We start from the raw sequence: 115,343 nt of genomic DNA, 5'->3' as shown, positions 1-115,343 counted from the left end.
TCTGCTTCTGTCCTCCGGAAAGCTTCATGCCGCGTTCGCCGACGCTCGTGTTATATCCGTCTGACATCTCTCTGATAAAATCATCTGCTCCCGCAAGCTTTGCAGCCTTCTCTATTTCCTCCATCCTCGCACCCGGCTTGCCGTAAGCGATATTACCCGCGATAGTATCCGAGAACAAATATACATCCTGCTGCACCATTCCTATCTGGGATCGTAGCGATTTGCATGTCACATTCCTAATATCATGGCCGTCGACTTCAATACTACCGTCTGTAACATCGTAGAACCTGGGAATCAAGTTGCAGAATGTGGTCTTACCTGCCCCTGACGGTCCGACAAGGGCGACGTTCTCACCCGGCTTGATATTGAGATTAATCCCGTTAAGGATATCCTCACTGTCGTTATATCTAAACGTAACATCTTTAAATTCTATCTCACCCGTAAGCCTTGGCAGTTCCTCTGCGTCCGGGGCATCATCGATTTCAACCGGCTCGTCCATCACCTCTATGAATCTCTCAATTCCGGTCATTCCGCGTTGGAATTGCTCGGTAAACTCTACGATTCTCCTCACAGCCTCCAGCAGCACTCCTACATACATGAGGAAAGCTATGAAATCACCGGTGGTGATTCTGCCGTTCTTTAGCTCAAACGAGCCCACTAGGATTACCGCAATATACATCAAGCCGTCGAAGGTGCGAGTCACTCCTCTAAATCCTGCCATCGCTTTATAACCGACGGCCTTTACATCAAGGAACCGTGAGTTATCCGCCTCGAAGCGTTCCTGCTCGTAGTCTTCATTTGCAAAGGATTTGGACACCTTGATACCAAGCAGACTATCCTCGACATGGGAGTTTATCTCGCCGAGCCCGACCCTCTGCAGCTTAAATGCACGGCGCATCTTCTTGCGAAAAGCGTAGGTTGCAGCAATCATAATCGGAATGATTGCAAACATCAAAATTGTAAGTGTAGTATCGATTCTGATAAGTAATACAAATCCAAGCACAATCTTGAGAGCGGCAATCCAGTACTCCTCCGGGCAGTGATGTGCAAACTCAGTGATATCAAAAAGGTCGCTGGTGATTCTCGATATGAGCTGTCCCGTCTTATTCTCGCTGTAATACGAATACGACAGACTCTGGCACTTCTCGTACAGATCGCGGCGCATGTCTGTTTCGATTTTGGCACCCATCACATGTCCGGTGTTCTGCATGTAGTAGTTCGCGACAACATCAACGCCTCTAAGTACTACATAAATCATAGCAATCCTGATGATCAGGCCGGACGTAAATGATGCGAAATCGCTTGCAACAACGTTACTTATGTATCTGATTAACAGCGGCAGCACTATATCGCTCACCGTCGTAAACGAAGCACAAACAAGATCGAAAATTAAAATTGCCAGATACGGCTTAAAATACGGTACAAATCTGCCAATCAGGTATCGTGACGACATGATTTTGTTATCTCCAGATTCTGTCATAATTAATCCCTTTCTGTAAATGTCTGTAGAATAAGAACGCAATTAGTGCACCTTCTAAAACAGATGTCAATGTCAGCGCCCACCACGCTCCGGTTATAGAATTAGCGACATGTATAAATACCAATGCGAGCGGTATCCTAAGCACTTTTGCTCCAATGCTGATGTATGCCGGCAGCTTCGTTTCACCTATTCCGTTGAATGCACCGCATGAAATTGCCGACAGGCATATGAAAATCTGTGAGATAGCCTGAATCCTCAGGTACACTCCTCCAAGCTGAACAACATTTTCTTCATGCAAGAAAATCCGAAATATCGGAACTGCAAACAGCAAAAAAGCAGCTGATATGATAGCTCCATACAATGTCATCATGCGAATGGCCGACCTATATCCGGCTTTAATACGATTGCCTTTTTTTGCTCCGAAATTTCTTGCGGTAAAGCTCGTCATAGCAAGTGAAAATCCGTCGGCCACCATCCATGTTACGGATTCTATCATTCCGCCAACACGCTGAATTGCAAGTACGGAATCACCATACCTGACAACTATTCTGGAGATAACGATGCTTACAAGAGCAAAGAAGACAGTCTGAAGCGCAGGAGGAAGACCCAGCTTAAAAATCCTCATAAATTCCCGAACCTCTATTCTCCCCAGCAGCTCAAGCTCCACAAACAGATGATTATCTCTAATCATAGCGATAATATAAAGTATCAGAACTATCAGCTGCGATAATACAGTTGCTATGGCCGCACCATAGACTCCTAGGCGAGGAAATCCGATGGCTCCAAACATTAAAATCGGATCCAGCAGCATATTGATCACAACGCCTGTGCTGTTGAAATACAAAGGAGTTCTACTATCACCCATCGATGTAAATTGACCGTTTATAACCGTGTTAAGCCCGTAAATCGGCATACCTATGCCTACTATAAGTGTATATACATGTGCCATAGCTATAGTTGATCGGTTATTCAGATGGAAAAATCCGATAAAATTTCCTCTGAATACACATATTATCGATGAATACAGAACCATGAAAATTACAGCTTGCCTTATTGCCACAGAGGCGATTTTACGTGCTCCATGAAGGTTTGCCGCGCCCAATTCTTTTCCGGTCAGTATCTGTCCGCCGAATTGCGGTATCATAGCTACACCCTGACCAATCCAAATGATCTGACCTGCTGTTGCAACTGCTGCGACTGCGTTGCTTCCCAGCAGGCCCACCCAAGCAGTGTCAACCAGCGTATACGCCATCTGAATGAGCATTGATCCCATGATTGGCAACGCCAGCGCCATCAGAGCTCCGGTGATATTCCCATTTTCCAAATCAACAACTCTGCTATTAACCTTTGTCATTCTATTTACTTGCTTCCCCTTTATGGATGATGTTGATTATATCACATGAACAATTCTTAGGTGTTTTCTCAATTACACACAATAAATTGTTGAACTTTCCCGGCAACAGATAGTATCACAATTATCATATACTAATTATCCGGGAGGTTTACCTTGAACCTATACAAAAGCTTATCTCCTCGCAAACAGTATCTGCTACACTACCTGGGATGGACGCTCGCGGGTAACGTAATATTCGCAATCGGCGTAAATGTGATAATTACACCGATGAATCTGTATAACGGTGGATTTACGGGAATGGCACAGCTGTTGAGGCTATTTTTTGTAAACGTGCTTCACGTTCCTGTTCTCCCCGGATTGGATGTAGTCGGCATACTTTACTTCCTGTTGAACCTACCTCTTCTGATCGTATCGTACAAGGTTGTCGGCAAAGAATTCTGCATCACATCCGTGGTATCGATCACGCTGTGCTCGGTTGCCCTCGGAATAATGCCGATTCCAGAAGAGCCAATTTTCAACGACTACCTCACTGCATGCCTCATCGGCGGAGTAGTAGCGGGAATCGGCGCGGGTATGGTGCTTAGAGCCGGTAGTTCGCAGGGCGGACAGGATATAATCGGAGTAATAGTGTCGGTGCTCAATCCCAACCACAGCGTCGGTAAGATCAGTATCATGATCAACATCGGAGTCTATATTATCTGTCTGTTCCTCTTCAACGTTGAAATAGTCGCTTATTCACTTATATATACGACAGTTCTGGCAATTGCGCTCGACCGTGTTCATATACAGAACATCAATATGGAGGCTATGATATTCACCAAAAAGCCCGGTGTTGAAGAGGCAATCATGAAAGAGCTGAAGCGAGGTGTTACCAATTGGACCGGAACTGGCGCTTATACTAAAGAGACCTCAAACGTCATAATTACGATTATCTCAAAATACGAAGTAAACAAGCTGTTAGATATTGTCAAATCAGTTGATTCAGACGCTTTCGTAATAGTCACTGAGGGCGCACACATATACGGAAACTTCGAAAAGAGATTGACTAAATAGCAAAATCGGAGCGTGAGACCATACTCCGACTGTAAGTCCGCCGGACATGTGCAGCGGAGGCCGGTCAGGGTATAATTTACGTTTTCATCTGACTTGGATTCGATAATCGCCACCGCCGGGTAAATTTTGACCATAGCGACGGCTTTCTTGACATCGTGCATGTCTGCCCATAAGTCTCACGCTCTCATTTTCACTTTACCAAATACTCCTTCCCAAAGACATCCACAACTATGTATGCGACATTGCCCCTGGATATGAACCTTATGTCGTCATAGTCATCTGTAACGCTGATTTCTGCGGAAAATTCACCTGTATAATCCGGGTCTATCATGATGTAGTCAATTAATGATTCCGGATTTGACCTGCATGCCGCTTCCAACAGATCGCGATCCTTGTGCTGCACGTATCCAATCTCAAGCTCCGGTCTGAATGCCATCAACTTAGCATGGCAAAGCTTCTTGCCATTCTCCAGTTCATCCTCTCTGACTATTTTGATTATTGCATCTGTACGGTATGTATGTTCTTCCCCATTTCCGTAGAACAGGTAGTTTGACTCGCACGCATCAAGCCTCTTTTTGGCCGTTCCGAGCGCCAGATTCTCAATATCACAGCCTATCCACATCCTGCCCATCGAGTTAGCAGCCTCGAGAAAGGATCCGGATCCGCAGAAAAAATCGCCAACCAGGTCACCCCTCTTTGTGCAGGAACTGATAATCCGTATCATCAGCTCAAGCGGCTTCTGTGTAGCGTAACCATTCCTCTCGCCGGAAGTCCTGCCCACCATATCTATACTCCATACGTCCTTCATATTTACAAGGGTATACCATCCATATTCGTCCTGATACTCCTCAACTCCCCTGAACCTATATGGCTTGAAATCACGGTTGTATGACTTTTCCTTGGGAACATTCAGATAATATTTGCTCGACTTGCTGTACATCAGAATTGTGTCGTGCTTACGGGAGAAATGTGTCCTGGCACTGCCTCCGGACTTATACTTCCAGATAATCTCATTGCGCATGTTCTCATACCCGAATATCTCATCCATCACCAGCTTGACATAGTGCGCCGAATGCCAGTCCAGATGCACCCAAATAAGTCCATCATCAGCTAGCAGCCTTTTCATCATCACTAGCCGCGAGGTCATATTCTCGACGTATTGTTCTATGCTACGATCGAATGTGTCATCGTACGCCAGATGTTTAACCTTACGGTTCTTGCCGTCGCTGCCCTTGATCGTAACAGTCGCATCGTATTTCGACCTGGTGAAGAATGGCGGATCTATGTAAATACATTTGAACTTGCCCTCATACCCGTTCATCAGCAACCAGCTCATGAACTCGAGATTGTTACCGAGAGCAAGTATGTTATTGCGCATTGCTGTCTCTGATTCGTCAGGTTCATCACCAAAGCTGACAGATCCGAACGAATCATATATGTGTCGTTCCATAACCTTAAACGGCTGAGCTACAGGCTCATCACCGTGCTCAATACCGCGAATTATACTTTCTGCTATGCCCAGGACTTTGTTCATGCTTCACCTTTCCAATCGTATATGATTTAATCAGATATTTAATGATTATAGATGATTGATATTGGAATGTCTATTTGTAAATAAAGTACCCCGGCACTATGCGATGCGCCGCGATATTCGCTGCGCATTTGCAAGCACCAAGGGTAAAACCAGTCTTAGCGTACAGCACTACCCTGTACAATCAGCTAAAATTGCCTAGAACTCTGCATACGTAAATGTCGGGCTGCTGAGCATACTTCCAAACAATGAAAATATATACAGCAAAGCCATAAACAAGAACATATATAACGTGTATTTCAGCGATATTCCAGTCAAAATCTTATTTATTAATGAATTCTGCGATTTTCTCATTTATCCTTACCCAACCTTCATTCCACGGATGAACTGCATCTGACACTATATACTTATTGTAGCTGTATCCCGTTAGATTCGTGAAGTCAGCACCGTACTTACCCGCGATTTTCTCTACCTTCTGACCCACAACTGCACGTTTTTCTGCACCGAGTCCGGTATAATCGTACCATCTGCCGTTTACTGGTAGCAGTATCAGTTTAACCTGAATATTATTAGCCTTTGCCACCTGCAGAAACGCTTCTAAATCCTTGTATTCAGGCGACCTCTCATAGCTTTCTCCGGCGTGAGCATCCTTCATCTTAGGATAAACCTGTCGGAACTTGTTTCTCCATACGCGATCGCTCATATAGAACGGGTTATCTGCCTTGCCGATACTATCCTGATGTGCATTTTCAAGCAAACGCTGCCAATTAAAGCCTGCGGAGCCGTACCTGACAAAATTTGCGGGAGGCTTCTTATCCCTCATGGCAAAACGCATAGATGCACCAATAGTGATTTTGTCCTTATCAAACGCATGACGTCTCTCAAAGCCATATAGCAAACCCGGCTTGAAGTCCAGGTTGGCCCTGTTGATCATGCGTGCTTTAACCTGTAGACTCTTATTCTTGGATAACAGCATCTCGCTTCTCTCTGCTACGTACCTCTTGGTTTCGAGTGGAATATTTTTATTTTCCATAAAAGCGAAGTACTCAGTCTCTGAGAATCTGAGAGCATAATCGCTCTTCTTGACGCCATTTTTCTTGAACCAGGTTGGCGATATGAGCAGCACGACCTTCTTGCTCTTAAGATGAGGCTGAAGCGAACCAAGTGCAACTGTGTGGAACAGAGTCTGATTGAATGGACCGCCCACAGTTACGAGATTTATATCTGTATTCCGGAATAGATTTCGGGGATGATACTGCGACTTGCGGCCATGCCTAAACTCCGAAGAGCCGAGCACCAGCACCGAATTCTTATTGAGATTTTGCGATAACGCGTTGTATGACAGATCCTTATACGTGTTATACCAAGTACCGAAACGCCCTGTCTTGTCCCTGAGATCATTATTAGCGCATACAAAATGTACCACGAATGTGAACATCGCCAACAGCAACAGCGCCGCTATAAACGAGTTGATCTTCTTCATCTTATCTTCGTTCCTGACCTATTCTCCTAGAATTCTTGCTGAAACTGTCTCAATAATCTTATTAGGTGTATCCATTTGCTCTCTTGTGAACTCGGACGGCGATAACACCACCCCATACTCATCCTGGATGTCTAGCAACAGACTAACATAGTCAAGTGAATCGATCAGATCCTCTTCGAGCAGATTGATATCCGGGTTCTCCTTTACAATCTCATCTCCGCAAATGTTTTCGATAATATCCAATAGCTTCTCTCTCATTGTAATTTCCTCCTGTTTAGCTTTCTTTAAAATTATTCAATAATATTGTTAGTTCATTTTCCGACACCCGTTCTTATCGCACACATCGAAGCGTTCTCTTCTCCCTATTTCTTGAATAGCAGAATTCCCAGCCTTCCTGAGAATATGAAGAATCCAAGCATTACCAGATTGAAGGTAATGAACCAGGAGAGAGCTATGAACCATTTATCCTTCTTGTGTGCCTTATAGAACTTCGATTTCTTTTGAAATATCTCACACAGCGAAAGCAGTACGCCGTGATACAGTCCGTATACGATATAGTTAGACTCAAGTCCGTGCCATACACCCATAACAAACATATTTATCATAAATGCCACCGAAGCGATCGCCATCTTGTTTTTGATTTTTCTGCTTCTGACAAGGCTCATCGTCACTCTCGAAAACAGAAAATCTCTGAACCAAAACGACAGTGTCATGTGCCAACGATTCCAAAACTCTTTGATATCCTTGCTGATAAACGGCGCATTGAAGTTCTCCGGCGTTTTGATTCCAAAGATGTAGCTGACTCCTATTGCCATCGAGCTGTACCCCGCAAAATCGAAGAACAGGTAGAATCCGTATGTGTAGAAGTATATTGCAATCGAGTACCATGTTCCGCCTGTGCCGAAATAGTTCATAACGGTGTAGAATCCGGCTGCGATTACTATCTTGTACATCATGCCCTTGAGGATCCTGTATATGCCTTCTCCCAGCAACTCCAGATACTCCGCCCTGGGTAGAACCTTATCTATATCTTCGTCAAATCTCCTGCTCCTGTCGATTGGTCCCGAAGTAACAGTCGGAAAGAACAGCATAAGGTAGAAGAAATTGGAAGTCTTAAACTCCTTGATTACTCCATCATATATCTCTATTACCATCTGGACTGCCTTGAATGTCATATATGACAATCCGAGGAATGCAAATATATGATATTTATTTCCAATCAGTCCCAGCAGCTTATATATTGTCAGCGGTGCTATGCTCAGCAGCAGGAAGATCCTGTACTGCCACGTCACTCGACCCTTGCGGGTTCGAATAGTCAGATATGTGTGAACCACTGCATATTCGATAATCGTGAACGCTGCCAGGTTGCACAGTGCTGTCAGATTGCTGCCCATGGCTAGCCAGATGAACACGAGTGTTACAAACAGACCATACCATTTGAGCGACTTCTCCCTGCAGCCTAGATATATAGCAGGAATTGATAGGACTGCGAGCCAGATGAAGAAACTATTGTCTGTAAAAAGCTGCATTTACACCAATTCCTCCAATTTACTTCTATCGGCCTTGCCGTTGTTGGTCAATGGCATCTTGTCGATAAATTTGACACGCTTAGGAACCATGTAGCTTGGAAGCAGATCTCTGAGCGCTTCTCTTACATACTTTCTGCCACTATAGTCGTCTGAAATCTCATTTCCTTCTCTCACGACAAACGCTATCAGATTAATAACCTTCCCCTCATGCTTCTTCGGTATAACAGCAACAGCAGCTACTCCGTCTATATTTGCCAGGTTAGACTCGATGTCTCCCAATTCGATTCTGTATCCGTGAAGCTTAATCTGATTATCAATTCTTCCGTCGCAGAACAGCATCCCGTTCTCATCATAATGGCCTGTATCTCCGGTTCTGTACGCTCTAATCATTGCTTTGGGATTATCACTCAAGGTACCGGCCTCAGCCATAAAGAAAACCTGATCAGTCCTTTCCTTATCCTTGTAGTAGCCTGAGCTTACCGAATCTCCGACGATAATCATTTCACTGCTCTCCGGATCAATCCTTATATCAGTACCGGGCTTAGGAAGTCCGATCGGCAGAGCACCGGCCTCTGCGATGACCTCATCGGTGATATCCACCTCTGTTACGCAAACCGTTGACTCTGTAGGGCCGTACGTGTTGATAACCTTGGCATCCGGGAATCTGCATCTAAGCTGCTTAGCTGTATCCTTGGTAAGCACCTCGCCGCAGAACAGAAATGCCTTGATGCTTCCGAAATTCTCGTAACTAAACTCAGCTTCTCCGAGGCACATATCCGCAAATGACGGCGTTGACACCCAATACTCAACTTCAGCTGCTGAGATGTACTTCATCATCTCCGGCATTTCCTGCTGAAGCCCCTTGTCAAGCGCAACGATTGTAGAACCGGTCGCCAGTCCTGTATAGAGATCCATAACAGATAGATCAAACGAGAACGGCGCCTGATTGAGAAATCTCGTTGCCTCCGGAATACCACCGGATAGCGTTACCGACCAATTCAGATAATTATTCAGCGCATCGGCCGGAATTTTAACACCCTTAGGCTTGCCCGTGCTTCCGGAAGTGAAGATGACGTAATATGTGTCATCACCGGAAACAGGTTCCAGGCCGTCATATGCAGCGTGCCCGGCAAATATATCGTCCAGCTGTTCTCTGCCGACTATCTCAAATTTAGAATTTATCTCAAGAAGCTCCTCATGCTGCGGGACAATTACTATCTCGTTGTCCACTGCATCTGCGATATCGCTAACTCTCTCCGAAGGATTGCCAATATCGACCGGACAGTATGCATGTCCGGATCTGACGCATGCAAGAAAAGAGACAAGCATATCCGGACTCTTATGACCGTACACCATGATCGGCTCTCTGTTACGAAGTCTATTCTCGATGTAATTAGCCAAAGATGAAGATTTCTCCCATAGTTCCCCATATGTCATCTGTCCTGCCCTGGAGCTAAATACCAGTCTGTCAGGCGATTCCATTGCCGTACTCTTAATCTTCGCCAGGATGTCCATAACATACCTCCAATTAATCAATGTTCGAATAAATATTAAACAAACACCCTTAAATGCAAGAGAAGAAATTATTAAATAAAAATTAAGATTGCATTTTTCTTGTATTTTACTAAGCTCAAGCTGTTTGACAACCTGATGCTTCTCCACAGCGCATATTAAAGTCATTAAAATTTCAAAATACAGTCCTCATTTCGTATGAGGTTGAGCTTCAACAAAAAAGGGGAGATTTTCATCTCCTCCTCGAATTGCGGGACTTGCGGTATTTAACAGTGCTAAAGCCCTATTTTTTAACTATCTTGGCATACAGCAGCTTAGACTCAAGGTCTATCTCCTTGACATGCTCGTTGATTGTCTCCCCCGTCAGCTTCTTATACTCTGTTTCCGAGCTGACTCCTTTCTCCTTGAGCAAGCCCTTCTTTGCCTTCTCAAGCTCAGCCTTGCTAACCGAGATCCCCTTCTTATCTGCAATAGCATGAAGAACCAGCTTATCTCTGACATTCTCTTTTGCCATCTCTGTTATCTGATTGTTGAACGCGGTTTCATTCATCCCTGCTTCCTTGAGGTACTCTTTAAAAGTCATGTCGTATTCTTTGATACGTTTCTCATACTGGCTCTTGATGTGGGCAATCTCCCTTGTCAACTGAGTCTTGGGATACCTGTTGACCTTTGCATTCTTGACGAGCGCCTGCCATTGCCGAGCCGACATGGATTTGTCCTTAGGCATCTTAAACTCAACATATTTGCGCGAATTGATAAGGTCATATCCGTTGTATCTGGTTACAGTGAAAGTGAATAGGGCGATATCGACTACTATAAAAACAAACAGCCCGATGAGCAGCTTCTGGCGCCTAGTGTAACTCTTGTGCGGATGCTTGCTCTTAGATAACGACATCTTCACTTACCTCCTTATTGATTTTCTTGAATTTATCCCTATTGCATAGCGCCTTGCCGCCAAGTCTATAGTCAGTCTCAACCGAACCATCTATAATCTCATACTTTTGAGAGTTATCCGGCAACGCCATACCGTATAGCTGTCCGCCGACAACAGCAGAAACTCTAATCTGTTTATACTGGCCATCGAGTGCATACTCCGCCTTACCTCCAGTCCTGACAGCTTTCCATTCCTCCGAATCATCATTCCTGTATTCGATTCTATAATCGTCTACATCACCACCAGCTGCTGTGAATTTAACATACGTCTTGCCGTTCTTGATGCCGGTAACCGCTTGCGAAGGCTCGAGATCTGCAGAGTGAAGCAGCTCTTCATCTCCAATCTGATATGGAAGCACCTCGGTGTAACCTACATAAGTACCCTTTCCCTTGACCAGTGCATACGCCGTACCCTTGCCGTTGTTGTTCATATAGGAAACCGTGTAGTCCTTATTCAAGGTCAAAGCCTTGCCATTATCTGATACATTCACGTTCGTCGTTGCAGGCGCACCGGTGTAGCGAACCATGGTGTTGGCAGGTTCGGCATCAAGTCCCGGGTTTCCGGCTTTGCGAGCAGACTTATCCACATACATCGCATCACAGTCAACATTTCCCTTGATCCCCTGCATACGTCCGGTACTTGTAAACTGCCATACGTTGTACTCCGGGTATGCCGACAGTTCGTTTGAGTAGTGCGCAACCCATACTTCGTACGAGTTATCCGCGAGGCTCTTAGTGTCTACCCCGGAAAAGCTCCCTGCCAGCGAAGTCGACAGATAGATAGAGGCAGGATAACCCTGCGAACGACAATATGAAAGGAAGGCTTCAGCTACTGATGTCATCCTCTGTCTTGCATACGCACTGCCCCTGGCACGCCATGAATTATATGCTTTATCAAATCTCCCGTTTGAGAATTCAAGATCCATCACCAGCGGTAATTCGACATCATATTTTTTCGCCTGTGCAACCAATTTCTTGGCCTCAGCCACAGCCTCTTCCTCTGTAGTCGCCTGAGAATACCAATACAATCCCCGTGCAACTCCTGCGCTCCCGGAGCCCTGCATATTTATATCGAATTTTCTGTCCTCCTTGAGATCAAAGCTCGAAGACGTGGTTGCACCTGCTCTGATAAAAGCATAGTCTACACCATCAGCCTTGATGCCATTCCAGTTTATATCACCCTGCCATTCGGACACATCAATTCCGAGGAATTTGTAGTAATCCTCTCTGCCGGACGGGGTCTTGGGCAGTGAAGTACCTGCAAGCACGGTGCTTGATGCAAAAAACAGCACAACAAACACAGCAATCGCAATTGCCGCAATACGGTCAGCTGTATTGAACAAATATAATTTATAAATTAAATTGGTTGAGCTTGAATTTGCGTTCATATCAGCCTTTCTTGATTCCTTCATTATCTGAAATCAGTCAGAAAGAAAACAGGGTGACGAATCACCCCCTTTTCTTGACTTGAATCATTATAACATAATATTTATCCTCAATATGTGAAGAGTGCATGCAAATGATTACATATATAAAGCGGAAGTTATCGAATAAGCAGCTGATTACACTACAGGGGGGAGTTCTAACAGTATCCACCTCTTTTAAGTCTCTTGACAAAGTCGTGCATAATCCCCGCTGTCAATCCCCAGATAGTTTTATCCCTATATGTATAGAAGCACACGCTTCGGTGCCCGATGTCCCAGTGGTAGTCTTCCCCATCCGGAATCTTATCGTATGGGAAGTCTGCAGTAGGAAAACTCCTCATCTCTATGTCATAGTAATCCGGCTCATGCTCAAGAAAAAACGACAGCGGCACAGTAAAGACCTCGGCGACCTCGTCAGCTGAAAACGCAAGTCTCTCGCCCCCGTCGGCATCACCAACACCAATGCCATCAGCACCGCCAAAGCCTTCTAAACTCCTAAGCAGTCCAACCACCGGTCTCAGAATACCGCCGGAGTACACATTGATGACGTCGAGCTCCTTGACAACCTCAATGCTCGACATCTCGATGAGGAGCTCCTCGCTCGTCTCCCTTATAGCAGCAGCCGTGGTCGACTCGCCATCCAAGGTGCTGCCGCCCGGAAAACAAATCTCTCCAGGCTGACGTCTCAGGCTTGCGGCGCGCACCTCAAACAATACCGATAGGCCACGCGGAGTCTCGATTATAGGAATCAGGACGCCAAAGCTCTTAGAGGTCGACTCCGCACCCTGACCATTTTCTAATGCAGTTTTTATTCTGTCTATATCTTTAATCATAACTCGATATTACCACAAGACAGGAGAACGGACTAGCCTCACCTGTCCGTTCCCCTGTCTTTAATTCGATATCACCATCCGGCTTTTGCCGGACTATATAGCTTTGCGGCTTTAATCTAACCGGGTACGACGCCATATATAAGCCTTAGTTCTCCTCGATAAACTTTAGCAGCTCCTGTGCCCCCTTGACGATGCTGTCTCTGTCCTCAGGATCTCTACCGAGATGAGTGTAAATCTCACCGATAAACACACCGTTCTGCTTCAGACGATCGTACACCTTATCAATGATAGGATCGCATATATCCTGCTGCTGCATAGGTCCGAACGGGTTAGCGAAGTAAGTAGTCGATAAGCCGATCTCCTGAGTTGTCCCCTTCGCCATTCTCTTTCCCTCTACAAATACCTTCTTGGCATCCTCAAGGTTTTCAAACCTGTGCAGTCCGAGCTCCTCATCGTAGTTGTTTGCGTAAGCAAACAGGTCAACATGGTGGTTGTCAGTTACAACTGCATACGGTGCAGCAGGAGTTATTACTCTTGCGTTGGATAGATCGGGGTTAAAGAATATAGCCCTGTTCATATCGCGGTATGGAGTTCCCGGATCAAGATCGTCCAGTCTTACGAACGCACCGATTTCAGTTCCCTTTGCATATACCTCGTCGTCTTCAAGATGAAAGGTTCCCATATCATCAAATACGACTTCGATATTCTTAATCTTCTCATTGCCGAGCGATTTGAGCGCCTCGATAGTCTCGGATTTTCCGGCTCCGGAATCTCCCATCAGACATATGCCCTTCTTCTTGCCGTTCTTAAGCGTGATATTTACAAACGCTCCGTGAATCGGTAGCCAGCCCTTCTGCATCATAGCGACGTTGTGAAGCGTCAACACCGTCTTCTTCATATATCCAAAGTACGAAATCTTTTCACTGTACGTTACCGATCCGACCCAGATGTCCTCTTCATCATCGTGGTAGAATGTGCAGGCATTTTTGCCGTCATCATTACCAAAGAGCAGCACGCAGTCCGGCTTCCTGGATGCTTCCCTCTTGGATGCCAGCTCAAACAGGTTAGCCAGCGACACACCGTTGGACATGAAATCTCTGTGGAAGTACACGAATACCGTCAGGTCTCCTACTTTAGCCGGGAAGCAGAAAAACTCGTCGCTGTCGCCTTTAAAGGTATCCAGAGGATTCTCATATACCTGTTCGAATGCCCACTCACGCTTGTTCGACTTGGGATGAAGAATCATTGGAGTACGCAGCATTACGGAGTCGATGAACTTAACCTTGCGCAGCGCATCGTAACGAGCTCCAAGCTTGAATGACTCATTTCTATACAGCGCAAGTGCAGCGTTCGTACCTGCCGGCTGCTGCCGATATATTTTATTTGCACGACCCATCAGAGTCTCCTCGATGCGTCTAAAGGTTGCCATAATCAACTGGTTGTGTGCCGAATCAGCCTTTACAAAGGTCGTCGAGTTGGACTCTCTTCTCTTATCTGTTGTGACAGAATATCTCTCATGAGCCTTCCAGAAATCATAGATACCTTCTACGAACTGCAACGCAGTCGCTCTATCCTTTATATAAGGCGAATCAATCTCCTCCGCATTGAACACGAGAGTCTGACGTGCAAATGTAGATAGCGCATCAAGAGCCCTTGCCGGTGAATTGCCCTGAATCGCCCAATCATACAGCTTCGTATCGTATTCGGCGAGATAGATTATATAATTCTCCAGGAATACCTTGAATGCCTTAGACTTAACAACATCGAGCCTGGATTCCGGGTATACCAGATCAAAGTTCAGAATGACTTCATTATCGTTTAGATAAATTTTATCTTTCATTACTACACCCTTTTCTTAATAATTATCTACAATGCAATGACTTAACTATCTCTAACTGTAGCATTTTTTGTATATTCTTTCAATACATATGCCATGTTCTTATTAAAACACCACAAATTACAATGAGTAATCTTATCTGCCGCTACTTATCCACTCTCGCTGTCGGAATTTCCCTGATATCGGCGGCAGTGAAGTTCTAAACAGTATTGCAGAAAATTCGCTTTACCTCTCTCCTCCCGGTCGTATACGATATCATGTAAATACCGTTTATCATGCCGTATGTAAATATCGGTTATTATACCATATGTATTGGAAAATTAACTAATTAAGGATATAATTAAGTGCTATAAATCCCCATTTTGCAGGGAATCCGGAGGAAAGATGAATACTAACGAAATAACTTCAAGATTAGAATATAAGCTGCTGCAGGGAAAACTCGATCAGGACGTAACCGGGCTGTGCTTTGACAGCAGGCACGTTAAGCAAGGCGATATATTTGTATGCATTCGCGGCGCTGTGTTTGATTCGCACGACGCTCTTGAACAGATTGACGCAGGACACCCTTCCCTTATCATCGTCGATAAGGCCTATGAACTAAGTCTGTCAAATATATCTTCTCCTGTCGTTGCAGTTTCCGACACTAGACACGCCAAGGCTGTCGTTGCCGCTGCGTTTTACGGCTATCCGGCCGAAAAGCTCAGACTAGTCGGAGTTACCGGCTCAAAGGGCAAAACTACTGTTGCAACAATGATTACGGCTGCACTCAGGGAGGCTGGCTGCAAGGCCGGCTCAATCGGTTCTAACGGAGTAAATCTCGGCGATGAGATCCTCGAGGTTGCCAATACTACCCCCGATTCCGATCAGCTGCAGAGGTTTCTAGCTCTGATGGTATCTAAAGGCATCGAGTACGCAGTCATCGAATGTTCATCTCAGGGTCTCATGCAGCACCGGACAGATATGATCACCTTTGATGTAGGGGTGTTCCTCAACGTGCAGCATGGCGATCATGTGGGAACTGACGAGCACCCTACCTTTGAAAATTATGCATATTGCAAGAGCTTGCTGCTGAGACAGTGCAGACAGGGAGTCGTGAACCTGGACGATAAAAACATTGATTTTGTAGTCAAGGAAGCGACATGCGAGCTGATAACTGTCGGGCACGATGATACACACGCTGCGACAGCCAAGCTCGGAAGCACTCCGGATTATGTAATCGGCAAACAGAGAACAAGAGAGCGCAACGGGCTGATAGGTGAAGAATTCAACCTTTCAGGCAAGCTTGATGATGAAGTATACGTAAATATGCCCGGCGAGTTTGCGGCTCTCAACGCAGCGGCTACAATAGCAGCTGTTGACGCACTGGGCTTGCCGGCTTCAGCTGCAAAGGAGGCTCTATCGCACATCCATATTAACGGCAGAGTTGACATGATATACCGCACGGAGGAGCTAAGCGTGTGCATCGATTCCGCACATACCAGAGAGAGCACAAGAGCTGTTCTCAAAGCTCTCAGGGCATATAAGCCTAAACGCCTTGTGTGCGTATTTGGAGCAGGCGGGAACAGGGATATTCAGAGAAGAATCGGGATGGGCGAATCAGCAGGTAAATATGCCGACTTCTCGATTATAACGACGGAGCACAACAGGTTTGAACCATTTGAGACCATACTCGAAGGTGTAAAATCCGGTCTTGAGCCAACCGGCGGCAGGTACATGGTTATTGAATATAGACCTGAGGCTATCCACTATGCCATCACACATTCCGAATCCGGAGACATGATTGCAATCATCGGACTAGGAGATGACAAGTATCAGCACATAAACGGCGTAAATGTACCACAGGATGACGACAAATGCGCTAGAGAGGCTATCAGGGAGTGGGAAAATACCCACCGCAAGTAAACATGCTTATACTATATAATTCAACCCCGGATCAAATAAATCAAGAGGTACCGTCATGATCAAATTCGACAACGACTACAGCAAAAGCGCCCACCCCGTAATTTTAGATGTGCTAACCCAGGATGCAAAAAACTCACACACCGGCTATGGATTAGACACATGGTGCAAGCGAGCTACAGCTGAAATAAGGAGGGCGACGGGAAGCCCTACAGCCGATGTTCACTATCTCGTGGGAGGAACACAAACTAATATGACGATTATTGACATAGCGCTCAGAAGCTTTGAAGGAGTGATTGCCGCCGATACGGGTCACATCAACGTTCATGAGGCCGGTGCTATTGAGTACACCGGGCATAAGGTAATCGCTCTCCCTTCCAAGGATGGCAAAATAACTGCCGCTCAGGTCAGAGAGGAAGGTCGGCTAAACGAAAATAATCCAACTCCCGGTCACGTAGTCGAGCCCAAGATGGTGTATATTTCGCAGCCTAACGAGCTGGGTATGCTGTATAGCAGATCGGAGCTTGAAGAGATATATAGTGTATGCCAAGACTGCGGTTTCTATCTCTTTGTCGATGGCGCCAGACTTAGCTATGCTTTGGCATCTCCGGCAAACGATGTTAATCTCGAGTGCCTGGCACACAACTGCGATGTTTTCTATATTGGCGGTACAAAGTGCGGTGCATTGATGGGAGAAGCGATTGCCATTGTGAACGATGAGCTCAAGCCCCATTTCTTCAGCTATCAGAAACAGCACGGCGCGCTGCTCGCCAAGGGTTGGCTGCTGGGACTGCAGTTCTACACTCTGATTAAAGATGATTTATATACTGAGATTGCATCACCCGCAGTCAAGATGGCACTTCAGGTCAAAGAAGCAATGCTTGCACGCGGTGTGGAGGTTGCCGTGGACAGCCCAACCAACCAACAGTTCTTCATTCTGTCGGACGAGCAGATTGCGGCACTAAACGGTAAATACCTGCTGTCGGAAATTGAGAACGTGGATGAAAATCACAAGTGCATGCGCCTATGTACTGCCTGGTACACATCGCAGGAAGACGTCGATGCTTTAATCAGAGATATTAACAATCTATATTGATTCAGCTGCCTAAAGCGCAATATATTTTTTCGCAGCAACGGGAATAATAAAAAAAAACAACCTAGTCGGCTTAAGCAGCTGATTAGGTTGTTTTTATAGCTGTTCACAAATTAATTAAGAACCTCTACTCCATCGAAGTTAACTCCGATCATCTCCTCGAGTTCAGCGCTGATACTGATAACAAAGTCGATGCCATAATCCTTAGAGATGTCCTTAATCTTTGATATGAAGCTTGGAAGTATCTCAAGTGAGAAGTCTGCGTGTCTCATGATGCCATCCAAGAATATTGTTTGTATATCGTTGTCCGAGCTAATAATTCCGAATAGAAATCCGATGTACTCATCTTCGTTAGTGATATGAACGAAATCCTCCATGCAGATAACTCGAATCTTGTAGTCTAAATCATAGATAAGTCTTGAATTCTTGTTTATGAATACGGTGCTCCCCTTGGTTTCCTCGACGCAGCAATTTGCCAACTCGATCATTTTCTTGGTCTTACCCTTACCTTTGTGTCCTACCAATAATTTAACCATGGAATTGTCCTCCTTAATGCTCTTTTTTTGATTATACAATACCCGAATTTGTATATCAACAAATCCGGGGGTATGCTAATTAAATTAATTATTGAAGACTATCAGTTATTTCTCTTCTGCTGCCTTCTCAGCCTCAAGTCTCGTGACTACTTCATCGATTCTGTGAACAACCTCTCTAAAGTCGTCCTCTACAAAACCTCTTGTGGTCATCGGAGCTGTTCCGACTCTAACGCCGCTTGTCTGCATTGGAGAACGCTTCTCGTTAGGAACGCAATTCTTATTTAGGGTGATACCAACCTCGTCACAAGCATTCTGCAGGTCCTTACCCGAGAAATTCTTGTCGGACAGGTCTATCAGGAACACGTGATTGTCTGTTCCTCCGGTAACGATATTGTATCCCAGCTTGAGGAACTCATCAGCAAAAGCTGCGCAGTTCTTAACTACCTGTGCCGCGTACTCCTTGAACTCCGGTCTGAGAGCTTCCTCAGCGCATACTGCCTTTCCGGCGATGATGTGCTCGAGCGGACCGCCCTGTGAGAATGGGAATACAGCGCTGTCAATCTTCTTGGCGAGCTCTTCTCTGCAGAAGATCATACCGCCTCTTGGTCCTCTTAGAGTCTTGTGAGTTGTAGTTGTGATGATATCAGCATATCCAAACGGGGAAGGATGTGCCTCACCTGCCACTAATCCGGCGATGTGAGCCATGTCCACCATGAACAGTGCTCCAACACTCTTAGCTATCTCGGCAAACTTCTCGAAATCGATTATTCTGGAGTAAGCGCTTGCTCCTGTGAGGATGAGCTTAGGATGAAGCTCGTTCGCCTTATGCTCCAGGTCTGCCATGTCTATATATCCGTTGTCATCTACGTTGTAGAAGTGTACGTCAAAGAACTTTCCGCTGAAGTTCACGGATGAACCGTGGGTGAGGTGTCCACCGTTGTCCAGGTTGAGTGATAGAATTGTGTCTCCCTGCTCCAGCACTGCATTGTAGGCAGCGAAATTAGCCTGTGAACCACTGTGTGGCTGAACATTTACGTGATAATCAGTGTGGAATACTTCTCTCCACTTATCACAGCAGTACTCCTCCAGCTCGTCTACGTACCTTGTACCACCGTAGTATCTGCCCTTGTTCCCCGAGTGCCTGGCAACCGGCTTTGCAGGGTATCCCTCTGCATACTTCCAGGATAAGCAGCTTCCGCATGCAGCGAGAACAGCCTCTGAACAGTAGTTCTCGGATGCGATCAGCTCCACATTGTTCTTCTGTCTGTTGTACTCCTTCTCAACCAGAGCAGCAACAGTTGGGGAAGTCTTAGCAATTTCAGCGATATTATCCAGGTTATATCTGCTGTCATCGTAGCCGTTTCTGTCAAACATTAATTTACCCGTCCTTTCGATTGAAAAAAATTCGTATATCTCCTATAAGATATATTGATCCTAAAAAGAGTATAACGTCATATCCGGACGCCATCGCTCTCTCAAAGGCTGTCTCATCATCGCCGATAGCTGTAACAGCGATGCCCTCATCTTCGAGCTCCGACTTGAGCATCTCAGCAGGAAGCGCCCTCGGACTGACCGGTTCCGTAGCAATAACTTCACCACATCCAGCTGCTCTAAGTCCCGCCTTCAATATCTCAGACATTTTCTGATGCTCCTTATCTGCAAAGCAACCGAAGATTGTCAGTATCCTCTTGTCCTTAAATATCGTCCCTCTTAATTCCACCAGCGCATCCACAGCAGCCTGTAAGCCTTGCGTGTTGTGCGCCCCATCTATTACCACATACGGATCGCTATTGAGTATCTCAAAGCGCCCCATATTCCTTGCAGCCATGAGTCCTTGCCTCATCTGCTGCTCATCTATCTCAACGCAGCCTCTGGCCCTCATGCTCTCTACAGCCAGTATAGCAGTGATCGCATTTCTGACCTGATGCTCGCCTGTTAGGCCTATCCTGACGTCATCCATTCTGATATTGCATCCAGAGCTGTTATCGCTTCCTTCAAATGCAAAATTGAACCCCATCGGCTCCGCGTAATTCGTAATCCTATACTCAGCCAGCGAAGCATCTATAAACTCAGCATGCTTCTCTTCTGCGGTACGAATTATTACTTCCTTAGCCTCTGATTCAGTTGATTCAGATACGATCGGAACACCGTTCTTGATAATGCCGGCCTTAGCAACCGCAATCTCTGCCAGCGTATCCCCGAGCATTCCCACGTGGTCGAAGCCTATCTCTGTTATCACGGTAACCAACGGTTCAGAAATGACATTTGTCATATCTATCCTACCGCCGATACCCGACTCGAGTATCACTATATCAGGAGCTTGCTCTTTAAAATACAGCAACGCTGTAGCTGTAAGTATCTCAAACTCAGCCAGGTAGCCGTAGCCTTCGCCGTAGAGCTGTTCAGCATATGACATGACGCAGTCTGCAATACGGCAGAAGTCGTCGTCGCTGATATAGTGTCTATCTATCTCGAACCTCTCGTTGTATTCCATCACGTGCGGTGAAGTAAATACCCCTACGGAATATCCCGCTGCTCGCAGCATAGAGGCCGTAAACTGGCACACTGAACCCTTGCCATTGGTTCCGGCCACATGTACAACACTCATGTGCTCCTCCGGGTGCCCAAGTAACACCAGCAGTCGCCTCATTCGCTTGAGTCCGATCGGACCTTTCTTGGCTGTCATATCCCGGATACGCTGTATGACAGCCTCACTAGCTTTATTTGACACTTGTTGCCCCCATGGACTCAAGTCTGTTATTCACAGTTTCAAGCATCTCGCGATACTTTTCGCCCTTCTGCTTTTCCTCTTCAACAACTGCAGCTGGTGCCTTTGCTACGAAGCCTGCATTTGCAAGCTTCTTATCTACACGTGCAACTTCGCCCTCCAGTCTCTTCTTTTCCTTCTGAAGTCTCTCACGCTCAGCCTCAAAGTCGACCAGTTCTGCCAGATGGATTAGAATCTCTCCACCGCTGAATACTGCCGATACCGCATCGTCAGGTGCAGCTGCATCAGTTTCGGCTATCTCTATATCTACAACGTTGGCAATCTTCTGTATGTGCGCTGCCACTGCCTCAATAGTATCATTTAAAGTATCGGTCTTGATAATCAAATTGAGTTTGCGGCTTGGTGCAGCATCAACCTCGGTTCTGGCATTTCTGATAGCCTTGATTATCTCCTTGGCAGTCTCGATTTTAGCTACAGAATCAGCATATACCTTGGCTGTGTCGTATTCAGGCCAAGCAGCCTTTATCAGCAGATTGTCATTGTTGTCTGTCGCCTTATCTGCCGGCAGATATCCCCATATCTCCTCTGTTATGAATGGCATGAATGGGTGAAGCAGCTTGAGCAGGTCCTTGAGTACGCTCTGCAGTATAAATCTTGCTGTAGCCTTATCCTGCTCGTCGTCTCCCCACAGCCTGGCCTTGACCAGCTCTATATACCAATCGCAATACTCATCCCAGATGAGCTCGTATACCTTCTGCCCCGCGAGTCCCAGCTCGAACTTTTCGAGCGAGTTGGTGATATCCTGTGCAGCTTCATTAACACGAGAAATAATCCATTTATCCTCATCTCTCAGGGCTGACGTCTCTGCGCTTGCCATTGGCAACAGATTGCCGTTATCGTCCTGCAGATTCATGATTGTAAATCTCGATGCGTTCCACAGCTTGTTAGCGAAGTTGCGCGAGGATTCGAGCCTGTCCCAGATGAACCTGGTATCATTTCCAGGAGTAATACCTGTGATAAGCATGAATCTGAGAGCATCTGCTCCAACCTTGTCGATAACCTCGAGCGGATCAATTCCGTTGCCGAGCGACTTACTCATCTTGCGTCCCTGCTCATCTCTAACCAAGCCGTGCAGGAACACATACTCGAATGGAGGTTCTTCCATGATCTCGCATGCTGAGAACACCATCCTGATGACCCAGAAGAAAAGTATGTCATATCCGGTTACGAGAACCGAAGTCGGATAAAAATACTCCAGCTCCGGCGTCTTGTCAGGCCAGCCAAGTGTCGAGAAAGGCCACAGGCCGGAGCTGAACCACGTATCTAGCACATCCTCATCCTGATGAAAATGAGCGCCGCCGCATTTAGGGCACACGCTTGGAATCTCACGTCCGACAACTACCTCATCGCAGTCATCACAGTAGTAAGCAGGTATTCTGTGTCCCCACCACAGCTGTCTCGAGATACACCAGTCGTGAATATCATTTAGCCAGTTGAGGTAATTCTTCTCAAATCTTTCAGGCACGTGCTTGAGCCTGCCCGACTTAGCCGCCTCGACTGCGGGCTTTGCCAGCTCCTCCATCCTTACGAACCACTGATCGGACAGCTTAGGCTCGATAGCATTATGACATCTGTAGCACTTACCTACAGGAATAGTCAGCTCCTCTACCTTAACCAGGAAGCCCGCCTCCTCGAGGTCGCGGACCCACTCCCTACGACACTCATATCTATCCATGCCCTCATATTTGCCAGCGAGCTCATTCATAGTAGCATCATCATTCATACACGACATAATCTCAAGACCGTGTCTCTGACCTACCAGGAAGTCGTTGGCGTCGTGCGCCGGGGTGATTTTAACAGCACCTGTTCCCTTCTCGGGATCAGGGTATTCATCGGTTATAATCGGAATCTCTCTTCCGACAATAGGCAGTATTACGGTCTTGCCTACCAATTCCGCATATCTCTCATCGTCAGGATTTACAGCGATTGCGACATCTCCGAACATAGTCTCCGGCCTGGAAGTTGCAACTGTAATGCCTTCACCGCCATCCTTCGCCGGATAATGGAAGTACCAATACTTGCCCTGTACATCTTCGTGATCTACCTCTGCATCAGACAGAGTAGTCATGCAGTCGGGGCACCAGTTGACAAGTCTGTTACCCTTATAGATCATACCCTTTTCATACAGCCTGATAAAGAACTCGGTTACTGCCTTATTGCAGCCCTCGTCCATCGTAAAACGCTCTCTGCGCCAATCGCAGGAATCTCCAAGCTTACGACATTGCCTGGTAATGTGTCCGCCATACTCCTCTTTCCATTTCCAAGCGCGTTCAAGGAAGGCCTCTCTTCCTATATCCTTCTTATCCTTACCTGTCTCCTCGTGAATAGCGTTGTTAACCTTAACCTCTGTTGCGATACTGGCATGGTCACTGCCCGGTAGCCATAATGCGCTGTATCCCTGCATTCTTCTCCACCTAGTCAGGATATCCTGAAGAGTCTGGTCTAATGCGTGTCCCATGTGAAGCTGCCCTGTGATGTTTGGCGGCGGCATAACGATGCAGAAAGGCTTCTTATCACTGTCCACCTCTGCATTGAAAGCACCCTTGTCCTCCCACATCTCATAAATACGATCCTCAAAATTCTTCGGATCGTAAGTTTTAGCAAGATTTTTACCCATTCTTAGCTCCTATATAATAAATAATTATGATTTGCCATAAGCGCCCGCATTATGAGCGATATGAGCATGATGCCGCGAGTTTCTCAAGCATAAACATAAAGCTCTGCACATCCTGTAATTACTACCGAACCTGCAGCAACAATCATGTTATTCCGTGAAGAACACCTCATGCCTGATATTCTCCATCCTATTGTCGACATCTGCAAGAATTTCAGCGCACACCTTGAGCTTAGTCTGCACATTCTCACTCAACTCGCCTTCGTTCTTATATTTGAGTTCGTGCTCCAAGCTTGCCCACGTATCCATGGCAATGCTTCGGAACTGTATCTCAACAGGAATTGAAACTTTTTCATTTACAAGGAATACCGGTACAGATATTACTACATGCAGACTCCTGTAACCGCTTTCCTTAGGATTGGAGCTGTAGTCCTTGATTCTAATCAGCTTGATATCTTCTTGCTTGAGAAGCAGATTGGACAGCACGTATATGTCATCCCTGTAGTTGCACACAACTCGCACGCCTGCAATGTCATATATCCGGCTCCTGATTTCTTCGAGATTGTTAAGCGGATCCTCTATGCCGTATCTTACGGCCTTGTCGAACATGCTGTTGACAGATTTGAGTCTGTACTGGATATGGTGGATAGGTCCGTGATCATCGTGCTGCTTAAAATCATCGTCGAGAATCTCGAGCTTAGTCGATATCTCCTTTATGGCTGCCTCATACTCAAGCCTTATATCCGCAATCTCCTTGAAAAAGGCTTCCTCATCGCGTACCAGTTCAAGCTTATTCTCACTCAGTCTCTCAGGGCTGATTATCTCGTTGGTAATATTCATATTCCCTCATAAGCGTTTCGATCAAATGCACGAAGCGCGAATCTCTCTAGAACGTCAATATTGCTTCAAGACGTATTTGTAAAATCACTTTCCGAGCTCTGCAGCTTTTACGATATTGCGAAGCAGTAGTGCTGTAGTAACTGTACCTACGCCTCCCGGAACAGGGGAGTAGTTCAGCGAGCTTGGCATACCGGGCTTATCAAGTGCCCCGGAATCGAAGTCGCCGGCAAGCTTCCCATCCTTACCTGTACCCGTTCCAACATCGATGATAACCTGATTATCGTGGAACAGCTCCGGACTGTAGGATTCAATCTGCCCTGTCGCCAGCACTACAACATCAGCTCTCTCACACGCCTCTTTCAAATTCTCATCAGTTGTCCTCGTGTGGCATACGGTTACCGTTGCGTTTGCGTTCATCATCATGAGCATAAGCGGTTTTCCAACTCTCATGCTGCGACCGATAATTGTAACCTGCTTACCTTTTAGTTCAACTCCATAAAACTTTAGTATCTCCATACACGATTCAGCCGTGCACGCATAGAAAGCATCGGGATCATTTGCAAAAAGCTTTGCATACGACGCATCAGTGATCGCATCTATGTCCTTCGCCGGACTTAACAGCGAGCGCATTCTCTCGCTATCGATAGTCTTGGGGAATGGCATCAGCATTATGATTCCGCACGTTGCGTCATCCCCGTTGAGCCTGGCCAGCTCCTTCTCTGCAGCTTCTTGAGCGACTTCCTCTTCCAGCACCACAGATTCACATTCGATGCCGTATTTAGCCGCCCTCTTGATTATTGCTCCCTCGTAATATTTCTCTCCGTCGTCCTCGCCAATTCTAAAAGTGGCAATCTTAGGCACATTGCCGGACTTCTTCAATGAATCTACCCTTGATATGATATCCCGGTCGATGGCGTCCCTTACGGGCGCGCCTTTTAGTAGTGTGTGCATATCTAATGTATCCTCCATTTTTGACGCATAAAGCGCTTATCATTATATCATAACGACAAAAGAATTAGTACATTCTTTAAGCTTACCGACAAAATACTATCACTTACTCTTTATAAATGATTTCATACGGATCCCCTGTCTTATTTGTACCGATGTGATATCTGATGTACCGAAGAATTCTCTCAAACAATCAATATTAACCCCGGTTAAACATATAGAATTCGCTTAAAGTTTAGACCTGTATAAAAATAAAGTCAATTCTCTTCCATAATGTAACCGAAGCATACAGTAAAACCGGGCAGCCATCCGATACTGCCCGGTTTCAAATTTAAAGATTCCATTAGTTGTGAGGAAAATCGATATGTCGTTTAAGTATTCTCTTTTAAATGGAATCCTTTTCCTGAGAACAAATTATCTTTTGTTCAAATTTAAACATTATGTCTGTACTCGTATGGAAGCACCTTGAGTCCATTGAACTGTGGACAATCTCTCACCCACTCGAGAGACTCTTTGAGGATAGCTGTCTGCATCTCCTTATTGTTAGGCTCCCCGGCATTTGAACCGATTGGAACATGAGGAGCAGTGATTCTAGGAGCCCCCTGTTGACGAGCTATAGGTGGGAGCGCCGCAATAACGCAACAGCTCATTCCTTCAGCCTCGCAAGCTCTTGTTACAATTGTAGCAGATCTGTGGCATGTCCCGCAGCCGCCGGTGCACAGTACAACATCCACACCCTGAGCCTTGAGCTTCCTTGCAATCTCAGGACCTGTCTCATCTCTGAACTTCTCAACGTTTCCGCCGCCGCCCATGAACGTATACGTCTCTTCCGGAAGTGATCCGATAAATCCTTCAGCAACGAGCTCATGAAGTCTGTCTATAGGAAACATCGCATTAACATCCTTGTTGATGTCGGAGTTGTCAAACCCTCCATGTGTTACCATCAGTTCGCTGCTTGGCGTATCGAACGAAATAGTTCTGTAAGAAAAGTCTCCGGATGTGTTGAACGGAGTCTGGTTCTTATTATGGATTCCTCCTGCTGTGATAAATGCAACCTTGCAATCACTCAGAGGCTTCTTGAGTTCTGTAAAAACAGGATCCGGAGTTAGCGGTACGAAAATCTCCGAGGTCATTCCTTCTACTGTTGTAAGCTTCATAAATATTTCCTCCTAAATGTTTTAAATAAACATTGTCGGCAAATCATTTTTGCCTGTAACATCCATGCAACTGAAATAGAATTCCGCATCATCACCGATCATCGGTTTCTTGGAAGTAATAATCCACCTCACCGGCACGGTTATTTCTCCTATATCATCCATCACCTCGATAGTAGTGGCTGTATCATTGATATCTATCACCTTACCACCTAAAATTGATGGAAACATTTCTTCTGCAGAATTCATTTCATCGCTTGAGTAGTCATATGGGTCGTCCACTATCTGTATATAGCTAAAATAGAATTCCAGCTTAAAGCCCGGCTCCGGAGATTCATCTCCCCGGATAAGCCAACGCGGCACTTTGATTACACCGAGTCTGCCATTCAGATATATTTTGACCATTTTACCGTCGTCATAGATTTCTTTGACAACGCCCCCCATCTTGACCGGGTTAATCAGATATTCAACCATAGTTAGTGCAGTGTTCCGCTTTCTACAAGCACTGTCTCTGGTAATCCGAGGAGTTTATTGTTATCGTTGATAACATCATTGTTCCACTTCTTAGGAGCAGCATTTACAGCGACACCCATCATCTGATTCTTAAGCATCTGGATAGCACGTGCAGCAACTTCCTTGGTCACGCATGAGCAGCCGGCGATATCGTTTTCGAATCCACCCTTATCCATATTTTCTTCAACCATTGCAGTCGCATACTTATTACCAACTACAAGCTGACCCTGATAAGCGCAGAATGAAGCTCCAACTACAGGAATCTCTCTCTCTCCTGCCTGACCGATATGCTGTATAAAGTCGATATGGTTATTGCCAAATCCCTCAGTTGTGATGATGCATCCATCAATATCAAGAGACTCCAACATTGAACCAAGTCTCTCGGATACCCACAGCTTCTCATCGTTTACCTGAGGAGATCCGACAAAGATTACACCGATCAGATCAAGCTCGTCATCTGCTGCAAGTCCTTCTACCAATGGCTCACGCATATAATGCCTGGTCATTTCCTTTGTAGCCGGTCCTATGCAGGTCAGTGCGTGTATTGATCCGTCTCTTACCTGGTTAGGTGTCAGCATGATTGGCACATTGCCGCAGTCCACGTTCATCCGTCCGCCAGGAATTCCGCAAGGCTCGGTTGGGCAGATTACGTTATCGTGCATAGCACCCTGTCCCATAATTTCTTTTACAAGAATGACTCTTGGATTTCCCCTCCTTCTTACGTCCTCGCAGATTTCTTCACGAACCACTTCACCTTCATAAGCTTTGAGCTCATCTCTTACAGCCTGAATAATCACATCCTGGCACTTATGAGCAGCAAGAGGACCGGAACGTGACATTCCCTTAAGTCTCTCAATTACGGCATGGCATCTTATGATTATGTCACCGTCGTCAGCGCAGCCGGGATGTCCAAAGTACATTTTTTCATCCAACATACCTTCAGATGATCCGAATTCATGTACCTGTGTCCCGTCCTCGTCAACACCTGTCAGCATGAATACAATCCCATCGGCAATCTTTGTAACACCATCCCCGAGCTTACCCTCAACCTTTGCAGCAATTGGGCAAACATCCATAATAGTTTCGGTGTACTGATGTCTCTCACTTGGGTGAATAACATCCAACTGCAGGCTTTTGCAGAGCGGATCTGCCTTTAGAGCTTCTTTAACAATATTTTTGTTAATTGTGATTATGCCGTCTTTAATTGATGTCTCATTACCGATTTTAGCATCGGTAATCTTAATATGCTTCTTAGTCAACGTACGAATAACTTTCTTGTGTCCATCAAGTACTTCTGTAGCAGGAGCACCCTCAAAAGCAGTACCGACAGTGCCGGCAACTACAGGGACATCAAGCTTAAGGCCTGATAGATTTTCTGCCTTATCAATTTCGATATGAATCATTCCATTACCTCCGGAAGTTGTAGTGTACACGGGTGCTGTAGCAACATTACTCTCTGAAGCTGTTCCTTCAGCAGTCGTTTCTTTCTTACCTGTAGGTGCACTCTCCACCTCGTTTACTCTGTCGAGGACATCTCTTGTGATAGGCACAAGAGCCTCACAGTCCTTCATCAGAGTACAACCGAGAACCTGTTCGATTGTCAGCCCATCACCGGAGAGTTCAAGCAGACCGGAATCGATCATGTCGTCAAACAGTCCCGGATCCTCGAGATCCTTTTCACTGATAACTAGGCCCTTCTCCCTTCGGCAACAAAAAATTGCAGGGTCTTTAAGATGAGCCTGAACGGTTTCCTTTGTTATCGACATTAGCTGCCTCCTTAAAAAAATTAAAATAAAAGTTTAAGGTTTAATACGTTCCAGAAAGCCAAGTATGCATTTGCCTCTCGAACTCTTTACGCAGCTGTGGCCATCAGCTCCGCATATCGATTGCATAACGTGGAACTTTCTGTTAATATTCTATCGGGAGTTAAGATATTTGAATAGTGATAAATATATACATTGAGATATAAATTTTTTTCATATCTTTGACGTTTCAACAGATTTGCGGATAATGTATCAAAAAGCTATTGAAATTATTAATGGGAGACATTATGGATATAAAAAAATGCAAGGTTTTTGTCATCACAGCTGAGACCAAACAAATATCTCGCACTGCAAAATTGACCGGATATACTCAGTCTGCTGTGAGTCATATGCTCAAATCATTGGAAAAAGAAGCCGGTATCCAGTTGTTTAAACGCGACCGTTACGGCGTTCACCTGACCTCATTGGGATCGGATTTTCTGTTCTATGTAAAAAGATTTCTTGCAGAAAACGAACGACTTGAGCAATTCATCTATGACCTTCACGGCCTTGAGGTAGGCAGTATCCGACTTGGAACCTATACAAGCGTCTCCACTGCCGTTCTCCCGGAGATTATCAAGAGCTTTCGAGAGGCACACCCCAATGTTGATATTACAGTTAAAGAGGGCGGTTCTGATGAAATGGAGAAATGGATCTCGGAATATGAGGTCGATCTCGCATTCTGCAGCAGACGTTCTACATTTACCTTTGAATTTATACATCTTGTTAATGATCCGATAGTAGCCGTTTTGCCTCCGGACTACCATATACATGACAGCACCACAAGTTTTCCGGTAAATGAATTTAACGGAAAGCCCTTTATTCTATCAGAAGAAGGTGTAGATTATGACATCAACAGACTTCTCGAGAAGACAAAGACACAACCTAATGTTGTCCTGTCTGCAAGAGATGATGCGACAATATTGTCTATGGTGGAACAGGGCATCGGACTCGCTGTATTACCTGAGCTTTCTTGCAAAGGAAGACCGGGTAAATATATCACTATGCCTCTCGAACCGCAATGTTCAAGAGATCTTGGTGTCGGAATTAAGAATTTAAATAATGCAACCCCGATAACGAGATCTTTCATCTATGCTGTACAGTCATATTTTGAAAATACAGAAGAATGATTGCGATAAACTGCAAATATCAGATTTATATGACTCAGCTATTCTGAAAGGAGTGTGAAATAATATGGGACTCGGACCAAGTATCAAGATGACCACTCTTCATCATTATAATTGTCCTATCACACGAAGACTCATTAATGACACAGAAGTTGATTTTGTCGGGATTATTGAAAATGGAGTTTCTGAAAACTTTGACGCCAAAGTGGCGACTGCCGTTTCCACCGGCGAATTGGGTTCTGAACTGAGACTCGACGGCGCAATAGTTGCTATCGACGGTTGGGGGAACCATCACATTGATTTTATCAACGTCATTGAACAGCTCGGAATACATGATATCCCTTCGGTAGGACTCAGTTACATTGGCCTTCAAGGAAGACTCGTTGCAACAAATCCTTACGTAGAGACAATCATTGACTTCAATAAGGAAGTATCCGGATATGAATCATGTGTTGTTGGGCAAAACAACCTCACGGATATGGATGCATATAAGGCAATTCAGATACTCAAGAGTAAGGTGCGCAAATCATTTGCGTTTAAAAAGCGTCAGTCTGAGCTTAGTGGAACAGATAAAATCATAGGTTCATTACGGAGAAATTATATAAGCATATCAACGGCTCAATTTGGAGACAACACATCGATTACCGGGGAGAAGCTTACAATTCGTACAGAGATCGTTGCCCCTTTGGTTGCCGCAGAACCACGTATACGTGATTGCCATATCAGTTTCTTGCTGCCGCATGACAGTAAACACATTCATATCAATTCCAACCTCGACTTCATGCCTATTGCCTGCAAAGAGGAAGGTGTCATCGGTATGGGTGTTACTCGACAGCTTGAAGGCGTTTCGGTCATGCTAAACGGAGTTGAATACGGAAGCGGCTTTCAGCCCGCAAATATAGGCTCATCCGAAGGAATACTGGACGAACGTGTCTGCTTTGATCAGGCGGGAACCTCAAGGTCAACCGATATAATTCTGCATTTTGATTTTCTATTTGAAGAAGGTGAAGGTCGTACGTCTGAAGGGATACAGGCAGCACATGAAATGGCCGACCGTGTCTTAAATGAAATCAGGCAATCAATGAAATCTGCATCAATCTCTCATTCCGAAGATTTCATAATGACATCCAGACCATCCAAAATGCGCCTCGGTCTTGTAAAGATATGTTCAGGCCTCGGTAATATGTATGACACAGCGGTGTTCCCTGCTCAGCCGGCAGGAATACTCGGTGCATATACGACTAGGGAAAAAGATAATAAGCCTGTCTTCATGACACCATGCGAGGTGTTAGACGGAGAGATACATTCGCTTATATAAGACGAGATTATGACGATATGCTGTATATAATCAATTGGAGAGGGGTAAATTACCTCTCCAATTTCATTTATAACAATCAAATGAATCACCTAGTCTGTAGTCTCCCCTGTAGTCCTGAACGAATTTTCTGACATTAAAAGATTTGAATATGTTAGTGATAAATCCTTAAATCTGTTTTGACAATTCTATTTGTCCAAGGCTGCCTTTGCTAAAGCATCTGCCAGGTCATTGTATCTATCACCGGAATGTCCCTTAACCTTGATAAATCTGACGCTCATCGACTGTCTTGCCTTACGGATATACGCATTGTAAGCTCTGGTCATCTCGAGATTAGCCTTCCACTCGTCATCGGCCCACTTCCCGACACCCATATAATCGTGGTATATCGTCACGCTGTCAATTCCGTGTTTACGGCAGTACTCGATTGCAAGCTCTGCGCCTTTGATCTCGCCTGCAACGTTTCTAAGCTTGCCGCCTGCTTCATCAGTGTAGAGCTTGCTAAGCTCTACCTTCTCATCTCCGGTCAGAATTACAGCTCCGGACGCATAATATCCGGTTGCTACATCATAGCTGCCATCGACATAGGCGATTACGCCATCATTAACGGAATCACGTGAAGGGGAGTTCCCAGTCGCCGATGAGTTTGAACGAGCAGTTCCCATAGCAGTCAATATTTCGCTGCCGACAAAGGCTTCTGCCTCCGACAGCCGTGCAAAGCCCTTATACTCTGCGCCGGAATATCCGTCCACCTGAGCCTTACATTCATCCCACGTGCTGTATATACCGGGAACTCTTCCTGTCCTTACTGCGTAAAACTGCTTCTTGCCCACCTTGCTTCCCTCGCTCGCTTCAAATTTTCTAAGAAAAGACTTCCTATGAATCGGGGACAGTCCGACACTGCGCAAGCCTTCGTAATGAGCAGCTGTTCCATATCCCTTGTTGCTGGCAAAAGCATAGCCGGGATATTTCTCGTCCATCTCCCTCATATATGAATCCCTCGCTACCTTGGCAACGATCGAAGCAGCTGCAATAGAATAGCAGGTCGCATCTCCCCTTATGATAGCCTTCTCCGGTATGCCCTCTTCCTTTAGGTCGACAGCATCAACCAGCAGCATATCAATTTTCTCGTCTTCTGCCAGCTTCGACTTGACCTCGATGATAGCCCTGTGCATCGCCAGCTTAGTGGCGTTTAGGATGTTGAGATCGTCGATTTCTCGTGCAGTTGCAGTCCCTATACCATAAGACTTTGCAGACTCACGAATCAGCCTGTCGAGCTTCTCGCGCTGCTTTTCTGAGACCTTTTTGGAATCATCTATCCCGGGTACATTGAACTCTTCAGGCAGCACCACGCAGGCTGCATACACAGGGCCTGCGAGGGGACCCCTTCCCACCTCATCGATTCCCGCAATATTTTTTATACCCGATGCATGGAGTTCATCTTCTATCTGCTTGAGCTCCTTCATTCTCTGCAGCTTCCGTTCTTCTCGTTCTTGCTTAGTCATATAAACTCACCAGCTATCCGTATCTATCTGTGTTCAGGCCTCTCGAGAGAGATTTTGCCAATCAGTCCCGCTCGAAATTCATCGAGTACAGCCCGTCCGGTTCTCTCGTAGTCAATGCGTCCACCGGAAAGCATGAATCCGCGCTTCTTGGCTATTGCCTCCATATCGGCCAAAACGGGATTTATCGGCTCCCCATATTCGTCATATTTCTCTTCATCGTCATCCATCAAGCCATCCAACTTATATCTCGCGATTAGCTCGTCAGGATAATTCGCTCTCAACACCTTGAGAAGCTCAAAGGCAAGATCCTGCACGTTGAGAATCTCATCCTTTATGCTTCCGCAGAATGCCAGATTGAGTCCAACTCCGGGCTCTTCAAACTTAGGCCAGAGAATTCCCGGCGTGTCGAGCAGCTGCATTCCGTTGGCAAGCGTTACCCACTGTTTGCCTTTTGTAACACCCGGTCTATCGCCGGTCTTTGCACTCTTCCTACCTATCAGGCGATTGATAAAAGATGATTTACCGACATTCGGAACCCCGACAATCATCATGCGCAGCGGTCTCTTGAGAGCACGTTCCCTGTCTCTCTCCTGTTGATATTTATCCAGTATCGTATAAAATGCTTTTATATTATCACCGTTTCTGGAATCCACTGGCAGTGCGATGATACCGTTTCGACCCAAAAACGCTTTCCACTCCATCGTTACGCTTTCATCGGCCAAGTCGAACTTACCGAGGATCACGACACGCTTTTTACCCGCTACGAGCTCCTCAATAATGGGATTGCGGCTCGATAAAGGGATTCTGCTATCCACGATTTCAACCACAAGGTCCACTGTTTTGAGGTTCTCCTGTATGAGCTCGCGAGTCTTCTTCATGTGACCCGGATACCAGTTGATGTTTCTAATCATGTTATCACCTAAGATGTTTTCATTTAAGAAAAATGCACACCGCAGCATCTGCCGAGGTATGCATCGTTATCCCTGCTTGTAAAGCCCAAGCTACTTTGCTTTCTTGATTTTTGCAGCCTTACCTGTTCTCTCACGCATGTAATTAAGCTTAGCTCTTCTAACACGACCCTTCTTAACTACCTCGATCTTGTCAACCTTAGGTGAGTGCATCGGGAAAGTCTTCTCAACACCGATTCCCTGCGCAAGTCTTCTTACAGTAAATGTCTGCGAAATACCGCCGTTCTGCTTCTTGAGTACGTATCCCTCGAATACCTGAATTCTCTCTCTCTGGCCCTCGACAATCTTAACGTGTACTCTTACAGTATCACCGATGTTAAATTCAGGAACATCGTTCTTCTTATATTCCTGTGTAACCTGATCTAAAATGTTCATCGTTATTCCTCCTCCCTCTCAAAGACGTTCGTAGCGTGTCTCTTCTTCAAGCGCAGCTCGTTACTTGCATCGCCAGAGGACCGTCCGTAATAACTTTTGTATGATACCACAGCCCTGCTTGTATTGCAAGGGTTAAAAGCCTTATACTCAAAAATGCAGGTGCCCGTACAGTTACAGATACAATCGTAATAATTTATAAAAATTTTAATACTTGCAAATGAAAGGTCATGCGTAACAAATATATTGCTGCTATGGTCATGACGTTTCAATGACCACAGCAGCTTTCTCCAACACTTCACAGCCTATAACTCTAAGTTATTGCTTATGATTAACTGAAGCTTTTAAACTTGATTGAATCAATAATGCATGTAACTTCATCATCTATGAACTTTTTAACATCTGTTTTTTTGTCCTTAGGGAGCACCTTAACCTGAAGCTTCTTATCACCATCGCCATGATGTATGTCAATGATATATAAATAGCCCAATAGCTTATCTTTTTCTTTCCCAACATACCCTCTCTCTTCAAACCTCACCGCCTTACGTCCACCAATTTTAACAAGCTTATAATCTTTTTTGCCCTTCTCTAATACTTTCAAATAGTCATCAAAGTTAGGATTATCTTTATCAAGGTCAGGGTATTCGTCCTTAAAATAAATGCTTGTATTGTGCACATATGGCTCAATACTAAAATATAATTCTGCCTTATCGCCTTTTAGCGAAAAATCATAATGATAATCATACATCCCAAACGACTTCTTTTTATTATCATTAAACTTATAACCATGATCCTTTGGGACTTCCAGAGTCACCTTATAATTCTCATCATATGTGTGGGACATACTCTCCGTCTTTACCCCGCAGCCGGTGAGTATGATGGATATAGATAAAGCACACATTGCTATTGTGGCAAACAGTTTTTTATTTACTTTCATATTGGCACCTCCTGCAATCCAGCCTAAATATCAAGGAGAGCGATCATTGCCAAGCACGCCTTTCGGCAGCATCAGCAGTCTCTGTATATTTTGAGCCATAATCTAGTGCAGTGGAAACTGCATCTTGAGTTTTCATCTTAAGATTCTCCTGAGCTTGACCTACTGCAGCAGAATCTTTTTGCAAGAACGACTTTGCTAATCCACCTAAAGCCTTAACCGTTTCTGCCTGTGCCTTCATGTCAGCTCTTTCCTGTCCTGTTCCCGTGAAAGCTTCCTTAATGCTGCCACCAAATGTTTCGCTAGGTCTTCCGAACAACTCATTTAGATGATCTTTTGCACGACCGGCAGCCAGAGCATTATCAGTGTCTTTTTCGAAAGAAATACGTATAAGAGCAACATAAGGATGAACCTTGCCGCTTGGAGGAAGTGGGTCCTTAAATCCATCAGCAGTGTATTTACTCTTTAGAAAAATATCGAGCCCCGCCTCCGAATACTTTTTACCGCTATCAGAATTATTTTTTACCTGATAATAGGCAAATTCTTTAATCTGATCATACCTGAATAATTCTTTTTGATTTTTCTTGCTGTATTTCGGTGTAATTGCTTCGAACATACCTATGGAATCGATGAATATAATACCGTTATATGCATTGATGATCCTATTCACACCACCCTTACCGAGTGGCTCAACTTCAGATTTATAAAGCTTATCCTGTTTCTGCATATACTCCATATGCTCAGTCAGGAAGTCCTTTGTTTACCTGGAAACATCAATATATGCACTGCAATTTTTCTCACATTCACTACAGATATGATTTCCATCATTCAGCTTTTTGCCTTTGATAAAGCCAACTTCTTTTCCGCAAAAAGTGCAAGCATTCTTTGAAAAAAAGCTCATAACAAACTTCTTTCATAAGTTCTTTGTAATTTAGTGACACGCTCGTTAAGTTATATTCCACCATGATACTAAGCGTTGTTTATACCTAAGTTACAAGGATCTCGCACAGTTATCATTCTGTTATTAATCTCTCCATGGTCAAACTATGGTCAGAGAGGATCAGATTATTTAAAATCTGTAAAATCATCAACGTCGTCAATCATACCTTTTATTTTAGACACGCTCCCCACCACCGACGAAAGGCTATCAGCTTTTACACCAGGCAACAGGTCTTTGACATTACTGCCTTTTACCGAATTGTTGTTAACGCCTTTTATGTATTCATCCTTAAGTCCTCGCCTATGCTCAGTAAATTCATCTACCATCGAAATATTACTCATCTCCTTGACTGTTTCCTTCTCATAAGTGTGACGTGCACCTGCATTCCTATACCTTGAGTACATTGCAGCAAAGAAGATTGCACCCGGTAAGAGAAGCGCCCAGCGATAATCAGAATCCCATTTCACCAAGTCACTTCCGAGTAATATCGCCAAAACGCCTCCGAATAACTCAATTATTATCGACACTATCCACAGTTTAGTCATATTGATAGGAACACTTCCCATCGTCTCCTTCGTTCTGGCATTAACCGCAACATAGTGGAGTAAGTTCTTTTTACCCTTGACCTGCATATAGCTGTACAACCATACAGGTAGATATGCGGCATTCCATGACTCACCTTTTACCTCGAAATTATCAATGTCCCAGGCAACACCTCTGTCATATTTTTCCAGGGTGTCATTCGCAGCAAATCTGGCAATATCGTTAGATTGAGTTTTTACGAGTTGTCTAATATGATCGACATTGACATCACGCTTCTGCGACGTGTACCCACGGAGATAATTAGCATTATATTCAACGCACTTATCAGTATCAAAAGGCATAATCGAGTTTATGATATTAGTTGTCTTTTCATTTGAAGAAACATTCAGCTTATCGGCACTGGCCTCAACCGTAAGATCGTCTATTGTGATATCAAAATCACGCTCAACGTGATATGCATCAGCATCATAGCGGTCCTCTTCTCTATCACCGTTCTTTACAGTGTACTTTCTAACAAGCTTTTCTCCCGTACCCGAGAGATATGAGTGAGCGTTGACATCTATAATCATATAAGGGAAATATACTCCACAGATATTTTCGGAAGTAAACTCTTTGGTAAACTGCGGATGAGCAAAAAACTTTCGCTTTCCCACAAACTCATCAATTTTCGCCTGTGCATCGACTTTAGTCACATTGAAAGGAAGTACAACATCCGGAACTGCGCCATTAGGAATGGCAGAGTTAATCGATAGCATATTTCTGCACCAGTGACACCTGGCCTGCCCTGCAGAAGCTGTGTCTATAACGACCTCGGCACCGCAGCTTTCACACTTAAGGGTTAACACATCCTCTGCATCAGCTATAATATCTGATGCCCCCTTCGATGTATGAAGTCCTTCCAATTCAGCTATATTATCAGACTGCTCAACAACCTCAGGTTCAAATACATGCCTACAGAAGTTGCATCTAAGTTTTCCTGTAGTCGGGTTAAGCTCTATGTCAGTAGCTCCGCATTTAGGACACTTAATCTGACCGTCTTTTCGTTCTTCGCCTACCTGTTCCTCAGTAGTGTTATCTTGAGAAACAACTCCCTCATTTACTGTCTCTACAAAATCTTTATCATCTATCATCTTACTTGTCTCCCTGGTTCTCGTGACTGTATCGAAAAAACAACTTATTTAAGTAAATTTAAGTAAAATCCTCGATTCTTCACAGAGGAATCAATTCCGCTTGTGGCACAGGAGAAACACTACGGTTCCTCGGTTTAAGCAGCAGTATTAGTGTATCTCTTGCTATTAGTAATATGAATTATGAATATATTAACCTCCTGTTAACCGCTTTAACCACTTCATACGACACTATATATATCATAAGAATGCTATACCACAAGCGGAAATATTGTATCAATTATAGTTAAACGATATATGTTTACTTCTCTTCTTTAAACGCCTTCGTCGCAACGGCTACTATGCCGCCCACAACTATAACAAGCGCGCCTATTAAGCCCACATAAAATCCCGGTCCATAGCTAAATTCCACTTTATATCCTTTAAACTCATCCTTAAATGTGGATGTAAGTAAAGCCCAAAGACCACATTGAAGAAGTCCGAATATTATTACAGGAATTCTTTTCTTAAGTAGCACAAACAAGGTTGCCAGAATAGGAGCTATCAGAAAGAGAAAAACTGTTCCCGTTCGTCCTTGGCTCTTATATGCATTGTAGATAGAGTCACTTACATTTTCACCTAAGAAAGATGCTTTATATAGTGTCAGGAATAAGGAAATAATCGTTAACACTAAACCGACGATTACAATCAGTTGCACTCTTTTATTCTTATCCATTTCTTGTTCCTCCTACATCATTAAAATAACTTCTTTTTCATAATTCATATACTTTATAACCCGAGAAGCTGCATCTTAATTCTATCGAATTCTTCCTGTGTGATTACACCTGCATCAAGAAGCTTCTTCATCTCGATCAGCTTTGCAGTAGGATCCACAGGTTGCTGTGGCTGTTGTCCATACATTTGATCATTCGGATGTTGTCCATGCATCTGATCATTCGGCTGCTGTGGCTGTTGTCCGAAGCCCGGCTGATATGTGCCCGGATTATTAGGCTGCTGCATTCCACCCATTACGTTTCCCGCAGCACCCATTCCCATGCCCATAAACGCCATGTTGGCACCACCGCCGGTTTCTCCTGCTGCCTGCATTCCTCTGGCAACAGACTGTTGCATAAATGAATTCCCACGGGTACCCGAGAGCGCATCTGCACGCTTTACATCCTTCATCATAAGCTTTGTATCTTCATCGTATTCGATGGACATAATAGCAGTTTTTACGATTTCCAGACCTCTATCCTGACGCCACTGATATCCATCATCTACAGCCTTCGAAAGAGCCTGGGCAAAGCCAATCTGATCGCCCTGAATCCTGCTCATTCTGTTTCCTTTAGAAGGATCGTTTGTATAATTCGAAAATGCGGCAGAAAGACTTCCTACTACCTCATTAAACAATTGTTCTCCTGCAGGATTATCCATATCAGCAAAGTCAAATTCAGGCGCACCCGGTGAGACAAATACCACAGGAACAAAATTCTTTATGAACAAAATCGGATCCGCTATCTTAAGTGTATATGTCCCCCTTGTAACAGCTCCAACCTGTGTTCCGAAATATGCGTCATCCCAATAGATTTCGGATTGCGTTCCAAATCTATTATTGGGAATCTCTTTCATATTTACATAGAATATCAGCTGTTGTGTTCCCGGAACACCACCAAACTTAAATCTCTCCCACGACTGCTTTACGAGCGCATCCACGGGACTATCCCCGGCAAATATAGACTTAGCATTAGGATTGTCATTCGTATATTCATAGCCACCGGCCTCAGTTATAATTCCTGTGATTGCGCCATCTTGAATAGTTACCAGCGCCGTACCCTCGGGAACTACTATCTTGCTGCCGTTAGTTATAATGTTTTCATTACCCTTGTAGTTAGCACCTCTGCCGTTGTTTGTTCCCATCGGAACACCGGGAAACACCCCTGCCGTTGCCGATACATTTGACTTAGGACCATAGAAGTCCTTCCACTGATCTGCCAGAGATCCTCCTATAGAGCCCTTGACTGCTTGAATAAAACCCATGGTGTACCTCCTTTTCCTTTTAAATATGCCTATCATCACGTTATGGCAAGCAAGAAACTATCTTAAGTCTATTAGAGCGTAGCTACCTCGACCTTCAGCTTCTTCATTCATACCTCTATCTTCTGCTGTATGTAACTACTCGACATATCTATTTATCTAGAGTTTAACAAAAGGAAATTCACTTGTCCACCGTAAAAATACGGGGATTTTGCAGTATACTGAAAATCCCTAATAATAAGGTCGGCGTATCTGCCTGTATCATTGAGTAGCCTGTTTAATAGAATAAGAGCAGTCATTCGTTATACGAATAGCTGCTCTTGAATATTGTTTTATTACATGTCTATTACTATATATTACTGCACCTCAATCATTCGGTGCTTTTGTTTCTTTAATCGGAAACAAATTCCCCTTTGCTGCCTGTATCGCTAATGCAGTACGGTTGAAAGGCCTGTCTTAAAAAAAAACCGCTTCTGCGGGCTTTTATTACGCTCTTGGGTGTGTTCGACTATATACATCTTTGATTCTAATATTGGTTACCGATAGATAAGCAATTCCTACAGACATATCGTCAAAGCCCATCAGTTCCTGAAGAGTCTTAAGATCCCCTCCATTCTGCAAGATATGTACAGCGAAGCTGTTTCTAAGAATCTGAGGAGTCATGCGGTCTTCAATACCTATCATAGCACCATACTCCTTGAGCATCTTCCAGATACCCTGCCTTGTCAGCGGCTGCCCTCTAAAATTAATAAACACGAAGCTATCGTCTGTCACCTCCGTACGTGACAAACCCGAATACGCAGTATCCTTGTACTTGCGCAGAGCCCTCTGAGCATATGAGCCAAGTGGAACAATTCTGCTTTCACCTTCCCCATCACGCAGTGTGACGAAATTCATCTTAAGGTTGATATCCTCAAATTTGAGGCGAACTACTTCCGTAACTCTGGCACCGGTCCCGTACATGAACTCAAAAAGAGCTGTGTCTCTGACACCTTTAACTGTCTGATCCGGAAGCGCAAGCAGCTTCTCCACCTCATCTATTGACAGAAACTCAATCTGCCTCTTGTCATTCTTTGCTGATTTAATCTTGGCAAACGGGTTCTCGGCAAGCGCGCCTGCCTCAATTTCGAAATCGTAGAATGTTCTTAATGAAGAAAGCTTGCGGTTGATAGTGGCCTTGGACTTGCTATCATTATTTAAATCCAGTATGTATGCGATTGAATCGCTTTCTTTGCACTCTGCCAGTTCTCTTCCACTGTGATTTTTTAGAAACTTCTCGAATGAAATAACATCCCTTCTGTAAGCCACCAACGTATTATCGGCTTTTCCCTTTGTATCCCTGAGATACGTAATGAACTCGTTTATCATAACCTAATCCTCACTATCAAATATATGCTCATAATTTAAATAATGCCCGCATTTCTGGCAAACAGCACTCCTGCAATTGTTTTGCCATCTTCAATCTTTCCGGCCATTATTTGTCCGACAACATCTTCGGGAGTCATCTTAACAATATCAATATCTTCCGTCTCATCTAAATCGGGGTCACCCCGGTTGAGATTATGACAAGCATATATCTCCAAAATTTCTTCTGAATATCCCACACTCGGTGCTAATCTCAAAAGCTTTTTCATCCGTCCCGCAGAGTAGCCTGTTTCTTCCTTGAGTTCACGTACTGCCGCTTCCTCAAACGATTCTCCGGGATCGACCTTACCCGCCGGCAGTTCAATCACCTGTTTCTTAAGCGCCTGACGCCATTGTCTCACGAGAATAATCTTACCATCGTCAGTTATCGGTATAAGTACGGCGGCTCCACCGTGTACAACAATGTCTCTGTACGACACCTTTTCATTAACCGCCAACACCTTATCCCGTCTGATATTGAAAATCTTGCCCTCGTATACAATGTTCGACTCTAACGTCTTTTCTTCGTAAGCCATAAATATTCTTAATAATCCTCCCATTTACTAATATAATTTTATCATAAAGGATTAAACAACTCGCTCTTCGTACTAAAAAAATACAAAATGCATAAATTTTAAGCTTGGTATTATTCAAAAATGGAAATATACCCCCGCAATTGTTCGACAAAAGCAGGAGTATACCTAAATAATTGATTGTGTGTCGCTCTCTTTCACATGCGCTTCTGCGCCAGTAATAAGATACAAATAGATAGTATCATCTCCAAAATTCCCTTCAGCACAATTGTTCAGTATAGGCCTAGGTTAGCAGCGAAGGCCTGCATAAATCTGGTCTTCCATTTCTTCCAAGTATTGGCGTGAGCAAATTCATCAAAACCGCCGCCACGCACCTTGACGCTTTCAATAATCCCCTTTCTATAATAATCAGGGATTTCCTCAAGCGCCCTGTTGAGACAGTCTATCTTGACAATGGCATCGTCGATTCTGTCATCAGGTCCGGCATCTGAATCCGAACTTTCAACGAGGCTTTTGAGACGCTCCATATCCCGAATCATCCACACACATTGGTAATAAACTTCTCTAGGCAAGCTCGCGCTGCCTTTTATACGGTATTGGTATTCTTTCATATACAGCTCCTCCTTTACAACACCAGTGTACGATGAACCGCGAAAAAAATAAATGGGCCTGAGCAAACAGGTCCAATACAGTCGTTAAAAGTTATTTATATTTATGATTTTATAAATATGTATGCTTAGTTTTCCTCCGGCTGAAGATAGCTGATGTAAGGGAGTCCTCTGTACTTCTGATCGAAGTCCAGTCCGTATCCGATAATGAACAAATCATCAACAGTAAACCCGATATAGTCGGCTACGAAGCCGGTCGTGCGGCGAGATGGCTTGTCGAGCATCGTACACACCTTGATAGTTTTAGGATTTCTCTCCTTGAGCTTTTCAATAAGGAAGGTCAGCGTCGTTCCGGTATCTACGATATCCTCGATGATCAGGATATTCTTCCGGTACAGATTCATATCTGTATCCATCTTGATTTTGACAACTCCTGAGCTCGTTGTGCCGGAGCCATAACTGCTAGCTTTGATAAAGTCAATGCTGGTATCCAGCTTGAGTTCCTTGAGCAGATCACACATCCAAAGTATAGATCCCTTGAGTGTACCGATTACAATTAACTCCTCACCTTCAAAATCATTCGATATCCGCTCTGCGAGCTCCTTGGCACGCTCTCTAATCTGCTCTTCAGTGTACAGAACCTTTCCGAAGATTCCGCTCTCAGATGCCTTAATGTTAGCCATTTGTTTTCCTCCGCATAATTAGTGATCATACTCATCCAGCAGCTTCTCAAGCTCATCTAACAGCTCTTCATACCCTGTTCTCTTGAGAGCACTCACTGGAATTACCTTGTCCCCCCTGTCCATACCGAGCGTCCTGCGAATCTCCGCAAGGCTCTTGCTCCTCTGGTTTCCGGACACCTTGTCAGCCTTAGTAGCAACAACTATACCGTCCAGATTGTAGTACTTGAGATACTCGTACATCTGAACATCCTGAGTTGACGGTTTGTGCCGTATGTCTACCAGCTGTATGACTTTGAGCAAGCATTCTCTGTTCTCAAGATAGCCCTCTATCATCGTACCCCACTTCTCGGATTCAGACTTAGAAACCCTCGCATAACCGTACCCGGGAAGGTCAACTATTCTAAACTCATCATTTATCCTATAGAAGTTGATTGTCCTCGTCTTACCGGGGCTGCCACTGACTCTCGCAAGACTTTTGCGTCTCGTCAGCAAGTTGAGCAATGACGATTTGCCTACATTGGATCTTCCCGCAAAGGCAATCTCCGGAACACCCTCATCCGGATATTGAGCGGCCTTAACTGCGACAGCCTCTATTTTGGCTCTGCTAATCTGCATCTCTTAACCTCTTATCTGTTTGTTAGCTGCTTCAGCCTTCCCTGCCTTCTCTGAACAATCAAGAATAATCTCCTTAAATGCATCCTCTGCAGTCTCAAGGAACACAAACTCAAGCTTCTTGCGCACTGATGCCGGAATTTCCTCGGTATCGCGCTTGTTAGCTGCCGGAAGCAGTATTTTTCTGATGCCCTGTCTATACGCAGCCAGTACCTTTTCCTTGATCCCTCCGACCGGCAGTATTCTGCCTCTAAGCGTTATCTCTCCGGTCATTGCTACATCTCTTCTGACCTGTTTGCCAGACAGTGTTGAGAACAGAGCGGAGCACATCGTCACACCTGCAGACGGACCGTCCTTAGGAGTTGCACCCTCAGGTATGTGAACTTGTATATCGTTGTCCTTGAATACGTTATCAGGAATGTCGTACTTTGAAGCGACCGATCTGATATATCCAAGAGCAGCCTGCGCCGACTCCTTCATGACATCTCCCATCTGTCCTGTCAGTATGAGTTTGCCCGTGCCGGGCATCTTGATAGTCTCTATTTCAAGCGTCACGCCGCCGACAGCTGTCCAAGCCATCCCTGTCGTTACACCAACCTCAGGCTTGAGATCGTCGAGGTCTTCTCTAAATATCTTCTTACCTAAATACTTCTCTAGATTACGAGATGTAATCAGATACTTGTGCTTCTTATCCGTAACGATTTTTTTAGCCACCTTACGGCAGATTGCACCGATAGCACGCTCCAGATTACGAACACCGGCTTCTCTCGTATAGTAGTTGATTATATCTCTGATTGCCGACTCGGAGAACGACAGCTGAGTCCTGCGAATTGCATGCTCCTTGAGCTGCTTTGGCACCAAATATTCCTGAGCAATGTTCAGTTTCTCCTCCTCGATATAGCTGGAGAGTTCGATAACCTCCATCCTGTCGAGGAGCGGCCTTGGAATAGTCTGGACGCTATTTGCAGTAGTGATAAACATCGCCCTGGACAGATCAAAGGGAACCTCCAGATAGTGGTCCGTGAACGATTTATTCTGCTCCGGATCGAGCACCTCGAGCAGCGCAGACGCAGGATCACCCCTGAAATCATTTCCAATCTTATCTATCTCATCAAGCAGAAATAGCGGATTGTTGGTTCCAACCTCGATAAAGCTGTTGATCACTCTACCGGGAATTGCTCCAACGTAAGTCCGTCTATGACCTCTTATCTCCGCTTCATCACGAACTCCGCCCAGAGACATTCTGACAAATTCTCTGTTCGTCGCGTGCGCAATCGAACGAGCGATGGAAGTCTTGCCAACTCCCGGAGGCCCTACGAGACAGATAATCGGACCTTTTGCACCCTTTGTAAGGTGCATTACAGCCAGCTGCTCGATAATCCTCTCCTTGACCTTGGTTAGGCCATAGTGCTCTTTGTTGAGAATCTTCTCGGCTTTACGGATGTTGGTATTGGTCTTGGACTCGCTGTTCCAAGGCAGCTCCAGTACAGTCTCAATGTAAGTCCTGCTCACGTTTGCGTCAGGGCTCATCATGTTCATCTTGCGGAACTTGTTGATTTCCTTGCGAAGCTTCTCGTCTATTTTCTCATCGAGTTTAAGCTCATCCAGCTTTTCAAGCCAAGCCCTGCTCTCATCCTCAGCGTCATCATCTGTCTCACCGAGCTCTTCCTTGATAACATTGAGCTGCTCACGCAGATAGTACTCGCGCTGACCCTTGCTCATGTTCTTCATCACTCTGTTGTTGATGCGTTTAGTCAGCGCAAGCACCTGATTCTCTCTGCTGAGAGCTTCTACAAGCTGCTCTATCAGGTCGCTTACAGAGTCCAGCTCCAGCAATCCCTGTAGCACATCGTAAGTTGCATCCAGCTCACCGGCAATTATGTTGGCCAGAGCTGCAGGGTCATCCACACCGTCAATCAGCGCACGAGCTGCTGCTTCTCCGGCATTGCTCATCTCAACGTATTTATAATATGTCTGCTTGAGAACTCGGGTAAGAGCTGCGAGATTGATTTCGTCATTCTCATCTACGACTGCATCTGCCATTTCACAGTCGCAATACAGTGTATCATCCTCATCATATATTGCTGAAATTTTGACGCGATTCTCGCACTCCGCGAGCACCCGCACGTATTCCTCATGGCGCTTTACAACCTGCTTAACGCGGATAAGCACGCCTGTCATGTATATGTCTTCTTCCTTTGGGGCATTTATAGAAACGTCCTTCTGGGTCGCAACTACTAGATATTTATCTTCATTCATCGCTGCGTCTAACGACTTAAGTGACTTATCTCTTCCAATATCAAATCCCACTATTGTGTTTGGAAAGAATGTCTGTCCCCTTAGCGGTATGAACGGTATTCTCACTTTCATACTCTCCTCCTGTGTCCCTATACCACAAGACGGCATCAATACTAATGCCGCCCTGAGATGTCATTTGAAATTTTATGCATCCTTTTCTTTAACCTCAGAATCAGTTACCAGAACAGGCATCGTGCCCTTTTCTACAGTATCCTTGGTGACGATGCACTTACGCACATCATTCCTCGACGGCAATTCGTACATGACGTCTGTCATCATGCTCTCAAATATGCCGCGAAGTCCTCTGGCGCCGGTTTTAAGTTCTATCGCCTTGTTGGCAATCGCCGATACGGCATCTTCCTCAACCTCAAGCTCAATATCATCCATTGCCAACATAGTTGTGTATTGCTTGATAAGAGAATTGCGCGGCTCTCTCATAATCTTGCTGAGCGCTTCTTCGCTCAGCTCATCGAGCGCTACGATTACCGGAAGTCTTCCGATAAGCTCCGGAATAATTCCGAACTTGAGAAGATCCTCGGGCTCCACAAGCGATAGAATCTCTCGTTCGTCGATGTCATGCGTACTATTGTTAGCGGAATTGAATCCGATGATCTTGTTGCCAAGCCTACGCTTGATTATTGTTGCAAGTCCGGCGAATGCACCTCCGCAGATGAACAGTACATCCTTGGTGTTAAAATGTATGAACTCCTGCATCGGATGCTTTCTACCACCTTGTGGCGGAACGTTGGCGACAGTCCCCTCGATAATCTTGAGCAACGCCTGCTGCACGCCTTCTCCGCTAACATCTCTTGTGATTGATGTGTTCTCTGACTTGCGTGCTATCTTGTCAATCTCATCGATGTAGATAATTCCTTTTTGGGCTCTCTCCAAATCACCGTCTGCAGCCTGATACAGCCTGAGCAGGATGTTCTCCACATCCTCTCCTACATATCCGGCCTCTGTGAGCGATGTAGCATCCACAATCGCAAACGGAACATCCAGTATATGCGCCATAGTCTGTGCCAGCAGCGTCTTGCCGCTCCCCGTCGGTCCAAGCATAAGCACATTGCTCTTCTGCAGCTCCACTGCAGCCTTACCGCTGTCTGCCGAATTGTTCTCTAAATATTTTATTCTCTTATAGTGATTGTAAACGGCAACCGCCAGGCTTTTCTTAGCCTCATCCTGCTCGATTACATATTCTCCTAATTCTGCTGCAATCTCCTTCGGAGTTGGTAAAGAAGTCAGTGTCTCGTGCGCCTCCCCGGTAATTCCATCCTCCTTGAGGAGCTCGGAACACAGTTCAATACACTCGTTACAAATATTTACATCCTGACCTACTATAATTCGCCTTACCTGAGAGCTTGTCTTGCCGCAGAAGGAGCACACCAACTCATTGGGTTTATAGTTATTCTCCAAGTCCGCCTCCCGTTATTTGCCCGATTCTTCCTTTGTCAGTACCTTATCGACTAAACCGTACTCAACCGCCTCGGAAGCAGACATGAAGTTATCACGGTCTGTATCCCTGACTATAGTCTCATAAGGCTGTCCGGTTGCCTCTGACAAGATGGTGTTTAGCTTTTCCTTAGTCTTCTGCATCCATTCCGCCTGAATCTTGATATCAGACGCCTGTCCCTTGGCTCCTCCGAGCGGCTGATGAATCATAATCTCAGCGCTAGGAAGCGCAAAGCGCTTACCCTTTGTACCGGCTGCCAGGAGAACCGCGCCCATGCTGGCAGCCATGCCGAAGCAGATGGTAGCAATATCAGGCTTAACATAATTCATAGTATCGTAGATACCCGTGCCTGCCGTTACGGAGCCGCCCGGTGAATTGATATAGATATTTATATCCTTCTCGGGATCTTCGGCTTCGAGAAATAATAGCTGTGCAACAACCACGCTGGCGAGATGATCATCTATCTCCTGATCTATAAAGATAATTCTATCCTTGAGCAATCGGGAATAGATGTCATAGCTGCGTTCACCGCCGCCTGTCTGCTCAACTACGTAAGGTATTAAACTCACTATATTCTCCTCCTTGTGGCAGATCTATCACAGAGGACAGCTTACTTGCTCTCCTCTTCTGCCTTCTCTTCCTTCTTTTCAACCAGCTTAGCATTATCGAACATGAAGTCGATTGCCTTGCGAGTCTTAACGTCCTCAGCGAAGAACTTCATGTTGTCCTCGCCCATTACCTTCTTAACCTGCTCAACAGTCTGGCCGTACTGTTCAGCGAACTTCCTGAGCTCATCCTCAAGTTCAGCCTCTGTTGCTTCGATGCCTTCCTTAGCTACGACTGCTCTGATGAGAATTCTCATTGCAACTCTCTTATTGGCATCCACTCTGGCTCCCTCTCTTACATCCTTCATAGTCTGTCCGAGAATCTGCATGTACTGATCGAGTGACATGCCCTGATAAGTTAGCTGCTGATTCATCTCGTTTAGCATTCTGTCTATCTCATCCTCAACCATTGAAGCCGGAACATCAACCTCGTTAGTCTCACAGAGCTTATCGAGAAGCTCATTCTTCATCTGAGTCTCGTCTCCGTCCCTGGCATTCTTCTCGAGATTCTTCTTGACGTCAGCCTTGAGCTCAGCGAGTGTCTCAAACTCACTTACGTCACTTGCAAGGTCGTCATCAATCTCCGGTAGTACCTCAACCTTGATCTCATGAATCTTAGTCTCAAATAGAGCATCCTTTCCGGCAAGATCCTTAGCGTTGTAATTTTCAGGGAATGTAACCTTAACATCTACAGTTTCTCCTGCATCCTTTCCGATTAACTGTTCTTCAAATCCCGGGATGAACTGTCCGGAACCGAGCTTGAGCTCAAAGTTTTCAGCATTACCACCGTCGAAGTGCTTTCCGTCGATTGAACCATCGAAGTCGATAACTACAGTATCTCCATCCTGAGTCTTGCGACCTTCTACAGTCTCAAGCCTGGCCTGGCTCTGTTGAATCCTCTTCAGGTCTGCATCAACGTCGGCATCTGTAACCTCCGAAGCAACCTTTGTCACCTCCAGGCCCTTGTAATTCTTAACCTCTATCTCAGGGAAGAGCTGCACAGTCGCTATTACTGTAACTTCATCGCCCTTCTTAATCTCACCAATCTCAAGCTGAGGGTTAGCAACAACCTCTAAATCGAGTTCAACCACTGCTTCAGGATATGCCTTGTTGAGCAAGCCGTTAAGAGCCTCATCGTAGAATATGTCATTTCCATAGTTGCTCTCGATGATCTTTCTTGGAGCTTTACCCTTGCGGAAACCGTCGATTGAGAACTTATCCTTGTTCTTTTTGTACGCGTCTACAATCGCATCCTCGAACTCATCAGCTGTGAAGACGACAGTGAATTTTGCGATGTTGTCTTCCTTGGAAATAAGGTTAGTGTTCATTATATAGCCTCCTAAATTTTGTTTCTAAATAATTAATGTCGATATTATGTTGTGTATATGGTTCTGCGTTGCAGTTAATCGGCAAATCCCTTCTGTAGCTTGGAAATGTTCTCCGGATTAAGATTGTACTTCTCCGCAAGCTTTCTCGCTATGTACTTGAAATCATCTTCGCTGCCGTGATACCACTCCAACTCCATTTCTGAAATCGGGACCTCACCGGATTCGCCATAAATTGTTCCAATGTCAAACGACAGTGCGCTTATCGAATCGCCCGTGTCGATTTTGAGAAGCCTTCTAATAAAATCCATCTTGACTACTTCGTGCAGCTTCTTCTTGCCTGCGGCCTTGATAAGTACGTCATACGCATCGCTTGACTCGAATGCGTCGATGTCCGGTTCAAGAGCGAATCGCTCGTCGTTGATAACCAGATTGAACTCTTCTCTCGAATGAAGCCCGGCTTCAACCCTATTGTCCCACTTTATTGTCGCGGTAATTCGGTCATTTTCATATCTGACCCTGTAGGCAATCCCTGCCTTGCGAAGATCCAAATTATCTGTGTCAAAATAAATCGCCTTCATGCTGATTTCTTCCAGGGTATTACGGTCAACGTAATCATCCAGCATAGAGTCCCCCAAAATCTTGTCAACAAGAGACGAATCATCGATGCGAAATTTAAACTCTGTTTCCATATATACTCCCAATAGCCGCCACCACGGCATTCTTCATAATATCAATTGATTCTACATAAAAGTGCTGATTTTGTCAATGCGATAGGCTGTTTGGCACATAGTTTTGAGCTTTTTTACACACTTTTAACATAAAAAATACCGCTTTCGCGGTACTATTCGTCTAGTTTCTTTAATTTAATTTTTGTATCGTACCCTTCAAATAGCGTATCTGTCATCCTCAGGAAGCTTTCCGACAGATCGCTGGCGTAAAATCTGTCCGGAAATTCGTTTTCCGATGCCAGCAGCTCACCCTCTGTTAGGATTTTTACCACATCACTGATAACCTCCGCAGATGAATTATAAAGCTTTATGTCCGGATAAAGCTTCTCGATATTGCTTGCTATCAGCGGATAATGTGTACATCCGAGGATAAGACTGTTGATTTGATTTTTCTTTACGAAGTCATCCATATAGTACCTGACCGTGAGATCCATAATCTCGTTGTCAATAATCCCATCTTCAATCAACGGTACAAGCGCCGGACACGCCAGGCTATGTGTTCTGATGCCGGGATTAAGTTCATGAATCCTCTCGGCATATACTCCGCTCCCAATCGTGACCTTGGTTCCGATGATACCGACATTATCTACTCCGTCAGCTGCAACGTGCCTGGCCGTCGGCTCTATTACTCCAACTATCGGAACATCCGGATGCAGATCCCTCAGCATGTCTAGCGCCATAGCAGTAACAGTGTTGCAGGCTATCACAATCAACTTTACATTTTTGCTAACCAGATAGTCTACAATCTGCGCGGAGAACTTGCGCACAGTTTCCGGCGACTTGGATCCGTATGGTGTCCTCGCAGTATCTCCAAAATACAAGACTTTTTCATTTGGAAGAGTTTTCTTGAGAACAGGTATGCTAGTCAGTCCGCCTAATCCCGAATCAAAGAACCCTATAGCTCTGTTGTCCATATCCTTCTCCTTGAAAAAAGAACCCTTGCCTGAGCAAGGGTAGCCTGGTGCGGATGGAGGGACTCGAACCCTCATGACTGGTGGTCACACGGACCTGAACCGTGCGCGTCTGCCAATTCCGCCACATCCGCTCATTTAATCAATAATTCAAATAGACAGGTGACATTATACAATAATATCCGCACCTTGTAAACATTAAATAATCACAGTAAAACCGCGCCGAAGCACTCAGCGCGGTAAACAATATCTAATCTATAGCAGCATATACTATTCATCTACCTCAGACATTGCTGCTTCGAAAGCCTTTACTGCGTTGTTGAATTCATCCTCGTCATCGATGTCAACGATATCAAATGTTTCAGGATCTATATCCTTGTAGCCGTAGATGTACACGTCGTCTGTACCGTCGATTGGTGCAAGTGCTATATACTCCTTCGAATCGGCCTCGAATGTTCCTAAAACATCACAATCAACTGCAGTTCCGTCATCAAACTCAAGAGTGATAATATCCTCTTCCTCTTCAATCATGTTGCGTTCTTCCTGAGACATGGTTACTCTCCTTTTCTCTATCACTGTGAGGTTAATATAACATTATTATGTTCATTTATCAATGTATTTCCGCTATTTCTTGCCAAAGTATTCAAGAATGTTTTCAGCCGCCTTACTGCTGATGGAATCGCACTCCAGCAGCTCATCGTAGCTTGCGCGCTTAATCGATTCGATATTTTTAAAATGTCTGAGCAATTCTTTTCGTCTGGCAGGACCGATCCCCGGTATTTCCTCAAGCGCAGACTTTGTCATCTTCGATGTCCGTCTGCCCCGCTGGAAGGTTATTGCAAACCTATGCACCTCTTCCTGTATTCTGCCGCAATAGCTATACAGCATCGGCTCGTCCCTGAGCTCAATCTCAGTTCCATCACCGAATATAATCGCTCTAGTTCTGTGTACGTCATCCTTCGCAAGACCGACAACCGGTATCGACATACGAAATGCAGCGACAACATTTTGTACCGCATGCACCTGTCCGAGGCCTCCATCTATGAAAAATATGTCCGGATACCTGTTGAACCCCGCATCGTTATCCTTAGCTCGCTTCAGCCTCCTATATATGACCTCCTGCAGTGAAGCGTAGTCATCACCCTCTGCGTCGGCACTCTTTATCTTGAATTTCCTGTAATCATTCCTGACAGGCTTTGCTCCCTCATACACGACCATTGCTCCTACAGTATCAAGCCCATTCATGTTGGATATATCATACGCTTCGATGCGATACTCTCTATCATCTCCATCTTCTATTATGTATGGGACAGAGCCTTCAATATCTGACGCGCGCTTAATAAGCTTGGTTATCTCATTTCTCAGATTGTCCCTCTTCTCCGCGTCCCGTTCAGCTCTTTCATCAAGCCCTTTGACAACCTGCAGAGAGTCGCTGATTGCGAGATCGAGAATAGCCTTTTTCTCGCCGCGCTCAGGAACTGTAATCTTGGTACGGTGTGCCGTATCACTCTTTGCCTTGGCATTTTCGGCGTTGGTGTTATCGAGAAGTCCCTTGACAAGGTCCTCTTCATCAATATGCTCGGTCAGCAAAATTTCCTTTGGCAGCTTTGCACTTCCCGTATAGTACTGCTTGATAAACGCCTCAATCAATTCATTCCCGGAGCCCCCGAGCTCCGGATCCGCCTCATCCATATAGTGTATTTCCCTGCCGAGGAGCTTCCCCTCTCTCACCTTGTATTGCGCAACTATCTGACTATTCTGAGCAGCAAGCGGCAGCAGGACATCCACATCCCTATCACTCGCCATAGTGGCACGCTGTGTCTCGCCAAGCGCCTTAAAAGCATTTATGTAATCTCTGTACTTTGCCGCCTCTTCATATTCAAGCTTATCGGATGCCTCCAGCATTTTCCCCTTCAAGTCTTTTATCAGCTTTGCATCCTTGCCATTCAAAATCTTGAGTATGCTCTCTATCATCTCATCATACTCGGATTTGTCTGCGGCATTAATGCAGATACCTTTGCACTTACCGATATAGTAGTTTAGGCACGGACGGACATTTGCAGGGAACTCCTTGGTCTTGCACTTCTTGACGGGATAAATCTCGTCAATCAGCTTAATTATCCTGCTTACCGCTCCGCTATCCGAATACGGTCCGAAATATTTGTTGCCGTCTCTCTTCACCTCTCGGGTTCTGACTACACGCGGGAACTCTTCGCTTACCGTAACCTCAATGTACGGATACGTCTTGCCGTCCTTAAGCAGGATGTTATACTTAGGCATGTATTTCTTGATGAGATTGCACTCCAAGATGAGTGCCTCCATCTCCGTGGCGCACGTGATATAATCAAACTCCGCAATATTCTCGACCATCGCCAGCACCTTTGGAGTGTGCTGCGAATTTTTGTGAAAATATTGCGAAACCCTATTCCTTAACTTAATAGCCTTGCCAACGTAAATTACGTTACCAAGGCTATCCTTATGCATATAGACTCCCGGTGAAAGCGGAAGCTTTTTCAGTTCCTCTTCGATGTTAAACATTGCTCGATATTTCTAAAATCTCCAGTATATACATAGTCTATTTGTAATTCCAGTTACGCCTTTTTCTGTCTTCCTCAATCTCCAGACGCTGCCGGGCAATCTCGCGAATCTTCTCCTTGTGCTTTCTCGCTCTCATGTGCTTTCTACGACGTTTTATATTCCCGGCGCGAACAATCAGCAACACAATTATCAGCAGAATTACGCAGATTATGACAGTCATCATATTTGAAATGTATATATACGATGGAAGCCACCCAAGGCTGACATCTTCCTTGACGACGAGATCAACAGTACCGGTTAGCTCATCAGCCACGTATATCCTGTATTCACCGACCTTGTCTCCTGCCTTTAGCGGAGCTTCCACGTTGTCGAAAATAACCGATTCCGTCTTTACAAGAGAATCACTGCCCTCCGGCGGAATATATACGTAGCCCTTGCCCGAGGTATACGCCGCCAGTCTGGTCTTTGCACCGTGCTTAATCCTGACCTTACCGATCTTGACATCCTTTTTGATTATCACCTTTTGAGTTGCCTTTTGGAACCCATAGTCGAGAAGTTTGGTCGCATCTGTAGTCGATTTACCCGGAGCTTCATCAAACAACACGACAATCAGGTTCATATCGTTCCTAATGGCACTGGCAAGGAAAACCTCCTTAGAATCCGGTTCGCTTAGCTTCGAATAGCTTCCTCCCTTAAAGCCCTTATAGGAAGAGCTGCCGGACATGAACGGATGAGTATTTTCAATAGTTTTATCCCCGTTACCGTCTGTGACCTTTACCGAGTGACGATCTTCGCCGGACATCTGCTTAATCACACCGTACTGGTATGCAGCTTTCGCAATCTTGGCAGTATCTTCAGCTGTGGAAAACTGGTCCGTATTATACGCACCGGTTGAATTTGTATATCTGGTATTGACGAGCCCCAGCTGTTGAGCCTTGGAATTCATCTGGTCGACAAAATTCGACTCAGTTCCTGCAGAATATGTGGCCAATGCCTTGGCGGACTCCGCATCTCCCGACATGAGCATCGTGTACATCAAATCCTCTACCTTGACGCTCGAACCCACGGGATAAGTCGTGCCGGCGCTGTGCATATCTTCAGTTATCTGGACGCTGTTCTTATATTCCTTATCATCGTGCATATTATCGATGACTACCATAGCCACCATCAGCTGCACTGTGCTCCCCGGTGGAAGCTTTCTATCTCTATGAGATGAAAATACCACCTCATTTGTAGACGCCGAAAAGACGACCGCCGACTGCGCCTGTATCTCCGGAGCAGTAACATCGCTCGTCTTGGCTTTTGCCTTTTTCTTAGATGCTGCAAAGCTTGTATTAATATTGATGGTGACCATCAATGACGACACCAAAATCATCGCCAAGACGGCCACCATAATTCTCACAAGACTTTTATTAATATTTTTTGAATTAATAATCCTGTTATTTGTTCTCATTCTCAAACTTTTCCATGTAAGCAACGAGAGTCTCAACGCCTTCCTTAGGCATTGCGTTATATATGCTTGCTCTCATTCCGCCGACAGATCTGTGACCTGCAAGGTTGATCATACCCGCCTCCCTTGCGCCGGCAATGAACTTTTTGTCGAGGTCTGCATCGCCGGTTACAAACGTGATATTCATTAGCGATCTGTCCTCCTTAGCAACGGACGGCTTGAACATCTTGCTCTTGTCGAGATAATCATAGAGAATCTTTGCCTTCTCAACGTCTCTCTCGTGAGTTGCCTTGACACCGCCATTTCTAAGAAGATACTTAAACACCTCGCCTGCTACATAGATTGGATAGCAAGGTGGAGTGTTGTACATCGAACCCTTCTTAGCGTGTGTTGCATAATCGAGATAGATCGGAGTATTCGCTGGAGCGTGTCCTACGATATCCTTTCTTACTATAACGATTGTAACACCAGCCGGAGCAACATTCTTCTGAGCACCTGCATAGATGAGACCGAATTTGGTTACATCAATCTCTTCAGATAAAATGCACGAAGACATATCCGCAACAAGCATGTGATCTCCTACGTTAGGAATCTCGTTGCAGTGTGTTCCGTAAATAGTGTTGTTGTAGCATACGTATACGTAGTCTACATCGGGTCTGATATCCTCAGGTGTAATCTTAGGGATGTATGAATACAGATCATCCTCAGAGCTTGCAACAACCTTAACATCACCAAACTTAGTAGCCTCTTCATAAGCCTTCTTAGCCCAGTTGCCGGTTACAAGGTAATCAGCCTTCCCTCTTCCTGTCATCAGGTTAATCGGTACCATCGAGAACTGTAGAGTTCCACCACCCTGAAGGAACAGAACATAATAATCATCAGGAATGTTCATAAGCTCTCTCAGATTCTTCTCAGCATCGTCGATAATCTGCTGGAATTCTGCGGATCTGTGGCTCATCTCCATTACAGACTCACCGGTTCCCTCATAGTTCAACATCTCAGCAGCAGCCTTTTCCAGTACCTCAACAGGGAGAGTCGAAGGACCTGCAGAAAAGTTGAATACGCGTTCATTTGTAGCCATCTAAATACCTCCAAATTTGTTTCAAACTTACACGAGAATTGTAGCACTTTCAACATTGAATGTAAAGAATAATAATGCTATACTTGATTACGTAAATAGCGCATTTTTCAACACTTGCGGCACTGTTCACGCCGTAACTGTGCACGATAAATGAACTATTGAGATTGATTTGTTTTTCAGCATTATGACCACACCGTTCCCGAACGGGTGGCAAGAGGAGGTACTTAAGAATGGACAAATTTTATATCGGTACGCTCAACAACATCTCCGAGGCAGGGCTCGGCAGACTCACTGATAAGTATGAGTTGACAGAAGATATAGACAAGGCAAACGGGATCGTTGTTCGCAGCTACAAGATGCACGAGATGGATTTCTCCGACAACCTTATGGCTATAGGAAGAGCCGGCGCCGGCGTCAACAACATTCCTCTGGACAGATGTGCAGAGGACGGCATCGTTGTATTCAACGCACCCGGAGCGAATTCCAACGCGGTTAAGGAGCTGGTTATCTCAGCAATGATCATGGGAGCTAGAAATATGTACGAGGGAGTCGCTTGGGCAAATACCCTCGAGGGCGATGTTGCCGGACAGGTTGAAAAGGGCAAAAAACAGTTCGCCGGTACAGAGATTTCCGGCAAGACACTCGGAATTATCGGCCTCGGTGCAATCGGTGCAAAGGTTGCAAACGCAGCACACGCACTCGGTATGAACATCGTTGGTAATTCTGTAGTCGTTCATCCTATTCTCAGTGCTCCATGCGAGATGTATGATGATGTAGCTGAAATGGTTAAAGTTTGCGACTACATTTCTATCCACGTTCCTTCACTTCCGGAGACTAAGGGCATGATCAATAAGGATCTCATCGCCAACATGAAGGAAGGAGTAATCATTCTCAACTTTGCCAGACCTGATCTGGCCGTAAACGCAGATATTCTGGCTGGAATTGAATCCGGTAAGATCAGAAAGTACCTCACAGATGTTCCTAACGAGGAGCTTGTAGGTAAGGCCGGCGTAATCACCACACCACACCTCGGAGCTTCCACAGCAGAGGCTGAAGAAAACTGTGCTTCTATGGCTGTTGATGAGCTTATGGCTTACCTCGAGGAAGGAACCATCAAGAACTCTGTTAACTTCCCAGGCGTTGAGCTTGCAGGTAAGGCCGGCTTCAAAAAGGTATGCGTTCTGTACAAGGGCGAGATCGATATCGAGGCTGCTATCAAGGCTGCTTACGGAGATGTTGCGGATGTATGCGTTGGCAGGAGCCGCACTGAATACGGTGCTGCAATCGCTCTCGTTGCTGCTGATGCAGCCGGTGAGCTTGCAGGCGAGGGCATCCTAAAGGTTCGCGAGCTATAAGGTATAAGCTGCGCCTATGGTTTGATCGACATAGCTCGGTTGAATTTCTATATTTGCAAAGCAGCGAAACACCGAGATGGCGTATCATTAAACATATGACATAATCCGGCAGGATGCGAAGCATCATTGCCGGATTTCTGATTTCTCTTATTTGATTGAATATCAAGTATGTTTTTAAGCGTTACTTGATAATTGCTGCGCCGGACTAAACTCGCTATCCCCGCCAATGTATGCTAAACGAGTATATCGATAGCATCGCAAACGGTATCGATATTGATTACACTTGCGCCGGGCTCATACTCCCCATCCAAGGTCCAAGGAATAGCTTCGCTCATCTCAAACCTTACCGTCTTGGCACTGTAAAAGGCAATGTCTTTAGTGTCCAGATCGTTTGCCAGAATAGATCTGGCAATAGAATTCAGATCCAGCAGGTTCCTGGGTGACTTGATCAGCAAGATCTCCATCAAGCCATCATTCATGTCAACCTTGAAGGAGTCGAGCTTAATCATACCTCCGACTGAAGTCGAATTACATACTGCACCAAAGATCAAATTTTCCTCGATAACTCTCTCACTTGCCATGCCTTCATCGGTGATGACTTTGACATGATGTGACTTGATATTGACGATATCCTTGATCCCTTGCATTACATATGCGGTATGTCCCAGAATATTTTTGAGGTTCTGCGGCACTGAATATGCCGTACTCGTAAATGCTCCGAAGGAAGCGACATACGAGAAGAATCGTCCGTTAAACGAACCAACATCAAGCGTAATAGCCTCGCCGTTTGCAATGGAATTTGCAGCCTCAATGATGTTTTTGGACAGACCGATGCTCGCACCGAAATCGTTGGTACTTCCTGCCGGTATATAACCTATCCTGCACTTAGCCCCGGATGAAATAACACCATCGATCATCTCGTTGAATGTTCCGTCTCCTCCGGCACAGGCCATGACATCACAGTCATTCGCGTACCGGACAGCAAACTCACGCGCATCTCCGGACTTCGCAGTAATCAGCACACTTGTTATGAATCCGGCATCAGAAAAGGTCTGAAGAATATCTACCATATACTTATTGGCCTGCATAGTGCCTGCACGCGGATTTAAGATAAATACAAGCTTTTTCCTATCAATTCTTTCGCTATTTACGTTAGTTTCTTTCATGTATTCCCTCGCTATAGATGGCGGCGTGCCTTCTTCTGTTTCTCCTTACGGAGCTCTTCCTCGTAACCCTTGACGAATTTGCGGCTCATCTTAACTGCAAGAGTCTCGGTACCGTAGTCGTCATCTCCCGTAATAAAGTATTTCTTATATAGATCTTCACCTAACAAATTAGACTGTTTTTCAATATACTCGATCATCCTGTCGTGACTGAGCCTGTCGCGTTCCATGACTTCATCCCAAGCCTTGTTAAACATCATACCTATGCAGAGAATCCATGAAATAATATAGAACCACAGCATCAGAGCGACAATGGATGAGAATGCGCCATACAGGATATCGTAATTGGTAGCATATCCGATATAATACGCGTAAATGCTCGTCGCGATCAGAATTCCGAGTGAAGAGAATACGGCTCCGGGCAGTATCGCACGCAGCGGAACCCTCACGAGCGGTAAGATATAATAATTCAGCGTAATCATAGCGAAAAATGACCCGGCTACGATTGGTAGTCTAAGTCCGAGCAACACCTGCGAAAAGATGCTGCCTTTGAACAGCTTGGAGAATATCTCTTCACCGTATACAAATACGACAAGTGTAAAAGCGACGGCAAATATCGTAAGAGCTGCCGTCGGAACCGCTTTAATCCTCTCCTTGAAAAAGTTGAATTTATATGCACCGTCGGTTAACGTATAACTGGTCAATCTGGAAAGCGAGAATTCCAAGGCCGAAGCCGCCCAAAGTGCCAGGAAAATCAGCACAAAGTTGCCGAGTCTGACCGAAGAAGCCGAAAACAGTCCCATGACGAAGCTGCTCAACGTAGAATCGACATTGTGGTCCAGCCAGTTTTTGATGATATCCAGAGACAAATCAAAGACGCCCAGCAGCTGCGACAGCACGATGAGCGTCGGAACGCTGGCCATGAAAAAGAAATATGCAATCTGCGCAGCGAAGCCGGCATAATACTGGTCGTCAAACTGCCGAAAAATGTGAAAGCCGATTCTAACCAGATTGTCCTTGGTAAGACGGACCTTTTCATTCTCACCCTCTCCAATATTCTCCGTATTTAAATTTGAAGCATTATTTATCTCTTTGCTCACGAATTAATTCCTCTAGCTTGTGAAGAGACTTAGCTCTGTGGCTTATCTTGTTCTTGAGCTCAACAGAAAGCTCTCCAAAAGTCTTATCATAACCTTTAGGGATGAATAACGGATCATAGCCAAAGCCATGGTCTCCACGTATTTCCTCAGCAATAGAGCCCTCACACTCACCTCGAGCCACGAGCTTCTTGCCGTCCGGGTAGATGAGTGTGATGACGGAGACAAATTTAGCGCCTCTCTCATCTGCAGGGATTCCATCCATCAGCTGAAGTAACTTTACGTTATTATCGTGAGGAGTGCAACCTTCTCCTGCAAATCTTGCGGAATACACTCCCGGATTTCCGCCGATGCAGTCGACGGCAATTCCGCTATCATCTGCAACTACTATTCCGTCGCACTGCTTGGCGATTGTAGAGGCTTTGATATATGAGTTTTCTTCAAAAGTGGTGCCGGTCTCCTCAATATCGTCCTTGGGAAGCCCCATCTCATCGCGTGATACTACATCCATCCCGAACTTCGAGAATATCTCACGCATTTCGTCAATTTTCCCTTTGTTCTGTGTCGCCAGAATTACTTTATTCATTACTATATATCTCCTTATCCATTACCCTTTTTGTTACAGATTATTTAATAATCATGCTCGCGATATGTAATATTTCTCTTTAGTCTCAAAATGTCCGAATTAATTATACCATATCACATTTGTTATTTAATGATTTTATACAAGCTTATGGATTGTGCCGGTGTTGGTTTCATGAATTTAACCATTATAAATCACTGCACAGGCTTTACAATGAAGGATCAGTATGAAATCACAGCGCTAGCGCCCGGCAATCTCTCAATTCCGAGCTCCTCCTCCGCGACCTTGAGCATGAGTGCGCACTCGATTCTTTTTTTGTGCAGCTCACATCCGAAATCATACACCTTGTTGATATCGCCATTTGCATGATAGTTGTTCGCTGCGCAACCTCCCGAGCAGTAGAGCTTGGCGAAGCAGCCACGACATTTATCACGTGTGTAAACGTTATTGTTATTTCTGAAGCCGTCAATAACATCACCATTGATGATACCGTCGTACACATTTCCTACCTTGAAATCGTCGTCGCCTACAAACTGATGGCACGGATACAAATCTCCTGCGGGTGTTACTGCCAGATATTCAGTTCCTACACCGCATCCGCTGACGCGCTTATAGATGCACGGGCCACCGGTCAGATCAACTGTATAGTGATAGAAATTGAAGCCTTCGTCTCGCTTCTCGCGCTCAAGCATCTCGCTTGCGAGCTTCTCATACTGCTCCTTGAGCATTGGCAGGTCTTCATCGTGAAGAGCATAATCCGTGTTCGAATCGCCCACTACCGGTTCAATGCTGGTCTCCTTGAATCCGAGGTCAGCCATAGCGAGAACGTCAGCTGCAAAATCCTTGTTGTAAGCTGTATATGTACCACGCATATAATACTGTTTCTGACCCCTCGCATCTGCAAGCTTCTTGAACTTCTCAACTATTCTGTCGTAAGTGCCCTTACCATCCTTGCTAGTGCGCATGAAATCATGAGTCTGTCTACGGCCGTCCATACTGAGCACGACATTGCTGCATTCCTTATCGACAAACTCTATAACATCGTCATCAATCAGCACGCCATTTGTCGTGAGAGTAAAGTTGAAGTGCTTGTTGTGCTTCTTCTCCAGCTCTCTGCCGTAAGCAACAAGCTCCTTGCAGACATCCCAGTTGAGTAACGGCTCACCGCCAAAGAAATCCACTTCGAGATTCTTGCGAGCACCCGAATTCTCAACCAAAAAATCCAGCGCCTGTTTTCCCACCTCAAGAGACATGATTCCTGCCTTGCCGCTGTATTCTCCCTTACCTGCAAAGCAGTATTTGCAGTCCATATTGCAGCCGTGAGCGACGTGAAGGCATATAGCCTTGAGTACCGACTGTTTCGCCTTGAGCTTCCCTGCAATATCTTCAAAGGGATCCTCTGAAAAAAGCAGTTTTTCTTCCTTCAGTGTCTCGATATCCGCCAATGTCTCATCTATATCACTCGCTGAAATGTCCTCGTACTTGTTTCTAATCTCATTCGTAATCTCAGCTCTTGACTTTCCCTCATCATAGAGATCGATAATGTCATAAGCCACATCGTCTACAGAATGCACGGCTCCGCTGTTTACGTCCATTATAATGTTATATCCGTTTAGTTTATACTGATGTATCATGTATTCCTGTCACCATACCTTATATATTTTGTTCATCTGTGTTAAGCGGACTTAACACAGAGCGGCAATAAAAAAGCGCTGCCATCAGCAGCACCTTCAATTACCGGTTGTTCTTAGCCTGCTCGCAGTGTTGATTAGCAACGCTGCATGAAGTCTTGCTCGCGGACTGGCAGGATGTCTGGCACTCACCACATCCGCCGGAAAGGGTTGTCTTAGCCATGTTTCTGGTTGAAATTGTCTTGATTCTGCTCATCGTGTTATCCTCCTAATTACTCGTTATAGAATATCAAATAGTCCTATCTGTGTCAACGTGCTCTCTGATTACATATCAGCTTCGCTGTCCTCATGAGTCTCATTAAAATCAACAGTTTCGTGTGAATCTGTGACTGTATCGGTATCCGCCGTCGCAGCTTCATCTACTTTCTGCACATCGTCATTTTCCGGCTCAGTGTTATCGCTCATCACCGTTGAATTATCATTCTTCGTCGTCATATTTACACTAGCTTGTGCAGCCTTATTATCCGCATCGGAAGCCGCATCACCCTTATCGGCTGTAATCTCGTAGCTGAATACCGCCTCAGTCTTCATGTTTCGATTGAGAATTCTGATTCTGTCAGCCATCTTGCCAACACCGGTTGCGTTGACATGAATAGCAACCTTCTCCCCGGCTTCAATCTCATAGATTTCCCGCTGTCCGTTACTTGGCGGCAAATCCCACTCCTTTGTCACACCGTTGAACGACCTGTGTATGAATCTAACTCTACCTCTTTTAACTTCGATGTTGTAGATTACATCACCCTTGACACTCGGAATTAGGCACTCACTCTGCTTTAGGCTCAGCTGCCCACGAAGTGCAACTGTGCCCTTAGCTCTCTTAAATACAGCGCCCCTATAGCCTTCGACCTTCTTGCTCTCAGTCTCCTTAACAATCATCACATCACACTGAGCGTGGCGTATAATATATGATGCAGTAAGACCTATACTGCTGCCGGATCCCGGCTTGGTGGATTTGGTCATGACAATCATCTCTACACCACATTCCTTGGCCGCCTCTATAACTCTAGCTCCGGCCCTTCCTATTGCAGATCTGGTTATAACTTTATAGTTATCGATTGTTTTGGCAATAGATGTGAGCCTCTTGTCGAGCTCCTCGCGAATCTCCGCCTCTTCAGCCATTGTGAGCGCATATCCAGTATTCTCACGCACCATAACAAGCACAACCTCAAACGCCTTAGGCGAGAAGGTATTTTTTAGCTGTTCCAGCGCTATTAAACTCCTAGGTGAACCATCAACCGGCACAAGGATTCTCTTCATCAAAGCCTCCTTATTTATTGAACCGCTTACGCGGTATTAAATATACACAGCTATTATACATTTTGGAAGCAGTAAAATCAATCGAACCTATTTCATCAGGCTACTTCAGCCACTTGTTCTTGGTCATTATGAACTCCTGAATTGCCATATACAATAGCAAAAAATCGTTATCCAGGCTACAAATTAAGCTATTCTCTGTGAGATTGTTTCCTTCAAAAACAATCCTCGCATTACCCGCAATTACCGCTTTGCGAACTCCATCTATCGTAATGATATAGTTACAGCTGAGGTTAGCTTTGCGAACAGCACGAAAACCTTCCACGTGAACGCGACCATCATTTGTGTCTATATAGTATGAATCGCTGCCGCTGTCAGAATCGCGGTACAGCGTGCCGTACTCCTCGCCGGACATGTAGAACTTGAATCCGCTCTTCTCATCCTTGGCGGATCCGGTTACCTCTGCCAGCACCTCGCCGGATTCCTCTATAGCATCGTCCCCGTCCGGTATGTCATAAATCTTGACATTCAGTGGATCATTCTGAGTTCTAACGTAAGTGTATACGTTGTCATCCTCATCCTTGTACAGGCAGTCTATGCTGTTGGCGTAGTAAAATTTGAATTTGCCGAGCTCTCCACTCTTAACCTCTCCACTCTCCTTGAGAGCCTTAACGATCTCGGTCAGATCGTCCACCAGAACGGTAGTCATCAGCTTCCAGCTTGCAAAATTAGAGTATGCTTCAGGCGTGACCTTCATACTCTTGGTGTCGAGGAGCTCTTTAAAATAAGCTTCGCTCGCTTTGTCTCGCACCAAGTGCTCAAGCTCTGTACTGCTCTTAATTATGATGTTTTTCTTATCCTTATATATCGTGATGAAATCCTTGAAAGGGCTAGGTCCAAAGTTAATTGCCGCATCCTTGGTGAAAGTATTGTGACCCATCCAAGGTCGTCCTAGGCATGTATCGAGATTCTTAAGTCGTTCGTATATGTGCTCGATAGTGATTGCCTCGCTATCCTCAACGATTTTGTCATATATGTTACGATCATTGTAGTGCTTGCCGCCAGTCGTCAGCCATACAGCAACGGCGAGACCGATAAAAATACCGCCAAGAATAAATTTCCCCACAGTTAATCCCATGATGCCCATTGCCAGGCACAATATCATCAGCAGCCTGAATAGTTTGTCTCCGTTCATACTCATCCCTTTTAAAGGTGATGCAGGGGTGTTATCCGCATCTCTGCATCGCCCATCTCAATTTACGCAATAACGATGATGCCTTTTGATTAAATATTCTTAATCAGCTGTTCCTTCTTGTTCATGATATGACTATATCTCCTGAGTGCAACCATTGCATTTACAGCCTGCTCAGGTGTTGAGTAGGCAGGAATACCGCTGTCTCTCAGCTTCATGATAGCATTTCTGCACTCATTTCCACCCTGGCACTCCATGATAAAAGGCTTTCCAAGATTCTTGTACTGCCTGTAAATATTAATTACGGTCTCTGTAATTGCCTCGACGTCCGTTACAGCTGTCGGGCAGACTGAAATCATGATTCCATCCACATTCTCATCCCTGTATGCAGTCTTGAGCGCGCCGCCATACATATCAGAAGTAGCAGTTCCGCTGATATCAACAGGGTTGAGTGGCGATCCGAACGCCGGCATGTAGCTTCTGATATTATCGCGCAGCTCCGGTGAAATCTCTTTAAGCTCCTTGATCGGCATCCCCAGTCTCTCAAAATGGTCTGCAGCAAGAAGCCCGGCGCCTCCTCCATTAGTTATAATCACAACATTGTCGCCTCTCAAAGGAGGGCAGTTTCCAAGCGCAAGAGAAGTATCTAGGAATTCCTGCCAGGTGTTCTCACGTAGAACTCCGGACTCTTCAAACAACTGATCGTACTCTGCATTTGAATGGCCCCTATTTTCAGATGCGGTGTGTGCAAATGCAGCCTTAACTCCAATCTTAGAAGCTCCGACCTTGACAGCAGTTATTGGTTTCTCACACTCCAGGCAGGCTTTTTTGAAAGCTTCGGGGCTGTCCAGCGCCTCTATGTAAACGGCTATGCACTTGGTGTTAGGTTCATTATCTGCATACTTAATCATCTCACAGAAGTCGACGTCTGCCTTGTTGCCAAGTCCTACGAACATGCTGATGCCGAAATGATCCAGCTGCGAAGCTCCAAGTGCTGCGAGAAGATTGGATCCCGACTGTGAGATAAGTGCTACAGGACCCTTATTGGGAAGATATGGAATAAATCCACAGTTGAAATCGTGATATGGAGTTCCTATTCCTACAAGATTAGGGCCAATCAGCGGCAACTCGTGTTCGCGGCAGAAGTCAGTAATCTCATTCTGCAAATCCCCGTTTCCAACCTCCTTAAATCCGGATGATGACACTACCGCAATCTTGACTTTTTTCTCGACACAATCCTTAAGTGCATCAAATACACCCGTTGCCGGCAGCGATATAAACGCTAAATCTACATCTTCAGGAACATCATTGATATTTTTGTAAGCAGGGATTCCTGCAACCTCAGTTGCCTTGATGTTGATAGGATATAGCTCGCCTTCGTATCCGCACTTTCTGAGCCCTTGAATCACCTTGAAACCAACTTTAGTCTCGTTGCGGCTTGCCCCAATCACAGCGATTGAATCAGGCTTAAATGCATACTCCAATCTGTCTACGACATATTGCCTTGCTTCCTTTACTTCCATAGTCAAATAATCTCCTTAAACTAATCTATTATCCATATTTACCTTTGCTGTTTACGGTCAATATCGTCAGGTATCGATACCGTATGGCTTGATAGTTACTGCATCTATTCCAGCCTTGCCATATATGCGATAGTTCTGATCAGCTGGCTCACATAGCTCATCTCATTATCATACCAAGCCACTACTCTGACCTCATAGATATGAGTTCCGCACTTCTGAGCGAGTGTCTGAGTTGCATCAAACAGAGAACCCCAGCTCATACCGATCACGTCAGCCGAAACAATCTCATCCTCATTGTATCCAAACGACTGATCCTGTGCTGCCCTCATCGCTGCATTGATTCCATCTACACTTACGGAATCGGTCTCATCCTTAAGGGTTGCATCCAGGATGGTGATTGAGCCTGTTGCAACCGGAACTCTCTGTGCCGATCCAATTAGCTTGCCGGCGAGCTCTGGGATTACGTTACCGATTGCCTGTGCCGCTCCTGTACTAGTAGGAACGATGTTGATGGCAGCAGCTCTTGACCGCCTGTACTTCAAGCTCTTGTCAGGGGCATCGAGCAGCTTCTGATTACCGGTGTATGCATGAATGGTGGTCATGAAGCCTGTACGCAGCTCTCTATAGCCGGCAAGTGCCTTTGCCATAGGCGCCAGACAGTTAGTAGTGCAGGATGCTCCCGAAACAATCTTGTCATCCGCTGTCAGAGTCTCGTGGTTGACTCCGTAAACGACAGTCTTGAGATCATTGCCTGCCGGTGCAGAGATCAGAACCTTTTTGGCGCCTGCGTCGATGTGGGCCTGCGACTTCTCCTTGGAAGTGTATAATCCGGTGCACTCGAGCACAACGTCGATATTGAGCTCCTCCCAGGGAAGCCTGTGAGCATCCGCTTCCTTGTAAATGGTTATCCTTTTGCCGTCGACAGTAATCGACTCCTCATCGTGCTCAACAGTGTGACCTAGGTACGAGCCCTGCACGCTGTCATACTTCAGCAGATAAGCGAGCATAGAGGGCGAGGTCAAATCGTTTATCGCGACAACCTTAAAGCCATCCGTCTCCATTACGCGTCTGAATGCAAGTCTGCCGATACGACCGAATCCGTTAATAGCTAACCTAATCATCCAGCCTCCTTTTACCTTTCTTCAACAACTTTTCAAATATCTCTATTCAAACGGGAATTTAAAATTAATGCCGAGCGAGTCACGAACCTCGATAAACTCGCGCTGTACAGCTTCTCCCATCGGAACACCTTTGTCTTTGCGGAATTCTTTGATATCCCATTCCTTCTCACCTGCAGTATAGATTCTTTCCTCACCGGGAGCCTTCTGCGAAGCTCTGAGCGCTCTCAAAATGTCTCCGGCAGTCTTTTCGCAGACTTCTCTGCCTGTCATCGCCTCCGGGTCGATGACAATGAAGAAATGGCCAAGATGATATGGTCTGAGCTCGCCATTCTCATTGAAGCAAGTCAGATTCTTGAGGAAGAGTCCTCCGGATAGAGCTGCCGACAGCAGCTCAACCGCTGTCGCGTAGCTGTAGCCCTTATATCCGCCCATTTCCTCACCGATTCCCCCAAGCGGGGCGAGGGCAGCCTCTCCGGAATTTAGAGCCTTGAGAATATACGACGTATCTGTCAATGCAGATCCGTCTCTACCGATTACCATTCCTGCCGGTGTATCCTTACCTGTGCGTTCATAGAATTCCAACTTACCTCTCTGCGTAATTGAAGTCGCACAGTCGATGAGAAACGGATTTCCCTCGTCTGTCGGAATTCCGATTGTCAGCGGGTTGGTTCCCAGCATATTTTCGACGCCGAAGGTCGGTGCGATGGATGGTCTGGCATTGGTTCCGGTAATTCCGATCATTCCCACATCTGTAGCCATCGATGACCAATAGCCTGCAATTCCATAATGCGAGGAGTTTCTAACAGCAACGCACGCAGTGCCGTATTTCCCGGCCTTCTCGACAGCCATATCCATTGCCATCTTGCCGGCTACCATACCTATGCCGTCATTAGCATCCAGCACAGCAGTAGTTGGAGACTCTCTGATGATATCTACCTTGGTGACAGGGTTGAGTATCCCTTTGTTGATACGATCTACATAGATCGGCTTAAATCTATTGACCCCGTGGCTCTCGATACCTCTTCTGTCACTCTCCATGAGGACATCCGCACAGATAGCAGCATCAGCTTCGGGAACTCCAAGCTGAATAAACGCCTTGACCATAAAATCCTGTACGATATCCCAAGCGATATACGGACGTGTTTCTTTATCCATCAAGCACCTCCAAAATGAATAAATCTGTGTCTATGAATATAACTATCTATAGAAACAATTCGTGAACTGATTACCGATCAACTCCGAATTGAATTCTGCGTCCTATTCCACCCCTTGTAATCTCCACGCTCTGTAACGGTTCTGTATCCTATCTTGGCGAGTTTGACATCGAGCAGCTTACGTCCTGCCTCCGCCTCATCATCGACTCCTGCTTTGCCATCATAGATCAGGTATTTCCCCCTAATATCATCCGGCGAAAGGCTTGGCATGATTACGTTTGCCCCCGCGAGCACGCCCTTCTCCCTGCCTTTCTCATCTATAGTGCCGAGCGCTGTTGTAGCCGGTAAGAGCACCTTTGGAAACATGATGCGCAATATGCTGAGACAGTATAGTGTCATCTCCACTGTCCCATCCGGCTCGTCCCTAAAAGGCGTATCATCGTGGTGAATAAACGGCCCAATTCCTATCATATGCGGATTGAGACTGTGAAGATACTCGAAGTCACTTGCCACAGTATCATAGGTCTGTCCGGGTGATCCGACCATAAAACCGGCTCCTATCTGGTAGCCGATATCCTTGAGCGTATTTAGACATTTCATACGATGCTCCAACGACAGTGTTTCGGGATGCAATTTGCTGTAGTGATCAGCATCTGCGGTCTCATGTCTGAGTAGGAACCTATCTGCACCTGCTTCAAAGTAACGCTCGTAGCTCTCTCTTTCCTTCTCTCCTATCGAAAGCGTGATAGCGCAATCCGGGTATTTTGATTTTATTCCTCTAATAAGCTCGCACATGCGGTCATCCGTAAAATATGGATCCTCTCCCCCCTGAAGCACAAATGTGCGAAGGCCAATGCGGTAACCAATCTCACAGCAGTGTAAAATCCGATCCGGGTTCAACCTGTATCTGTCAACCTTACCGTTGCTCTTCCTAATGCCACAGTAATAACAATCATTTCTGCATGTATTTGTAAACTCGATGATGCCTCTGAGAAATATATCATGACCATAGTTTTCAATCGCAATTTCCTGCGCGGTGCTGCGGAGATACTCACGTACTTTATCGTTCCTGTTTGCGAGTAGCCTTGCATATTCATCGTGTTCAAGATACCCCTGCTTCACGAGCTTGCGGGCAATTTTCATCACTTCGCTCATCTCTCTACTCCCATCCTTAATATTCTAACACAATGCTTCGTTAAGACAACAAAAGAAAATGACTGTTTTTTTGAATGTTTGCATAAATAATTATTGACACTTTAACGCAACTAATATAAACTAAATTTAATTGTATACAACAAGATATTCTGAGAGAGTATGTTGTATACCGTGTCTGAACAATTAGGAGGAAGACTGATGGACAAATATGACAACCTGAAGCTAGATAAACAGCTATGCTTTCCGCTGTATGCGTGCTCAAAGGAGATCACTCGCAGATACAAGCCATTCCTAAGCAAGCTGGATCTTACATATACCCAGTACATCACAATGATGGTGCTCTGGGAATTCCGAGAACTCAGTGTTAAGGAGCTTGGAGACAAGCTCTTTCTGGATTCCGGAACGCTGACTCCACTGCTCAAGAAGCTTGAATCTAAGGGATATCTCACCAGAACTCGTTCTGTAAAGGATGAACGCAATCTCATCATCAAGGTTACAGACAAGGGAATGGCTCTTCGCGAAGAGGCACTGTCTGTACCGCAGGAGATTCGCGCTTGCGTAAGCCTGACGGATGACGAGGCTGCCACGCTGTTTAGGCTGCTGCGCAGATTTATGAACACAATCGAACAGTAGAAAATAACAATACCGACATCAAATGAAATTAAACGCACATCAACGAAAACAGACCGGAACCGATTGGCTCCGGTCTATTTTCGTTGTATCGCAGCTTTGTTTTACATATGCACCTTGCTTCGATTGGCAATGCCTTCATACAGCTGCCCTTAGTAAACAAGCGAGGCCGCATCCCAATTCATGGTATAGTTTAGTTCTACAGGAACAGACACAATGCTCTAGCTGTCCAGCCCTGCGTATTTAGCAGCCACAAGTCCCTTTCTATAAAGATTCTTGAGCATATCAAGATCCTTGGTCAGAGTCTTGAGCTTACCGATGCTATCAGGAGCGATAATCGTCGCCTTGCCCTGAGCCTCAAGTAAATTGACCGCATCCAGCTGTTCATTGTATAGCTCTGCTCTGTTTTCCAACAGCTCTGCCGCCTTCGGATACTGTCTCGCCAGCACCTGTGCTATTCTCTTGTCCTTGGCATTATCACGACGTCCGTTCCTAGGTCTGGTGAGAATGATTACAAATTCATCGCAGCCGTCCTCTAACGCTTTCTTATATGGAATGGGATCAGCCAACCCGCCGTCAAAATATTCAACGTCATTTATCTCGTATGGCTTGTTAACTACAGGCACACAGCTTGAAGCGTTGAGCGGCGCATAGTTATTCTTGCTTATATCATCCTTCGTGAAGTACTTCGTTTCTCCGGTCTTAGCCTCTGTAGCCACCAGTATAAACTCTGCGGGATTCTCCTTAAAAGCCTCGTAGTCTAACGGATACTCGCCATAGCTGTTTGATAGAGTTCCATAGACATAATCGAGGTCTACATACGAGCCGGTCTTGATGAAATTATCAAAGCTCATGTACTCCTTGCGCATCGCATACTCAGTATAAAACTCATAGTTTCTGAACTGCTGTCCGGCAATAAACGATGCGATATTGGCACCCCCCGCCGACACTCCGTAGCATCTGTCAAATGTCACTTCGTGCTCAAGGAAATAATCGAATACTCCGGCTCCGAAGATGTCCCTGGTGCCTCCGCCAACGTCAATTACTGCTCTCATGTCTTACTCCCTTCTGCATATGATTTATATATAATACAAATTTTAACTATATCATCGCCGCAGATTGTCCAAACTGCCGCGGCATATCCTGACAATTGTTATTTGATACAGCTGTCAGTCGCTATCTGCAGATCATCTCTTATCTTCATCTCCCGGCCATCAATGTCAATCACCGTCACATTGCAATTCCCGACGTGCTCAGTCCAGAGCTCGCTCAATGACATACCTCTAAGGTATAACAGAATCATGTGGATCGCAGTTCCGTGTGAAACTGCCAGCACATTGCCTTCACACTCTTCATCGCGCATCCTCTCCAGAAAATGCTTCATGCGGTTAAGCAGCGACTCGAGTGATTCACCCCCTTCAGGAGGCAGATATGTCTCCGGCGATAGAAAGATGTTGCCTGATGCACCCTGCAGTTCATCGTACTTGCGACCTTCGTTGATACCAAAATCAATCTCAGTCAGATTATGGTCTATGACGAAGCTTTCTCTTGAGACGCCTGTTGCAATTTCACCTGTCCTAATCGCCCTCTCGAGTGGACTGCTATATATCCTATCGAACTTTATACCATTGTCATTCAGTATCGAGGCAACCATCTCAGCCTGCGCTATACCGACATCATTGAGTTCAGTCTGCATATGCCCCTGCAATCTACGCTCACTGTTCAGCTGTGTCTGACCATGTCTAAGAACATAAAGTCTCATATCCTGCCTTTCTTAAGCTACATGATAATTATAGCCTCTATAAATACTGCAATGCAATTTTTAAGCTAGTTCTTGAGGTGAAAATAATCCTTGACCCCGTCAACAAACTGTTCCAGCTCGTGAAGAACCGGGAACGAGCTCTTGTCCTGTTCCGGCTTCTCACGCGGCTGCGATGCATCCGGGCCCTCCGCACGAAGTCTCTTGATTCTCTCCAAAATCTCAGGATACTTGTTTTTAAGAATTTCCCTGTGCCTTGCCCGTTCCTCAGCGAATGCGTGATACGCCGCCGGGAACCTGCTCTTAAACTGCTCCTCACGAACCATTCTCGTCTTGATGATCTTATCCAACTCATCTGAGTTTCTGTCGTTAATCTGCGAATCGAGCTTAGCATGATACAGCAGTATTTTTTCGCGCACGCGCTGGAACTTATCGGGGTCAATTTTGCCCAATTCCAACAGATGAGCTAACTGAAATTCCAGGAAATCGAGGAACTTTTCCTCATCAATCTCACTCCAGTTACTGCCAAGAGCGTTGCGTTCAACCTCACGAATCATCTCATCATCAACCGTCTCAAGCGTAATCAGCTTATCAGCGAGTGAATTTGCAACCTCTTCCATACGAGCTTCAGCCTGGTCACCATATGCCCACTCGAATTCAGCAATCTGCGAGCTCCCCGCCGAGCCGCTTATAGGCAGGTAACATATATCTCCCTCGCAGTCGCCGAGCTCATACGGTTTGGTGATCCCTACGGATTTTAACGCCTGATAGATATGTGGCACTATCGCGTAATCCTTAAACATCTGCTCTGCACCGAATGCACGCAGCTGATCGTTGAGGTTACCCGAATGCTCAGTCAGGAACAGCTTGACACCACGCTCCTTGTACTTGTTGTAGAGGATCATTAACCTCTCCACTGCGGTGACATCAATGCTGGTGATACCGCTGGCCTCAATTATGACAGCCTTAATATCATCGGTAACCAGGTCATCTATCTCTTCCTTGATGGTATTGGCATTTGCAAAGAACAGTGCTCCGCCAAATCTATATATCAATGCTCCTTTGATTTCCCTCGTCCCGGTAGTTCTATCTACCGGATAGAACTGATCCTTTTCCTGAATATATCCAAGCCTGCTCCTAGGAGGATTTGAAGCCCTGATGATAACTGTGACGAACGACATGATGATGCCGACCAACACTCCGTAGATGGTCCCGAAGATCAGCACGGTGAACATTACGACATAGAAAATCTTCCATTCGGTCTTATCAACCTTGTGCAGCGTAGCTGCGAGACTGAACTCTGTGCTGCTGATCAGCGCCGAGATGACGATGCCGGTGAGCACCGGAACCGGCAGCAGGTGGATGAAGCCCGTTCCAAATAGCAGAATAAGCATCATCGTAGCGGCCGCGGATATGGACATCACCTGAGACTTTACACCAAATTGATCGGCAATGTTGCTCCTCGACACACTGCCGTTTACCGGACAGCATCCGACTAGTGCCCCCGCAAGATTTCCGACTGCATACGCAATTATCTCCCTGTTGTTATCTATCCTGTCATCGTATTTGAGTGCAAAATTATTCGTAGCCAGCAATGTCTCAGAGATGATTACAATTGCAATAATCAACGTCTGCAGCATCATCGTTCTGACGTTGCCATGCAGAAGCGACAGATCCGGTATCGCAAGCGAGGGTAACCCTGAACGCACCGAAGGCAGCAGCTTTACTCCATAGCTCTCAAGGTGCATCACATAAGTAATCCCTGCCCCGATGAACATCATTACCGCACTCATCGGAACGGCCGGTATGAATTTTCTGGAGATCATTATGACTGCAATTGTTCCGGCCCCCAAAATCAGCGAAGGGATGTGGACGTTAGTCACCATAGTATTGTAAATGTGAATCATCAGTTCATACAGCTCGCCACGTCCCGAGTCTCCGCCATACAGTTTAGGTATCTGCATAAGGATAATCGTACAGCATATTCCGGTGATAAATCCACCCATAACCGGCGAGGATATAAACCTTACCAGTTTGCCGAGTCCTATCAGTCTGGCGATCAAAATCCAAGCTGCCGTCAACAGCGTGATCACCGGTACGAGCCTGATTGCATCATCCGACTGAAAGGCAACGCCCATTGAATACAGCATCCCACCGACCAGTGCGGCAGGTGCCGCATCCACGCCAAAGACGAATCTCGGTGAACTGGTGATGAGTCCATATGCGAGAATCGGCAGCAATGATCCATACAGGCCATATACCGGAGGTAAACCCGCAACAAGCGAATATCCGATAGAAATCGGAATAGACACCAATGCTATGATAATTCCAGCAGGAATATCTTTTTTAAGGAATTGCAAATTATACCCTTTTAACGACATCAAACTCCCCTGTAGTTCCAATATATTTAAATAAAATCAGACACGCTAATGAAGTCAAACTTAACGTGTATTATACATTAATTGCGTGTTAAAATCATAATATGAACAGAATTAGATTAGGAAATACAAATATACACGTATCACCCGTAGGAATGGGGACCCTCACCATGGGCTTTTCACAAAAGAACCTGCCGCTTGATGAAGGTGCTCGGCTCATCGTGTATGCGGTGCGAAGCGGCATAAATTTTCTCGATACAGCGCAGTACTATGATACGTATAGATATCTGCGCCCTGCCCTGGATGAGATAAAAACCGACAGCTCTCTTGAGATACCTGTGATATGCAGCAAGACGCTGGAGCCAGGATATGACGGAGCTTCAGCTGCGGTCGATGAGTGCCTCGAAAAGCTGGGGCTGGAGCAGATAGACATATTTCTGCTGCATGAGGTGCGGGGGATTAATGATCTCCGGACTCGCGCCGATGCATGGCAGGCTCTACGGGACAAAAAAGCCGCGGGTCTTATCAAGGCTATAGGTATCTCAACCCATCATATTGACGCCTGCATGGCAATGGCAGATATATCTTCCTGCGATGTGGTCTTTCCACTCATCAATAAATCCGGCATGGGTATCAGAAATGGCGAAGAATCAGGAACCAGGGAGCAGATGGCGAAGGCCATTAACAAATGCTCTAGGCTGGGAATTGGCGTGTTTACGATGAAGGCATTTGGTGGTGGAAACCTAATCGAGAACTACGTGGACTGTCTGGATTACGTGACCTCACTCGAGGGGGTAGACGCAGTGATGATCGGCATGGGCAGCTATGATGAGGTTGATACAGCGGTCGAGTACTTTGAGAGCAGACTGGATAGAGCCTATCACCCTGACATCAGCCGTAAACGCATGATGGTAGACCAGAGTGACTGCGAAGGATGCGGAACATGCAAAGCCAGATGTGTCAGCGAGGCGATATTCTGGAATAAAAACGGTCTGGCCGAAATCAACGTAGACAAGTGTGTGCGCTGCGGTTACTGCGCGCCGGTGTGTCCTGTCCGTGCCATTGTATTTTTATAATACTTAATAAATAAACTTCATTATCCGTCTTGTACTAGTTGTGCAAAATTGATATCATTAGTCCATGTATGGACTTGAAAGGAGAATTATATGGAATACCTAAAATATTACGATGAGATTGTATCTCGCCGCCAGTCGTGCCGCGATTTCGCTGATACAGATGTTGACACGGCTGCGCTAACAGAGATTACGGAATACAACGAACTTGTTCCAAGACTGCTTCCCGATGTCGCTACAGAGCTTCACATACTAGAGGGCAACGTAGCTGATGCTGTTGGCAAGAGTGTCGGCTACAACGGCTTCACGGTTCAGGCCCCTAGATACCTGGCTCTCTTCTCAGAGGAAGCTCCTCACTATCTGGAGAACGCAGGATTTATCGCTCAGGGTCTTACGCTCAAGCTGACTCAGCTAGGTCTCGATGCCTGCTGGCTGACAATTAACGATGCAGAGGCAGCTGCACAGGGAATCGGAGTGGAGACCGATAAGAAGCTGGCAGTATTTATTGCGTTTGGACATGGCAACAAGGCTGTTAAGGACGTTCGTCTCGATATCAAGAGCCCATCGAACGTCAAGATGGTAACTCGCGAGAACAAGGCTGCTCCTAAGATCAGCATGAACGACCTTCTCTTCTCCAAGGTGTATGGTGAGCCTGTTAACATGGAGCTTCTGTATACAGAGCTTGAGGATGCGCTGCTGTCAATCGCTGTAGCCCAGTCGTTCTTCAACCGTCAGCCATACAGAGTAATTGTCGATGATGATATTGTATCGTTAATCGGACTCAAGGACGAGTTGACAACTGCTGAGGACGCACTTCTCAACTACGGAATTGCGATGTTCAACTTCTATGCAGTTCTCGATTCTACTAGAGCAAACATAAGGATGTGGAGCTTTGAGGATGCAGGAAGAGATCTCAAGCTGCCCGGAAATGCTTGCTACGTAGCTAAGATCAGAATCTAGTTTAGAACAAGTATAATACGAATATATAAAATGGCGGAGTTGTTGCTCCGCCATTTTATATATCATGCTATTTATCCGGCTGAGGACTAAAGTCACACCTCTTACCTCGCGATTCACCTATCTATGATGCCTCCACCTCGTCAAACTGCGAGTTGTACAAATCCGCATATGCACCGTTCCGAGCCAATAGCTCGTCGTGTGTGCCCTGCTCGATGATATCTCCGTGGTTCATCACCAGTATGAGGTCAGCGTTTCTAATAGTCGAAAGTCTGTGCGCTATTACAAATGTTGTGCGTCCCTTCATGAGATTGTCCATCGCTTCCTGAATTCTCACCTCAGTACGTGTATCGACTGAAGACGTGGCCTCGTCGAGTATTAGCAGCTTGCGGTCTGCAAGAATTGCCCTGGCAATTGTGAGCAGCTGCTTCTGACCCTCTGAAATGTTGGTCGCATCTTCGTTGAGCTTCATGCTATAGCTGCCCGGCAATGTCTTGATGAAGTGATGCGCTCGCGCCGCCTTGGCAGCTGCGACAACCTCTTCATCTGTCGCATCGAGATTTCCATACCTGATATTCTCCATAATTGTGTCGGAGTACAGCCAAGTATCCTGAAGTACCATTGCGACATTATCTCTGAGACCGTGCCGGCTCATCCTGCGGATATCTTCGCCGTCGATTTTAATCGAACCTGAATTTACATCGTAGAACCTCATCAGCAGTTTAACTATTGTAGTCTTGCCGGCACCCGTAGGTCCGACAATAGCTATCTTCTGTCCGGGCTTAACGCTTGCGCTGAAGTCCTTAATGATGACCTGATCGGGGTTGTATCCAAATCTAACGTGATCGAACTCAACATATCCCTTCACATCTGTATCTTCGAGTGCATCAACGGGATCCGGAGACTCTTCTTCCTCTGCAAGGAACTCGAATACACGCTCGGCTGCAGCTCCCATTGATTGCACCTGATTCATTACCTGGGACACCTGCGACAGAGGTTGCGTCAGGTTGCGCACATACTGTATAAATGCCTGAATGTCTCCAATGCCAATCACATTTTTTACAGCCAGAAGTGCTCCGGATATAGCAACACCAACGTATCCGAGGTTTCCAACAAACATCATTACAGGCTGCATGATTCCGGATATGAACTGTGACTTCCACGCGGAGTCGTACAGCACATCGTTAGTATCGTTGAAGGTCTTCTCAACGGAAGCTTCCTTGTTGAATGCCTTGATTACCAACTGGCCTGCAAAATTTTCTTCTACCTGTCCGTTGATGATTCCAAGGTACTTCTGCTGGGTCTTAAAATGCTTTTGCGACAGCTTGATGATGATTCCGAGCAGCACACCCGAAACCGGAATTGTAATAACTGCGATTAGAGTCATCAACGGTGAAATTGTGAGCATCATAACTATTACGCCGATAATCGTTGCAACGGAGGTGAGAATCATCGTAACGCTCTGGTTCAAGCCGGTCCCCAGCGTATCTACGTCATTGGTGATCCCCGACAGCACCTCACCGTACTGGTGACTCTCAAAATACTTCATGGGCATACGGTTGATTTTCTCGGAGATGTCTCGGCGCATGTTATATACGATTTTCTGTGTGACACCGGTCATAATCCAGCCCTGAATGAAGCTGCATAGTGCACTGATCCCATACAGAGCGGCTGTTATCGCCAGAATCTTCCAAATGCTGTCAAAATCGATACCACCCGTACCTTTGATCTTGTGCATCAAGCCTTCTGCCAGCACGGTCGTAGCACGCCCCATAACCTTAGGCCCTATAACCTGAAATACAGTTCCGGCAGCTGCAAACAGAATTACAATCATGATAGCAAACTTATATCTGCCGCTGTAAAGGATGATATCCTTCATCGACTTGCCGAGATTCTTTGGCTTTTCAAAAGACATATTGCCACCCGTACCATGCCCCCTTCTTTTTATTGGAGCCGGTCCCTGATTCTGCCTGTTATCTTCCATTATTCCACCTCCAATTCGCTCTTAGATAGCTGGGATTCAGCGATTTGCCTGTATACCTCGCAGGTCTTGAGCAGCTCCTTGTGTCTGCCCTTGCCCACGATCTCTCCTTCATCAAGTACGATAATCTGCTCAGCATCCATGATTGTGCCGACTCTCTGCGCGACGATAATCTTGGTAGCATCCTTTGCGTACTTGGCAAGCACTCTTCTGAGTTTGGCGTCAGTCTTCATATCGAGAGCTGAAAAGCTGTCATCAAAAACCATAATCTTCGGGTCATTGACAATCGCTCTCGCGATGGATAGTCGCTGCTTCTGTCCTCCAGATACATTGGATCCGCCCTGTGCTATAGGGCTGTCAAATTTCTCTTCCTTCTCTTCGATAAACTCCATCGCCTGCGCAACTTCTGCCGCCTTCTCTAACTGTGCCGCTGTGGCTTTCTCATTACCAAATCTGATATTTGAATCGATAGTGCCCGAGAAAAGGATTCCCTTCTGCGGAACAAATCCAATTTGATCTCTCAGCGAATTGATTGTGATATCTCTAATATCCCTGCCATCTAGACGAATTGCTCCTGATGTGACATCAAAGAATCTGGGTATCAGATTGACAATCGTGCTCTTGCCGGAACCGGTACTGCCGATGATTGCCGTCGTCTGCCCAGGCTCCGCAGTAAAGCTGATGCCTGACACTACATCATCCTCTGCATTTGCATATCTGAACGATACGTTATCGAACTCCAGCCTACCCTTACTCTCCCTTATATCTACAGCATCCTTTCGGTTCAGCACAGAGGACTTGGAATTTATGACCTCATCGATTCTGCCGGCCGCAACGCCTGCTCTAGGAAGGATGATAGACATAACTGTGATAATCATGAAGGCCATGACTATCATCATTGAGTATGCGAGAAACGCTGTCATAGCACCCACCTGCATATCACCTGTATTGATCCTATGGGAAGCAATCCAGATGATCGCTACCCCCAGTATATTCATAATCAGAACCATGATTGGCTGCATAAATGTCATAACTCTGTTAGTAAACAGCTGAGTTCTCTTTAGATCTACATTGGCCTTATCGAAACGTGCTTCGGCAGAACGCTCCCTGCCGAAAGCTCGTATGACCGGAATTCCGGTCAGTATAGAACGCGACACGCTATTTAGAGCATCTACCAGTTCCTGCATGATACGGAATTTGGGCAGAGCAATTATCATCAGCGTAACTACAAACACTATTACTATCGCCACGCCTACGGCGATCACGTAACTCATTTGAGCTCTTGTCTGCGCCACCTTGACTATCCCCCAGACCGCAAGCACCGGCGCGTACAGCACCATTCTCAACATAATCGTTGTCACCATCTGCACCTGCTGCACATCGTTGGTAGCTCTAGTAATCAGCGATGAAGTCCGGAAGCTGTCCATCTCGGTGTTGGAAAAGCTCATTACCTTCTTGAAAATATCATGTCTTAGTGTCTTGCCGACACCTGCTCCGACTCTCGATGCGATGTACGATGCCAGCGCAGCAGCGATCATCATGACGAGCGTCATCAACATCATCTTGAAGCCGGTCGTCCAAAGGTATGATCTCTGAATCTGATTGATATTAACTCCTGCTGACTCCGCAGCATTCGTCGCATAGGCAATGCCCATCGATTTGAGCGTCCTGTTCCCTACCGCAGAGATAGTCTCATCCATCCGTTTCTTGGAATCATTAATTTTAGCTGCATCCATCTGTCCGCTCTCGATCATCGACTGGATGACTGGACGCATATCGATGTATGTGTGTGTCTTGCCGTTCTGGTCCTTGGCCTCGAAGGATTTGATGTCCATATGCAGCAGCTTGGCAATCTCTTCTACCGACATATCGTCAATACGATCTGCAATCGCCTTCGTCCGCGGATTGGTCGTAAGCTGCTCCTTAGCTGTCTGCTTGAACTGCTTGACGGTCATGTGTCCCAGCTGATATGTGAGCACTATCGGTTTGAGCAGCTTATCGTCCAAATTCCCCAGCTTCTTGTCTCCCTTAATCTTGAGACTGTAGTTGTCGCCTGATTTTTCATACGCTCCCTGCCAGCTTTCCTTCTCGCTATCAGTCATAAATATCTGCGCTTCAATGTATTCGTCCGCAGTCATCTTGCTAGGCAGAATGTGTTCCACACCCCTGTTCTGCACACCCGTATCAATCATATCCTGCATATAGCTCGGAATCGAGATATCGCCAAACGCCTGAATTATCAGTGTAATCAGAAGCACTGTAACAGCAAGCTTATATGCCTTGAGATTCTTGATAAGCTTTCTCATCTATTTATCCTTCCTACCTTCTCTACCTACTTCTACGCATGATTCATCCAGGATCTTGTCGAGCTCCTCTTTGGCAACATCCGACAGCTCCTCGAGCAACGTCATAAGCTGTGTTGCCTTATCTTTTCCGAATTTCTCAAATACAGCATCCAGGTACTTGTCGAAGACATCCCTGTATTCCTTGGCCTTGTTAAATCCATTCTCGGTAAAAAACACCAGCGTATTCCTGCGATCATTCAGATCCACCCGCCTTTCGATGATACCGCGCTCCTCGAGGGATGCCAGCATCCTAGACACACCCGACATAGGTATATGAATGCTCCTTGCCAGCTCTGATACCTTGACGCCTTTCATGTCCGAAATCTTCAGATCAGCTATCTCACTGAAGCTCCCGCACTTGCCGGAATTCTGCCTGCCTGATTCGCATATACACAATGAATTAATAAGCATATGCTCACTTGGGCTCAGCTCCGGAACTAGTTTCCAGAATTTGACCTTACGAAAGCTGTGCATCTGCAGCAGCAATTTTGATTGATATTCCTTCACTCGATCTCCTCCACACGTGTAAAATTATTATCTACCTTAATATTTAACACTGTTAACAATTTATAACGTAAATCATTATAGCTGTCACAAGGTACAAAGTCAATCAGAAAAGATCCACCATTTGCAAATAGAAAAGTTTAATTTACAATGATACTGTATTAATTTTCTCTATGGTTATATTAAGAAGTATATAAATTTTATATAATAACATCTCAAAGGAAATCAGAAAGGAGAAGCACTGTGATATTTAAAATATCCGGTTTATTTATAGGATTGCTCTTTGGATTTCTGCTCAAAAGAGGACGCTTCTGTCCGACAGGAACTATACGAGATATTTACCTTGAAAAGAAATACTATAACGCTGTGCTAATCCTCGCAGTCATCGCAACCGAAGGTGTCTTATATCATCTGCTGGTTGGAAGCGGTGTAATTACAACGCCATTTTTCGGTTGTTACTCATTAATCGCAGTGCCAATAGGAGGCTTCATCTTTGGAATCGGTGCCGTGATGACGAACGGCTGCATCACAAGCACTCTCGTAAAGGTTGGTGATGGGCGAATAATCGGAATACTGTCTCTCATCGTATTTGCAATAACTGAGTTTTTTACAAATAAATGGGTTTTCAAACCATTTACTCAGAAGCTGATGGGATTCAAAGAAGTGTACGATATCGATCTCTTCGATATGCCAATCTCCCCTCTGATTGTTTTCGTGCCGCTTGTCGTCGTGCTCTATGTCGTCATGATCAGGCACTACAGAAGCCACAAGCCCAAATACAAGCTGCCACAGAGGTACGCGGGATTGCGTCATGTTTTCTGCGAGAAGATTTGGAGCCGCGAAGTTACCGTTGTGCTCATCGGAATTGTAATGGGAACCGCGTTTTATTTCAGCAACCTCACCGACAGAAATGGCGGAATCTCTATTTCAGATCCTATTCTGTCGTGGTTCAACATGATTACGCACACGCATTCCGAGCCAATCGGATGAGTGGTTTATAACAGAACCGACGGTGTCGGTTGGGATAACCTGGTGATTATCGGAATCATCCTCGGGTCGTTTACTACTGCATTTATTAGCAAAGAGTTTTCGATAGTTAAGACAAATAAAAAAATCGTTATTCGCACCATTATCGGAAGCATGCTCATGGGTGTCGGAGCTGTCTGGGCTAAGGGTTGCCTTATAGGAAACGGTCTGGTGGCAACCTCGCAGCTGGCAACCCGGGCTTGGCTCGCTCTTCTATTCATTACGCTCGGCATATGGTTCGGAGCATGGCTCTTGTACGTACGAGGATCTCAAACCACAAGAAGCTAATAACAACTACTTGAGTTGATATAGATATTTATTTACCAAGATTTTTTAGGAGGAACAATAATGGAAAATATTAAACTGGATACTAAGGGTATGGACTGCCCTCTTCCGCTCATGGAGCTTAAGAAGGCTCTTGGAGAAGCCGAATATGGACAGATTATCGAGGTTGAATTTACTTGTCCTGATGCTGTGGTAAATCTGCCAAGCTATTGCGAAGAGCATAACCACAAAGTACTCGAGTTCGACAAACAGAACAACAAGGCTTGGAAGATTACGGTAGAAAAGTAGCTGTTGTCGCCGTGATGGTTAGCTTCATTCTACGCCTAACCTTGATTAGCTTCTTCGACGTCTTTATATTCGTCCGAAACGACTACCTTACCCTTCCAGACCTTTAATCCGTCAAACTCATACACGTGAGTATATCCCTGTTTGACCATGCGCTTAGCAACTCTCTTGCTGAGACCGCCATAATCACAGTACAGGAGTATCGGTTGGTCCTTGTCAGGAAGCTCTTTGACCTCTCCCTTATCGAAATCCTCATACCAGATGGGAATCGACTTTGGAATATGACCCATTCCCCAAGCAACTTCGCCTCTTACATCGACAATCTTTGCATTGTTTTTATCTGCATTTTCGATAAATTCAGCAGCTTCCTTACCTGAAATATGCGTATATCCGTCTTTATTCTTCTTGTCATTTCCGTCCTTCTTGGAACAGCCTGCCAGCAGTGCTATGCTTATTGCCAGAATCATTATAGTCGGTAATATCTTTCTCTTCATCTTTTCACCTATTCCAAATGAATCATGAAAGCGCTTTGATTATATCAACCAGGCTCTCTGCGAACACCAACTTACTCGAATCTTCGCTCGGCAGGAAGCCTGCCGCTACCATCTCGCTTATTAGATTTCTGAGCGGTTCATAAAATCCGTCGATATTATAAACGATGCAAGGTTTATCCACTCTGTTGAGCCTGCGTAGAGAGATAATCTCCGATATCTCCTCAAGAGTCCCCGGGCCACCCGGCAGCGCGATAAACGCATCTCCCAGGTTAATCATACGAGTTTTTCGTTCCGGCATAGATTTTACAACCTCCAGAATATAGAGGCCATCATGCCCCTTCTCCTGCTCCATTAGGAAGTCGGGAATAATGCCATAGACCTTGGCTCCTCCTTTGAGAACTGTATTTGCAACAGTCCCCATCAAACCAACGTTGCCACCGCCGTATACAAGGCTGTGCCCGTTTACTGCAATCCAGTGTCCAAGCTCAATAGCTCTATCTTTATAAACGGATTTCTCGCCAAAGCGAGATCCGCAATAAACCGTTATATTCATGTCTTTATTCTCCTTTACCGTATTGTATAATTTTAGTACCCTCGTCACCATCGGTCAATGATGTTTTTTATTTATATTTTTGTTAGTACACAATCGATTTTAAAAAAATTATAATTCCATCACTCAGATGATATACTGAATCCATACAAAATGTGTATAGTATAATATATTTTAGCTATTTCTAACAATAAACGAGGAGTATTGAAAAATATATGAATAAAAAATTACAAAATTACAAATTTGTTGCAATAACAGCAGTGATTCTTACACTCATACTATCATTTACAGGATGCAGCAAGGGCGATTCTAATCCAAAAGACAGCGGTTCAGATGCTAATCTCAGGAAGTTCAAAACTACTACACTCAGCGGAGAGAAATTCACACAGGATGACCTAAAGAGTTATGACATGACAGTAGTCAACGTATGGTCTACAACCTGCGGATACTGCATTGAGGAAATGCCTGCGCTGGAGAAGCTCAAGAGCCGACTGCCTGCCAATGTCCAGTTCGTAACCGTCTGCATAGACGGCGCAGTTTCTGCCGATACGGCGAAGGATATCGTAGCTCAGAAGGGCTTGACTGCAAAAGTGCTGGTCAACAGCGATTCTATAAACAAAAGCCTGTTGAAATACGTAAGCGGAACGCCTTCGACCTTCTTCTTTGACAAGGACGGTAAACTTGTCGGAAAACCTAAGGTAGGGACATTCAAGGCAAAGGACGACAACGAGATGGCTGAACTCTACATGAATGAAGTGAAAGCTCATCTCAAGAAGATTAATAAGTAAAGAACGCATATCAGCAGCTACAGATTGGAAATTCAAATGGTTAAGAGATACAGGAGATTGGTACCGGTCGCACTGATTGCGGCTGGTATCGTTATGTTAATAGTTGGAATCGGCAGAGACGAGGTCGTCAGTGTGGTGGGCAAGGCTGCAACCGTCTGCCTTGAATGCATCGGCATCGGTTAGGGGGGCGTGATAATGAAGACTAACAATATACGACGCCACCTCGTACAGCTGGTGTCGACTTTTATTACCAACCCGCATGTCACAAACTATGCAGGCGGCACGATATACAAGGGACAGTCCAAGCAACTCTGCACACCGGGACTCAACTGCTACTCATGCCCTGCGGCGGGGACAGCATGTCCTATCGGAGCGTTACAGGCTGTTGAAAACAGCAATAGATATCACATCTCGTACTACGTTATGGGATTTCTGCTCATCACAGGTGCATTTCTAGGCAGATTTGTATGCGGCTTTCTGTGTCCGTTCGGATTCTTTCAGGATCTGTTGCACAAGCTTCCTGTTCGCAAACGGAACATACCCCGCAGGCCGGACAAAATACTTCGCTACACAAAATACCTGATACTCGCCGTATTCGTAATCGCGCTTCCAACAGCATTGATAAATGAGTTCGGAATCTCCGAGCCCTATTTCTGCAAGCTCATCTGTCCTGCTGGAACGATAGAAGCAGGCCTGCCGTTGGTTATCAAAAACGAATCTCTGCGTGCCGTGATTGGCATACTTTTCGACTGGAAGGTTATCCTGCTGGCGATCACAGTTATCCTATCCACTATGATTTATCGGCCTTTTTGTAAATACGTCTGCCCTCTCGGCGCTGTCTACTCGCTGTTCAACCGCTTCAGCGTGCTGCAGCTGGAGGTCGACGACAACAGCTGTATCAACTGCATGAAGTGCGAGACCAACTGCGATATGCAGGTCAATGTACCGGATAACATCAACAGCACAGAGTGCATCCGCTGCGGCAAGTGCAGGAGCATCTGCCCTACGGGCGCCATTAACTGGACTGTGAGCGGCAAAATCATCTTACATACAGGTGATGCTCCTCGAAATCAACCCCCTCATGCTTAAGCAGATATATCTTGCGATCCATACCACCTGCATACCCGGTTAGATTGCCATCCTTTCCAACTACACGGTGGCAAGGGACCAAGATAGAAAATTCGTTACTCCCTACAGCTCCGCCAACTGCTTGAGCTGACATGCGTTCCTTACCCAGACGGAGAGCGACATCCTTCGCTATATCACCGTAGGTCGTAAGTTCTCCATACGGAATCTCGAGCATTATCTGCGATACGGTCTGCCTGAATTTCGAGCCATGCAGCTGAAGCGGCGGCATACAATCAGGTATTTTACCGTCAAAATACTTATCTAGCCACGCTGCAGTCTGCTCTATTACGTCAGGACAATCATCCCTACCTACTGTCATGATATCATCGCCTTTCTCAGTCACGACGTCTATATACTCGGCTGCTTCAGCCTTATCCGACCAAATCCCGTGAAGCCTCGAGTCGTCTGCGCAAAGATACAGCGATCCCATCGGCGAATCATATACGTATGAAAATATGCGCATTCTCATGCACCTCCTATCCCCGCTATCCCGGATTCATCTCCACCTATCATATCATAGATATGTGTCGGAGGCTCTACCTCTTAATATCGGAAAAGTGTAATAAACGGTTGAATTATGTCGTTTATTTGATTTAGAATAATCAGATAGGCAACAAAATATATAATTTACGAAATGAGGATTTGTATGGGAGAAAACAAGCTTCAATACGGGCTGAGAGTACTAAAGAAAGCGAGCTTCAAGAAATTCATCGACTGCGTCAACGAGGCGCACCGCATCTCGGGCAAGAGCAAGCTCGGCTGCGCAACTGAAATCATTCACTGTATGAGAAAATTTGACGCCGGTTATTACGATTACGTCATCTTCCAGTTTTGGGACAAGACGGACGCACAGCGCGATACGTATCTGACGAGATTCAGGAGCAAGAAGCTCGTGTCACAGCTCAATGACCCGGCTTATGCTCATTTCTTCGACAACAAGGATGAATTCAACGAGAAGTTCAAGGATTATATCGGCCGTGATTTTATAGAGCTGGAGACAGCCACTAAAGATGAGGTCGAGACTTACTTCAACAGTAAGGACAAGGTTTTCTGCAAGATGAAGGATCTCGAGTGCGGTATCGGCTGTGAAAGACTGGTTACTTCTGATTTCGCGAACTTCGAGGAGTTCTATAAGTACATCAATGAGAAAGGCTTTGGCACTCTCGAAGGTGTGATCGAAAATCACCCTGCCCTCAACAAGGTGTATTCGGGCAGCGCCAACACAATGCGTATGATTACCATGATTGGAGATGATGGACAGCCTAACCTGATATACGCAGTTCAAAAATTTGGAATCAACGGCAGAGTTGTAGATAACTACGGCGTTCACGGCCCTGTTGATCTGGAAACAGGTGAATTCCTCTTCCCTGCACACTCCGGTGACACCAAGGCCGAAGGACTTTACACTGAGCACCCTAACTCACACGAGAAGCTCGTCGGCTTCAAAACTCCGCTGTTTAAGGAAGCCAAGGAAATGATTCTCAAAGCTTCACTCGAAGTGCCACAGATTAGATACGTTGGCTGGGATGTTGCTGTAACTCCTAATGGACCGGCAATTATCGAGGGTAACGTTTACTGTGCACATGATTTCTGGCAGCTGCCCGGTCAGACACCTGACGGCATCGGAATCATCCCAACGATTAAGAAAATCGTGCCAAGCTTCCAGTATTAATACGGTAAATATAATGCGCATCACATAAATTTACCGAGATTAACAACCAACACGTTGTCCTATAAGCCTAACCTTTTAACTAAACATAAACAGGTCGGATACTCTGTTAAGCTTCCGACCTGTTTTATTATGGATATATGATTCTCTGCATTGAGTTTAATTTGTTGGTTCATCAACCATCAACCGGGTTACGTTGTTCGGTTTATTCTAAAACTTCACGCTCCACTGTCCTACACTGTCGCCATGCGCGTCTTACGAGCCTTGAGTACTGCCTTACGTAGCCTCAGTACTACATAGCTGCCGTATATAGCCGTGTAAACTATTATGCCGGTGAGGTGTGACCTCACATCTGCCGAGTACAGCACCATTACGTGCACATATATACCAATAAAGAATGGATATGCAAGGCGTTGAACATTCTTCCACGTCTTACCGCTCATTCTACGGCGAACCGACTTGAATGAGGTGATAAAGAGCGGAATCAGCATCGCCAGAAGGCACAAAGTGATAATCGAAGCTATCATCTGTCTGGTAGGCATTGCCTTTGGATTTGTGAACAACATCGGGAAATACTGCACACCGAACACCACGTTGTGGCTCAACACGATCAAGCTACCCATGATAGAGATTTCACCACGAACGCCCATCAGCTTGCGCGAGAGCTTGTTGTGCTTGGTGATGGTTCCGAGGAACATGACAACCATGAATGTCGCTGTCGAGAATATTCCTCTCGAAAATATATTCATGAAATATTCGTTAAACCACGTTGGGAAACTCTTGTCGTACCCCATATTGAAGTACAGCACAACCGCTCCACACCATATGTATATGCCCAGATAAAAAGCCCCTGGGTGTTTCTTAATTGCATCTGCTGTCAAGATATAAAATATGACAGTTACTGCGATTCCAATTATTAAGTTCACGATACCGTCCTTTCCGTCTCAGCTCCAGTTGAGTTTTCTGCAGTTTCGTTGCCCTCAGCCGGCTTCTGTACGCCTTCTTTCTTATTAACCTTACCGCTCTCTGAATGCTCTACGCTTGCAGGCATCGAGATTGCAGCTACTGCGGCGCTTCTTGTGCTAGCTGTACTGTTTGTAACAGCTGCAGTTGTTGCACTTGCCACAGGAGTCTTCACATTTACCATTACGATCGCCTTGCTCTTCTTGTCGATTCCGTCTACGGAGAACTCGAGCACTGCCTTAGTCATACCCTTCTTTGAAAGGTCAGGCTTCTGAACTAGAGTCACCTTTACAGAACCATCATTTGGAATATTGGTGAACTTAGCCTTGTAGTCATCGAGAGTTGGCTCCTTGCCATCCACTTCGATTGGCTGTGCATTCACTCTCTGAGGTGTAAATGCTACGCCACCATCCTCGTCATCGTCCGCAATTCCGTCGTGATCCTTATCTCTGTAGATCCAGTACTTGTACTTTCTTACTAGAGTCTTGCCGTTTTTCTTAGCCTTGAACTTCATGGTTACAGTTTTAAACATACCATCATCGCCGTCCCAGTTGTCATCGTCAACTACCGGTGTACCAGTGATGTTTGTGCCATCGAAGCTTAATCCCTTAGGGAGTCCCTCGATTGTTGTCTCCATCTGAGCATCCTTGTCCAGACTCTTAACCGTCGCAGGCTTAATAGGCATACGCTCAGTCCACTTTGGTCTACCTGGCTCATCGAGAACTGTCTCGATTACCTTACTATCTACCTCTACAATATCCTCTACTGGATTCTTGACATTAACCATTACGATTGCTTTGCTCTTCTTGTCGATGCCATCTACTGAGAACTCTAGTACTGCTCTTGGTATACCAACCTTTGAAAGGTCTGGCTTCTGTACGAGCTTTACCTTTACAGAGCCATCTGTAGGAATGTTGCTGAACTTAGCCTTGTAGTCCTCTAGAGTTGGTGCTTTGCCATCTACTTCAATTGGCTTTGTGTTAATTCTCTGAGGCGTAAATGCTGTACCGCCGTCTTCATCATCATCTGCTATTCCATCGTGGTCTTTATCTCTATAAACCCAGTATTTGTACTTTCTAACTAGTAGCTTACCATTCTTCTTGGCCTTGAACTTCAAGGTTACAGTTCTGAACATACCACCGTCACCGTCCCAGTTGTCATCATCAACGACCGGTGTTCCTGTGATGTTTGTGCCATCAAAGCTTAGTCCCTTAGGCAGTCCCTCGATGGTTGTCTGCATCTCTGCGTCCTTGTCCAGACTCTTAACCGTCGCAGGCTTAATAGGCATACGCTCAGTCCACTTTGGTCTACCTGGCTCATCAAGTGATGTCTCGATTATCTTGCTGTCAACCTCTACCTCTGGAAGTGCTGGTTCTTCACCGCCACCTCCGCCACTACCATTATCATCAACAATCTCTTTATCCGCTTCTGTACCTGACAACTGAAATTCTACATGGATTATCTTAGGTGTATTAGGGTTCTCATCTTTATTAAGGGTATATTTTACCTTCTTATTTACAGGTTTCTTATCTGGTGTATACTCATAGCGATGACCACTCTTTGAAACAACACGAAGCTTAACTGTTTCAAATTCGAATGATAAAGGCGCATCAACGACCTGTTGGTTATCAATTTTACGGTTATCAGTAGGATCCTTTTTAATATTCTTCACCTTGTACCACTTCGAACCATCCTTACTGTATTCAAGTCCAACGATGTAATCCTTGCTGTAACGTCCAACGAGGATTCTAAAGTTGTCGTACGAGAGCGACTGCTTGTGAATAACCTTTGCCTTTATTATTTTCTTATCACCATAAGATTTTAGGTCGTTTCCATTTTCAATAGCTTTGCCATCCTCATCTGTGATGCTGAGTCCATTGGCTGCAAAATCTTTCCACTCTGCTTCCCTAACAGAGCCATCTTTCTTAACAATCTTAACCTTAAGTTCCGAGAAGTCAACAGAATCACCCCTATTAACTTCTACTGTCTTAGTCTTTGGCTCAATAATTGAAATATCCTTTACATCAGAGTTAGTCTTATAATCGCTAGCCGACTTATTCGTAGCTTCCTTTGTCGCCGCCGAAATTCCGCTCGCACTTATCGTAGCTCCGCTCACGCTATCGAACATCTTCTTGCCCTCATAGCGGTCGTTCATATAAGCCTTTACAGTACGTGACATGAGAGCTATATCAGATACAGTGTTATTTCCTGATAGACCGCTCAGCATATCGACATACTTATCGCCAAGGAGATCCTTGACCTTAGCCTTAGGATTACTGCTTTTCCTTATCGCTTCGAAATACTCACGATATAATCCCATCTTAGCGATGTTCCAGCGACCCTCCTTGCCCTGCAGGAACGGTATCACGTTCTCTGCCTGGCTTCTAAATGGTCCCATGTCATCGCGATAATCGTCACCTACGCCGACCCTTAGATTCGATATCTCGCCATTCTTTACCGTAATATAAGTCTTAATTCCGCCCGGATTAAGGTATCCGATACCAATTCCAGTGTATTCTCCATCCTTGAGTTTATCTCCCGGATAGTGCTTACGAAGAGCTGCATCAACGTATTTTGGCTCTCCCGTCTCAGGGTTAACCGATGGGTTTGTATCATCTGTGTTTGGCTTTTTGTCACCTGTGCTAGGCTTGCTAGTATTGGTGACGTTAGTCTTGCCAGCACCTGCAAGTGCATTTCTCACCGCATCGATGATTCCACGGCTGGAATATGTAGCTCCAGAGACTGTGTCTACACTCTTGCCTGGACGTCCTAGCAGTCTACCTATAACAGCCTTTGCACGATTAAAGAAGGGTGCATCGTCACTGTGTGAAAGTATCTCGACATTGGTAATATTACCACCAGAAACAGTTACACGAACTCTAATTGGTCCATTGAAACCCTGACCTGATCCAATATATACACCATCTTTTAGGTTAGCACTTCCGATTGCAAAAGTTCCTGCTACATTACCTTTTCTTCCCTTAGCGGATCTAGAGTCTTTCTTGACTGGCGTTACCTTAGCCTGCTGCTTCGATCCAGCCTTGCGCAGAGCATCAGCAACCGCCTTCTTGATTGCATTTGATGAAATTGTCGCACCAGACACAGAGTCGACATTAACATTACCACTGCGTAAAATTTTGCCTATAACAGCAGATGCTCTACTAAAATACTCTGGCGTTTCTGTGTGAGATACAACTTTAATATCTGTCAGCTTTCCATCCTTGATGGTGATGCGGACAGTAAGGGGTCCGCCGTAACCGGTTGCAGTACCCTCGTATTCTCCATCTTTAAGGTCTTCTGTGGAAACTTCAGAGCCTATAGCTTGAGCTTCTTTGGCCTGCTGCTTGGCAATGGAGTTATGCTTATCTATGACCTGTGCGGCCGAGTACGCCATGGCTGCTGTCACAGCCGCCGCGACAATGAAAGCAAGAACTCCCTTAATACCGGATGTTTTCATCATTTCTCCTTCTCCTTCAATATCCTTAAATTAGTGTGTTAAAATAAATTTTATGTAAGTTAGAGAGATTTTACAAAAGTTAGTTTATTCAAACTAACTGCATATTATTGTACGGGATTCTTTGTAGATGTGCAATGACTTTTGAAGTAATATTTTACTTTTTTGGTAAAGTTTATATTATGTCTGGGAAGTACTATATTGTAATATCGTGAAGTGAAGCTCTTGAGTTAGACGAATTTAATGTACAATCCTCTTATGGTAAAAAATATAGGTATATAATTTATATCTGCTATATTTATTAAGCAAGGTCACACATGACGTACGATATCCGAGGATTGGGAAATGTGACCAATTTGTGCTGATATTTAGAGGTGAGTCACCTCATGCTTGTCGAAGCTGTAGTGATATAGATACAGAACCACAGCGCATAACAAGAATATATCAGAGATGGAGTTGAATGCCTCGGAAGAATCCGGGAGAAAGGAACAAATCCAATCACCATTCTCGATGATTGGATTATACGTGTTATATGATTAAAACTCGTTTGCTATCACTGCTGCAAGGAGCAAAGCGTTTCATCGCCATGCAAGTGCTATGGCAGTGGATTTCACTGCTGGCTCAAATCGTTCTATCTTATATCGCTGCCCGCATTCTCGCCGGCAGCTTTCACGTCGACTCTGATTTCAGATTGTTAATCGCAGTTCCAATCTGTATAGCTATTCGCTATATCTGCGATATCAAGTATACAAAAGTCAGCTTTCTCGCATCATCAGGCATCAAACGGGTGCTGCGGACTAGGATTTACGAGAAGATGATTCGTCTGGGAGCGTCATACCGCGAACAGATCAGCACCGCCGAGGTTGTACAAATGCAGGGGGAAGGGGTCGAGCAGCTCGAAACGTATTTCGGTCGTTACCTCAGCCAACTGTTCTACTCGGTGCTCGCTCCTCTAACTCTGTTCTGCGCCATCATCAGCTTCAATATGCGCGCTGCAATAATTTTACTGGCTATTGTTCCACTTATTCCAGTAGTTATGGGACTAGTCATGTCGGTAGCTAAACGGATACTCGGGCACTATTTTGAAATATATTACGGGCTCGGAGACCATTTCCTTGAACGCCTCTCCGGCATGACTACTCTTAAGATATATCAGGCCGACCAGGCAGCTGCTGACGACATGGATCGTGAGGCTGAACAGTTCCGACGTGTCACCATGAAGGTTCTCTCTATGCAGCTCAACAGCACTGTTATCATGGATCTGGTCGCATACGGCGGTGCAGCTGTCGGCATCATCACTGCCCTTCTTCAATACAGAGTCGGTGCGATTTCTCTTACCGGCATGTTTCTCACTATATTGTTAGCCGCTGAATTCTTCCTGCCTATGAGGCTTCTCGGCAGCTTCTTTCATATCGGTATGAACGGCATCAAGGCGAGCGACAGAATATTTGCATTTCTCGATCTCCCTGAGCCGGACTCCGACGGGCAAACGCTCGCAAACGGGCCACTGCATATCTCCGTCAAGGATCTGGGGTTTGGATATACAGATGACCGCACGGTTCTTGAGGATATCAGTCTTGATATTCCATCCGGTTCATTTGTGTCCATAGTTGGCGTCTCCGGCTCCGGCAAATCCACCATCGCATCCATCCTCATGGGCAGACACAGAAGGTATTCCGGCAGCGTTGCTGTGAACGGAATAGATTTACAGGAGCTATGCGAGGCAACACTGATGGAGCATATCACATATATCGGTACCCACAGCTGGATTTTTAAAGGCACTGTACGAGAACACCTGCTTGAGGGCAACAGCGACGCCTCCGACGTAGATATGCTTCGTGCACTGCGTCAGGTCAACCTGCTGGATTTCATAGAATCAGAAAATGGGCTGGACACCGAGTTAGCTGCTGACGGCGCTAACCTCTCCGGCGGGCAGCGCCAGCGACTGGCGCTTGCACGGGCACTACTGCACGACACGCCTGTCTATATATTTGACGAAGCCACATCTAACATTGATGCCGAGAGCGAACAGATGATACTCGATGTCATTCACGAGTTGGTTCACACCAAGTCTGTCCTGATGATTTCGCACAGGCTCGCAAATATCACAACCAGCGACAAGATTTACATGCTCGAGCATGGCCGTATCGTTGAATCAGGCACGCATCGCGAGCTGCTGGGTAATAGAGGTCCATATGCCAAGCTATATAGCGAACAGGCAGCACTTGAATCTTATGTAAGCAGCGGATCCGGAAGCAGCAAGCGAAGCGACTCGCTAACTGAACCGAAAGCTTACAATAACGGCGACAACTATACCGGTCTGTACAACGGCAATAATCCGGACGATAAGCGCTTTAAGCATATGAATACAGGGACTCTCAATGAACCTACAGACGGAACCGCACACATCTCCAAGGTGCTTGCTCCTAGAAGAAGCGGCTTCCGGATAATGTCTGAACTCATCGGCCTCATCCGCCCTCTGCGAGGCGTCATGCTTCTTGGTATAACGCTGGGGGTGCTTGGCTTCCTCTGCGCGATATTCCTGACCGTAATCGCAGGCTATGCGCTATCCACGGGAATTCCACGCACACTGCTAATCTGCCTGATGACAATTGCACTGCTACGCGGCATCCTGCACTACGGTGAGCAGTACTGCAACCACTACATAGCGTTTCGGATACTGGCACTGATCAGGCATCAGACCTTTGCAGCTCTGAGACGCCTTTGCCCTGCCAAGCTCGAGGGACGTGACAAGGGAGATCTCCTGCAAATCATCACCTCGGACATCGAACTGCTCGAGGTATTCTTCGCACACACTATCTCCCCTATTTTCATCGCCTTCATTACTTCGCTGTTTATGATTATATTTATCTGCAGGCTGAACTTGGCCGCAGGACTGGTTGCGCTCATCTCCTATCTGACAATAGGTGTGTTTATCCCGATCTGGAACGGCAGACGAAGCGGACACAGCGGAGCAACGTACAGGAGCGAGATGGGACTTTTGAACGATTTTGCACTCGGTAATCTCTACGGACTGGATGAGACTATTCAGTACGGTATGGGAGCTGTCCGCCTCAGCGAGATGAATCAGCGTTCCGGACACCTTTCAAGATTGCAATTGATGCTCAGCAAATACGAGGGATCACAACGCGGGTTCACTAATCTGATGATTCAAGCATTCTCTTGGACGATGCTGCTCATGATGATGAATTTCAGCAATTCCGGAAGTGCGACTCGCACCGAAATGATACTTTGCACGCTTGCCATGATGGCTTCGTTCGGACCGGTCGTAGCACTGTCATCACTATCAAACAATCTGAACCAGACTCTGGCATGCGGAGACAGAGTTCTGTCACTGCTGGAAGAAATACCGGAGGTCGAAGAAGTCTCCGGTTGCGAATCTATGGTGTACGAGGACGCAGCCGTAGAGGATGTGACCTTCGCATACGGTAAGACTGTCGTGCTGGAAAGAATCTCGCTGAAAATCGCACCTAACAGTGTAACCGGCATCGGTGGTGCAAGCGGAATCGGCAAGTCGACTCTGCTCAAATTGATAATGCGTTTCTGGGATGTGCAGTCGGGACGCGTAGTTATAAACGGGAGAAATATCCGAAGCGTCAACACAAACGATCTCAGGACTGCAGAGAGCTACCTGACGCAGGATACAGTCATCTTCCACGATACTCTGGCTACGAATATCTCTATCGGCAAGTTAAGTGCCACTCAGGACGAGATAGAAACCGCAGCCAAGAAGGCCGGAATCCACGACTTCATCATGACGCTGCCACAGGGCTATAGAACTAAGGCCGGCGAACTCGGTGACACCCTGTCCGGCGGTGAGAAGCAACGCATCGGGCTGGCGAGAGCATTCCTACACGATGCTCCGCTTATGCTGCTTGATGAACCGACTAGCAATCTGGATGCGCTCAACGAAGCACTGATACTCAAATCTATTGCCGAAAGCCGAGCGAACAAGACAGTTGTGATCGTCTCACATAGGCCGTCGACAATGTCCATTGCCGATGAAGTTGTGGAGCTCAGGAGTGAGCGGATCTCGTAAGCCGGAAGGTGCAATCTTGATGTATGCATATACATTCTCAACGATTCCTTACTTACTATAGATATTTAAAGCAACATGATGCGCCCATTCTTACCGCCATTCTTACTGCAAAATGTCCGGAGAGACTCTTGATCTTGATAGAATAAATAGCAAAAAAAGGGGCAGGTCATCTTACAGCCTGCTCCTTTATACTCTTCCCATATAATTGTATGAACCATTTCCAGCAGTCTTCTCGTCGTCACAACATCAATAAATTCCCATAATAATTTCGCATAATCATATAATCATAATATCACACAATACTGTTTCAGATGCTAGATCAGTGCATCTACGAAATACCCATACATGCATACTCTGTCGTAACAAATCTCTTGCCAAGGTTCCTTGAACGTGCCGTCTTCACTGATGAAGAAGCCCGGATCCATGAATCTGGGGATGATGAACTCAGATGTCTTCTGATCCCAGTTGTTGCCATGGCTAAAATCTATGCCGTGTCCGGTATTCTTGGTCATGATTGCCTCGAGCAGCGGTGCCGAGACTGATGTAACCGGCACTACCATGTCCGGCTTATCCAAAAGACCTCTCCTCTTATCGCTGGTGTAAATCGCGAAGTTGTTGACCGGACCCGGTGCAACGCATACTACACGACGGATATCGTTGATATTCACCTCGTGCTTCATACCGATAATCATGTCGTTCCTGAGCTTGATCTGCTTTTCCTTAAGCGATTGCGCTATAGTTATGACGTGGTCACCTATATTGTTAGGAAAATCGCTCGTCAACCTGTGCGCTGCGAATGCAATCAAAAGCGACTTGGTCTCCCTGATGTTGTGCCCCTCATAGTACGGATTGACATCCAGCATGATATCAACACTTTTCTTAGAAGTGTCCAGGCTATAAAAAGTCAGTGTATAGCTGCTGTTCGAGTTGGTATATCCGGTAACATGTATATGCCTGAGATCATCAAACTTGATGTTGAGCACCCCCTTGGTTTTATGCTCATAGCTGAAGCTGTCGCGGCAAACTGTCAGGGAATACTTTACGTTCTCAAACGTCAGGTTCTGAGTGTCAAATATTGTCTTCATTGTTGCTCCTTGTAAATTGCATATTGAACTCATAGGGAAGTTCACAATATTTTCCTTTCTTTTTCCTTACCTCGAATTTCTCTATATGATTCATATACTTCCATGCAGATGCTGTGGATTAATATCAGCTCTTACAGCAGAACCCTATTGCTGACTGTTTGTTTAAAAGGCTATAACCACAGCTCTATATCTAAGTGTTAATGAGTTGATAATGCATGACGTTTCATACTAAGCACAGCAAATCGTTCGTCTCACAGAAATGATATCGACTGACATTTTTTAAGGTCAGCCTTGCTTGTTTGTTGTGTCATATCGTTATTCTATTCTCAAAAATCACTTGACTTCACATAGTTAATCTTGCGAAGGCTTTTATTAATACACCGTCCGTTCTATTGTAATGTTATACGTTGAATTCGTCCACATATTCTCGAAAAAAGTTGAAATATGTCCATGTATTGGTAAGCCCTGTCCACTTTGGGAGATTAGACTTTCCCTTTCTCCCGTATTTCTCGGGGATTTATACATTCATATATATTTAACCCGATACCTGTAAATGCAGCAAATGCAACGAAACCTATAATTCCAAACGCCATCGTATAATATGTCGTGGTCATAGGGACATCCGACCCTGGGCGAGCCTGCTCTTAATCGAGATAGTACCGTGACAGAAGCCGGCCAGCAACCTCATGAGAACCCCGCTAATGTCAAAACTTCAGACAGTCGCAGTAAATGTAACGCATAAAATAGTCATGCACACGACAAATCCCTCGCGCAACGTCAGCTTTTCCTCGAAAACAAATATATCATTATGGTAGCCGTAATTGGTGAGGTGTACAGCGACACCACAGAACTAACCATGCTGAGCTCCCCGATAGCGGTAAAATACGAGATATTAAATATCGTCTGTGTTATGATACCCTGCACACAGACAGTAAATAACCAAGCCTGTTGAGGCACAAAGCTCCTCTTCCCATTACTTGGTCATTATGAGAACTGCGCAAAACACCATGAGCACGGACATCGCAATCTACTCAAGGCCGTAGTCGCGGTACAAGTACGAATAAATGCCGGTCGTACCCCCACAATAATCCGGCAATTATGATGAAAACAGCTCAGTTTTTAACCATTAAATCTTTTCCCTTACAAATAATCTCGTATATTCCAGTCCATCAAATATAGCGAAATGCGGCAGTATAAGTGATTTTAACATATTTGAGAGAGTTGTATAGGAGTAAAAAGTTGCGACGATAGGTAAAAGCGTAGGATTAGGGACGCGACCGGTACGGATAAAGCTATAAAAGCCTTTGAAGAATTTCAATCCACGCGTCCCATGCGGGACGCGACTGCATAATCTGACAAAGTATCTCTGACTTCTTTTTATTTCAATCCACGCGTCCCATGCGGGACGCGACAATTTGTTGGCTAATCACAACCATGAGATGAAAATTTCAATCCACGCGTCCCATGCGGGACGCGACACCTACGATTGCGTCCATCTCTTCATCAGACGATTTCAATCCACGCGTCCCATGCGGGACGCGACCTTGTGAGCAGTGCTCACGTAATCAAATTTTAAAATTTCAATCCACGCGTCCCATGCGGGACGCGACTATTGCCCCTTCATCATTTACATTTTCATCCTTATTTCAATCCACGCGTCCCATGCGGGACGCGACACGTCCTCTTCGAGATTCGACACTCTCGAAAATATTTCAATCCACGCGTCCCATGCGGGACGCGACGTCCTACTGCCTCAATTCTTTGTCCCAGCAAAGTATTTCAATCCACGCGTCCCATGCGGGACGCGACGATGAGCAGTATGCATATCGTTACATATATGATTGATTTCAATCCACGCGTCCCATGCGGGACGCGACCGAAAGGGCTATATTGGACGCTATCTGCACGAGCATTTCAATCCACGCGTCCCATGCGGGACGCGACGATATCAAGGTCGCTAACCCTTGAGGTTTTAGATATTTCAATCCACGCGTCCCATGCGGGACGCGACGAGAGTGTGGCAATGCTCATCAACGGCTTATCGTATTTCAATCCACGCGTCCCATGCGGGACGCGACGCTCAGAAGGTTGCGCTTAAATAAATAAGAAAAATTTCAATCCACGCGTCCCATGCGGGACGCGACGAAGCTCTACCTGTAGCTCTTGAGCAAACTCGTGATTTCAATCCACGCGTCCCATGCGGGACGCGACATAAAGGATGCGGCGAATGCGTTACAGGCAATCATTTCAATCCACGCGTCCCATGCGGGACGCGACCCACTTGCCTCCTAGCTCGTGGGCTTTTTTAATATTTCAATCCACGCGTCCCATGCGGGACGCGACTTCACATACATGAAACCCTAAACTTCTACATAGTTATTTCAATCCACGCGTCCCATGCGGGACGCGACTAAATCTGATTCGCTTGTGGGCTTCTTCAACATCATTTCAATCCACGCGTCCCATGCGGGACGCGACTTCTCTGCATCAATGCATTTCCATCTGCTAAAGATTTCAATCCACGCGTCCCATGCGGGACGCGACATTTTCGCCCGTAAAAATCGATTATGCGAAAGTAATTTCAATCCACGCGTCCCATGCGGGACGCGACATATGGCAACCCCGCGACAATGTATGCATTGTCATTTCAATCCACGCGTCCCATGCGGGACGCGACCGGAGAGTTGCGTCAAAGCCATTGGATTGACAAAATTTCAATCCACGCGTCCCATGCGGGACGCGACTACTACTGCGGAAGAAGGGTTGCGTGACAGTTTTATTTCAATCCACGCGTCCCATGCGGGACGCGACCTGTATGCTGCCGTCTCTAGCCCAAACTCTAGAAAATTTCAATCCACGCGTCCCATGCGGGACGCGACCCTCTAGTGCTATAGCCTCTATCTCTCTTGACAGATTTCAATCCACGCGTCCCATGCGGGACGCGACGAAGAAGTCCTCGGTCTTAACCTTGCCGTCTTATTTCAATCCACGCGTCCCATGCGGGACGCGACCATTAATAGCCTGTACCGTGTACTCGCTCGTAATTTCAATCCACGCGTCCCATGCGGGACGCGACTGTGAACGACAATAGGCGCCCTGCTACGTTGAATCATTTCAATCCACGCGTCCCATGCGGGACGCGACTTCAACATTCCACTAACACCTTACACTAAAGGTATTTCAATCCACGCGTCCCATGCGGGACGCGACGATGAAGACGAGCTCGAAGATGAAGAGGATGATATTTCAATCCACGCGTCCCATGCGGGACGCGACTACGAGACAATCGTAAGATTAGAGGATATAATTATTTCAATCCACGCGTCCCATGCGGGACGCGACCATTGAGAATCTCGGCTGCTACGTTCCCATCTCTCATTTCAATCCACGCGTCCCATGCGGGACGCGACAGGTGTTTCGGTTTATTTGATTTACACCTAGTCTATTTCAATCCACGCGTCCCATGCGGGACGCGACAACCTAGCATTTAGCTCGTGCATCGCTAGAGCGATTTCAATCCACGCGTCCCATGCGGGACGCGACCTGTTCAGTTCCCCCAGATGATGATACACACTGATTTCAATCCACGCGTCCCATGCGGGACGCGACTAAAAGATAATGATTTCTATATCTTCTTTATCGTATTTCAATCCACGCGTCCCATGCGGGACGCGACGATAAGCTCTTATATTTTTGAAGCGCCCCATGTATTTCAATCCACGCGTCCCATGCGGGACGCGACAGCGATATACACAAATATCTGTTCTGTTTAAAGAGATTTCTTGTGTTATCGCAACATAACTTCATTGATTTTCTGTATTATTATATTTTACAGCTAGCAAAGTTATGTTTTTCTGTGTAAATAAAAGACCATTGTTCCAACAGCTTCTAGTTCGCACGATTTAAGCACCAACTAATTAGAACAAAAGCACTCCTTCTGGATCATAACCCTTTTTATTACCAAAGTGCTCTATCTTTGAAGCATAATTTTTCCCAATGTTATAAATTCTAATACTATCTTGTTCACTATCAAAGATCTTTAAAAGTTTGTCTTTAATAAACACATAATGTGAATAATCTACATCACATTCGAAAACTGAATTTTGAACTCTCTGCCCATAGTTGCAACAAACTTTTGCAATCCTGTTTAACCTTCTTTTACCCTCTGCTGTAGTCGTACTGACATCATATGTTATAAGAATTAGCATAATTATACCTACTTCCAAAAAAATGGCGGATACATTTCCAAATCTCCTCTCACAGACCGTGCCAAAAGCATCGCCTGAACGTGTGGTAACAACCCCCAGCTAATCTCTTCTTCTAAAAAAGGATGTTTTAGCTTATCCTGCTTCTTTTTTTGCCACTCTGACAAAAATTTTTTTCGCCCGTCTTCTGTTAATAAAACGGCTCCACTCTCTTGCTCATAGAAGTCTTGTCCTGCAATTATTCTGTTATTAATCAAGGTTAATACAAATCTATCAGCATATACAACTCTCATCTCCTCCATCATATCAAGAGCCAATGACCTCCTTCCAGGTCTATCAACATGGAGAAATCCAACATACGGATCTAATCCGACTCCGTGCAACGCAGCAGCGCAATCATTCGCAAGAAGTGTATACGCAAACGAGAGTAATGCATTCACATTATCTACTGGTGGTCTGCGATTTCTAAAATAGAATTTAAAATCACATTTGTTTTGTAAAATTAAATTGTCAAAAACTCCAAAATACTCAGTTGCAGCAGTGCCTTCAATACCTAGTAATATTTCTTTAGTAGTTGCATCATTTATACTTGCAATGCTATTTTTTAAATTATTGGAAACCGCTTCTATATATTCACAGTTGATCCTTAAGGCATAGTCTCTACTAAACTTTAAGAGAAAATAGCGGGTATTATATATTTTCCCATATAAAAACGATTTTGAAAAAGCAATAGATTGTTCTTCATTATCCGCCATTCGATATTGCTCTCTTCTTAGAAAAACATTTCCATTTGTATTTGAGTTTGTGCTCGTTAAATACAACCCTTGAGGTGAGAAAAACGACAACTGGATATTATATTTTGCACATTTACCCATTAACGCAGGTGATGCCCCTCCGTAAGAAAAGCAAATTATTGTCTCTAGCGTGTGTAACGGTATACGATGTTTTTCATCGAAGTCTATTGATATCACTACATTTTCACCATCCAGTGACAGATAGGCATTTTCAGAAGTAATATATAATGTATTCAACAGTTTTCTCATCTCAAAGTTCCTCAGAAATATATCTTTTAATATATGCATCAACATCTTGTTTGCGGTTATTTAAGATATCGGGACAACATATATTTATCAATGAGCATTTTTTGCACTTAGCGGTTGGTTTAACCTTTGGTGTATGTCCACGATTATAGTACCCCCACATCTCTTCCAATGCAGAAATCGCAGTATCTCTTAGTTCACCCGTTATTGCAAAAGTTTCACGCCTCCTCGTTTCTCCATAAAATACTGCCCCTTCGTCAATATTGCAAGCAAGCATTCCTTCAAGGCAAATGGCTTGTACGGTTACCTGAATTCGATCACAATCTGAAATCTTACTATGCCCTCTTTTATATTCAATTGGTCGCACTCTACGGAATCCACTCATTTTTGAAACACTAATTCCATTTTCATCCGGTAAAAATTCTACAGCATCACAGATCCCAGAAATCTTATACTTATCAGATTTCACTTGCAGACCTCTAATAGTAACAACGCCATTTCTGTTGTCACGAACTGTTCCATCGTGAACTCTGTTATGCATAATACGTCCTTCGGCAGTCAATGAATTTTCACTCCACTGATTTTCGATGTGAATTAATGCCCACTGCCTCTTACAGAATAGAAAGTGCTGTATACCGGAAATCATTAAATATTCGTTAGATTCCATTTATTTCTTCAACTGCTAATCCTGGTAACCGATTAACCTGAATATTGTAGTCATCAATGCTTTCAGGAACATCAACTTTTGATGTTATTTCAATACTTCTATGCACATTCGCTGACGAATATTGACCATCTTTACAGTTGTGCTCAAACCAATACAGCTTATAAACTTCCATTGAACCGTCAGGTCTTGCAGATGATGCGTCATTAACGAATAATGTCTTTAGACAATTTTTTACAAGATCTGCATCTTCTCGCGAAAATCCAGTTTTATCTGCTAATTGCACATTAATAGAACCCTTTATTTTGTAAAGCCCAAACTTCACAAAGTGTTTCATTCCCATGGTATCGCTTCCACGTCCTTTACCTTCTTTTTTTTCACCGCTCACACTTTTAGTAATCTGTTGTGAATATACTTCAACAGGATCAATGCTAACGGCTTGATGGATTGAAACCGGTCCTCTGACACCTACAGAAGCGCAATCAAATCCCTTAAAAGCAAATACTTGACCAAAACTTCTTACATCAAGCCATTTTTCGCAAGCTTGCTCGTAAAACTTATCGTAATCTTTTATTTTTTCTAGATTTTTTGCACGTTCTCTTAAACTTCCTGCTCCATCATCACATCTCTCGTCCGATTGAACAAATACACAGCATCCCATATCTTGCATTCTATTTCTTATTTTTCTTTTTATGCATACATCGGAAATCTCCCCATAACCATTGTAATCAGTGCGAGGCCTGTTTCCGTTTAATGGATCACCATTAGAGTTTGCATTATTAACTGTAACAAGTGCAACAAAATCAATTTTATTTTCCAATTTATTCATTACTCCATCTCCTTATTCTCTTCATTTTTATCTTTAGTGTGTTTTTTGTACATATGATTTTTTTGTAAGTAATACCCTACAAGATACAATTCATTCAATGGTTTCCCATATTCACTAATTGGATGTAATGCTATTTCTTCCATAATTTGTCCAATTAACTTTTCATACATCACACGAGAACCTTGATTAAGTTTCGGGTAGTATGCATTTTTTAATTGTTCCATAATCATCTTAAATGCATAATCTGGTCTTTTTACAAAAACCGATTGAAGACGAATCGCATTAGGTTCTCTTTTTTCATTAGTATCATACGTATCTCTTTCAATTTTCTCCAGAACTGCTAAAAGTCTGCCAAATTGATAGCTTCGATCTTTGAAATTTTCATCAAGCACCATACGAACCTCCTTGTTATAATGATCTTTCCAATATTTTCTGATAACTGCACAAGTTGTAAATAGTATATCTCTCCTATTATTTTTATTGTACGTTTGCATATTATTTGATTTATTTACTAGACACATCATTATATCTCTAGGAAAACTGGTTTTATCCAACCTACAAATAATCAATCGCTGTAATAACTGTCCTTCTATTCGAGGATCAATATCCATTTTTGCATTTTCATCATTCCCTCTTTGGTTTCCATGTGACAGTATGGTTATTTTATTAAGGGACGGTGATGCTATATTACCTGTATAGGTTATCCAACAGCACGTTTCATACCATTCGCTCAATCGGTCTAAATAGTAGACTCCCATTATCTCTTTATAGTACAACAAAGACAACCGTCCACTCGTAGCCGCCTCAAATATTGCTATAACGGCCTTTTCATCTACTCCTCTCAGGGGTTCATATGCGTAAAGGAATTGCCTTAACTTACTACTATATTCACTCATTTCAAAAGTTTCTTCATCATCCTTAAATCCAAACGGCAAATTAATAGCTGGAACTTCAATACCATGAGGAGTCCAACATACGAAAGTCTTTTCACCAATTAACACGCCTTGATTAGCTATAATCCATTTCAGTGCGTTATGAGCCTTTTGAGATGAAATATATCCCACACCCATTGCATCATCCGGCTCAAAGAAACGCCCTCTGTATGTAAAGTTAGTATTATCATTAGCGGAGATAAGTTTTGCATTTCCGAATTTAGGAACAACACCTTTCAGATGTTGTTTTGCTACGCTTTCTCTATTTCCAGATATATAGCATATCTCTTGTTTGGCATTACCGCAGATTTCATTCACATAGTAGTCTGAATATTTATTGAAAAGTTTGATATCTTTCCAGACTGGTCCGCTGTCATCACCAAGCCCAAGAACAATCCAACAGATCATATCTTTAATATTTGCTATGTTTCCCTTACCATCACGTTGTAAAAGACCAGAGTTATCTAAATCATTAATGGCCGTACCAACTTTAACGTATTTCAATACTGCTTCAATTTTAGAATATGAATATCCTGAATTACACCACTCCTCTAATTGTTCTATATACATACTGTTCTTCTCAGGATAAATATTTGTAATATATTGCATTTGGTCACACAATGCGTGTGCTCTTATACCACTTGATCGTCCAGCAGACTCCTCTGATACAGGAATTATAATCTTTTCGTCACATTTACTTGCCGTTATAAAAGAACCTTTTTCATCAATGGTTATTGATATTTGACCTTTAGCTATGATATGTGAAATCGGAGCCAGCGGTTCTTTTCCCAAATCATAGACTCCCACCGATTTATTTTGATTCATGAAGTCGTATGTTTCAATTGCTCGCTGCAAAAGGCTCATTATTTTACCTCCTCAAAATCTCTAAATCCACTAAAATTCATCTCCCTGCTCAAAATGATTTCATTTGATATTTTTTCACTGTTCTGTTCAACTTGCATTGATTCGGTCTTATAAACTCTATGATTCCATTCTTCATAACTGGGTTCCAAAGATTAATTGTCATCTTGCCTCTTGTCTCTGGAGAATATGCTTCATCTGCATAGGTTATCCCATGATACATAGTTCCGAAAGCAAGCTCTGACAACTTATCATAATACCCATCGTCATCACCAAATCTCTTGGGCTCTACGTACCCTTGGCACTCTCTTACACCTAAATATATATCCCTTCGTCCTCCTTTATTGATCATCCTCTTTGCTATCTGATGATGCTTGTTCTCATTCCTATCTTTGTTTAATTCAGGTCTATTCTCATTCCACTCAAAATGCGCTTGTACCTGATATCTACAATTTTTCAAATAAGTGTAGTATGATAAATCATTTCCTCCATTGTATTTTATCGGTCTTATCCCTTTAACCTCCGTTTGTATCTGATTCATCACCCGTATTTTATCTATATACCAGATAAATGTCGGCTTCCAATACACCGAAGATAAAATGCCTTTAATAGCTTCATAAGTTGGAATTTGATAACTGCATTTCTCTCCTCCAACTCTCATAACAGGATCTGAAAATAACGCATAGTCTCCATATACCTCAAAATCTACAACATTAGAATATCGCATTTTATACCACCCCCGTTTTCGTATACTCCCAACGCATCATCGTAATAATTTGCGTCTAGTGCATATATGCCACTATTTACTATTTCATTTATTGCACCAATACCACGCAATCTTTCAAACTGGTATTTAAAAAGTGAAACTGAATAACGCTTTGCTTGATTTACCAGCCGCTTTTTATATCCACAGTCAAATTGTGACTTGCTACCATAACCACATAGTTTTGTAATTATATCTCGCCCTTCGCCATATGGTACGATTACCGAGAAAGTTTCACTATCGATAACATCAAACTCTTTGCCTGCGGTCGCAAATGCTTGCCTTAATGTATATTTATTGTTACCATTATCAAACCCCATCGACAGTAATTTGAAGATGCTTGTTTTTAAATTTTCAATGTAATAATCCATCTCATTTTTATGCATATAGGCACCACTAAAAAGCCTCTCATAATAAAAATTTATCGAGTTATCAGATGCTAAATCGTTACAGTAGTTTTGCTCATTAACTTTGAAGCTATGGAGCAAGTCCTGTGTCGCAGCTTTTGACCGTTTAATTTCTTCCAAACGCTCAAGGTTCTCATCAGTACAATTAATTACATATACATCTTTGGGAGCAGTACTCTCTCCATTTCTGTTACACCTTCCAGCTGCTTGAACAATGTTATCCATTCCTGCTTGAAACCTGACAACTGATTCGAAAGACATATCAACTCCAGCTTCAATAACTTGAGTTGATATGCATAAAATGTGTTGCCCTTTCTCTAAAGCACTTTTCATTTGTTCGATTACATTAACTCTATGTGCCATACACATTGAAGATGATAAATGGAAAGTAATAACCTCAGGGATTTCATTGCAATCTAGAGTTAATTTTTGTGCTTCGCATTTCTTATTACAGATTACAAGCAGGCTTTTATTGTCGGCTGTAAGATCACATATTAACTTATTTATTTCACTGAACTTATAATTCCCTTTGTCGACTATATTTGTACGCTTGAACACATCCTTTAATCTTTGTTCAACATCCAATGGAATTATTTTTTCATTTTTTATATGTGCAGCATGATCTAAATTCTGTAAACAAGGTTGTGTTGCGGAGCAAAGTAATATCGTTGCCTCGCATATTTCCGATAAAAAGTTTAACGACAAGTTAAACAATGTGAGCATTCTCTTTGGGACTGTTTGAACCTCATCAATGATTATTACACTATTGCAGAGTGATTTAAATCTTCTCACACAAGATAATCTGCCATCAAAAAGCGTATTCAAAAATTGAACCAATGTCGTTATTACTATTGGAGCGTCCCACGTTTCTGTCAATAAGTCGTTCGTGTCTAATTCGTCTTCATTTTCTTCTCTGGAATTAACAAGATCAGAATGATGAACTAAAACTTCTGTGTCAAATTCAGCTCCAACAGAGCTCTTTATCTCTTCACTATTTTGATCCAAAATACTAATTAGCGGAGCAATATAAAAAATTCTTTTTTTATTAAATTTCACTGCGTTTGCTAATGCAAATCTCATACCTGACAAAGTTTTACCCGCACCTGTAGGCAAATTCAACCGATATATCCCATTCGTATATTTTGAGCCTGCATCACAACAAAGCTCTGAAAACTCCGTTCTTGCTTTACTAATTTCATTACCAGTCTTTTTGCTGTTGAGGTAAGCTTCTAACGAATCAAGCATCTTTTTCCAATTTTGAGGCGAAAAACTGTTTATTGCTTGCAAGTTATCGCCATTCATAAACTCGACGGTATCTCTTCTGTCACCTTCAACAACCGAAGATAATACCAATCTCGAGAGTAAGCCTATATAGAACATTAATTCCATATTACCACTTTTTGTCTGTTCTGCACTCTTATTGGTTTTTTCACATATCTCCCGAAGTTCAGTACAGATTTTATGAAGCTCATTACACGCAGATTTGAAAAGTTCGTCTACTTTATTGGCACATGCACAATTAGTATTAAAATTATCTATTGCCTTTTCTTCATACGCAATTTGATGCTCTCTCCTGTGGTCAAACCCATTTTTATCCTTAATATCAACAATATCGAACATATTGTGATGACTGCCTATAGCATAAGCAAGTATCTCTGCACTAACATCTACAATTGTTAGTGATCCGTTGCCTGAACGTAACTTTTCAAGTAAATAATACACGCCAGCAAAAGAATGTATAACTGATCCCTTTCTTACTGATTTCCCTTGTGCACTCCTTTTTATATAATCAGAGAACTCATCTGTAAATTTTCCACAATCATGAAGTAAACCCGCAAGATATCCTGTTTTCTCAAGATTAACGTTCTTTAAACATTCCCCTGCATACTTAGCGGCATTTTGGGAATGTTCCTCACATGATTGCATTTTGTCATCGTTTATATGAGCAATAAATTTCATATCCCTCCCTATATTCAAGCTTACAGTCACTTATTCCTTTCTTGAAGCTTGCTTAGTCGTTCATGCTGTCTCAACATCCACTTTTCGTTCTTCTATATCTTCTTCGCATATTGTTTGTGCTAAAAATTCCTCAACTACGAACTATCCAGCATAAATTGAGTTTTCCAGAAGATTCTTTTAAAAAATTCTTTTGTATCATCACAACAAAGCAGTTAATTTTGCTTCTTCTGTAATTTCTTAGCTACCAGTTTAATCACTATTTCTTCTCCAAATATGATTTTAACGCACTTACGAACGACAATGCACCAATTCACCTGTGATTATATCATCTCGGATCTTTTGTTGCATTAAAATTAATACATTTTATTATTAGTCTTTCTTGTACTACTACTCTTATTTTTTAATCATGCAAATAATTGCCTCATAAAGATCTAAATTTGCAAAACAACAGCCATATTATAAGGATTTATCCGTATCTGTTTGCCTCCATTGGGAGCATTTTCTTGTAAACACTAGTCGCTTTGGCGGCTATTTTTTATGCAATTTTTAAACTAAGTGCAATTTCGTAAATATACGTATTTGACGTTATATTTACGGAAAAAGCAACATTGACCCGCAAGGAAAGTATAGCATGTAATATTATCTCTTGCATTAAAATACAAACCATTTTAATTGTATTTTTGTCGTGCAAAAATACGATTGTTAGTATTGGCGCCACCCATTTTACGAGTGGCTAATTTCTTCTTTCTACATATCATCTAATACGCTTTTCTATATTTTCATATCGTTTAAAATCTACTGTACACAAAAATTGCAGCACCTCGTTTTATCATTATTCAAAGGTCATTTCCAATAATTCCTGTACTGTATCCTTGCTCCTAACTCGGATCATATTATCATCTGCCCTAGCTCGCGAAAGCAAATTCATGCTTCCGTACCATATTATTTCATAGTCTATAATGGCAAAATGTTCATGCATATGATCCTGAAGCATAACCTTTATGCCGCAATTCTCCAGTGTCTGTACAAAAGCTTTAGTATCTTCAACCTTTTTGTCCTATAATCCTAATTAAATTTAAAAATCCCTACAACCGCTTAAACTTACGGTTTATAGGGATTGGTATTACTACTCCAGCTCTTCATATAAAGCCTGCTACCAATTATAAAATAAGCATTTACAGGACTTTCATTTGCACCCATTCCATATTTTTGCAGTTTTTATAGGTGTTTTTAGCTCAAAATACTTCAAAAGTACTTCACATCCTATCTTAAAAATCATCATCTAAACTAACCCTACATTTTCCATAAAAATATCTACCAAACTAATTCCTTTTTACACAATTTTAAATAATAACAACTTGTTTTCTTCACGTTTCTAATAGAATATAAAACTTTTCATTAGTATGAACAGACAAAAAACATCTATTTTATTTAAAAGGGATATTGAAGTACTCTTTTAAAGAAAGTACGTATCAGTTATTTTCTACATCCTTTTCTTTTAATGCTCTCTTAAATGCAATGCTCATCGCAGTTTCTTCTTCAAGCTCCGCCTCTGAATTTACTGTATTCATTGTGATTTCCCAAATCTTTGTTTGTTTAGCATTATCAAACTTTTCACGCAAAGTTCTACCTTCAAGTATAATGCCAATTCCTGGTCTATTTTCTGCCGAATACGGTTTCATTAATTCATCAATATGGATACTTCCCAGTTCTTCATCAAAGCCTATAATCCTAACCTGCGTATAAAATTCTATATTTCTAATCACTTCACATTTTACAATTACATCACTTTCCAATTCTCTCTTCATATCAATAATATCATCAATATCATCATTACCTGTAATAAGTTTAATAGAACTGTTATATGCTCTGGGACCATCATAACTAAAGCCTAAACCAAACTTTACTCTTTGATTGATATTGTTCTTGCTTATTTCCCCTTTAGTTGCAGATGGATTAAAAAATATTTCAACACCATTCCAATTTATATAAGCATGACTATCATTTACATAATTATTACTTATCCTGCCAACAAAAGAAGTGAGTTTTTTTATCATTTCTTCTTCATTTACAGAACTTCGAAGATTTCTACGTTTTTTTTCTAAGGCATTTATCCCCTTTCCTTCATTCGTAATCCAATGTTGTACTGCAGTTCTATTATATTTGTTCATCGCCTTATTTTTCATTTCTTTCAATAATTTCGGTAATTCTCGCTCTGCGAGCATACTGCCATCTTTCGCCTGAATAAATTTAAGAATGAATCTATAATAATGGGCTTCCACAGCATCAGTAAGATTAACCCATCTATTGAGTTTAATTATTGCATCCTGAATAAGTTGATCTTGGTTATCAAACTCAAGATACTTAACGGAATCAAACCATATCCGAATATTTCCGATATGTTGGTTCTCTTCCGCAATATTATCCTCCATAAGTCTTACGATTTTAGAAAAGTAATTTTTTCTAGACTCTGAATTCTTTTCAGTCTCAGCTGCCTTTGAATATATTCTTGCTAAAATTCTTCTTGCCTGAGTACAATCTCTATTTCCATTATCAACAATATACTTCTCCCAAATATCAATACTTTCTTCAAGCGACGCAGTTAAAGAGCGAAGTTTATTTTCGATTTCATCTAAGTCTTCAGAGGCAGAATCTGTAGCAATCTGCTTACATTCATCCCATAATGTCTCTGCTCTATCAATATACTGCATCGCCCATTTTCCTCTCTCTGAAGAAAGGTATATTGTAAAGTTTTCCGTTTCCTCTATCAACTTTTTCGAAAGATTCGCAATTTGAATACATAGATTTATTTCTGATATGTGTCCTGCAAGACCAATGTTACTATCTCGAACAATTTTGAAATATTTAAACGCATTCTCCGCATCATCTTTTATTTTTTCCTGCAATTCCGTTATATCATATGAAGGATTCTCGCTAATCTCCCTAATAACTTGTTTGATATACATATTTACTATTCTCGATGAATATCCCATTGCTTTCATATGATATAATAAAGGATCTACATGGTCTTGAGATAATTCGATAGCCGCATCAATATTACTGAACCCTTTTTCATAGTTCTTTTCAATATAAAAATAGAATCTTGCTAAGTGTGCGGTAAAATGAGGTTCTTCCGGATAAACTTCAACAAGTTTACTGAAAATCCTTACTATTGCGTCTACAGAATAATCGTAACTATTATTTAAAATGAGTCTATGCTCTTCTTGAAGTTTCATAATGAGAAGGGAAAATGCGGGTTTTTCAGTATTTACATCGGCTTTTCGCGAGATAAACAGATCTCGTAGAAGCTTTATCGTATCGAGATCAGTGGTATATTTATTCTGGAATCCTCAATGAAAGTTATAATACTATCCACAAGATTTAAAAAAGATATACTTGTTGCATGCTCCCCATTTGATAATTGTGTTAATATTTCTTCTCCAAATAATGTATACCGTATTTTTATCGATTTTTTTCCTGAAAATTCCTCTATACGCACAAGTTCATTTATTCCCGGAATCTTGTTCAATAGAAACTCATCTACAGATTGGTCATTATATAGATTAGTAAAATATTTTGTACTAATCGAAGTATTTCCATAATCCGCAAGAGACAATGCGAACAATATTTTTTTTGATTGATCATTCATATTGTTAAGGAATCTGGCTATAAACGGTTTCACTCCCTTAAAATCTTTTTCAAAAGCATACATCGAAAGAATAAATGGATACCTTTCAGCAGGATTAAGATCTTGAACTCGGTTTTTAAATTCGATTTTTAATTCATCATCTTCAAACATTTCAACAAGTTTAGATTGCATTTGTTCCGCATGACGAGACTCAAACTTATCAATGACCATGTAAATACTGCCTTCATCTTTCTTCCCCTGTACACCTTTAAGTTTTCTCTCAAAATAGCAAATTACAAAAGCAAATCCAAGTTGTTTCAGTTCTGTCTGAAGGTTCTTCACTTCATCAAATTCAACACAGTTATTGTCTACAAAGATTAAAATCGGCATTTGAGTTTTGTCGTATATTTTTTGAAGATTTTTCGCCGTTTGTTCATTTAATCTGTTTAAAATGAGAGTAGGATACGCTTCTCTAAATTCCCATGCAAGACGTCGCATCAAAGTAGTTCCTCCAATGCCGGGTGAATAACATACCTTTCGTAAAAGCCTTCCTCGCTCATTCATATCTCGATTAATTTTTGCTCTTAAATCAGTTAACCCAGGATACACTACATCGAAATTTTCTCTTAATCCATACCAACTAATTACTTGAAACCCTTGGTAGAAGTTTAACTTACAACAACGTGTCGGGTCTATTTCATCTTCTTGATCAATATCAATAAATACTGTTTCAAAAGAATCCTCTAATTCAGCAATAAAGTTGTCATCTAAATTAATTCGTTTGTTTTCTTTGGCTGGAATCTCTTTCTTAAGCAAATGTGAATTAAAAATGCTATCCCGAAAATATTCGTGAAGATGAGAACAGAAATTCAAAAAAGACAAATTCAATATTTTAAAATTTTCTTCATTGATAGAATTGTATTCTTGTTCCGCAGATAAAACACAAAAATCAATTTCTTCTCCGCCATCATACGCATCATTAAAACTATCAATTATTCTTCTCAAATTCTTTTCGTCTTCCATAGGATATACAAACGCCTTTACTGGTTTAGAATACACCTTATGAAATTCTTCAAGCACATTCATAAGATATTTACCATGTGCCGAGCTCCAACTTTTAGAATCTGCAATAGAATTAGGATCATCATAAACTCCATTCGCCATGATCCAATATGGTATATTAGAATATGAGAATTTTTTTCTCTGACTAAGCGAATCAAGAATACGTACTTTTGGATTTATTCCCGTCTCCTTTGTATATTGGTATGCAAGTCCATCCTTATCACTATCGGGATCCATATCAATCACAAGATTCCATTTCAAAGAAAACAATCCCTTAATCGATGAGGATCTTATTCTTTTTGTAATCAAGACATAAGAATAAGCCGAATTAAAATCCGAGGTATTTTCGAGTATTTCATACCAACCATCTCCATATCTGGAATCATCTATAACATCTAATTCTGCTTTTTCATCCACATAAATTTTTATAATTTTTCGCACTTCTCCTAAAGATTCTTTATATAGTTTGGGATCCGGAACAGTTCCAACATGTTTAGGAGAGTTATTTACTATTTTAGCATTATTAAGTATCAGCATACAGTTAATATCTGTTAAAGCGATTTTAGGATCAGCAACTTTTTTTAATTCATCCAATAGATACTTAACATTACCTTTCTTTGTGCTCAATGTAGTTATTTTTCTTTCTTTAACATTTTTTGTGATTTCATTCAAAAGATGCTGTTTCTCATATCTGCTATGCAAATAGTTTTTTAATGCCCATTCACAACACATATAAAGCATTGTGCCAGCTTCATGTAACTTAGAAAACGAATGCTCTTCATCTCCTGCATTGTATATTTCATCAAATCGTTTATACTTCCTAACACTTTTATTAAATTGGCGGATTATCACCTCTTTGTCTCTGTAGTTTGAATCGTTTGCGTTATTCATAAAGTTTATAAACTTATCCATCTTCTTTCGTTTGCTTTTCATAACCTATCTCCTGCTTTAAATTATTTTATTCTTTATCTTCAAATTCCATAATATCATCTAAGCTACAATCTAATATCCTACAGATCTTCCCAAGGACTTCCACAGTAACATTCTCGTTTTTATTGAGCTTATTAATCGTGTATGTACTGACACCTGCAAGCTCTGCCAATTCCTTCTTCTTCATATTCCTGTCAAGCAGAACATGCCATAGTTTTTTATAATTAGCTTTCATGATGAACCTACCTTCCACGAATATATAAAAACCTTTTACATTATAACATAAATTCAAAGCAAAATATAGTTATAACTCTATTTTTATTGAAAATATTGATATTAAATTTCCAAAAAATCATAACCACCAGCTGAGCTGGTGGTTTGTTTTGGCCCTATAAGGGCCTTTTACCTGCTGCATCTTAAGATGCGTTGAATAGATTCGCCAACCGCACGTATTTTCCTACAAGTCCTAAAGGACTACTTCATCTTTTCTCCTGTGAATGGATCAATATACTCTTTCAGCGTCATTTGATCATCTACTATGTCGTCTTGAAGTTGTGTACGTATGTATTCAGCTATTTTCTTTTCGTTTTTCCCTACTGTATCAACATAGTACCCTCGGCACCAAAAGTGTCTATTCCCATACCTGTATTTTAAATTTGCAAATTTATCGAATATCATAAGAGAACTTTTCCCTTTCAAATATCCGACTATTTGCGACACAGAATACTTTGGCGGTATTTCTACAAGCATATGTATATGGTCAGGGCATAGCTCTGCCTCAACAATGTTGATACCTTTTCTTTGGCATAGGATTCTTATCATCTTTCCTATTTCCACTCGGTACTTCCCATATATTTCTTTTCTTCTATACTTCGGTGCAAATACTATATGATATTTACATCTCCAGCTTGTGTGTGCTAGAGTATTTTTGTCATCCATGATGGCAACCTCCTTTGTTATTTGATATGGTTGGCGAACCAACATCATGATAACATTGGAGGTATTTTTCTTGAAGCTAAAGCTATCCTAATCACACCGGCATAGCCGGTGGTTTATTGATTCACCTCGCTATCGCTCGGCGAATCCTCTGCTAAAGCAGAACCAACGAAAATCGCACATGACAGATTTG

Annotated in this window: 92 protein-coding genes, 1 tRNA gene, 2 pseudogenes and 1 CRISPR repeat array (1 of these 96 running past the window's edge); of the genes and pseudogenes, 16 read left to right on the top strand and 79 right to left on the bottom strand. The window is 44.2% G+C overall.

All coding sequences use genetic code 11. The features are described from left to right. Both HMPREF0581_RS01480 and HMPREF0581_RS01475 read right to left on the bottom strand, forming a co-directional pair. On the bottom strand, nucleotides 1-1,453 hold the 5' portion of the coding sequence (locus HMPREF0581_RS01480) for an ABC transporter ATP-binding protein (RefSeq protein ID WP_036379826.1). Its footprint begins 284 nt before the window's first position; the window shows 1,453 of its 1,737 coding nt (coding positions 1-1,453); its start codon is at nucleotides 1,451-1,453; its stop codon lies beyond the left edge, outside the window. A 7-nt stretch (nucleotides 1,454-1,460) separates the two neighbouring features. Then, nucleotides 1,461-2,834, bottom strand: coding sequence for an MATE family efflux transporter (locus HMPREF0581_RS01475; protein ID WP_036379707.1), 1,374 nt, complete (start codon nucleotides 2,832-2,834; stop codon nucleotides 1,461-1,463). A gap of 153 nt (nucleotides 2,835-2,987) precedes the next feature. Between HMPREF0581_RS01475 and HMPREF0581_RS01470 the strand changes: the two genes are divergently transcribed. Continuing rightward, the gene (locus tag HMPREF0581_RS01470; RefSeq protein WP_084645302.1) at nucleotides 2,988-3,887 is read left to right on the top strand and encodes a YitT family protein; all 900 of its coding nucleotides are present in this window, start codon (nucleotides 2,988-2,990) and stop codon (nucleotides 3,885-3,887) included. 190 nt (nucleotides 3,888-4,077) lie between these two features. On the opposite strand, the gene HMPREF0581_RS01465 is transcribed toward HMPREF0581_RS01470, so the two are convergent. From HMPREF0581_RS01465 to HMPREF0581_RS01425, 9 genes are all read right to left on the bottom strand, one after another. Then, the gene (locus tag HMPREF0581_RS01465; RefSeq protein ID WP_036379705.1) at nucleotides 4,078-5,421 is read right to left on the bottom strand and encodes a DNA-methyltransferase; all 1,344 of its coding nucleotides are present in this window, start codon (nucleotides 5,419-5,421) and stop codon (nucleotides 4,078-4,080) included. A 319-nt stretch (nucleotides 5,422-5,740) separates the two neighbouring features. After that, the gene (gene dltD, locus HMPREF0581_RS01460; protein WP_036379702.1) at nucleotides 5,741-6,901 is read right to left on the bottom strand and encodes a D-alanyl-lipoteichoic acid biosynthesis protein DltD; all 1,161 of its coding nucleotides are present in this window, start codon (nucleotides 6,899-6,901) and stop codon (nucleotides 5,741-5,743) included. Nucleotides 6,902-6,919: 18 nt separating this feature from the next. Next, on the bottom strand, nucleotides 6,920-7,159 hold the full coding sequence (gene dltC / locus HMPREF0581_RS01455; protein WP_009644093.1) for a D-alanine--poly(phosphoribitol) ligase subunit 2: 240 nt from the start codon (nucleotides 7,157-7,159) through the stop codon (nucleotides 6,920-6,922). A gap of 104 nt (nucleotides 7,160-7,263) precedes the next feature. After that, entirely contained in the window at nucleotides 7,264-8,430 is a 1,167-nt protein-coding gene (gene dltB, locus HMPREF0581_RS01450) for a D-alanyl-lipoteichoic acid biosynthesis protein DltB (protein WP_036379700.1), read from the bottom strand. Beyond that, on the bottom strand, nucleotides 8,431-9,945 hold the full coding sequence (gene dltA, locus HMPREF0581_RS01445; RefSeq protein ID WP_036379698.1) for a D-alanine--poly(phosphoribitol) ligase subunit DltA: 1,515 nt from the start codon (nucleotides 9,943-9,945) through the stop codon (nucleotides 8,431-8,433). A 280-nt stretch (nucleotides 9,946-10,225) separates the two neighbouring features. Next, nucleotides 10,226-10,837 (bottom strand): SurA N-terminal domain-containing protein, encoded by a 612-nt coding sequence (locus tag HMPREF0581_RS01440; RefSeq protein ID WP_009644103.1) that lies wholly within the window; start codon nucleotides 10,835-10,837, stop codon nucleotides 10,226-10,228. Further along, on the bottom strand, nucleotides 10,824-12,287 hold the full coding sequence (locus HMPREF0581_RS08205; RefSeq protein WP_084645300.1) for a GH25 family lysozyme: 1,464 nt from the start codon (nucleotides 12,285-12,287) through the stop codon (nucleotides 10,824-10,826). Before HMPREF0581_RS08205 ends, HMPREF0581_RS01440 begins: the two co-directional genes overlap by 14 nt. 170 nt (nucleotides 12,288-12,457) lie before the next feature. Next, nucleotides 12,458-13,132 (bottom strand): NUDIX hydrolase, encoded by a 675-nt coding sequence (locus HMPREF0581_RS01430; RefSeq protein WP_051426880.1) that lies wholly within the window; start codon nucleotides 13,130-13,132, stop codon nucleotides 12,458-12,460. A gap of 145 nt (nucleotides 13,133-13,277) precedes the next feature. After that, nucleotides 13,278-14,972 (bottom strand): hypothetical protein, encoded by a 1,695-nt coding sequence (locus HMPREF0581_RS01425; protein ID WP_036379695.1) that lies wholly within the window; start codon nucleotides 14,970-14,972, stop codon nucleotides 13,278-13,280. Nucleotides 14,973-15,353: 381 nt separating this feature from the next. Here HMPREF0581_RS01425 and HMPREF0581_RS01420 point away from each other — a divergent pair, with 381 nt between their 5' ends. After that, complete coding sequence (locus HMPREF0581_RS01420) at nucleotides 15,354-16,871, top strand: Mur ligase family protein (RefSeq protein WP_009644099.1); 1,518 nt, start codon at nucleotides 15,354-15,356, stop codon at nucleotides 16,869-16,871. A 55-nt stretch (nucleotides 16,872-16,926) separates the two neighbouring features. After that, nucleotides 16,927-17,964 carry a threonine aldolase family protein gene (locus tag HMPREF0581_RS01415; RefSeq protein WP_009644131.1) on the top strand — a complete coding sequence of 346 codons (1,038 nt, stop codon included), beginning with the start codon at nucleotides 16,927-16,929 and terminating at the stop codon, nucleotides 17,962-17,964. Nucleotides 17,965-18,074: 110 nt separating this feature from the next. Here the strand turns inward: HMPREF0581_RS01415 and HMPREF0581_RS01410 are convergent, their stop codons facing one another. The 9 genes from HMPREF0581_RS01410 to prdA all read right to left on the bottom strand — a co-directional run bounded on the left by HMPREF0581_RS01410 (nucleotide 18,075) and on the right by prdA (nucleotide 29,120). Beyond that, on the bottom strand, nucleotides 18,075-18,497 hold the full coding sequence (locus HMPREF0581_RS01410; RefSeq protein ID WP_009644140.1) for a hypothetical protein: 423 nt from the start codon (nucleotides 18,495-18,497) through the stop codon (nucleotides 18,075-18,077). Nucleotides 18,498-18,602: 105 nt separating this feature from the next. Next, entirely contained in the window at nucleotides 18,603-19,871 is a 1,269-nt protein-coding gene (locus HMPREF0581_RS01405) for a serine hydroxymethyltransferase (protein ID WP_036379693.1), read from the bottom strand. 4 nt (nucleotides 19,872-19,875) lie between these two features. After that, nucleotides 19,876-21,228, bottom strand: coding sequence for a bifunctional folylpolyglutamate synthase/dihydrofolate synthase (locus tag HMPREF0581_RS01400; protein WP_051426879.1), 1,353 nt, complete (start codon nucleotides 21,226-21,228; stop codon nucleotides 19,876-19,878). Next, entirely contained in the window at nucleotides 21,218-23,902 is a 2,685-nt protein-coding gene (locus HMPREF0581_RS01395; RefSeq protein WP_036379691.1) for a valine--tRNA ligase, read from the bottom strand. The genes HMPREF0581_RS01400 and HMPREF0581_RS01395 overlap by 11 nt, the downstream gene beginning before the upstream one ends. Nucleotides 23,903-24,049: 147 nt before the next feature. After that, nucleotides 24,050-24,739, bottom strand: coding sequence for a GTP pyrophosphokinase (locus HMPREF0581_RS01390; RefSeq protein ID WP_009644068.1), 690 nt, complete (start codon nucleotides 24,737-24,739; stop codon nucleotides 24,050-24,052). Between the two features lie 84 nt (nucleotides 24,740-24,823). Further along, a complete protein-coding gene (locus HMPREF0581_RS01385; protein ID WP_036379689.1) occupies nucleotides 24,824-25,690 on the bottom strand; it encodes a bifunctional 5,10-methylenetetrahydrofolate dehydrogenase/5,10-methenyltetrahydrofolate cyclohydrolase in 867 nt (288 codons plus the stop codon). A gap of 428 nt (nucleotides 25,691-26,118) precedes the next feature. Continuing rightward, nucleotides 26,119-26,844, bottom strand: a complete 726-nt coding sequence (gene prdB, locus HMPREF0581_RS01380) for a D-proline reductase (dithiol) protein PrdB (protein ID WP_036379686.1) — start codon at nucleotides 26,842-26,844, stop codon at nucleotides 26,119-26,121. 21 nt (nucleotides 26,845-26,865) lie between these two features. Beyond that, nucleotides 26,866-27,315 carry a CBO2463/CBO2479 domain-containing protein gene (locus HMPREF0581_RS01375; protein WP_036379684.1) on the bottom strand — a complete coding sequence of 150 codons (450 nt, stop codon included), beginning with the start codon at nucleotides 27,313-27,315 and terminating at the stop codon, nucleotides 26,866-26,868. A 2-nt stretch (nucleotides 27,316-27,317) separates the two neighbouring features. After that, nucleotides 27,318-29,120, bottom strand: coding sequence for a D-proline reductase (dithiol) proprotein PrdA (prdA, locus tag HMPREF0581_RS01370; protein ID WP_036379682.1), 1,803 nt, complete (start codon nucleotides 29,118-29,120; stop codon nucleotides 27,318-27,320). Nucleotides 29,121-29,404: 284 nt separating this feature from the next. Between prdA and HMPREF0581_RS01365 the strand changes: the two genes are divergently transcribed. Both HMPREF0581_RS01365 and HMPREF0581_RS01360 read left to right on the top strand, forming a co-directional pair. Next, on the top strand, nucleotides 29,405-30,286 hold the full coding sequence (locus tag HMPREF0581_RS01365; protein ID WP_051426878.1) for a LysR family transcriptional regulator: 882 nt from the start codon (nucleotides 29,405-29,407) through the stop codon (nucleotides 30,284-30,286). A 64-nt stretch (nucleotides 30,287-30,350) separates the two neighbouring features. Then, the gene (locus HMPREF0581_RS01360; protein ID WP_036379678.1) at nucleotides 30,351-31,601 is read left to right on the top strand and encodes a glycine/sarcosine/betaine reductase component B subunit; all 1,251 of its coding nucleotides are present in this window, start codon (nucleotides 30,351-30,353) and stop codon (nucleotides 31,599-31,601) included. A gap of 185 nt (nucleotides 31,602-31,786) precedes the next feature. Here the strand turns inward: HMPREF0581_RS01360 and HMPREF0581_RS08870 are convergent, their stop codons facing one another. From HMPREF0581_RS08870 to serC, 24 genes are all read right to left on the bottom strand, one after another. After that, a complete protein-coding gene (locus tag HMPREF0581_RS08870; RefSeq protein WP_242835180.1) occupies nucleotides 31,787-33,103 on the bottom strand; it encodes a ribonuclease HII in 1,317 nt (438 codons plus the stop codon). A gap of 23 nt (nucleotides 33,104-33,126) precedes the next feature. Next, entirely contained in the window at nucleotides 33,127-34,014 is an 888-nt protein-coding gene (gene ylqF, locus HMPREF0581_RS01345) for a ribosome biogenesis GTPase YlqF (RefSeq protein WP_009644094.1), read from the bottom strand. A 90-nt stretch (nucleotides 34,015-34,104) separates the two neighbouring features. Next, entirely contained in the window at nucleotides 34,105-34,446 is a 342-nt protein-coding gene (rplS, locus tag HMPREF0581_RS01340) for a 50S ribosomal protein L19 (protein ID WP_009644059.1), read from the bottom strand. Nucleotides 34,447-34,774: 328 nt separating this feature from the next. Continuing rightward, a complete protein-coding gene (locus tag HMPREF0581_RS01335) occupies nucleotides 34,775-35,380 on the bottom strand; it encodes a hypothetical protein (RefSeq protein WP_036379676.1) in 606 nt (201 codons plus the stop codon). A 43-nt stretch (nucleotides 35,381-35,423) separates the two neighbouring features. Then, nucleotides 35,424-36,104: a hypothetical protein gene (locus HMPREF0581_RS01330; protein WP_036379673.1), complete on the bottom strand. Its 681-nt coding sequence runs from the start codon at nucleotides 36,102-36,104 to the stop codon at nucleotides 35,424-35,426. Nucleotides 36,105-36,442: 338 nt separating this feature from the next. Beyond that, nucleotides 36,443-37,990, bottom strand: a complete 1,548-nt coding sequence (locus HMPREF0581_RS01325) for a TFIIB-type zinc ribbon-containing protein (protein ID WP_036379670.1) — start codon at nucleotides 37,988-37,990, stop codon at nucleotides 36,443-36,445. Nucleotides 37,991-38,288: 298 nt separating this feature from the next. Then, nucleotides 38,289-38,702 (bottom strand): hypothetical protein, encoded by a 414-nt coding sequence (locus HMPREF0581_RS01320; RefSeq protein ID WP_036379666.1) that lies wholly within the window; start codon nucleotides 38,700-38,702, stop codon nucleotides 38,289-38,291. A 53-nt stretch (nucleotides 38,703-38,755) separates the two neighbouring features. After that, nucleotides 38,756-40,003 (bottom strand): SPFH domain-containing protein, encoded by a 1,248-nt coding sequence (locus tag HMPREF0581_RS01315; protein WP_009644072.1) that lies wholly within the window; start codon nucleotides 40,001-40,003, stop codon nucleotides 38,756-38,758. Between the two features lie 483 nt (nucleotides 40,004-40,486). Continuing rightward, nucleotides 40,487-41,368: a tyrosine-type recombinase/integrase gene (locus HMPREF0581_RS01310; RefSeq protein ID WP_036379663.1), complete on the bottom strand. Its 882-nt coding sequence runs from the start codon at nucleotides 41,366-41,368 to the stop codon at nucleotides 40,487-40,489. A 35-nt stretch (nucleotides 41,369-41,403) separates the two neighbouring features. Next, nucleotides 41,404-41,940: an NUDIX hydrolase gene (locus HMPREF0581_RS01305; protein ID WP_036379660.1), complete on the bottom strand. Its 537-nt coding sequence runs from the start codon at nucleotides 41,938-41,940 to the stop codon at nucleotides 41,404-41,406. 269 nt (nucleotides 41,941-42,209) lie between these two features. Next, nucleotides 42,210-42,548 carry a hypothetical protein gene (locus HMPREF0581_RS01300; protein WP_009644089.1) on the bottom strand — a complete coding sequence of 113 codons (339 nt, stop codon included), beginning with the start codon at nucleotides 42,546-42,548 and terminating at the stop codon, nucleotides 42,210-42,212. Nucleotides 42,549-42,673: 125 nt separating this feature from the next. Continuing rightward, nucleotides 42,674-43,228 (bottom strand): hypoxanthine phosphoribosyltransferase, encoded by a 555-nt coding sequence (gene hpt / locus HMPREF0581_RS01295; protein ID WP_009644084.1) that lies wholly within the window; start codon nucleotides 43,226-43,228, stop codon nucleotides 42,674-42,676. Nucleotides 43,229-43,246: 18 nt separating this feature from the next. Continuing rightward, the gene (gene yihA / locus HMPREF0581_RS01290; RefSeq protein WP_036379658.1) at nucleotides 43,247-43,843 is read right to left on the bottom strand and encodes a ribosome biogenesis GTP-binding protein YihA/YsxC; all 597 of its coding nucleotides are present in this window, start codon (nucleotides 43,841-43,843) and stop codon (nucleotides 43,247-43,249) included. A 3-nt stretch (nucleotides 43,844-43,846) separates the two neighbouring features. Continuing rightward, nucleotides 43,847-46,210: an endopeptidase La gene (gene lon / locus HMPREF0581_RS01285; protein WP_009644057.1), complete on the bottom strand. Its 2,364-nt coding sequence runs from the start codon at nucleotides 46,208-46,210 to the stop codon at nucleotides 43,847-43,849. Nucleotides 46,211-46,282: 72 nt separating this feature from the next. Further along, entirely contained in the window at nucleotides 46,283-47,554 is a 1,272-nt protein-coding gene (clpX, locus tag HMPREF0581_RS01280) for an ATP-dependent protease ATP-binding subunit ClpX (RefSeq protein ID WP_036379654.1), read from the bottom strand. Nucleotides 47,555-47,566: 12 nt separating this feature from the next. Beyond that, nucleotides 47,567-48,160, bottom strand: a complete 594-nt coding sequence (gene clpP / locus HMPREF0581_RS01275; protein ID WP_036379651.1) for an ATP-dependent Clp endopeptidase proteolytic subunit ClpP — start codon at nucleotides 48,158-48,160, stop codon at nucleotides 47,567-47,569. 41 nt (nucleotides 48,161-48,201) lie between these two features. Next, on the bottom strand, nucleotides 48,202-49,524 hold the full coding sequence (gene tig / locus HMPREF0581_RS01270; RefSeq protein ID WP_036379649.1) for a trigger factor: 1,323 nt from the start codon (nucleotides 49,522-49,524) through the stop codon (nucleotides 48,202-48,204). Between the two features lie 74 nt (nucleotides 49,525-49,598). Then, a complete protein-coding gene (locus HMPREF0581_RS01265; RefSeq protein ID WP_009644150.1) occupies nucleotides 49,599-50,213 on the bottom strand; it encodes a CYTH domain-containing protein in 615 nt (204 codons plus the stop codon). Nucleotides 50,214-50,365: 152 nt separating this feature from the next. Next, nucleotides 50,366-51,166, bottom strand: coding sequence for a glutamate racemase (gene murI / locus HMPREF0581_RS01260; protein WP_009644070.1), 801 nt, complete (start codon nucleotides 51,164-51,166; stop codon nucleotides 50,366-50,368). Nucleotides 51,167-51,211: 45 nt separating this feature from the next. Next, nucleotides 51,212-51,297, bottom strand: a tRNA-Leu gene (locus HMPREF0581_RS01255). Nucleotides 51,298-51,433: 136 nt separating this feature from the next. Further along, nucleotides 51,434-51,715 (bottom strand): DUF1292 domain-containing protein, encoded by a 282-nt coding sequence (locus HMPREF0581_RS01250; protein WP_009644159.1) that lies wholly within the window; start codon nucleotides 51,713-51,715, stop codon nucleotides 51,434-51,436. Between the two features lie 72 nt (nucleotides 51,716-51,787). Further along, nucleotides 51,788-53,701: an excinuclease ABC subunit UvrC gene (uvrC, locus tag HMPREF0581_RS01245; RefSeq protein ID WP_036379647.1), complete on the bottom strand. Its 1,914-nt coding sequence runs from the start codon at nucleotides 53,699-53,701 to the stop codon at nucleotides 51,788-51,790. A gap of 37 nt (nucleotides 53,702-53,738) precedes the next feature. After that, entirely contained in the window at nucleotides 53,739-55,154 is a 1,416-nt protein-coding gene (locus HMPREF0581_RS01240; RefSeq protein WP_036379639.1) for a D-alanyl-D-alanine carboxypeptidase family protein, read from the bottom strand. Next, a complete protein-coding gene (serC, locus tag HMPREF0581_RS01235) occupies nucleotides 55,141-56,232 on the bottom strand; it encodes a 3-phosphoserine/phosphohydroxythreonine transaminase (RefSeq protein WP_036379636.1) in 1,092 nt (363 codons plus the stop codon). The genes HMPREF0581_RS01240 and serC overlap by 14 nt, the downstream gene beginning before the upstream one ends. Before the next feature lie 230 nt (nucleotides 56,233-56,462). On the opposite strand from serC, the gene HMPREF0581_RS01230 reads away from it, so the two are divergent. After that, entirely contained in the window at nucleotides 56,463-57,587 is a 1,125-nt protein-coding gene (locus HMPREF0581_RS01230; protein ID WP_009644110.1) for a 3-phosphoglycerate dehydrogenase, read from the top strand. 233 nt (nucleotides 57,588-57,820) lie between these two features. Here HMPREF0581_RS01230 and HMPREF0581_RS01225 read toward each other — a convergent pair whose 3' ends face one another. The 11 genes from HMPREF0581_RS01225 to hydE all read right to left on the bottom strand — a co-directional run bounded on the left by HMPREF0581_RS01225 (nucleotide 57,821) and on the right by hydE (nucleotide 69,520). After that, nucleotides 57,821-58,753 (bottom strand): diacylglycerol/lipid kinase family protein, encoded by a 933-nt coding sequence (locus tag HMPREF0581_RS01225; RefSeq protein WP_051426877.1) that lies wholly within the window; start codon nucleotides 58,751-58,753, stop codon nucleotides 57,821-57,823. A gap of 11 nt (nucleotides 58,754-58,764) precedes the next feature. Then, on the bottom strand, nucleotides 58,765-59,850 hold the full coding sequence (locus tag HMPREF0581_RS01220; RefSeq protein WP_009644109.1) for a YihY/virulence factor BrkB family protein: 1,086 nt from the start codon (nucleotides 59,848-59,850) through the stop codon (nucleotides 58,765-58,767). Next, a complete protein-coding gene (locus HMPREF0581_RS01215) occupies nucleotides 59,831-60,433 on the bottom strand; it encodes an XTP/dITP diphosphatase (RefSeq protein ID WP_036379633.1) in 603 nt (200 codons plus the stop codon). The genes HMPREF0581_RS01220 and HMPREF0581_RS01215 overlap by 20 nt, the downstream gene beginning before the upstream one ends. Nucleotides 60,434-60,651: 218 nt before the next feature. Then, nucleotides 60,652-62,064, bottom strand: coding sequence for a thioether cross-link-forming SCIFF peptide maturase (gene scfB / locus HMPREF0581_RS01210; RefSeq protein ID WP_051426876.1), 1,413 nt, complete (start codon nucleotides 62,062-62,064; stop codon nucleotides 60,652-60,654). Nucleotides 62,065-62,164: 100 nt separating this feature from the next. Continuing rightward, nucleotides 62,165-62,317 (bottom strand): six-cysteine ranthipeptide SCIFF, encoded by a 153-nt coding sequence (scfA, locus tag HMPREF0581_RS01205; RefSeq protein WP_036379631.1) that lies wholly within the window; start codon nucleotides 62,315-62,317, stop codon nucleotides 62,165-62,167. Between the two features lie 68 nt (nucleotides 62,318-62,385). After that, the gene (locus tag HMPREF0581_RS01200; protein WP_036379629.1) at nucleotides 62,386-63,378 is read right to left on the bottom strand and encodes a universal stress protein; all 993 of its coding nucleotides are present in this window, start codon (nucleotides 63,376-63,378) and stop codon (nucleotides 62,386-62,388) included. A gap of 100 nt (nucleotides 63,379-63,478) precedes the next feature. Continuing rightward, on the bottom strand, nucleotides 63,479-64,570 hold the full coding sequence (locus HMPREF0581_RS01195) for a hypothetical protein (protein ID WP_036379626.1): 1,092 nt from the start codon (nucleotides 64,568-64,570) through the stop codon (nucleotides 63,479-63,481). Nucleotides 64,571-64,659: 89 nt separating this feature from the next. Then, nucleotides 64,660-66,090: an acetate--CoA ligase family protein gene (locus HMPREF0581_RS01190; RefSeq protein WP_009644101.1), complete on the bottom strand. Its 1,431-nt coding sequence runs from the start codon at nucleotides 66,088-66,090 to the stop codon at nucleotides 64,660-64,662. Between the two features lie 104 nt (nucleotides 66,091-66,194). Beyond that, entirely contained in the window at nucleotides 66,195-67,211 is a 1,017-nt protein-coding gene (gene gap / locus HMPREF0581_RS01185) for a type I glyceraldehyde-3-phosphate dehydrogenase (protein WP_036379624.1), read from the bottom strand. A 42-nt stretch (nucleotides 67,212-67,253) separates the two neighbouring features. Continuing rightward, complete coding sequence (locus HMPREF0581_RS01180) at nucleotides 67,254-68,366, bottom strand: Ldh family oxidoreductase (RefSeq protein WP_036379622.1); 1,113 nt, start codon at nucleotides 68,364-68,366, stop codon at nucleotides 67,254-67,256. Nucleotides 68,367-68,443: 77 nt separating this feature from the next. Beyond that, on the bottom strand, nucleotides 68,444-69,520 hold the full coding sequence (hydE, locus tag HMPREF0581_RS01175; protein ID WP_036379620.1) for a [FeFe] hydrogenase H-cluster radical SAM maturase HydE: 1,077 nt from the start codon (nucleotides 69,518-69,520) through the stop codon (nucleotides 68,444-68,446). Between the two features lie 198 nt (nucleotides 69,521-69,718). Between hydE and HMPREF0581_RS01170 the strand changes: the two genes are divergently transcribed. Next, nucleotides 69,719-70,153 carry a MarR family winged helix-turn-helix transcriptional regulator gene (locus HMPREF0581_RS01170; RefSeq protein WP_207637004.1) on the top strand — a complete coding sequence of 145 codons (435 nt, stop codon included), beginning with the start codon at nucleotides 69,719-69,721 and terminating at the stop codon, nucleotides 70,151-70,153. A 218-nt stretch (nucleotides 70,154-70,371) separates the two neighbouring features. On the opposite strand, the gene HMPREF0581_RS01165 is transcribed toward HMPREF0581_RS01170, so the two are convergent. The 3 genes from HMPREF0581_RS01165 to HMPREF0581_RS01155 form a co-directional block, all read right to left on the bottom strand. Then, complete coding sequence (locus tag HMPREF0581_RS01165; protein ID WP_036379617.1) at nucleotides 70,372-71,205, bottom strand: patatin-like phospholipase family protein; 834 nt, start codon at nucleotides 71,203-71,205, stop codon at nucleotides 70,372-70,374. A gap of 98 nt (nucleotides 71,206-71,303) precedes the next feature. Then, the gene (locus tag HMPREF0581_RS08200; protein WP_051426875.1) at nucleotides 71,304-71,912 is read right to left on the bottom strand and encodes a histidine phosphatase family protein; all 609 of its coding nucleotides are present in this window, start codon (nucleotides 71,910-71,912) and stop codon (nucleotides 71,304-71,306) included. 65 nt (nucleotides 71,913-71,977) lie between these two features. Continuing rightward, a complete protein-coding gene (locus HMPREF0581_RS01155; protein WP_051426874.1) occupies nucleotides 71,978-74,290 on the bottom strand; it encodes a SulP family inorganic anion transporter in 2,313 nt (770 codons plus the stop codon). 101 nt (nucleotides 74,291-74,391) lie between these two features. On the opposite strand from HMPREF0581_RS01155, the gene HMPREF0581_RS01150 reads away from it, so the two are divergent. Next, the gene (locus tag HMPREF0581_RS01150; RefSeq protein ID WP_036379615.1) at nucleotides 74,392-75,363 is read left to right on the top strand and encodes an aldo/keto reductase; all 972 of its coding nucleotides are present in this window, start codon (nucleotides 74,392-74,394) and stop codon (nucleotides 75,361-75,363) included. Nucleotides 75,364-75,453: 90 nt separating this feature from the next. After that, nucleotides 75,454-76,320, top strand: coding sequence for a nitroreductase family protein (locus HMPREF0581_RS01145; RefSeq protein WP_036379613.1), 867 nt, complete (start codon nucleotides 75,454-75,456; stop codon nucleotides 76,318-76,320). A 121-nt stretch (nucleotides 76,321-76,441) separates the two neighbouring features. Here the strand turns inward: HMPREF0581_RS01145 and HMPREF0581_RS01140 are convergent, their stop codons facing one another. The 3 genes from HMPREF0581_RS01140 to HMPREF0581_RS08195 are packed head-to-tail and all read right to left on the bottom strand — an operon-like array spanning nucleotide 76,442 to nucleotide 81,150. Continuing rightward, nucleotides 76,442-78,301 carry an ABC transporter ATP-binding protein gene (locus HMPREF0581_RS01140; protein ID WP_036379611.1) on the bottom strand — a complete coding sequence of 620 codons (1,860 nt, stop codon included), beginning with the start codon at nucleotides 78,299-78,301 and terminating at the stop codon, nucleotides 76,442-76,444. Beyond that, nucleotides 78,301-80,604, bottom strand: a complete 2,304-nt coding sequence (locus HMPREF0581_RS01135) for an ABC transporter ATP-binding protein (protein WP_036379609.1) — start codon at nucleotides 80,602-80,604, stop codon at nucleotides 78,301-78,303. The genes HMPREF0581_RS01140 and HMPREF0581_RS01135 overlap by 1 nt, the downstream gene beginning before the upstream one ends. Continuing rightward, a complete protein-coding gene (locus HMPREF0581_RS08195) occupies nucleotides 80,605-81,150 on the bottom strand; it encodes a MarR family winged helix-turn-helix transcriptional regulator (protein ID WP_009644136.1) in 546 nt (181 codons plus the stop codon). It lies immediately after the preceding gene. Between the two features lie 240 nt (nucleotides 81,151-81,390). Between HMPREF0581_RS08195 and HMPREF0581_RS01125 the strand changes: the two are divergent. After that, a pseudogene (locus HMPREF0581_RS01125) lies at nucleotides 81,391-82,461 on the top strand (YeeE/YedE family protein). Nucleotides 82,462-82,521: 60 nt separating this feature from the next. Beyond that, nucleotides 82,522-82,746, top strand: a complete 225-nt coding sequence (locus tag HMPREF0581_RS01115) for a sulfurtransferase TusA family protein (protein WP_036379604.1) — start codon at nucleotides 82,522-82,524, stop codon at nucleotides 82,744-82,746. 35 nt (nucleotides 82,747-82,781) lie between these two features. On the opposite strand, the gene HMPREF0581_RS01110 is transcribed toward HMPREF0581_RS01115, so the two are convergent. Together HMPREF0581_RS01110 and HMPREF0581_RS01105 are read right to left on the bottom strand one after the other, a co-directional pair. Continuing rightward, on the bottom strand, nucleotides 82,782-83,237 hold the full coding sequence (locus tag HMPREF0581_RS01110) for a rhodanese-like domain-containing protein (protein WP_009644060.1): 456 nt from the start codon (nucleotides 83,235-83,237) through the stop codon (nucleotides 82,782-82,784). A 22-nt stretch (nucleotides 83,238-83,259) separates the two neighbouring features. Continuing rightward, nucleotides 83,260-83,790: an LOG family protein gene (locus HMPREF0581_RS01105; RefSeq protein WP_009644051.1), complete on the bottom strand. Its 531-nt coding sequence runs from the start codon at nucleotides 83,788-83,790 to the stop codon at nucleotides 83,260-83,262. Nucleotides 83,791-84,002: 212 nt separating this feature from the next. On the opposite strand from HMPREF0581_RS01105, the gene HMPREF0581_RS08190 reads away from it, so the two are divergent. The 3 genes from HMPREF0581_RS08190 to HMPREF0581_RS01095 are packed head-to-tail and all read left to right on the top strand — an operon-like array spanning nucleotide 84,003 to nucleotide 85,664. Continuing rightward, nucleotides 84,003-84,575 carry a TlpA family protein disulfide reductase gene (locus HMPREF0581_RS08190; RefSeq protein WP_009644078.1) on the top strand — a complete coding sequence of 191 codons (573 nt, stop codon included), beginning with the start codon at nucleotides 84,003-84,005 and terminating at the stop codon, nucleotides 84,573-84,575. Nucleotides 84,576-84,599: 24 nt separating this feature from the next. Next, on the top strand, nucleotides 84,600-84,758 hold the full coding sequence (locus HMPREF0581_RS08675) for a CD1871A family CXXC motif-containing protein (protein WP_156791965.1): 159 nt from the start codon (nucleotides 84,600-84,602) through the stop codon (nucleotides 84,756-84,758). Between the two features lie 12 nt (nucleotides 84,759-84,770). Then, nucleotides 84,771-85,664 carry a 4Fe-4S binding protein gene (locus HMPREF0581_RS01095; RefSeq protein WP_036379601.1) on the top strand — a complete coding sequence of 298 codons (894 nt, stop codon included), beginning with the start codon at nucleotides 84,771-84,773 and terminating at the stop codon, nucleotides 85,662-85,664. Here HMPREF0581_RS01095 and HMPREF0581_RS01090 read toward each other — a convergent pair. Beyond that, entirely contained in the window at nucleotides 85,615-86,166 is a 552-nt protein-coding gene (locus HMPREF0581_RS01090; protein WP_009644153.1) for a methylated-DNA--[protein]-cysteine S-methyltransferase, read from the bottom strand. The genes HMPREF0581_RS01095 and HMPREF0581_RS01090 overlap by 50 nt on opposite strands. Before the next feature lie 183 nt (nucleotides 86,167-86,349). Here HMPREF0581_RS01090 and HMPREF0581_RS01085 point away from each other — a divergent pair, with 183 nt between their 5' ends. Next, the gene (locus HMPREF0581_RS01085) at nucleotides 86,350-87,375 is read left to right on the top strand and encodes a sugar-transfer associated ATP-grasp domain-containing protein (RefSeq protein WP_036379599.1); all 1,026 of its coding nucleotides are present in this window, start codon (nucleotides 86,350-86,352) and stop codon (nucleotides 87,373-87,375) included. A 230-nt stretch (nucleotides 87,376-87,605) separates the two neighbouring features. On the opposite strand, the gene HMPREF0581_RS01080 is transcribed toward HMPREF0581_RS01085, so the two are convergent. Then, the gene (locus HMPREF0581_RS01080; RefSeq protein WP_009644143.1) at nucleotides 87,606-88,298 is read right to left on the bottom strand and encodes a ferric reductase-like transmembrane domain-containing protein; all 693 of its coding nucleotides are present in this window, start codon (nucleotides 88,296-88,298) and stop codon (nucleotides 87,606-87,608) included. Further along, entirely contained in the window at nucleotides 88,295-91,795 is a 3,501-nt protein-coding gene (locus tag HMPREF0581_RS08185; RefSeq protein WP_051426872.1) for an FMN-binding protein, read from the bottom strand. Before HMPREF0581_RS08185 ends, HMPREF0581_RS01080 begins: the two co-directional genes overlap by 4 nt. Before the next feature lie 526 nt (nucleotides 91,796-92,321). Here HMPREF0581_RS08185 and HMPREF0581_RS09000 point away from each other — a divergent pair. Further along, a complete protein-coding gene (locus HMPREF0581_RS09000; protein ID WP_036379784.1) occupies nucleotides 92,322-95,849 on the top strand; it encodes an ABC transporter ATP-binding protein/permease in 3,528 nt (1,175 codons plus the stop codon). 314 nt (nucleotides 95,850-96,163) lie between these two features. On the opposite strand, the gene HMPREF0581_RS01065 is transcribed toward HMPREF0581_RS09000, so the two are convergent. From HMPREF0581_RS01065 to tnpA, 13 genes and pseudogenes are all read right to left on the bottom strand, one after another. Beyond that, nucleotides 96,164-96,934, bottom strand: a complete 771-nt coding sequence (locus HMPREF0581_RS01065) for a hypothetical protein (RefSeq protein ID WP_036379596.1) — start codon at nucleotides 96,932-96,934, stop codon at nucleotides 96,164-96,166. 1,311 nt (nucleotides 96,935-98,245) lie between these two features. Then, a CRISPR array of direct repeats spans nucleotides 98,246-100,676; the repeat unit is 33 nt; unit sequence ATTTCAATCCACGCGTCCCATGCGGGACGCGAC. Between the two features lie 175 nt (nucleotides 100,677-100,851). Further along, nucleotides 100,852-101,142, bottom strand: a complete 291-nt coding sequence (cas2, locus tag HMPREF0581_RS01060; protein WP_036379781.1) for a CRISPR-associated endonuclease Cas2 — start codon at nucleotides 101,140-101,142, stop codon at nucleotides 100,852-100,854. A gap of 8 nt (nucleotides 101,143-101,150) precedes the next feature. Beyond that, complete coding sequence (cas1c, locus tag HMPREF0581_RS01055; protein ID WP_036379593.1) at nucleotides 101,151-102,182, bottom strand: type I-C CRISPR-associated endonuclease Cas1c; 1,032 nt, start codon at nucleotides 102,180-102,182, stop codon at nucleotides 101,151-101,153. Nucleotide 102,183: 1 nt separating this feature from the next. Then, on the bottom strand, nucleotides 102,184-102,846 hold the full coding sequence (gene cas4 / locus HMPREF0581_RS01050; protein WP_036379591.1) for a CRISPR-associated protein Cas4: 663 nt from the start codon (nucleotides 102,844-102,846) through the stop codon (nucleotides 102,184-102,186). Further along, nucleotides 102,836-103,672, bottom strand: a complete 837-nt coding sequence (cas7c, locus tag HMPREF0581_RS01045; protein WP_036379589.1) for a type I-C CRISPR-associated protein Cas7/Csd2 — start codon at nucleotides 103,670-103,672, stop codon at nucleotides 102,836-102,838. The genes cas4 and cas7c overlap by 11 nt, the downstream gene beginning before the upstream one ends. Continuing rightward, nucleotides 103,672-105,468: a type I-C CRISPR-associated protein Cas8c/Csd1 gene (gene cas8c, locus HMPREF0581_RS01040; RefSeq protein WP_036379586.1), complete on the bottom strand. Its 1,797-nt coding sequence runs from the start codon at nucleotides 105,466-105,468 to the stop codon at nucleotides 103,672-103,674. The genes cas7c and cas8c overlap by 1 nt, the downstream gene beginning before the upstream one ends. A gap of 49 nt (nucleotides 105,469-105,517) precedes the next feature. Continuing rightward, a complete protein-coding gene (gene cas5c, locus HMPREF0581_RS01035) occupies nucleotides 105,518-106,192 on the bottom strand; it encodes a type I-C CRISPR-associated protein Cas5c (RefSeq protein WP_036379779.1) in 675 nt (224 codons plus the stop codon). Next, nucleotides 106,171-108,594 (bottom strand): CRISPR-associated helicase/endonuclease Cas3, encoded by a 2,424-nt coding sequence (locus tag HMPREF0581_RS01030; RefSeq protein WP_036379584.1) that lies wholly within the window; start codon nucleotides 108,592-108,594, stop codon nucleotides 106,171-106,173. Before HMPREF0581_RS01030 ends, cas5c begins: the two co-directional genes overlap by 22 nt. An 832-nt stretch (nucleotides 108,595-109,426) precedes the next feature. Continuing rightward, nucleotides 109,427-109,615: pseudogene (locus HMPREF0581_RS09070) on the bottom strand (phospholipase D-like domain-containing protein); the annotation flags it as partial. Nucleotides 109,616-110,066: 451 nt separating this feature from the next. Beyond that, the gene (locus HMPREF0581_RS01025) at nucleotides 110,067-111,830 is read right to left on the bottom strand and encodes a hypothetical protein (RefSeq protein ID WP_036379581.1); all 1,764 of its coding nucleotides are present in this window, start codon (nucleotides 111,828-111,830) and stop codon (nucleotides 110,067-110,069) included. A 74-nt stretch (nucleotides 111,831-111,904) separates the two neighbouring features. Continuing rightward, nucleotides 111,905-114,217: a hypothetical protein gene (locus tag HMPREF0581_RS01020; RefSeq protein ID WP_036379579.1), complete on the bottom strand. Its 2,313-nt coding sequence runs from the start codon at nucleotides 114,215-114,217 to the stop codon at nucleotides 111,905-111,907. Between the two features lie 25 nt (nucleotides 114,218-114,242). After that, the gene (locus HMPREF0581_RS01015; protein WP_036379577.1) at nucleotides 114,243-114,449 is read right to left on the bottom strand and encodes a helix-turn-helix domain-containing protein; all 207 of its coding nucleotides are present in this window, start codon (nucleotides 114,447-114,449) and stop codon (nucleotides 114,243-114,245) included. Nucleotides 114,450-114,688: 239 nt separating this feature from the next. Further along, a complete protein-coding gene (tnpA, locus tag HMPREF0581_RS01010) occupies nucleotides 114,689-115,153 on the bottom strand; it encodes an IS200/IS605 family transposase (protein WP_036379574.1) in 465 nt (154 codons plus the stop codon). Nucleotides 115,154-115,343: the final 190 nt, after the last annotated feature.

This window comes from Mogibacterium timidum ATCC 33093, from assembly GCF_000525775.1.
Classification (GTDB): Bacteria; Bacillota; Clostridia; order Peptostreptococcales; family Anaerovoracaceae; genus Mogibacterium; species Mogibacterium timidum.
This window is presented reverse-complemented; position numbering and strand designations above follow the sequence as displayed.

What these genes read in the sequence shown, in the direction of transcription:
- HMPREF0581_RS08185 (WP_051426872.1), bottom strand. Translation starts at nt 91,795, where the DNA reads ATGATGAAAACATCCGGTATTAAGGGAGTTCTTGCTTTCATTGTCGCG.
- hydE (WP_036379620.1), bottom strand. Translation starts at nt 69,520, where the DNA reads ATGAGCGAAGTGATGAAAATTGCCCGCAAGCTCGTGAAGCAGGGGTAT.
- HMPREF0581_RS01300 (WP_009644089.1), bottom strand. Translation starts at nt 42,548, where the DNA reads ATGAAAGAATACCAATACCGTATAAAAGGCAGCGCGAGCTTGCCTAGA.
- HMPREF0581_RS01065 (WP_036379596.1), bottom strand. Translation starts at nt 96,934, where the DNA reads ATGAAGACAATATTTGACACTCAGAACCTGACGTTTGAGAACGTAAAG.
- dltC (WP_009644093.1), bottom strand. Translation starts at nt 7,159, where the DNA reads ATGAGAGAGAAGCTATTGGATATTATCGAAAACATTTGCGGAGATGAG.
- yihA (WP_036379658.1), bottom strand. Translation starts at nt 43,843, where the DNA reads ATGCAGATTAGCAGAGCCAAAATAGAGGCTGTCGCAGTTAAGGCCGCT.
- dltD (WP_036379702.1), bottom strand. Translation starts at nt 6,901, where the DNA reads ATGAAGAAGATCAACTCGTTTATAGCGGCGCTGTTGCTGTTGGCGATG.
- prdB (WP_036379686.1), bottom strand. Translation starts at nt 26,844, where the DNA reads ATGAAGCTTACAACAGTAGAAGGAATGACCTCGGAGATTTTCGTACCG.
- HMPREF0581_RS01030 (WP_036379584.1), bottom strand. Translation starts at nt 108,594, where the DNA reads ATGAAATTTATTGCTCATATAAACGATGACAAAATGCAATCATGTGAG.
- HMPREF0581_RS01465 (WP_036379705.1), bottom strand. Translation starts at nt 5,421, where the DNA reads ATGAACAAAGTCCTGGGCATAGCAGAAAGTATAATTCGCGGTATTGAG.
- hpt (WP_009644084.1), bottom strand. Translation starts at nt 43,228, where the DNA reads ATGGCTAACATTAAGGCATCTGAGAGCGGAATCTTCGGAAAGGTTCTG.
- cas2 (WP_036379781.1), bottom strand. Translation starts at nt 101,142, where the DNA reads ATGCTAATTCTTATAACATATGATGTCAGTACGACTACAGCAGAGGGT.
- gap (WP_036379624.1), bottom strand. Translation starts at nt 67,211, where the DNA reads ATGATTAGGTTAGCTATTAACGGATTCGGTCGTATCGGCAGACTTGCA.
- HMPREF0581_RS01415 (WP_009644131.1), top strand. Translation starts at nt 16,927, where the DNA reads ATGATCAAATTCGACAACGACTACAGCAAAAGCGCCCACCCCGTAATT.
- cas5c (WP_036379779.1), bottom strand. Translation starts at nt 106,192, where the DNA reads ATGCGATATTCTAATGTTGTAGATTTTGAGGTATATGGAGACTATGCG.
- HMPREF0581_RS01440 (WP_009644103.1), bottom strand. Translation starts at nt 10,837, where the DNA reads ATGTCGTTATCTAAGAGCAAGCATCCGCACAAGAGTTACACTAGGCGC.
- HMPREF0581_RS01190 (WP_009644101.1), bottom strand. Translation starts at nt 66,090, where the DNA reads ATGGAAGTAAAGGAAGCAAGGCAATATGTCGTAGACAGATTGGAGTAT.
- serC (WP_036379636.1), bottom strand. Translation starts at nt 56,232, where the DNA reads ATGGCTACAAATGAACGCGTATTCAACTTTTCTGCAGGTCCTTCGACT.
- HMPREF0581_RS01360 (WP_036379678.1), top strand. Translation starts at nt 30,351, where the DNA reads ATGGGACTCGGACCAAGTATCAAGATGACCACTCTTCATCATTATAAT.
- rplS (WP_009644059.1), bottom strand. Translation starts at nt 34,446, where the DNA reads ATGAACATTTTAGATCAGGTTACACAGGAATATAAGAAGAACGATGTT.
- HMPREF0581_RS01385 (WP_036379689.1), bottom strand. Translation starts at nt 25,690, where the DNA reads ATGCACACACTACTAAAAGGCGCGCCCGTAAGGGACGCCATCGACCGG.
- HMPREF0581_RS01405 (WP_036379693.1), bottom strand. Translation starts at nt 19,871, where the DNA reads ATGTTTGACAGAAACGGCTACGATGACAGCAGATATAACCTGGATAAT.
- HMPREF0581_RS08200 (WP_051426875.1), bottom strand. Translation starts at nt 71,912, where the DNA reads ATGAGACTTTATGTTCTTAGACATGGTCAGACACAGCTGAACAGTGAG.
- murI (WP_009644070.1), bottom strand. Translation starts at nt 51,166, where the DNA reads ATGGACAACAGAGCTATAGGGTTCTTTGATTCGGGATTAGGCGGACTG.
- HMPREF0581_RS01315 (WP_009644072.1), bottom strand. Translation starts at nt 40,003, where the DNA reads ATGGGTTTTATTCAAGCAGTCAAGGGCTCTATAGGAGGATCTCTGGCA.
- HMPREF0581_RS01165 (WP_036379617.1), bottom strand. Translation starts at nt 71,205, where the DNA reads ATGAGAGCAGTAATTGACGTTGGCGGAGGCACCAGGGACATCTTCGGA.
- HMPREF0581_RS01095 (WP_036379601.1), top strand. Translation starts at nt 84,771, where the DNA reads ATGAAGACTAACAATATACGACGCCACCTCGTACAGCTGGTGTCGACT.
- prdA (WP_036379682.1), bottom strand. Translation starts at nt 29,120, where the DNA reads ATGTCGATAACAAAGGAAACCGTTCAGGCTCATCTTAAAGACCCTGCA.
- HMPREF0581_RS01020 (WP_036379579.1), bottom strand. Translation starts at nt 114,217, where the DNA reads ATGAAAAGCAAACGAAAGAAGATGGATAAGTTTATAAACTTTATGAAT.
- HMPREF0581_RS01110 (WP_009644060.1), bottom strand. Translation starts at nt 83,237, where the DNA reads ATGAAGAGAAAGATATTACCGACTATAATGATTCTGGCAATAAGCATA.
- HMPREF0581_RS01150 (WP_036379615.1), top strand. Translation starts at nt 74,392, where the DNA reads ATGAACAGAATTAGATTAGGAAATACAAATATACACGTATCACCCGTA.
- HMPREF0581_RS01195 (WP_036379626.1), bottom strand. Translation starts at nt 64,570, where the DNA reads ATGAACGGAGACAAACTATTCAGGCTGCTGATGATATTGTGCCTGGCA.
- HMPREF0581_RS01305 (WP_036379660.1), bottom strand. Translation starts at nt 41,940, where the DNA reads ATGGCTTACGAAGAAAAGACGTTAGAGTCGAACATTGTATACGAGGGC.
- HMPREF0581_RS01375 (WP_036379684.1), bottom strand. Translation starts at nt 27,315, where the DNA reads ATGGTTGAATATCTGATTAACCCGGTCAAGATGGGGGGCGTTGTCAAA.
- cas1c (WP_036379593.1), bottom strand. Translation starts at nt 102,182, where the DNA reads ATGAGAAAACTGTTGAATACATTATATATTACTTCTGAAAATGCCTAT.
- HMPREF0581_RS01085 (WP_036379599.1), top strand. Translation starts at nt 86,350, where the DNA reads ATGGGAGAAAACAAGCTTCAATACGGGCTGAGAGTACTAAAGAAAGCG.
- HMPREF0581_RS01475 (WP_036379707.1), bottom strand. Translation starts at nt 2,834, where the DNA reads ATGACAAAGGTTAATAGCAGAGTTGTTGATTTGGAAAATGGGAATATC.
- HMPREF0581_RS01145 (WP_036379613.1), top strand. Translation starts at nt 75,454, where the DNA reads ATGGAATACCTAAAATATTACGATGAGATTGTATCTCGCCGCCAGTCG.
- scfB (WP_051426876.1), bottom strand. Translation starts at nt 62,064, where the DNA reads ATGATACATCAGTATAAACTAAACGGATATAACATTATAATGGACGTA.
- HMPREF0581_RS01225 (WP_051426877.1), bottom strand. Translation starts at nt 58,753, where the DNA reads ATGAAAGAAACTAACGTAAATAGCGAAAGAATTGATAGGAAAAAGCTT.
- cas8c (WP_036379586.1), bottom strand. Translation starts at nt 105,468, where the DNA reads ATGAGCCTTTTGCAGCGAGCAATTGAAACATACGACTTCATGAATCAA.
- lon (WP_009644057.1), bottom strand. Translation starts at nt 46,210, where the DNA reads ATGAAAGTGAGAATACCGTTCATACCGCTAAGGGGACAGACATTCTTT.
- dltB (WP_036379700.1), bottom strand. Translation starts at nt 8,430, where the DNA reads ATGCAGCTTTTTACAGACAATAGTTTCTTCATCTGGCTCGCAGTCCTA.
- HMPREF0581_RS01135 (WP_036379609.1), bottom strand. Translation starts at nt 80,604, where the DNA reads ATGAGAAAGCTTATCAAGAATCTCAAGGCATATAAGCTTGCTGTTACA.
- cas4 (WP_036379591.1), bottom strand. Translation starts at nt 102,846, where the DNA reads ATGGAATCTAACGAATATTTAATGATTTCCGGTATACAGCACTTTCTA.
- HMPREF0581_RS01250 (WP_009644159.1), bottom strand. Translation starts at nt 51,715, where the DNA reads ATGTCTCAGGAAGAACGCAACATGATTGAAGAGGAAGAGGATATTATC.
- HMPREF0581_RS01025 (WP_036379581.1), bottom strand. Translation starts at nt 111,830, where the DNA reads ATGAAACTTCAAGAAGAGCATAGACTCATTTTAAATAATAGTTACGAT.
- ylqF (WP_009644094.1), bottom strand. Translation starts at nt 34,014, where the DNA reads ATGATTAGAAACATCAACTGGTATCCGGGTCACATGAAGAAGACTCGC.
- HMPREF0581_RS08190 (WP_009644078.1), top strand. Translation starts at nt 84,003, where the DNA reads ATGAATAAAAAATTACAAAATTACAAATTTGTTGCAATAACAGCAGTG.
- HMPREF0581_RS01320 (WP_036379666.1), bottom strand. Translation starts at nt 38,702, where the DNA reads ATGGATAAGAATAAAAGAGTGCAACTGATTGTAATCGTCGGTTTAGTG.
- uvrC (WP_036379647.1), bottom strand. Translation starts at nt 53,701, where the DNA reads ATGTTTAACATCGAAGAGGAACTGAAAAAGCTTCCGCTTTCACCGGGA.
- HMPREF0581_RS08205 (WP_084645300.1), bottom strand. Translation starts at nt 12,287, where the DNA reads ATGAAGGAATCAAGAAAGGCTGATATGAACGCAAATTCAAGCTCAACC.
- HMPREF0581_RS01200 (WP_036379629.1), bottom strand. Translation starts at nt 63,378, where the DNA reads ATGAAGAGAATCCTTGTGCCGGTTGATGGTTCACCTAGGAGTTTAATA.
- HMPREF0581_RS01105 (WP_009644051.1), bottom strand. Translation starts at nt 83,790, where the DNA reads ATGAATATAACGGTTTATTGCGGATCTCGCTTTGGCGAGAAATCCGTT.
- HMPREF0581_RS01230 (WP_009644110.1), top strand. Translation starts at nt 56,463, where the DNA reads ATGGACAAATTTTATATCGGTACGCTCAACAACATCTCCGAGGCAGGG.
- HMPREF0581_RS08870 (WP_242835180.1), bottom strand. Translation starts at nt 33,103, where the DNA reads ATGACTAAGCAAGAACGAGAAGAACGGAAGCTGCAGAGAATGAAGGAG.
- HMPREF0581_RS01240 (WP_036379639.1), bottom strand. Translation starts at nt 55,154, where the DNA reads ATGAGAACAAATAACAGGATTATTAATTCAAAAAATATTAATAAAAGT.
- HMPREF0581_RS01430 (WP_051426880.1), bottom strand. Translation starts at nt 13,132, where the DNA reads ATGATTAAAGATATAGACAGAATAAAAACTGCATTAGAAAATGGTCAG.
- HMPREF0581_RS01395 (WP_036379691.1), bottom strand. Translation starts at nt 23,902, where the DNA reads ATGGGTAAAAATCTTGCTAAAACTTACGATCCGAAGAATTTTGAGGAT.
- HMPREF0581_RS01170 (WP_207637004.1), top strand. Translation starts at nt 69,719, where the DNA reads ATGGACAAATATGACAACCTGAAGCTAGATAAACAGCTATGCTTTCCG.
- HMPREF0581_RS01410 (WP_009644140.1), bottom strand. Translation starts at nt 18,497, where the DNA reads ATGGTTAAATTATTGGTAGGACACAAAGGTAAGGGTAAGACCAAGAAA.
- HMPREF0581_RS01015 (WP_036379577.1), bottom strand. Translation starts at nt 114,449, where the DNA reads ATGAAAGCTAATTATAAAAAACTATGGCATGTTCTGCTTGACAGGAAT.
- HMPREF0581_RS01140 (WP_036379611.1), bottom strand. Translation starts at nt 78,301, where the DNA reads ATGGAAGATAACAGGCAGAATCAGGGACCGGCTCCAATAAAAAGAAGG.
- HMPREF0581_RS01390 (WP_009644068.1), bottom strand. Translation starts at nt 24,739, where the DNA reads ATGAATATTACCAACGAGATAATCAGCCCTGAGAGACTGAGTGAGAAT.
- HMPREF0581_RS01115 (WP_036379604.1), top strand. Translation starts at nt 82,522, where the DNA reads ATGGAAAATATTAAACTGGATACTAAGGGTATGGACTGCCCTCTTCCG.
- HMPREF0581_RS01420 (WP_009644099.1), top strand. Translation starts at nt 15,354, where the DNA reads ATGAATACTAACGAAATAACTTCAAGATTAGAATATAAGCTGCTGCAG.
- cas7c (WP_036379589.1), bottom strand. Translation starts at nt 103,672, where the DNA reads ATGAATAAATTGGAAAATAAAATTGATTTTGTTGCACTTGTTACAGTT.
- scfA (WP_036379631.1), bottom strand. Translation starts at nt 62,317, where the DNA reads ATGAGCAGAATCAAGACAATTTCAACCAGAAACATGGCTAAGACAACC.
- HMPREF0581_RS01330 (WP_036379673.1), bottom strand. Translation starts at nt 36,104, where the DNA reads ATGCAGAAACAGGATAAGCTTTATAAATCTGAAGTTGAGCCACTCGGT.
- HMPREF0581_RS01365 (WP_051426878.1), top strand. Translation starts at nt 29,405, where the DNA reads ATGGATATAAAAAAATGCAAGGTTTTTGTCATCACAGCTGAGACCAAA.
- HMPREF0581_RS09000 (WP_036379784.1), top strand. Translation starts at nt 92,322, where the DNA reads ATGATTAAAACTCGTTTGCTATCACTGCTGCAAGGAGCAAAGCGTTTC.
- HMPREF0581_RS01180 (WP_036379622.1), bottom strand. Translation starts at nt 68,366, where the DNA reads ATGGATAAAGAAACACGTCCGTATATCGCTTGGGATATCGTACAGGAT.
- HMPREF0581_RS01265 (WP_009644150.1), bottom strand. Translation starts at nt 50,213, where the DNA reads ATGGAAACAGAGTTTAAATTTCGCATCGATGATTCGTCTCTTGTTGAC.
- HMPREF0581_RS01215 (WP_036379633.1), bottom strand. Translation starts at nt 60,433, where the DNA reads ATGAATAAAGTAATTCTGGCGACACAGAACAAAGGGAAAATTGACGAA.
- HMPREF0581_RS01335 (WP_036379676.1), bottom strand. Translation starts at nt 35,380, where the DNA reads ATGAAAGTAAATAAAAAACTGTTTGCCACAATAGCAATGTGTGCTTTA.
- dltA (WP_036379698.1), bottom strand. Translation starts at nt 9,945, where the DNA reads ATGGACATCCTGGCGAAGATTAAGAGTACGGCAATGGAATCGCCTGAC.
- tig (WP_036379649.1), bottom strand. Translation starts at nt 49,524, where the DNA reads ATGAACACTAACCTTATTTCCAAGGAAGACAACATCGCAAAATTCACT.
- HMPREF0581_RS01090 (WP_009644153.1), bottom strand. Translation starts at nt 86,166, where the DNA reads ATGCGCATATTTTCATACGTATATGATTCGCCGATGGGATCGCTGTAT.
- HMPREF0581_RS01325 (WP_036379670.1), bottom strand. Translation starts at nt 37,990, where the DNA reads ATGATAGATGATAAAGATTTTGTAGAGACAGTAAATGAGGGAGTTGTT.
- HMPREF0581_RS01425 (WP_036379695.1), bottom strand. Translation starts at nt 14,972, where the DNA reads ATGAAAGATAAAATTTATCTAAACGATAATGAAGTCATTCTGAACTTT.
- HMPREF0581_RS01310 (WP_036379663.1), bottom strand. Translation starts at nt 41,368, where the DNA reads ATGATAAACGAGTTCATTACGTATCTCAGGGATACAAAGGGAAAAGCC.
- HMPREF0581_RS01155 (WP_051426874.1), bottom strand. Translation starts at nt 74,290, where the DNA reads ATGTCGTTAAAAGGGTATAATTTGCAATTCCTTAAAAAAGATATTCCT.
- tnpA (WP_036379574.1), bottom strand. Translation starts at nt 115,153, where the DNA reads ATGGATGACAAAAATACTCTAGCACACACAAGCTGGAGATGTAAATAT.